Here is a 115,343-nt window from a genome sequence, read left to right as displayed (position 1 = left end):
GTCTCGTCGGTTTTGGCTTGTTCGATCGGAATTACGAAGCGCTTTTTGTTGCTATTGGAAAGTGTTTCAAAGAATGTCCTGGCCATCTGGTTACTGTGCAATGCTTTTTGAAAATCGTGGGGTAAGGTAACTTCGCGTGGTTGCATATCGAGTTGTAACGTCACTTCGATCGTTTCTCCGGCCTGGACTTTTGCATTCTGGCGAACTTCGGCACTAACCGGTAGCATAAACATCCCGCCCATTACAGCAATCGTACTCGGATAAGTGTAATCGTTGATCGTCACGTTAACCGGGGGGCGCTTGCCCGAGCCAAGTTTTTCGACGATCTCGTCAGGTACCTGAATGCCGGTCGCCGTTTTCTTTGCCAGCAACAGGGTAGTTTTGAATGTCAGTTTCTGTGCGCTCATGATTTGCTCTTTTATTTTTACAAATATCATGAGATTGAATCTGTTGCACCGGTGGTGGTTACGACATTATCGGGGTGCTTTTGCGTAAATGGCGGTCTGAAACGACCCCGGCCGCCTCACAAATACTTCTTCAAATAGCTCACAATATGCTTCCAGTCCTCCGGCAGTACACCGTGGCCGCCTTCGTGCATGTAATAACCCAGCTCGTTCAACAGCAGCGAGGTATCCCCGGCAGCGGGCATTTGGGGCGTTTGCGGACCTTTTTTGTTGAAAAGTTGATAAACCGGTGCCGCCGCGACAGCGGAAAGGTATTCGCCTTTCGGGTCTGACCAATAATCAGTACTGCCCGTTTGCAGCAGGAGGGGCCTCGGTGCCATTAATGCTACCAGGGCGTGGGCATCGAAAGGCATTTCGTTCACCCTTTCTGCGAAGGTGTGATAATTGGGGGCAAATTGGTAGAGGTACCTCGAAGGGTCGCTGATGTGACGGATCGTTTCTCCGTAATTTCTGCGGCTCAGTGCAGCCCCGCCTTCACCCGAGATACTGGCCACCACTACCTTGAACCTTTCGTCACGAATGCCCGCCCAAAGCACGGTCTTTCCGAGCCGCGACGCTCCCTGCAATGCGACGCGTTTTGCATCGATCTGCTTTTCGGTTTCAAAATAATCCAGCGCACGGCTCAGTCCCCACGACCAGGCTGCGATTGCACCCCATTCGTTATCAGCGGTTTGTGTCTGTCCCGGTTTTAAATACTCCTTCCGGATCCCGTAGTTGATTCCGTCTTTAAAATCCGGTTCAATATCTCCGTAATACACGGTGGCAAAGCCGATTCCTGCGTCCATAAATTGCTCGACGTCCATTTTTCCAAAGACACTCGGCTTATCCGCCTTTATCTTTTTTCCGTCCTTCCAGATATTTCCAACCAGCAATCCCTGGTCGTCAATGATTTGGTTATATGCGGCAAAAGAGATATTCAAAAGCATCGGAACCGGCTTTTTGGAAGCCGCAGGCAGGTAAATCAGGAGATTCATTTTGTGGTCTGAGGTGTCTTTCGTCAGATACACCGTAACCTGTTTACGAATTGCCTTACCGTTCAATGCAGGCGTTCCTTTGTCAAAAGCATTGAATTTCAGGTCTTTGGGGGCCGGAGGCATTTTTCCGAATTGGATTTCCTCCACCATCTTTACCAATTCAGGCCGCCGCTTTTGTGTCCAGATCTTCGCGCTGGTTACGGCTTGTCCGTCGGTGCATTTCAGGAGGTCGGGGAGCGTGTAGTTGCCTGCTGAATCTTCGGAATAATTAACAGGAAACCCTGCTACCATCGTGGGCCGGTTCGCCGCCTGCTGGGCATTTGACGTAAAGGAGAGGGCCGCGAGCAGCAGGGTTGATCCTATTTTTTTCATCTGAACGAATGCTTTAAGTTTAATGATTCACTGAAAAGCCTGAGCATGGCGCGTTGCTACTCTTTGGTATCAAATACAAGGCGGTGTTTTCCATTTTGCTTCAACTGCTTGCTGTCCAGTACAATACGGGTGACAGGCCTGTTGTCCCATTTGGTTTTGAAACTCTCATATTCCATGCCGTCCGTAGAAGGTTTTTCAGTTGATACTGACCACATTTTCGGATCGTAGGATAGAGTCAGGCTGGTATTCCCGGCACCTTTTAACTTTACTTTTCCGGGTTCAGAAGAATCCACATCGCACACCGTCATAAATATTTCCTGAATGGACTTTGGCTCCGATTTAAGCACATAATCTTCCGTGATCTCCACCTGATTTTTGGTCCGGTTAAGAGCTACCAGCCGTTTCCACGATGTGATCCCCGCTTCCGGCGGGTAGGCTGCGGCAATGTCCATTTGCAGACTTGCTTCTTTTCCGTTGACATTACTTTTAACAGCCGTCGCCTCAAATTTCCGGCCTGCTTTCTGACCAATACCATTCACGATCGGGAGATTATGGTATTCAGATTGCGTGAACCAGAGCTCATAACGCTTGTTGGAAAACGTGCGGGCCGTATAATTCCCTCTGCCCGCATCCACGATCATAGGCTGGCCTTTTACGTAAATAATAAAATCACCAACGTCATTATGGTTATGGCTTTCCGCATTGTGGCCGCCATGGGTAGCCAGGAAAAGTCCGTCGCCGGCGCGGGCGGTCAGTACCTGAATATCGCCTATCCAGGCCTCCTGTACAGGGGTTAGCGAAATTTTTCCGCCGTCGATCTGATTGATGGTCAGGAGGTTTTCGATTCTTCTTGGCCGGTGAAAACCTTCTGGGGAAGTCGACACAGCAGTGAAATTCTGGAATGCCCATTTCCCCATTTCAACCAGTTTCTCATCTTTTACCGCCTTTCCCAGCCTGTACAGCAGCAACCCGTCGGGCCGGAGTTTGGGGTCGGCGTCAGCGAAATTGACGAAATAGTGGCCGTCGATATGTGTTTTGTAGACGTAAGAGGCCATCTTTTTGATGATATCCTCCTGGTAAATATCAATTTTCGAATTGGTAGCACCTGCCAGCAATTCAAGACAATCATACACGCTGGCGCCAGCTGCAAACCAGTAGCTAGGGCCTTCATCGCAACCGCCGTCGGCGCCCAGACTATTGATATAGCGGTCGAGGCCGAGCATAGATCCCCGAAGCATTTCAGACCGGCGCTTTTCGTCCGGTTCGAGCAGCAACGTCGCGGCAATCCAGTTGGACATGATCCAGGGATTCCAGTTGTTGACCTGGCTGGTTTTGCTCATGTATTTGTAAGTATCACCTTTTGTAAGCATGGGTACAAAAAAGCGCCGGTTTGTTTCAAAATAGATCCTTTTACGGATCTGTGGATTGATTTTGTCAAATTTCTGACCTATAAAATAATCCGCCAAACCCAGCAACGCGCCCGTTTCCGCCGCGAACAAATCGACCACAGGATTATCGGGATCGGGCAAACCGGTGTCATTGATATGCGCTGGAACACCCCAAAAACTCTCCTCGCAAATCGACCATACCCCATTCAAAATGGTTTCGGTAAAACGGTCTTTTCCTTCGATACTCTCAGCGAGAATCAGCTTCATCAGCACATTCCTTTTTCCGAAAGATATCCCCGAATGCCGCAACCGATCGCCAGAACGCACAAAATCCAGCGAAACCGAAGCGGGGATCGGCTCAAATTTGAAATCAATCAGCTTTTCGGCATCCTTTACAACCCGGCTCAAAGTAGTATCCGGCACAGCCTGCTTCCAGGCGTCGGGCGTAGCAGGATAAGGTTTCCACTGATCCTTCGCCACCAGCATTTGCGTAACTGCATCGAGTGGGTAGGCTTTGGCGAGGAGATTGCGTGGAGTAATTTGGGCTTGTAACGTTAAGGCAAGAAGAAATAGGGGGAGTAAAAGAATTGGTTTTTTCATAGGGGTTTGGTTTAGGGGGAAAAGGGAAAAGGGAAAAGGGAAAAGGGAGGAAGGAGGAAGGGAGGAAGGATGAAGGAGAAAGGGGGGGGAAGGGAGGAAAAAGGAACCATCCTCCATCCTCCTTTCCTCCATCCTCCCTTCCTCCAAAAGCTAAAAGCTAAAAGCTAACAGCTAACAGCAAAAATTTACTGCCAGCCGGGATTCTGCTTGATTGCCGGGTTTTGTGCCAGGGAGTTCAAAGGAATTGGCCACAGATAATGCTTGGCTTCATCGAAAACAGGCGTAGCCCAGTCGGTGCCCTGGTAAACGTCGATATAAGTCTTTTGCGACACCGGATCTACTGCCGTTTTGATCACCGCTCCCGGATATCTGGCCTGCGCAGCTGCGTCCCAGCGCATTCCCATTGTTGGAATGAGCAGCTTTTTACCTTGTTTCCAGCGCTTGATATCGTTGTATCTGAAACCTTCCATAAACAGCTCAACACGACGTTCGCGGCGGATTTCCGAGATCAGCGGGGACACGCCGTCGCCGGTATAGCGCGGGTCCACAGGAATTTTACCAAGCACCATATGAGGCATACCCACCCTGTCGCGCAGCTTGTTGATGGTTATATCCAGGTCGCCTTGTGTCAGTGTGTTCAGCTCTGCTTTGGCCTCGGCATAATTCAGCAGTGCTTCGCCGAAACGCAGTGTAATCGCCGGAGACTCAGCGGTATCGAATGCTTTTCCGATCATATCATCTGCATTATAATGCTTGATAATGTGGTAGCCGGTTTCGGTTGTATAGCCGCCCGCCATGCCTACAATACGCGGATAAGTGCGGCCGTCGCCCAGGTGATACTTGTACTTTGCAGCGTCGGCAGGGTGCAAAACCGTCTGGCGCAGGCGAGGGTCGCGGTTTTCAAATACATCCTCGATCTTGTCGTCGCCTTTGTAGAGTTTGGACAAAGTAATGGGCAAACCATCCGTGCAGAGGTAATCTTCTACCATACTTTTGCTCGCGCCTCCGGTATATTCAAAATACGACTGAACGTGGTTAGTATATACGCCGAGCTGATATTTGCGCCAGTACATCACTTCTTTGTTGCCTGCCAGGTTCAGAATGCGGTGGTAGGCATTGTAGTCCGAAGTCGTGTCGCCGGTCACGTGCAGCGAGTAGGGACCCTTGTCCATTAGTTCCTTTGCGGCCTCAGCAGCGGCGGTCAGCCATTTTTCGGGATCGGTACCGCCGTGGTATTTCCGCCAGGTTCCTTCAAACAAACAAACGCGCGATTTGACCAACAACGCGCACCAGCGGTTGAGGCGGCCCGGCGCATTGCCGTCATTCCAGCTGTCAGGCAGTTTGGCAGATGCAAAATTGAGGTCTTCCAGAACTTTGTCCATCACCTGCTCACGCGGCATCCTGGCGGCAAAAAGCTCTTCCGACGTTGTGTTTAACTCTTTTTCAACCCAGGGAGCGTCGCCAAACTTGGATACTTTATCCGAATAGAACCAGCCGCGGAAAAGCCTCGCCTCGGCGATGTAACGGTCTTTGATATTGTCGGCGACGATAGCTTTATTATAATTGGCCAGGCCGATATTGATTGCGCGGACGAAGTTCCATCCTTTATAGCCAAACTCCTGCGCACCCGCCGGAACAGTATGTTTTCCCGATCTGATTCGCTGAAACAAAACGTGACGCGCGTGCTTGGGCGCCATATTGTCGGCAAATTCGTCCTGGAACCAGATACTGCCCCAGTTGCTTTCGAAACCCTGGTAATGCCCCATCATAATGGGCACATTATCGTCGTTGCGGGCGAGGTCGTACAGGCCGTTGTTGTACACGCGCAGATCATTTTCCGTGTTCCAGAAAGTTTCGTTGGTGACGCGGTCGAGCGGTTTGCGTTCGAGGAATTCGTCGTTACAGCCATTCATCAACAGCGCCGCCGCAAGCATGGATATTTTGATATATTTTGTCATTGTAAAAGCTGGTTAGAAAGAAACATTTAAGCCCAAAGTGCCGATGCGTTGCATGGGATACTCGATCGCTGCTGATTGAATGGTCTCAGGATCAAGTGGTTTTCGCATTTTGGTAAACTCCCAGAGGTTCATACCCGCTACGAAAATCTGTGCCCGGCCAATGCCGACTTTTTTCAGCAGGTCCGCAGGCAGGTCGAAGCTCAGGTTGATATTTTTCAGACGGATATAGGCAGCATTTTGCAGGAATCGCGACTGCGTCTGAACGTTCTTTTTATCATTGGTTGAAATGTGCGGTGCCGCAAAATAGGCGTCGCGGTTGGTCTCGCTCCACGAATCAGCAATGTAATATTTCTCTACATGACCTGCATTGAAAGGGAAGAACCAGGTCCAGTTGTCCGAGGTGGGCCAGTGATCTTTTTTACCAATACCCTGTAAGAAAAGGCTCAGACGCACATTTTTATAACTGATACCGCCGTTCAAACCGAACGTGTAGCGGGGCGTCGAGTTACCGATGATCTTGCGGTCGCCCGGATTTGCCAATGTGTTATTGCCCTGGGTGATCACCCCGTCGCCATTCAAATCGGCATACTGAATGTCGCCCGGCCGCCAGTTGGCACCGATGTTGTTTTGTTTCGGCGCAGCTGCCACTTCATCGGCAGACTGAAAGATGCCTACGGTCTGATATCCCCAGATTTCACCAAGTTTCTGACCTACATAATAGTTATTGCCGCCAATCGCGCCGGTCGGATTATTGTATTTGGTGATTGTGGCTGTCCAGTCCGAGAGGGCCAGGGTTACATCGTAGTTCCAGTCGCGTTTGATCTTGTCGCGCCAAGTCAGGGAAAGCTCCCAGCCTTTGGTTCGCAGGTCGGCCGCATTCTCTTTTGGGGCGGCAGTTCCAAGAATGTCGGGATAGCTTACGTCCATCAACATGTCTTTGGTATCGCGGGTAAAAAGGTCAAACGAAGCGTCGAGGCGCCCTTTCAGCATCGTAACATCCAAACCGATATTTTTGGAAATAACTGTTTCCCAGGTCAGGGTTGGGCTTACCAATCCGGCGGGCGACACGAATGGAATGGCTCCGTTGGTAAACATGTAGGGCGATTGGCCTGTGCCCATGGTAGCAATATAAGGATAGTAGATCTGGTTGCGGCTGGCATCCATAATGATCTGATTGCCAAGTGTTCCATACGAAGCCCGGATTTTCAGGTTGTCGAGCCAGGAAGAAGTGGACGACATGAATTCCTCCTGACTGATCCGCCAGCCGGCAGAAAAAGAAGGAAAGAACCCGAAGCGGTCTTCTTTTGGAAAACGGGAAGTCCCGTCATAGCGCCCGTTCAGTTCGATCAGATAACGGTCTTTGAAAATATAATTCAACCGGTAAAATGCACCCCGCAATGCCGTGTGTGCCTTGGATCCGAATGTTTGCTGTACGCCGGTGGTCGCATTAATGTCGGTGACCTGGGGCGTAATAAGACCTCTGGCTTGTGCCCCGGTGTAGCGGTTAAGACCACGTTCCTGGTTAAAACCGACCATTGCGGTGAGGTTATGCGCAGCAGGAAGCGGTAATTTGTACTCGGCATAGGCATTGAAAACATAATACTGGTTGTAGTTGTTTTCAGTCCTTATCCAGTCATCACCACTGAAACCATTGCTGATCAGGTTGGCAGCCAGCAAATTAGCATCCACGATTTCAATTTTGCTCTGCACATCCTGATACATTCTGTTAAAAATGTTGTAGGAAAAATCGGAACGGATTTTCAGGCCGGCGACCGGTGTCAATGTCAGACCTTGCGTAAACCAGAAATCGTTGTTCGTGTAAGTCGTGCGGCCCCCGTTGAGCAGGTATGGGAAAAAGTTGGTGCCTCCGAAATACTTGCCGATATGAGGTGCATATTTTTCACGGTCGCCTTCGGTCACATAAAAAGGCAGGTCCGGAAACTGAATGGGTTGGATGGGCGATACCCGCGCCAGGGAATTGATGTTCACATCCCAGTTATAAAAGTGCGGTTTGTCGCTGTTAGTCGAGTTGAAAATGACCTTTTCATCCAGTGACAGCCATTTATTAACCTGAAAATCAGCCTTCAAGAGAATGTTGTAACGCTTGAATGTCTCATTTTTGGCCTTTTCGCGCAGATATCCGTCTTTCGAGAAATACCCGAGCGAAGCAAAGAATTTTGACTTTTCATTACCACCCGAAACCGACACATCGTGCTGGCTTGTGGGCGCATAATCGGTCATAATGCTTTTTTGGTAGTTGTTAAAACCGTAAAACCGCAGCGAACCGTTGACCACCTTCCATTGCGGTGCCGTCGCCGGATTTTCGGAATAGGCCTTGGTGCCGGCCACCATGTCGTCGTCGAAACTCGGCACGCCGCTTGTGCGAATATTGGCGATATTCCGAGCCTGCACGAATTCATACGGATCGGTCACCACGTCCATATTAAAAATCGGTTTCGCGAGCGAAAACTGGGTGCTCAGGTTCACGCTGATTTTACCTGCTTTGCCGCTTTTCGTAGTCACCAACACGACCCCGAATGCAGCCCGTGCACCGTAAACCGCCGCCGCCGAGGCGTCTTTCAGTACGCTGATGTTCTCGATATCGTTGGGGTTAATGCGGTTCAGGTCCATCGGCGCACCGTCGACCAACACCAACGGCGCACCGCCATTGATCGACTCGTAACCTCTGATGTTAAACGTAATGGGCTGCGACGGGTCACCATTACGCACGTTCACGTTCAGGTTGGGGATCACGCCCTGCAAACCCTCGCCGACAGAGGCAATAGGCCTGTTTTGAAGTCGCTTAGCGTCCGCTACGCCCACAGCGCCGGTCAAATTTACCTTTTCCTGTGTACCGTAGCCCACCACCACCACTTCTTCGAGGGCTTTGTTATCGGCTTCCATCACGACATCGATCACAGTCCTGCTACCTACGATGATTTCCTGCTTTGCATAACCGATGTAACTGAGTACCAGGGTGCTGTTCGCATCGGGTACTTTAATGCTGAACACACCGTCGTTGTCTGTGACGGTTCCCACGCTGCTGCCTTTCACCAAAATACTAACACCGGGAAGCACAGCTTCGTCCGGGTCTTTAACAGTTCCTTTGACGACAATGTCAGCCAAACCGTCAGGCGAATACGGCGTTTTTCCAACGCCTGGCGGGTGCATGGCCAGCAGCGCAGACGGCGCCAGCGCAAACAGGAGAACTAAAATAACATGGGTACTCCTGCGCATGCGGAAGCAGACCCGATCTGTAAAGATTTTGTCCATAAGCTTGAATCAGTTAAGTGAGTAAATACCAAGAAAATAATGCGTTGCAGACCTAAACAAGCCTGTAACGCATCTATTTTACTCTGCAAATGATTCAATTATTTATGCTTATAGTCATACTATCTGCCGCGACGCTAATATTCCAAAAAGTAGCTTTTGGTGACTTAATGAGCGTGCCCTTCTTCTCCGGAATTTTTGAGTTTGGAAAGCAATGCGTAGGCTCCCCCGATCACAATGCGGGCGGTCTGCATTTCCTTGCTTCCGGGTGATTTAATCTGCGTAAAACCGTTCTCCGAAATGCCTCTCACTACCTCCCTCATCTCGAAATGCATTTCAGGGCCTGCTTCTTTCTGTTGGATGAAAACGTAAGATTTGCCTTCAAAATCGACGATCGCCTGATCAGGAAGTGCGGGTAATTGCGTCGCGCCCGATTCGATCATCGCTTTTACAAAGTTCTGCGGTAAAAGGCCGGGGTCATCTTTTTCGAGATGACAATGCACGCGTACGGTGCGGTCCTCATTGATCTTTTGGTTGATCAGGTAAACTTTGGCCAGATGCTCTTTTTGAGGATTGTTACTTACCGTAAACCGCACCAGCTGGCCTATTTTCAGTCTTGGAATATCCTGTTCAAAAACCGAAAGCTCTACATGCAGGTGGTCCGTATCCACGATTTCAAACATCACGTCTGTCGGATTTACATATTTACCGATATTCACATTCACCGTCGTCACCGATCCGCTGATCGGTGCATAAATCGCGGCCTTATTACTGATCGTCCCCTTTTCGAGTGCTGCCAGGCTGATACCTGCCGTTTTCAGCCGTTCTGTCAAACCGGCCAGCCGCGCCTGCTGCGTTTTTACTTCCGCCGCAGCCAGTTGCAGAATTTTCTGCGCATTGATATTCTCTTTGCTTAATTCAGTCTGCCGGTTCAAATCGAGCCGGGCATATTCCAGTTTACCCTGCGTTTCGAGGTAATCCTGCTGTATCTGAATAAAGTCCGGGTTTTCTATCGTCGCGATCAGTTGTCCCTTTCTGACCTTCATACCTTGTAAAAGGTCCGTTTCACGGACAAATCCACCCAGAGGCGCCGAAATGCTCACCAGATTCTGGGGCGGGATATCGATCACGCCATTCGCGGTGATCACGTCACTGAGGCTGCGCATACTTATTGTACCTGTCTGGATTTTTGCGCTTTCGTATTGCGCCTGCGTCAGCTCAACTACATTGGTTTCTTCTTCATGGTGCTCGTGTTCAGCACTTTCAGGTTCTTTTTCTTCTTTTTTGGTACAAAAAGTAAGTGTTGCCAGCAGGCAGAGAAGCATTAATATATTTTTCATAAGAAAGTCTTTTACCGGATTCATTGTTTGTCAAGCAGGAACTCTATTTCAATCACAGACTGGTTCAGCGAATCGATCAATTCCAGGTAGTTAGCCCGGATCTGAAATGCTCGGGAAAAAGCCTGGGCGTATTCCACATAGCCGATCTCGCCGGACTCATAAGCTTTCGCTGCACTGTTTTGGATTACATTGGCAAGTGTCAGGGATTGCTGTTCGTAGCGTTCAATATTTTGTTTATCAGTTAAATAGCTATTGAATGCCTGCTCTAATTTGCTTTCCAGCTGTAATCTCGCCACATCCGCCTGGTTGCTGGCCAGCTGCTCACTCACCACGCCAGCTTTGATCCTCGCTTTGACAGCGCCATGGAAGATCGGGATCGCAATACCCGCCTGTACGCCCTGGAAACGCTTCCCGGCACCATAGAAAATCTCGGTACCGTTCGGATTCTGAAAGCCCGTCAGCGACTGGTTGAAATAACCCACCGAAAAATCGGGCAGCAGGTTCGCGCGTTGCATCGCAGTGGATCTGCTTTCAATGGTTACCTGCTGTCGCAAAAGTCGCAGGTAAGGGGAGTTGCCGAGCGCGGCTGTATCGGATAATGTAACGGTCAGGTTGCGTTTGGTCAGACTATCGGCCGCAGCTTCGACGGGTTCCGAGCTGTTCAGGAGCAATTGCAGTTCCCTTTGCAGGTTTTTCAGGGCAGTCTGGTTCTGCTTAAGTCGCGTCTGGATCTCGCTTTCACTGCTTTTGGCCACTGCCTGTTCCAGCTGGTTAGCTTCGCCGCTCGCGAACCGAAGTTCCGCCGCCTTCGCAAAACGTGCCGCCCGCTCACTTTCCTGAATCAGCAATTGCTGACTGCTTTTTACAAATAGCTGTCGGTAATACACGCTTTTAATGCGCCTGATCAACTCCGCTTTCGTGATTTCCTGTCTGGCCTGCGCCCCATCGACCTGCGCCGACAGCAGTTCACGCCGCTTCTTCGCTACGCCCGGATTGGGGAGGGATTGTGACAGGAGAAAATGGTTATCAAACTTGCTGCTATTGTATTGCCCGCCCATCCACGTCAGCTCCGTTTTGGGAATTTCTACGGCTGTTCCGAGCAATGCTTTTTGGTAATCCACTAAAAAAGTACCCGAGCGGATTTCCGGATTCTGGGCGATACCCTGCTGGATAGCCTCCGCCAGAGAAAGCTGCTTCGCAGGTGTATTGTTACCCTGCGCAAAGGCACCGGTAAATGCTAAGGCTAACATTAATGTGCATAATATCAATGTATTAATAGCTAATTTTTTATTAAAGCGCGTCTCGGTCAGCCAGTATAAAACGGGTAGCACCAGCAGCGTGAGCAAGGTAGCCGACACCAGTCCGCCGATGACGACGGTAGCGAGCGGGCGCTGTACTTCGGCTCCCGCACTGTTGGACAAAGCCATGGGTAAAAAACCAAGAGAAGCCACCAGCGCTGTCATGAGTACCGGCCGCAGGCGCGTTTCGGTTCCCTGAAAAATGATCGCTTTAAGATCCGGGATACCTTGTTTCCGAAGAAAATTAAACTCTGCAATCAATACGATCCCGTTCAGTACCGCCACGCCGAACAGGGCGATGAACCCGATCCCGGCCGAGATACTGAAAGGCATATCACGCACCCAGAGCGCAAAAACGCCGCCGATCGCCGAAAGCGGGATCGCAGAGAGGATCAGGAAGCTTTGTCGCAACGAATTGAAACTGAAATAAAGCAGTACGAAAATCAACAGGAGCGCAATCGGTACCGCGATCGCCAGCCGGGTATTCGCTTCTTTCAGGTTCTCAAATTGCCCGCCATAAGTGATATAGTAGCCGGTGGGCAATTTGAGCTGACTGTCAATTTTGGATTGTAATTCGGTCACCAAACTTTCCACGTCGCGGCCGCGGACGTTGAATGCGACGATGATCCGCCGCTTCGCATCCTCGCGCTGGATCTGGTTCGCACCGGTTACCATGCCAATTTCAGCGATTTGTCCGAGCGGGACCTGCTGTCCGTGCCGGTTTGTGATGAAAAGCCCTTTTACATCCTCAACCGTTTGCCGGCTGGCCTGAGCAAGTCGGACCACGAGGTCAAACCGTTTTTCGCCTTCATAAACCAATCCAGCGCTGCTGCCTGCAAATGCAGTATTGATCGCGCGGTTGGCGTCTTCGATATTGATCCCGAAAGTCGCCATCCTGCTACGGTCGAAATTGACCACGATCTGCGGCAGGCCGCTTACTGCTTCCACATACAGATCTTCCGCGCCTTCAACTGTGCCGGCCAGCTTTCCTATCTTTTTGGCCTGGTCGGCCAGCACATCCAGGTCCTCGCCAAAAATCTTAACGGCCACATCCTGTTTCACACCCGAAATCAGCTCGTTGAAACGCATTTGAATAGGCTGCTGAAAACCGAAAGTCACCCCTGCGATTGATTCCGAAAGGTATTGCTGCATTTTTTCGGCCAGTTCCGCGCGCCCTTTCGCCTGTTTCCACTCGGATTTATCTTTCAATATCACCATTACATCCGCTGCTTCCACGGGCATCGGGTCGGTCGGTATTTCGGAAGAACCGATTTTTCCTACTACTTCAATCACCTCGTCAGGAAACTGCTTTTTGAGCAGCCCGGCCGCTTTTTGGCTGGCTTCAACCGTTTCTGACAGCGAGCTGCCGGTGAGTACGCGCATCTCAATCGCAAAGTCGCCTTCGTCGAGCTGCGGGATAAACTCGCCGCCCATATTCAGGAACAGTATCAGACCGACGGCGAACAAAGCAACCGCACTGGCTACGACCAGGAGTTTTTGTCTTAATGCAAATGCGAGGGCCGGCCGGTATAACCTGTGGAAAAAACCGATGATCTTGTCCGAAATGTTCGGCTTGTGCTCATTGAGCTTGCTTAAAAACAATGCGGAGGCCATCGGGACATAGGTAATTGACAAAATGAATGCCCCCAGAATTGCAAAACCCACAGTCTGCGCCATCGGGCGGAACATTTTTCCTTCAATACCCACCAATGCCAGGATCGGCAGGTAAACGATTAGAATGATTATTTCCCCAAAAGCTGCGGAGTTCCGGATCTTCGAAGCCGATTCGTACACCTCCGTGTCCATTTCCTGCTGCGTGAGCCGGTGTGTAAATTTCCTGCCCGCAATATGGTGCAAAGTAGCTTCCACGATAATTACCGCCCCGTCGACGATCAATCCGAAATCAATCGCGCCCAGGCTCATCAGGTTACCCGAAACGCCGAAAATATGCATCATCGTGACCGCAAAAAGCATCGATAGCGGGATCACAGAAGCTACCACCAGACCCGCACGCAAGTTTCCAAGCAGCAAAATCAGCACAAAAATGACGATCAGCGCGCCTTCGATCAGGTTCCGGGAAACGGTCGTAATCGCCTTGTTGACCAGCTTGGTCCTATCGAGAAATGGTTCGATCACCACGCCTTCCGGCAGTGTTTTGCTGATCTGCGTCACCCGTTCTTTCACATGGCCGATCACTTTCGAAGCATTCGCGCCTTTGAGCATCAATACCAGTCCGCCCACCACTTCGCCTTCGTCGTTCCGCGTCATCGCGCCATATCTCACCGCCGACCCGAACTGAACTTTGGCAATATCCCGGATCAGCACAGGTAGCCCGTTTGCCGTTTCTTTGACCTGAATGCTCTCAATATCCTGGATGCTTCCTATTAACCCCTCGCTCCGGATCGAATAGGCATTCGGCTTTTTGTCAATGTAAGCGCCGCCGGTATTCTGGTTGTTTTTTTCCAATGCCGTGAATATCTCCGACATCGATATTTGTGCGCTTCTCAGTTTAAAAGGGTCGATCGCGATTTCGTATTGTTTCAAAAAACCGCCAAAGCTGCTCACATCGGCCACTCCTTCCGTGCCCAGCAACTGCCGCCGCACGATCCAGTCCTGAATGCTGCGCAATTCCATCGGCGGATATTTGTCCTCAAAACCCTTTTTGGTATGCAGTACATATTGGTAAATCTCACCTAAACCGGTCGTGACAGGCGCCAGCTCCGGCGTGCCGACTCCCGGCGGAATCTGGTTCGCCGCGCCTTGCAGCCGCTCGGAAACCTGCTGACGGGCCCAGTAAACGTCGATCTTGTCCTGGAAAACAATGGTAACCACCGACAATCCGAACCTGGAAATCGAGCGTATTTCTTCGGTGTAAGGAATGGTAGCCATCGCCGTTTCGACGGGAAAAGTAACCAGCCGCTCCACTTCCTGAGCCGCAAGCGACGGGCTGGTCGTGATGATCTGCACCTGGTTATTGGTAATATCGGGCACCGCATCAATCGGCAGCCGGGTAAAGGAATAAATTCCCCCGGCGATCAATGCGAGCGTAAACAAACCGATGATCAGCTTGTTGTGAATTGAAAAATAAATGATTTTATCTAACATCTGAGCTTAGATTGCGTGTAAAAAGTGTTACAGCCGGCGGATAGTCCGGCAGTCAGCAAACCCCAAAAAATGGATACACTAAGCCCTGGGCGGTTGCCAGATCGCACTCAGATTTTCGCTCATACCCGGTGCCAGGTACGCGTAAGATCTGTCATTGAAAAAAGGGGAGGAGGCTGCTTCCGGCAAAGAACCGGGTACCTGCTGTAAGGTAATGCCCGAACAGCAAGCGCAAATGCAGAAAGGTGAACACAGATCGACGGCTTCCTGTCCATCGTCGTGGGTATTGGTATTGATACCTGCGTTTTGACTTTCAACAGGCGCCGCGACGACTTCGTCCTGGCAGGGAATGCAGGACAGCAGGATCGTGTAGAGTGCCAGGATGTAATGCGCGAGTTTCATGTGCGGCAAATATAATGCGATAACTCATGCAACAGGGAGTCAAAACCTGTTTGGTTCCGGATTAAATGCGTTGGTCAACGTATTATTTGGACTGCGTCGCCTGTCCTTATTATCCCGTTTCCGCGTCCGGTAACGTTTTGCCCGAATAATATATGCCTTTCTTTCCGGCGGAATTTGGATAGCGTCCGTAATGGTTCCAGTCCTTTTCTGCCCGTTTCCTGGTTGATAGTAACCACTGCGCACCGTTCGCAGGGCGAGATCAGGTCAAATACCAGGTCCGAAATGCGAATCGATTTCCAGGTATCTTCTGCAAATGGCGTCGCGCCGGTGATCACGAAATTGGGCCGGAAGCGGTTCATTCCAACAGGTTCAGGGAGCCGGCTGTTTAGTTCTCCGAGTGAACTTTCTGAGGTTAAATGAAAAGGGAAATCGTCTGCGAAACTGATAAGTCTTCGGGCTTGTCCTGCTATATCGGGAGATCGGCGGTCCGCATGTTCCGAAAGCGCGACAATGCGGACCTGCCTTTGCAAGTGGTCGCTGAGCCAGTCGTCGGCGGCTTTGGAAACGGCTTGCGCGGGTACCATATCTTTCCATATCTTAACGGTTACCTCCCGGGAAAAATTCGCTGACAAAGGTACGGTTACGGCATTAGCAGGGTTACCCCGATGAGAAAGGAGCAGGCTATCCTCCCGGATCGCCACATCGATCAGCGCCATTTCGGGATGTGCCCTCTGGGTTAAAAAAGTACCGTTTCCGTCCACAATCAGCCAGCGGCGGTCGTACTGTAACCCGCGTTCCTCCACTTGCGCCGTTTCCAGTCTGACACCGCCCAGTGACTTCACGGGGTAGACCCAGATTTCAGACAAAAACGGCTGCTCAGTTATCATGAAGCGGTTTCTTCTAATTTTTTAACAATATATTCAGAAGCCTGTTCGCAGAAATCAAGACCAGAATAGTCCGGGTTATGGCCGCCTATATACGGCACCGCCATAATGAAGATCCGCTCATTCGCAGCGCCATATTCGTTCACGACCTGAAAGCAATCGTTGATCGCCACACCCGGTACTTTCAGGAAATAATCGCCGTGCTCATTTGTCAGCACATCCTCATTCCCCTCTTCCAGCAACTTCTTACCCGCTTCGCGTGATTGAAAGCAGATGTATGCCGGGCTCACCGTCCTTTTCAATAACAAGCCTTTGAAAGGGAATTCTTCGTAGGAAAAGTGGCGCTGCCCCGAGCAATCCACATAAGTCTGATAGGAAATATTGTGTTTCTTGCCTTGCTCGTCGGTGTACCGGTACACAATGCCGCCCTCCTTTTTAGGCTCCACCTTACTATCACCTCCGACAGCCACCATGTCCAGCCTGCCGGCATCGTGCAGCGCAAAAAGTTCATCGCAGGAGCTTTGCGGCACAAATGCAATGACAGTTGCGATGAGCGGCATCAGCACTTTTCCGAGCCGCAGCATATCTTCCGCGGAAAGGTATTTGGCGGGATAATTAATGGAAAAACTCAGTTCCGCCAGCATTTCTTTCCAGTACACGGACTCACGTTCTTCGATCGATTTTTCAGCTTCTTTGTATTCTTCCCTGAAAAGCGCAAATGGCGGCTTACCCTGGCGCATATCCATGACCGCCTGCACGAACTCCTCGATTTTCATATCCTTAATGCGGCGGTAGATCTTCGGGTCCCGCCTCCTGAATGCGTCTTTGAAGTTCTTTTCAAAAATATAGTCCAGGGAAAGAAAGCCGCCGTTCTTTTTCATATTATCAGCTACTTCCTTGTCTGTCAGCAGCGCGTTGCTGGTAATCCGCGGTTCGTCGAGGTGAAACCGGATCGCAGGCAGCAGGCCGCTGCGCGAATGCAGCACCAGCTTGAATTTCGGACTGTCTTCGTTTGCTATATACACCAGTCTGTCTTCGTCATTCCATTCAAACCGGCCGTTTTCACGCGCCAATGTCCGTATCGCGTCGATCGCGGTGAGGGAAGAACCTTTGATCGCCACCGGGTGGTTGATCGCCAGCCGCAGCTTGGCCGGCGGGTAGGGCGACGCAAAATAGCCGGGTACTTCGCCTTCGTACTTTTCCGGCCATTTGTGGCCGGTGCAAACGATCACCCGGTCAAATTCCCGCAACGTGCCATTAACCGAAACCTGTACCACGCCATTTTCCGGCTGATCGGTGATATCGGTCACGTCGCTGTTATAATGTACGCGCGTTATGATCCGGTTTTTTTCTGCTTCGTCCCGAAGCTCTGCAAATTGCGAAGCCAGGTATTCCCCGAAAAGCAGTCGTGGAAAAACGTTGTATTGGGAAAATCCCTCAGGATCGATATTGTATAGCTTCTGCTTCCTGACAGATAATCCCTTGATCCACTGAATGATCGAGCTGGCGATTTTTGGAATTTCGTTGTGGGAAACGTTTGTAATGTGCTCTGTATTGGCACCTGCCTTGCTGTAAGGCATTCCAGCACCCAGCACATCGCTTTTCTCAAATATCTCAATATCAAAACTGGCAGCGGAGCGGACGAGCCGCTTGTAAACGAACAGGGCGCTGGGCCCACCTCCGATAAGTGCGATGCGCTTTCGCGCGGGTTTACTGGCCATAAAAAATTGTAATTCCCTGATAGTTTTATTTTAAGTCAATTATAAAAACCGCGCCAGGAGCTTACGCGCCCGGAACAAAAATTATACTTTTATTAGACTATCAATTTGGTAGATTAAATAGTTTTAATACATTTGCCAACAGATCAGACGACCGGTTTTTCCCGGCGCGTGGAAATCTAATCTATAAACTCTATATATTTTATCGAAATAGCATTACCACCACCAGTTTATAATCCATTATGAAGCATTTCATTTCCTTTATTTTCCTGGTCGCCGCCACGATCACTCCCTCCTTATTGCAGGCGCAGGACAATGCAGTTGTCAACTCCACATTTTCAGGAAAAGTTTTAGACGGCAGCTCGGGCGAGCCGCTGGTGGGGGCGACGGTTTCGATCAAAGGTACCACCAACGGGACTGCGACAGACGCGGATGGTAATTTTACATTGATTACAGGTCAGCGGCTGCCATTTACACTGATCGTTTCCTTCGTGGGCTATGTGAGAAAAGAAGTAAGTGTGAGTGCAACCAACGTGGAAATTACTTTGGACGCCAATTCCAATCAGCTGGAAGATGTGATCATTTCGTCTCGCCGACGCCAGGAATCGGCTCAGGAAGTACCCATTCCTATCTCCATTATCCGCGGGTCGGCTGCGGAAGATGCAGGTGCGTTTAACGTAAACCGTCTGAAAGAACTCGTTCCGACTGTACAGCTTTATGTTTCCAATGCAAGAAACACTACCCTTAATATCCGCGGCTTAGGCTCTACTTACGGACTTACAAATGATGGTATCGACCCTGGCGTAGGCTTCTATGTAGACGGTGTTTACTACGCCCGTCCAGCTGCCACCGCTTTGGATTTTATTGATATAGAAAGAATTGAAGTATTGCGCGGGCCGCAGGGAACACTGTTCGGGAAAAATACAACCGCAGGTGCATTCAACATTACCACACGTGCAGCCAGCTTTGATCCGGGCGGGAGTTTTGAGCTGAGCTATGGCAATTTCGGATTTGTACAGGCGAAAGGCTCGATTACCGGCCCGATCAGCAAAAAGCTCGCGGCCCGCGTTTCTTTCACCGGAACACAGCGGAACGGTTTGTTTTTTAATGAACATACGCAGCTTCCGATCAACGACATCAACAACATTGGGGTACGCGGCCAATTCCTATACACGCCGAGCAGCAAGGTGAATATTACCGTCATCGGCGACATCTCAGACCAGAAACCAACCGGATACGGCTGGCCGGTGGCTGGTGTGGTTCCTACCCAGCGCGCGGCCTACCGCCAGTTCAATGCGATCATCGCAGATCTGAACTATAAGCTTCCCTATTCCAGCGCATTTGAAAGAAAACTGGACCTGGATACGCCTTCCAAAGCAGATAACAGGCTGGGCGGTGTTTCAGTGAACGCAGATATCAAGATCGGAAACGGAACGCTGACCTCGACCTCGGCCTGGCGTTTCTGGAAATGGGTTCCCCTGAATGACCGTGATTACATTGGTTTGCCGGTATTTACGATTTCTTCGGGTAACTCGGTGCACGATCAATGGTCTCAGGAAATCCGCTATTCAGGTAAGATCTCGCCAAAATTAAGCGGCGTGGTAGGAGTATTCGGCCTTTGGCAGGACCTGAAATCCGATCCGGTACAAACCGAAGAAGCCGGTTCGGCGCAGTGGCGGTTTGCCCAAAACTCCAACAGTGAGCTATGGAAAACGCCCGGCTTGTTCGATAACTTCGGTATCCGTACTTCCAACCGCATTAAAAGCACATCGCTGGCTGTTTTTGGTCAGGCCGACTGGGCTATTTCCGATAAATTCCACGTTTTGCCGGGTGTAAGATATAATTACGATAAAAAGGTAGTGGATTATAAAAGAGAGGCTTACGGAGGTTTGCAAACCACAGATGCCGCACTGCTCGCACTTAAAAGGGGTGTTTATTCCGACCAGGCTTTCAACACGAATTACGACCAGGGCAATTTTTCGGGGCAACTATCGGTGCAGTACCGCGCTTCCACCAGGTTTAATGCATATGCAACTTATTCGATTGGGTATAAGCCGATTGGCGTAAACGTTGGCGGCCTGCCCACTGCAAACGGCGCAGTCCTGCTCGACCTGGCGAATGTAAAACCCGAGTATGTGGACCACAAGGAATTTGGTATCAAAACCAAGCCAAGTGCCAACTCGATCCTGAACCTGACTTTCTACCGCTCGGATATTGAAAATTTCCAGACGCAGGTACAAACTCCTGAGCCCGGCGTAAACCGCGGCTACCTTGCCAATGCAGAAAAAGTACGGGTACAGGGTGCCGAGCTCGATGGTAATATCCGGTTCACGCATTTCACTTTCAATGCCGCAGTAGCCTATACGGACGGTAAATATGTAAAATTCCAGAATGCGCCCGTGCCGCTGGAAGAAGTTGGGGGCCCGCAGGCTTTCAAGGATGTTTCGGGTGGTGTACTGCCGGGTATTTCCAAATGGTCGGGATCGGTAGGTGGCGAAGCGAATACCAAAGGAACATTCCTGGGCCTGAAAGGAAACTACTTTCTCGGACTTGATGCATTTTACCGCTCCAAGTTTTCATCCAGCCCGTCGCCTTCGCAGTACCTGAATATCGATGGGTACTCACTGACCAACGGTCGCGCCGGTTTCAGGGCTTCCAACGGACTTTCGTTCTTTGTCTGGGCCAGGAATATATTTAACAAAGACTACTACGAACTGCTGCTGGCTGCGCCGGGAAGCTACGGACAATATGCCGGTATCGTAGGCGACCAGCGGACTTATGGTGTGACGCTGAGATATTCTTTCTGATGTGATTAATTGGTTCAAAAAAAGGCTGTCGACCATCGGTTGGCAGCTTTTTTGTTTTAATGCAGGTCGCTTTGCGATGGTTTGCTGACGCAGAATTCTTTTCCTAAAAAATCCTGTACGAATTTTCGCGGGGTAGTGGAGAGGTAATGCCTGAAATCCTTGATCAGGTGGCTCTGGTCGTGGTAACCGAATTCGTCAACTACCGCCAGCCAGTCTACGGAGTGCTCTTGTTTCTGGATAAACGCAATCACCTGCCTGAACCGGAGAAAACGCGTCAGCTCCCTGGTTGAAAAACCAAGGTATTTCTGAAAACGCATTTGAATGGTACGTGTGGAAAGGTCGGTATCCACTGCGATCGCCTTGGAAGGCTGATTGAATGTATTTTGTAAATCGTGCATGCCTTCCAGCAGCGGCTCGCTTTCGGTATCTGCTTCTTTGATAAAGTTATTGCCATACTCGATCAACAGATCTACCTGGCTTTGCCGGTTCGGCAGGGTTTTGAGCATTTGCCACAATTCCATAAATCCGGAAATGCCCAGTAACTCGTCGGGATCGTGTACTGCTTCATGCTGCATTTGATCCAGGGGAATTTGAAAAAGGCGGTAAAAACCATTCGGGTTAAATGAAACTACGATCAGGTCCGTTGTCGGCAATACTTCGTAATTCAGCATTTTCTTTAACGGACCAATCACACCCAGCTTTTCTATTTTCTTTTCCTCAAAACGCTGGTCGCCGAACGATATCCGAACAGGCGTCCCCAGATTAAAGACCAGTATGATTTCAAGGCTGGGCGACAAATGCTGTGTGACAGTCTGGAAATCGTCAGCAGTATTGATACAATATAAATGCTTGACCACCTCCGCCAGCTCACCTGTCATTTCAATATGTTGTCCGATCTCTGGCATTTGCTGCGTTTCGTTTTCTTACAATTTTGGGGCAAAGGCGGACTCTAATTTTGGTAAAAAATAAATCAAACCAAAACACTTACTAAAATGGAAAACGCAGGATCACCCCGCATACTGGTCACCGGAGCCACCGGAAATGTCGGCTCGGAAGTTGTTAAGTATCTGTCCGGCAAAGATATTCCCTTTCGCGCAATGGTCCGCTCGCTGGACAAAGCGCCAAAGTTGCCGGGCGTCACATTTGTTGAAGGCGATTTTAATAACAAAACATCTCTGGAAAATGCGTTGACAGGGGTTGAGAAAGCATTTCTTCTGACCAATTCCTCTGAATTTGCCGAAGAGCAGCAACTTAGGTTTGTCGACGCTGCCCTGAAAGTGGGCGTGCAGCACATTGCAAAGCTGTCGCAATGGGCTGCGGATGTTGCATCGCCCGTGCGGTTTTTGAGGTACCACGCGGTGGTGGAGCAGGCGATCAGGGATTCGGGAATTGCATTCACATTCCTTCGCCCGAACCTTTTTATGCAGGGGCTGCTGGGGTTCAAGGATACAATCGTCGGCCAGGGACAGTTTTTCGGCGCGATCGGGGACGCGAAAGTCAGCCTGGTCGACGTGCGGGATATTGCAGCGGCGGCAGGCGAGGCATTGATCCATCCCGGTCACGAAAATAAAATCTACGATCTCACGGGTCCGGAAGCTTTGTCCCACGCGCAGCTTGCGGAAAAATTGTCTGCCGCGCTCGACCGCCCCGTCCGGTTTGTCGACGTCCCTCCGGCTGCATTGCGTGACATGCTTTTATATGCAGGCTTTCCCGAATGGCAGGTCGACGGACTGATTGAAGACTATGCACATTACCATCTGGGAGAGGCCAGCGAAGTCGCCCCGGGAGTTACGGACGCAACAGGGTTGAAGCCGCGCCGCTTTGAAGAATTTACCACAGATTACGCGCGCTTTTTTTCTTAAAAATTCCCGTCAAATGCTTTCCCTGTTTTAAGGTCTGTCAGCGTCACGCTTTCAATTGTACCTACGCCTGAGAACATGACGCCCAGGCCATATATGCGGTTGAGCGGGCGCTGGTAGGCTGTTTCGTACACCAGCTTTCCATTAATATGGATTTGCGCCCGTTTGTTTTCCACTCGTAAACGTATCGTTCCTCCCTCGCGGAGGTCGGCGCCGAGAAAGTTGAGGCCGTGGGTCCGGCCGTTCCTGACGATTTCTGAGAACTGAAGTTTACACCAGTGCAGGCAGCCCGGTTTCATCACATCGATATAATGCTGTGACCATTCTCCGTAAACGGTGAGCTTTACCTGCGAACACCGCACGCCCGCCCGGTCGGGCGAAGTGCGGACTTTGGTGATCAGGTCAAAATTATCGCCGTTGATGTCAGTTGGCTGGGTATTGATGAAATCAACAAAAAAAGTGCGGTTGGTATCCACACCGGCGCGGGCCACTTCTGCGGCATTGACCGTATTCCTATTTCCCAAAAAGAGGTCAGTAACCTGGATCGGATACACCCGCGTCGAATCGTGCATCATCCGGGCGGTGGCAGTCCATCCTGCCGATTTCAGGTAGACGGCGGCGGAGTCAAATACCTGTTTGTTCTTTTTGAGGTAGGCCAGGTAACGGCCCGGCTCTTCATAATAGTGTGAGATTACACTATCGGTATCCGCCAGTGTAAAAGTTTTTCCGTCCCCGAACTCAATCCGGAAGCGGTCAGGCGATTCGGTTACCTGGTCAATGCCTTTGAATGCGAAGAAAGCGGAATGCGGATTCCCTCCCTCGGGATTTCTGCAAACCATTTCGGGCGCTGCGACAGGCGGGACATTCATTGTTGCATAATACTCTGCCACGCCGATCAGGATGATCAGTACCAGCAAGCCTGCCAGTATCTTCCATGCATACTTTCTCGGTACCGACGTTTTTCCCGACACTACTTGTCCGCCTCCGGGTGCCATCGTATGCACAGGAAGCGGATTTACCGGTATATGTACGACAGCCTGCTGCGGTGGCGGCAATGGTTTCGCGACCTTAAAAGTGTCCCAGTTTGGATAGCCGATATAGTTGGCGAGCGCATCCCGTGTAGCCCGCTGGGGGTAGTAGCGGGCGTCGGTTTTTATTTTTCCAAAAATCCGTTTTAAGGTATTCGGACTAATCTGAACGTGGGTCTTCTTGTATAAAATATGACTTAGCCGTATAAAGTCGCCATTTGTCCACTCGACAATATCAGGTTTTCCGTAAATCTCACTAATCAGCTGGCACCCGTAATCCAGGTGGTCGATATTACCAGCCTGGCCTTGTCCATTTTCCATTGTATTTGCACTGTAATATTCTGATAAATAGATAAATAGGTTGTCCAGAATTTTGTACAGGCAGCTGGTTAACTGCTTTTCTTAATCCTCGTATTATGCAAATTTATATTTGCAAACTCAAATTTCTATTCAAGCGGACCGGCTCCCCGGTTTTGCATTAAACCTAAATATCTTAAAAATATGCGACAAAAAGCTCTACTGAGTTTTGTCCTGGCTCTCGTCTGGCTTGCTCCTGTGATGGCGCAAACCAGGGAGATCACCGGCAAAGTTACTGACGAGGCTGCAAAGGACCTTCCCGGAGTAAGCATCGTCATCAAAGGTACACAACGCGGTACCGTCACCGACGCCACCGGTGTATATAAGCTGGCTATTCCTGACCAGGGCCCGGTCACGATCACTTTCTCATTTGTAGGGTATCAGAGCCAGGAAGTTTCCCCGGTGGGGCAATCGACCCTGGATGTGACCATGAAACCGGAGGATAATGCATTGTCGGAAGTGGTGGTGGTAGGTTATGGTACGCAAAGAAAGAAAGACCTGACCGGGGCCATCTCTTCCATTGGCTCCAAAGATGTGGCAGGCCGGCAAACGATCCAGGTTTCGGAAGCATTGCAGGGAAGCATCGCGGGTGTTTCGGTAACCCGCAGCAGCGGCGCGCCGGGAGCGGGTTCCAACATCCTGATCAGGGGTATTACCACGATTGGGACAAACAATCCCCTGGTGATCGTCGACGGCGTGCCCGTGAGCAGTATCGATAATGTTAACCCCGGGGACGTAGAAAATATCACGGTTCTGAAAGACGCGGCATCGGCTGCGATCTATGGTTCAAGGGGTGCCGCCGGGGTAATTTTAGTTACGACTAAAAGAGCGAAAAGCGGACAGGGGAGTCTGGAATACACCTACGAATATGGTGTGCAGCGCGCGACAGCTACGCCCGAATATGTGGGCGTACTGGATTATATGCGGTATTTTAATGAGCAAACTACCAACGACGGAGCGAGTACCGGCCCTTTTGCGCAGGCTTTTGTTGATTCTTACCTCGAAAACAACCGCGCTAATCCCGACGAATTTCCGAATACCGACTGGCAGCGGGCATTGATTACAAAAAAGAATGCACCCCGCCAGCGGCACGACCTGGTTTTTACGATGGGTACCGGCAAGATCAAGACCAAAGCGTCGCTGGGTTATTCCAATTCAGGTGCTTTTTATGACAACAGATCTTATAACCGCTATTTATTCCGGGTCAACAATGATTTGCAGGTTAATGACAAGATCGGCGTGAACCTGGATGTTTTTTACAAAAGAACGACCAACAAAGGCAATGCAAACGAGCTGCCGAACAACGACTTCAATCCAATCTACGAAAGCCGGGTGATGCCACCGATCTACGACGATGTGTATTCAGACGGTCGAATGGCATTTGGTAAAGACGGGCGAAATCCTTTGGCAAAACTGCGCGATGGCGGATTCACCAGGTCGCTCGCCAATCAGATCGGGGGCCGGATTTCTTTTAACTACAAACCGGTAAACGGGCTGACAGTCACCGCATTGGTAGCGCCTGTTTTTGATCTTGATAAAAATAAATACTTCTCCAAACAGATCCGCTACACCAACCCCGACGGCACGCCGAGTACCGTCGTGAACCAGGCCCGGACGATTTTGACGGAAGGCCGCACGGAAGGGGTGAGCATCAACGGGCAGCTACTGGCCAATTATGTGAAAGAATTGAATGGCGGGCACACCATCGATATTCTGGCGGGTTTTGAAGAAAACTACCGCTCGCTGGAAACATTGAGCGCGTCGAGAAGCGGTTTTGCACTGACTGATTTCCCCTACCTCAATTCAGGTTCCACCGAGCTGCGCGACAACTCCGGCGGTGCGAACGAATCGGGGCTGCATTCGTTTTTCGGGAGATTGCAGTACAATTATAAAAGCAGGTATTTCATCCAGGGTAACCTGCGCTCCGACCTTTCATCCAGATTTGCAGCGGCTTACCGCCGGGCAGTATATCCCTCTGTATCAGCAGGCTGGACCATATCGGAAGAAAGCTTTTTGAAAAATAACCCGTGGCTTTCTTTTCTGAAAGTAAGAGGATCGTGGGGCGAGGCGGGGAATGAGCGGCTGCTGGATAAAGACAATAACCCGGCCTACTATCCCTACCTGGCGACCATCGATTTCTCGACTGCCCTTTTTTACCAGAATGGAAGCGTGGTACCACTCACCGGCGGAGGCCAGCAGGTGTATGCGGTTGAAAATATTTCATGGGAAACCAGCCGGACCATCGATTTCGGCCTTGACGCCGCTTTTCTGAACGACCGCCTGACGATCGCAGCCGATTATTATAAGAAAACGACCCGCGATATTCTCCTGCCGCTCGATATTCCATTATACCTCGGTTACGACAAACCCAATCAGAATGCAGGCACATTGCATGTGCGCGGATGGGAACTGGAAGCTTCCTGGCGCGACCGGATCAATAAGCTCGGTTATTCCGTCGCAGCCAATTTGTCGGATGCGAAATCGACGGTAGGCGACCTGAAAGGCACTGAATTCCGCGGCGATCAGATCATTCGCAATGGCAGCGAGTACAACGAATGGTTCGGTTATTTGTCAAACGGGCTTTTCCAGACGCAGGATGAGATAACCGGCGCACCTGTCCTGAATGTCACCACGAAGCCAGGCGACGTGCGCTATGTGGATGTGAACAAAGACGGAAAGATCACTACCGACGACAAAGTGCTGCTGGGCGGCGCGCTGCCGAGGTATCTGTATGGCGGCAATGTGCGGCTGGATTATGAGGGTTTTGATTTTGGTATCTCTTTTCAGGGTGTTGCCAAAAAACTTTCCCGCCTGAATACGGACATCGTACAGCCATTCGCGGAAGCATTCGGTAATATGCCTGCGGAAATGGTTGGGAAGTTCTGGAGTGTGAACAATACCGCCGAACAGAATCTGGGGGCCACTTATCCGCGACTTTCACGAACTTCCAATTCAGCGAACTATGCGCTTTCGGATTACTGGCTGCTCAACGGCGGGTATTTCCGGGTAAAGAATATTACACTGGGCTATTCGCTGCCGCAGACATTGATGAAAAAGGCAGGCGTTCAGGGGTTAAGATTTTATGTTTCGGCAAATGACGTACTGTCGTTCAGCAAATTCCCGAAATACGTCGATCCCGAATCGTCGACAAGTTATGCCTATCCCATCGTGACCACGCTGATGGCCGGCGCAACCATTCGTTTTTAATTCACTGAAAGCACTTTTTTGATGAAAAATATAGCAATGACCTTTCTCGTGGCGATGGGGCTTTCAGCCTGTCACACGCTCGACCTGAACCCGCTGTCGGAGGCCTCGACGGCGACTTTTTACTCCAATCAGACCGAACTAGAACTGGCGGTCAACGACTTGTACCGGGCAGCATTCTGGTCGAACGACAACGAATTGTTCAGCGACAATGAATGGCACCGCGGGCAGCTTACCAATGCGGTAATCGGCGGCACGATGAATGCGGACGACGCTGCGGTGCAGACTTTCTGGCTCAATGCCTACAAAGCGATAGCGCGCGCCAATTCATTTATCGCCAACAAAGACCGTGCTGCGGCCACCACCTCCGCCGCCACCATTACACGGCTGGAAGCTGAAATGCGGCTGATCCGGGCTTACCAGTATGCCAGGCTGATCACCCATTTTGGCGACGTCCCGCTGCTCACCGAGCCTTTGGTACTCGATGAATCCTATTCCGTGCAGCGATCGGGCCGGGATGAAGTGCTGACATTCGTATTGGCAGAACTTGATTTCGCAGCAGCGAATTTGCCGGTATCCTATGCCGCCGCAGAAACGAAAAGGCTCACAAAAGGAGCTGCACTGGCGATTAAGGCACGTACAGCATTATATTCGGGTAAGTGGGATGTAGCCCGTGACGCGGCCAAAGCGGTGATGGACCTGGGCGTTTATCAGCTGCATCCCGGCTATTCGCAGCTTTTCACAAAGGCGGGGGAATCCAGCAGCGAGCTGATCATCAGCATTCCGAGGGACGAGAGTCAGCAGGTGTTCGGCGCGGCCTTATTTGTGCAGGATAATATTTCAAGAAATGCAGGCGGCTTCGGGGCACAGCTGCCCACGCGTGACCTGATGGATGCTTACGAATGCGTTGACGGCAAACCTATCGACGAATCGCCGCTTTACAATCCGCTGGCGCCTTTCAAAAACCGCGATCCCCGGCTGACTGCCAGTATCGTTGAGTTCAATACGCAGTGGCTGGGCTACAATTACACGCCCCATCCCGATTCCGTTCAGGTATTCAGCTCCAAGGAAAACAAGAAAGTGCAGAACAAGGATACCCGCGCGGTGGCCGCATTTGCGAGTTTTACAGGATTGTTATGGAAAAAAGGCATCGACCAGACCTGGGCGGACCGGAGAGTGGAAGACAACGATGCGATCATTGTACGCTATGCAGAAATCCTGCTGACTTATGCAGAAGCGAAGATTGAACTGGGCGAAACAGACGCGACCGTTCTCGACGCGATCAACCAGGTGCGGGCGCGGGCATATGGTGTGCAGGTTTCCGAAACAAAATCCTATCCGGCATTAACGGGTACCAATGCAAATGCGCTCAGGCCGCTTTTACGCCGGGAAAGGCGCGTCGAATTTCCGCGTGAGGGCTTGCGCTACATGGATCTGATCCGCTGGAAGCTGGCTGAAAAGGTGCTTACAAAACCGGTTATCGGCCTTCCTGACCCGGCTGCTCAGAACCGGGCCAAGTGGCCTTTCCCCGGCGTTACGCCGCTGGATGCCGATGGTATCGCCGATTATTCAGGTTTCGGGACGGACGTAAAAGTACTCGCGCAGCGGAATTTTGATAAAAGCAGGCAATACCTCTGGCCGATTCCCGCAGTGGAAAGGCGTGTGAACACGAACATTACACAAAATCCGGGTTACTAATTCTAATTTTCCTATTACCAATATTCCCTTGAAACAAGGGACTTAACGATTGTTTTAATGAAAAGATATTCGCTTCAAACCCTGCTGCTGGGGTGGCTGGTACTGTGTGGTCATTTTGTAAAAGCGCAAGTCAAAGGGAAACCTTCCTTCAGCGGCATTTACCCGCATCTGGCGATGTACAATAACGAGGGCGAATGCGGTACGGGCGCTGTGGTGCCCTGGGCGGGAAAGCTTTGGGTGATCACTTACGGACCCCATTTACCATTCGGCTCGTCGGATAAGTTGTATGAGGTCAGCGCTGATTTAAAGCAGACTGTCTTTCCGGGTAGCATAGGCGGCACACCGGCCAATCGGATGATACATAGCGAAAGTAAGCAGCTTTTTATCGGACCATATGCCGTAAATGAAGAAGGAAATGTGCGTGTGATCCCTTACAAGGCAATGCCCGGAAGGCATACCGGAAACGCGCGGCACTTGAAAGATCCGAAGAACAAAATCCTCTACGGAACGATGGAAGAAGGTGTGTATGAGGTAGATGTAGCTACGCTAAAACCGACCATGTTATATGAGGACGGCAATGTTGATCGTGCGAAAGCGGCCGATAAAGCCACTTACCAGTTCAAGGGATTATTGCCAGGAACGCATGGAAAAGGCTTTTACTCCGGCCAGGGTGTGGCGGTTTATTCCAATAACGGAGAGCCGGGCAAGCGGGCGGAAATTGATTTTGATATTGAATCGGGTGTGCTAGCGGAATGGGACGGGAAAGACTGGAAAGTAGTGCGCCGCAACCAGTTTGTGGAGGTAACCGGTCCGGGAGGTATTTACGGAAACAAAAAACCGGAAACCGACCCGATCTGGGCGACGGGCTGGGACCATAAGTCGGTATTGCTGGGCGTGAGGGATCACAACAAATGGACTTTTTACCGGTTACCCAAAGCAAGTCACGCCTACGACGGCGCGCACGGATGGAATACCGAGTGGCCGCGCATCCGCGACGTAGGTACCGCCGCGAAGCCCGATTATCTGATGACGATGCACGGGATGTTCTGGCAGTTTCCCGGTGGTTTTACTTCCAAAAACGCAGCAGGAATACGTCCGCGCAGCTCGTACCTGAAAGTGATCGGCGATTACACGCGGTGGAACAACCAGCTGGTATTTGGTTGCGATGATTCAGCGCAGCGTGAATTTTTGAATAAAAGAAAAGCAAAAGGCGGTATTGAAGGTCCCGGACAATCCAATTCGAACCTGTGGTTTACCTCGCTCGATCTGCCCGATCAGCTTGGCCCGAATACTGCCGAAGGTTCCGTTTGGCTGAATGAATCGGTGAAAGCAGGGGATACTTCGGAGCCGATGCTATTTGCGGGCTGGCCGTACCGGTCTGTCTGGATCCAGAATAACGGGGATAGTGAAGTGAGTTTTGCCATGGAAGTGGACAAAAGTGGGAACGGAAGCTGGGTTGCATTAAAATCGGTTTCTGTCAAGCCGAAAACTGCGCAGCGCATTAATTTTACCAATGCAGAAACAGGGGAGTGGATCCGCTTGAAATCCGGAAAAGCAACAAACGTTTCGGCACATTTTTACTATTCAACCGACGATAAACGCAGCACTTCACCCGACGCGATCTTCAATGGATTAACGCAGGCTACTACTGCCAAATCCACCGCAGGACTAATTTATGGTCTGGGTGATAACCGCCGCGCGCTTGCTCTGGCCGCCATGGATTACGAAGGCGGCAAAGCGAAAGAAGTAGGCTATTACGAGCTGGATGCGGATATGAAACTGGTTCGGAAGGATGATCAAAAGACATTGGGTTTTATAAAAACGAAATTTGCCATTCCTCAAAAAGTAGTGACTGTCGATGCTTCTTCGGTGCTCGTTGTCGATGATAAAGGTCGCCGCTGGCGGTTGCCGCTTGGTAATGAGGCATTTACCGGGCTAACCGATCAGGGGGCGCTACGTGTTTGCCGCGAAGTAGCCACCGAGCGCGACCTTTTCAACTGCCACGGTACTTTTTACGAATTACCTGCTGAAAACGCCGATGGGTACGCCAAGATCAGGCCCGTTTCGTCACACAATTTCCGGATCAATGACTATGCTTCTTACCGCGGCCTGCTCGTGATGACCGGGCTTGATGTTGCAAAAGCGACTGATAACAAGCATATTATCGTTTCAAATGATAAAAAAGCGGCTGTCTGGGCGGGCGCGATCGATGATCTCTGGAAAATGGGCAAGCCAACCGGGCGCGGCGGACCGTGGAAAAATACGAAGGTCACCGCCAATAAAGCATCGGACCCTTACCTCATCGGTTTTTACGATAAGAAGAAGCTGTCGATCTCGCATAACGCTTCCGCGGCGGTTACTTTTACCCTCGAGGCAGATCCGGTCGGGAATGGCCCGTGGATGGTTTATAAAACTTTTACGGTGAAGCCGGGTGAGACGCTGAACTTCGACTTTCCCAGGGAATTCGCCTCACGCTGGGTCCGTTTCAAAACCAATGCCAATTGCCAGGCAACAACCTGGCTCGACTATAAGTAGGAGGACTTCCATTCTGGCTTTTACAAAAAGTGTGCACGTGCACACTTTTTGTATTTAAGGCATTTCGTATGTAAATATTAATGGAACATTTTGTCTTGATGTTAAAATATTATTTTCCCAAAATTAAATTTTTAAAAATTTTCTTACTATTACTTGCGGTTACACAATAGATAATTCAAAATAAACTAGCTGCCGATGTAAAAACAGAAATAGTGGGTCGGACCATGCGGGCGGGAGTGCCTGGTCGTCCGGGAAAACAACAGGCATTATTTACTCATTCTAGACTCTTACAAGATTTTTCAGCTAACAGACCAACGATGTTGACTATGCGAAATCAATACAAATTTTTAATCAGGCTTTCGATTTTTGCCGCGCTTTCGTGTGCAGGCGGATTGGAAAGCGCTGTGGCTTTTACGCCGGAAAAGAACGTGAAAAAGAACCCGGGCCGGGCGGATTACACCGTCACCGGAAAAGTTGTTTCGAGCGAAAACGAAGCGCTTCCGGGTGTTAGCATTGTTGAAAAAGGCACTAATAAAGGAACGACTACTGACATTGACGGTGCATTCAGCATTAACCTGACCAACCCCGGCACGACGCTCATTTTCAGTTTCATCGGATATGCCAGCAAGGAAGTGGTCGTGGATGGAGCCACGAACCTGGATATTACCCTGGATTCGGATGCGAAAGGACTGGACGAGGTTGTGATCGTGGGTTATTCTGCTAAAAAGGCTCGGTATCTTTCCAGCTCGGTATCCACGATCAGCAGCCAGAAACTGCGGGATGTTACCTCTAACGAATTGCCTAACCTGTTGCAGGGCAAGGCGCCGGGCGTGGTGGTTTCGACCAACTCCGGCGACCCTACCAGTCCGGCCAGGATCGTGATCCGCGGATCGGGTACGATCTCGGCAAATAGCAGGCCGTTGTATGTAGTGGATGGTAATATCGACGGTAGCTATAATCCGGTAGATGTGGAAAATGTGACAGTTTTGAAAGATGTTGCTGCCACAGGTTTATACGGTTCACGCGCTGCAAACGGGGTTATCATTGTCAATACCAAAATGGGTAAGGCAGGTAAGACTGAGATTAATTTCAATAACACATTCGGCTGGGCAGAGGCGACAACAGGTAATTTCCGTCTCATGGATTCTCAGGAACTATTTGATTTTCAGAGCACCTTTAATCCCAGAAACGAATCCGTACTGCAACGTAATACCAACTGGTGGAATGAGGCTTTCCGCACGGCATTCGTCAACAACCATAATGTTTCTGTTTCCGGAGGTTCTGATAAAACCACTTTCTACGTTTCCGGTAACTATTACAAGGAGCAGGGAACCGTAATTGAAAACGACAAAACCGGCTTCAACTTCCGCACGAACCTGAAATCGCAGCTGACCAAAAAGCTGACCGCCGCTGTACTCTTCAACGGACAGTATACAAAGGATAACTATCAGAACAGCAACACATTGTATGATGCCTACACCAACCTTCCTTTTGACCCGGCTTATGAAAACGGAGCACCAACAGACGGCCGTTCATATCCGAACTGGCTGGGCCGCGATCGTGAGAACTTCCTGCATTCAATTCAATACAATTACGCGAATGCAAAAAGCCTGAGAACTACCCTGGACGTGAACCTGGATTACGACCTCACGGACAAGATCACACTTTCGAGCTATAACCGTGCTAATTTTGGAAGTGGATCAGGCGTTACTTACTCCGACCGCCGCACGAAGCAAGGCGGCGCAAACGGCGGCGAACTTTACAATAACAACAACAATAACTACCGCCTGCTGACATCTAATAGGGTACGTTACTCTGAGGAGTTCGGGAAACATAACCTGACTTTGCTGGGTGTGGCGGAAGCCGAAACTTCGTTCAGTGAGCTCAATACTACTTCTGGTAAAGGACTTCCGGCAGGGCAGGATGTATTGTCGGTTGCGACCGATATCCTGGTTTCGCCAACAGGTTATAGTGAGCAAGTCGCATTCCGTAAATTTCTTGGACAGGCAGATTACAATTATGACAACCGCTACTTCCTGGTTGGTTCGGTGGTTAATGAGTTTTCTTCTTTGTTTGGAAAAAATAACTCTTCTGCCAACTTCTTTCAGCTGGGTGCTTCGTGGGTTTTGAGCAATGAAAATTTCCTTAAAAATAACAAGGTACTTACATTCGCCAAGCTGCGTTTGAGCCACGGAACTGTTGGGAATGCAGCTATTCCAAACTTCGCGTCACTGGGACTATATACAATCTCGCAGTCGGCCAGTTATGCAGGTGTGCCGGGCGCACAGCCATTTCAAAAGGGTAACCCCGATCTGACGTGGGAAAAGATACGCGCTTCCAATCTAGGGTTTGATATCAGCCTGTGGAACCGCATTGACCTGGCAGTCGATATTTACAACAAAAAATCGGAAGACCTGCTTTACCAGAAGCCATTGACAGCGACGACTGGTTACAGTTATGTTTGGGTAAATGCGGGTTCTGTGCGTAACCGGGGAGTCGAGTTCAGTTTGACTTCGCGGAACCTGACTGGCAAGGAGCTGACCTGGGAAACTGATTTCAATATGGCTTTCAACCGCAACAAAATCCTTTCATTGAGCGGCGGTGCAGCTACTTTCCGGCCGGGTAACCGCCTGCCGCTGGCCGCTGGACACGATATGGGAGAATTTAACCTGCCGATCTGGGCGGGCGTCAATCCTGAAAACGGCGATCCGCAGTGGGAAAAGCTGGTGACCGACGCGAATGGTAATGTGACCAAGGAACTTACCAATGCTTACAGTACGGTACAAACTGCTCAGTCAAGACAATTTACAGGGAAATCCACCAATCCTAAATTCACAGGTGGTATCACCAACACATTGACTTACAAAGCTTTCACGTTATCGGCATTCCTGAATTTTGTGTATGGAAACTGGGTATTCAACGAAAGCCGCGCGTATTTTGACAACGATGGTTTGTATGAAAGCTACAACCAGATGATACTGGCCAAGGGCTGGTCGCGGTGGGAAAAGCCGGGTGATATTGCTACACACCCCAAACCGATCGTGGGTGGTAACAAGGATTCCAACCAGTCTTCTTCAAGATATCTGGAAGACGGAAGTTATATCCGTTTGCGGAATGTGCGCCTGGGCTACAATATTCCTGCGGACGCGCTCAAACGCATTGGATTTGCTCGTGCCAATATCTTCGTGAGCGCGGATAACCTCTGGACCGGCACGAAGTTCACAGGCCCGGACCCTGAATCTTCTATGTCATTTGAGGATACGCCAGGTCTTTCCAGTATCAAATATCCGATCAGCCGCAAGCTGCTTTTCGGTGTCAATTTCACATTGTAATTTCTCAGGCCACTATGAAATTTATAAAATCAAAACTGGTATTCGCACTAGGACTGGTGTCGATGCTATCCTGCGAACAATATTTCGATCCGACCACGAATATCGACGAAACCACTGCGCTGACCAACGAATCGGACGTGCAAACGGTGACGATCGGGACTTATGCGTTTCTGAACAAATCCAACTTCGTGTACAGCGGTCACATCATGATGGAATACCCAAGTGATGAAATCGCCCAGGGGCAGATTTCCGGAAATGACTTTACGCGCATTTACCGGTATACGCATATCAATACCTCCACGCACGCAACCAACTACTGGGGGCAGTGCTACAAGATCATCGCGGCGGCGAACAAGGTGATCGGTTTTGTTCCGAACGACGCCTCCGCGGAGCTGAAACAGCTGAAAGGTGAAAACCTTTTCCTGCGTGCGATGGCGCATTTCAATATGGTCCGCATGTTTGGCAGACCTTATCCGCAGAATGAAGGGAACAACCCGGGCGTACCGATCCTTCGCGACGGGCTGAGTGACAGCGAGGCTACCACATTGGCGAGGTCGACGGTGAAAGAGGTTTATGATTTCGTAATCGCAGACCTGCTGGCCGCGGCCGACCTGATGACGGTGAAGAAAACGAATATTTACGCTTCCAAAGAAGTAGCTTATGCGCTGCTGGCCAAGGTGTATTTGTTTAAAGGCGATAATCAGAATGCATTGAAATATGCGAACCTGGTGATTGATAGCGGCAGATATACTTTGCTGTCGTCTTCCAACTACCCCAACTATTTCAAGCTGGTACCTGAAAACAACACGGAGACGATCTTCGCAGTGCGCCACACGAGCGTGCAGATCGCGGAGATCAGCAGTATGTACATTAGCTCCGACCGCTCCGGCGCGCCCCTGGCGCAGGGTGTGAGTGGCTGGGCGGAATTGTACGCGTCGCAAAAGTATATCGACTTCCTGGGTAAGCATCCGGAAGATCTGCGGAAATCTTTTGTAACACCCTATGTGCTCAACGGAGAGTTGCAGACAAATAGGAAGCTTACGCCTGCTACCCCGATGTATTACATCAACAAATACACATTGCAGGATAATGTGATCAATGCATCGTCGCCGGTGTACCTGCGCCTGGCCGATATGTACCTGGTGCGCGCCGAAGCAAATGCCAAGCTAAATAATACCGCCGCAGCGCTGGCAGATGTAAATCTGATCCGTACCCGCGCGGGATTAACCGGAGCTGCTTTGTATACCGCCGGAAACCTGGCTGGGAAAACGGTATTGGATGTGGTTCTGGAGGAGCGTTTTCTGGAACTCGCATTTGAAGGCCACCGGATTTATGACCTGTTCCGCAACAACCGCCCGATGGTGCGCAATTACCCCGGCACGCATTCGCAGAACAATACGCCGACTACGAATGTAAACCAGACAGTACTGCCTACCGATCCGCGGGTAGTGTTCTTTATCCCGCAAAATGAAGTGGACCAGAATAAGAACCTGGTACAAAATCCATAAGTATTATATTCTGTTTAAGGTAATGCATACAGCAGATAGGATTTCCCTATCTGCTGTTTTGTTGAATCGCCTGCGGCATTTTTTCATTTATGAATACTTCCAGGGGTAGTCCTAAATGTTTGTGAAGATTAAGGATTTGCTGCAAGGTAAAATACCGCTTCCGGTTAAGTATTTCAGATACCCGGGACTTGGGTCCTATGAATTGCTCCAGATCTTTGCTTTTCCAGCCGTTTTCTTCCATTAAATATTTAATAGCGTTAATCGGATCCGGGTAAGGTATCGCATGGTGTGTTTGTTCATACGCATGCACCAACGTGCTGATGACGTCCAGCTCATCATCCAGTTCAGAATAGGGGGCAGGGGCCAAAGTAAGCAGTTCATCAATGCGACGAAGCGCATTTTGATAATCTGCTTCTGTTTTTATAGGGGTAACTGTTACGGTACTCATGGTTGCTTAGATTTTTGTTTTCGGAACAATGGTATGATTACACGGTATGGGCATCAATCTTATCGTATTCTGCATGTGTACCAATCCACCTGACGTAAATCGTTTGCCGGTATACCAGGGCGACTGTAACAATCCGGTATTTATTTCCTTTAATATCAAATATCACCCTGTTATTTCCAATCGTATCTACGGAGTTAGCTACTTTTCTAAGATCATTCAGACTTTGAATTTCTAAGTCCTTGATTTTCGCAATCCATACCTCTAATGCGGTCTTCGAATCTGCATGTGTGTGATAGAAATCTCGCAGCCGGGTGGTCGTAATAATCCTCATGAAGCTAATTTTCATTAAAGTTACATAATTGGTAACTAGATTTGCAACGGTTTGTTACATATTGTGTAACAATATTTTTCTAAAAATTAAAAATTTTTCACAGGTTTTGTCCAATACCGGATTTTCGGTTGTCATTGGTTTTTAAACGTTAAAATTTATAATCAAATGGAATCAAGATTGAATCTTCAGGAGAAAGGAAAAAATGCATTGAAAGTGCTTTTCGGTATGGGCGGGTACCTTCATAAATCGACCATCGAGTTGCCTTTGCGGGAGCTTGTGGTTTTCCGGGTGTCGCAGATCAACCAATGTGCTTACTGTCTGGATATGCATTACAAAGATGCCCGTGCGAAAGGAGAAACCGAACAGCGGCTGTACGGCCTGAGTGCCTGGCGCGAGGCTCCCTATTACACCGACCGCGAAAGGGCGGCATTTGCCTGGGCGGAAGCGGTGACCAAATGTGAAGTCCCCGACGCAGTTTATGCCGAGGCAAAGCAGCAATTTTCCGACGAGGAACTGATCGACCTGACGATGGTTGTGACTAATATCAATACCTGGAACCGTTTGAATATTTCGTTTCCGGGCGAAGTAGGCAGCTACCGCGTTGGACAGTTCGGGTGAGGAATAACTTGTCGGAAATGGTAAGAAGTTAAAATCAATCCAAAAAATTTAAACTAAAACAAAATGAACGAATTCCTCATAGCAATCCACCGGGACCTCAAAAGCAAAGACGCAAGCCCGTCGCCCGAACAAATGCAGGCTGCCATTAAGCCTTTTCAGGACTGGATCGGAGGTATAGCTGCCCAGAACAAACTGGTAGCTCCCCCAAAACGCTGGGACCTCGACGGCCGGGTAGTAACCAAAGACAATACCGTCCTGAACGGACCTTATGCCGAGATCAAAGAATCCATCGGCGGCCTGTTCTTCATCCGCGCCAATGATTATGACGAAGCCGTAGAAATCGCCAAAGGCTGCCCGGTTTTACAATGGGGCGCTTCGGTGGAGGTTAGGATGGTGGTGGGGTAGAGAGAGGTTGGGAAGTGAAGTCATTGGGTGGTCATTGGGTTGTCATTTATTGGTAGGGGTGTCAGGAAATTCGAGGATTTGAATTTATTATTAATAGATAACGACCAATGACAATTAATGACAATCCAATGACAATTAATGACTATCCAATGACAATTAATGACCACCCAATGACCAAAGCGAAACCACCACACCTCCTTCCCAACTTATTTCGAACGGAGTACCGCAACATTGTTGGGGTACTCTGTTATTCTTTCGGGATCAGGCATGTTGAGATCGCGGAGGATATCGTGAGCGATACTTTTTTGTCGGCTACCGAGCATTGGAGCATGAACGGCGTGCCTGAAAATCCGACGGGCTGGTTATATACAGTGGCTAAGAACAAGACCAAAAATTACCTCAAACGCCACGCCCTTTTTGAGAACAAACTGGCCGCCGAGATCCGGTATACCGCCGAAACCACCGAGGAAATTGAAATCGACCTGTCCGAAAAAAATATTTCGGATAGTCAGCTGGCGATGATATTTGCAGTTTGTAACCCTGTTATTTCGACGGAATCGCAGATTTCACTGGCATTGAACCTCCTTTGCGGGTTTGGCGTGCAGGAAATTGCCGACGCATTCCTGACCAATAAAACGGTCGTATACAAACGGCTTACCCGTGCCAAAGAGAAACTGAAAGAGGCCAATATCCGGATCGAGCAGCCTGGCTTGCCGGAAATAAGCAGCCGGCTGGATAATGTGCTGACTACCTTGTACCTGCTGTTTTCAGAAGGATATTACTCTCAAAGCCAGAACACGACGCTTCGGAAAGACCTTTGTGCCGAGGCAATGCGGCTCGGCTCGCTGCTGCTCGACAATACAGCTACCAACAAGCCGGCCGTGAATGCATTGCTGTCGCTCATGTGTTTTCATTCTTCCCGGTTTGACGCGAGGCTGAATGAAAATGGTGATATGATATTGTATGAAGACCAGGACGAAGCACTCTGGAACTGGGAGTTGATCAGTCTGGGGAAGGACTTTCTGATCAAGGCTTCCACAGGTAATGAAGTTTCAAAATATCACCTGGAAGCGGGGATCGCATTTTGGCATACGCAAAAAGAGGATACAGGTCAGAAATGGGAGAATATCCTGCAACTGTATAACAACCTGCTTATTCTGGAATATTCACCGATCGCTGCTTTGAACCGGACTTTTGCAATTGCCAAATCGCGGGGAAAAAAGCAGGCGATTGCGGAAGCTGAGAAATTGCAGCTCACAGAAAATCATTTCTATTTTTCACTGCTAGGCCATTTGTATTCTGATTTTGACAATGAAAAAGCACTACTGCATTTTGAAACCGCGCTCGGAATGGCCGCTTCTGAATCAGAAAAATCAATGATCCGTACCAATATTTTGAGACTGAAAAATGTTGATTGATTTAAATCAATGACAGCAATTTGCTTATTATTTATCTTTGAAAAGGTTAATACTTTAAATAGCTTTAAATTTTGCTGTTTAGGTTATATTGCAGTAATCCGTAAAGAGCTGATCAGTTGATGATCAGCTCTTTTTTATTCTTTATATTTCAACTTATTACTAACAATATTAGAAATCTATTGACATATGTCAATGGAATTGGAAGCCGGTTTACTTTTCTTTGAATGTGGACATTGACGTTGTAAATTTTGATTTAGTTAAGTAAGCAATATAGCCGTTCTGCTTGGAGCGGCTATATTTTTTGTATTAATCAGTTCCATTGAAAAATAATAGCAGCCAGCTCTTCGATTGAAAATAGTAAATGAAATGGTTGTTCATTTGTTTGAAAATCAGTAAGTTGATGGGTTTTTAAGTTCGTTTTGCGATATGCAACAGCGGAACAGTGTCTGATGGGCATTTGGTTCTGATCGTTTAACGTTATTGACTTATCAAATCACTTAAATCATACAAAATATGCAACGTAGAAAGCTACTTCAATCTTCAATCGCGGCAGCCGCAGGCATGGCGGCAATGGGAATCGGTCCTGCAATGGCAGGAGGCAAATATGAAGCACAAAAACAACTATATGAATTGCGGGAATATGAAATGCGGTTCGGTTCAAACCAATCGATATTGGAGGATTATTTTAAAAACGCGCTGATCCCTGCCCTGAACAAATATGGTGTAAAAACGGTGGGCGTGTTCAGAGAATGGGGCAAATCGGATCCGGCTAAAATCTATTTGCTGGTGCCATATGCTTCTTTCGACACATATCTCTCTGTCCATGCAAAACTGAAAGCGGATGCCGATTATGTAAAAAACAGCACGGCCTACCATCATGTACCTGTGGACAAAGCCCTTTACAGTCGCTTCACGTCCTCTTTGATGCTTGCATTCGACGGATTTCCTCAGTTGGTAGCTCCGGCGGGTGCCCCCCGTATATTCGAATTAAGGACATACGAAGGGTACAGCGAAGATGCTGTAAGACGAAAAATCAAAATGTTTAACGATGGGGAGTTCCCGATTTTTAAAAGGGCAAAACTGGAACCGGTGTTCTTTGGCGAAGTAATAGCCGGTGATAAATTGCCGCGCCTCACTTATATGCTCGTGGTCGATAACATGGAGGAACGGGATAAAGGATGGGATGCATTTCTTGCAGATCCCGAATGGAAAAAGTTAGTGGCAGACCCTCAATATGCGAATACAATTTCCACTATTATTAAAACCTTCTTGGTTCCCGCACCCTATTCCCAGATATGATGGACACGGGTTGTGGGGTTAAAACAATGTAAACAATTCACTGGTTTCAGTACAATGGGTCTGTTAATATAGATTGTATTGATTTATGTCAATGGTAAAGTAATAAAATGCACTTAGTTTTGCTTCCAGTACCAAAAACCTTTTGGTTGATGGAGTGTCGTAAAATAATAATGGTTAACCTGATTTGAGGTTAACCATTATCTTTTTTATCTCAGTAATAATATTGAGAGACACCGAAATTATTGATTTATATCAATGTTTTGTAAAAATGTTACACGTACTTTTATTTTGACTATAGAGCTTAATGGTTCTCATAATGCTAGAATAAAATAGCTGACCGGTTTTCAGGTTAGCTATTTTCGTTTTTATCAATCATGATCGTATTTCTAAACTGACTTAATTTTGTATAAATAGGGTGACTAATCAAAATAGCCGATCAATATCGATCGGCTATTTTACTTTCAGAGGGTTTGGGGCCTGCTTTGCGTGGCCGGGCATATTTTTTTCTTAGTTACTTACAGCGACCCACGAAAACGGAAGCGTAATTCTAATATTCCCTCTATCAAGATTAGTTGAAACATGAAATTTGCGCGTTTTTTTATACTCACTCTATTGAGTTCAGATGTGCTTTTTGCACAGGAATCCCGGATAACAGATCCTCGTTTTGTTGTAAAACAGTACACAGATGAGGACGGTCTACCCCAAAATAGCATCAAAGGAATATCGTCGGACCGCAATGGCTTTATCTGGGTGGCGACAGAGGAAGGTATTTCCAGGTACGACGGCAGAAGGTTTGTCAATTTCTCGGGCCCCGACTTTGGCGGTGATAATAACCGGGTCGTATCGCTAATGCCCTCTGTTAAAAACACGCAACGATATGCGGATTTTTTCGCCAGGTGCGTGGGAGACAGGGTACTCAGGGTTACGAGAGATAGTCGCGCAGAAGTGACTGATGATGATAATCAGGAGCTTAAAAGAAGGGTTCATTTAGGCAAAAACGACAAGCGGCTCCTTTATACGGTGCGCAGTCTGCCTTACTTCGACCAGTCCCCGTCCAGCAGCCAGGTTTCTGTAATGCCCACCAGCCACGACCGTGCTTACCTGTGGACGCCGGGCAGGATTTCGGCCTTCGCAGGCGACCGTATAGAATATGAGGTTAGTGCGCCGGAAGTAAAATATCTCTTTATGATCGGCAAGCAACCCTACACACTGAATAAAACCGGGGAATCGTTTCAGAAGCTTACAAACAGGGGGCTGATGCCGGTTAGGCTTAGCGGTGATATCCTCGAACATCCGTCGTTTCCCCGCCGTAACTTTGCCATGCGGTTCATGGAATACAACGGAAAAGAGCGTGAGCTGTACACGCTTTTCTGGAACAATATATCGAACCAGGCATTCCTGTACCTCGACAAAAAACTCTATTACGTTACGGAATCGTCGGGGACACTGGCCACGCGCTGCCTGCTCAACGATTTCGACATCAAGGACCTGATCATCGAATCCATTATGCTGGACGAACGATCGGGGACACTTTACCTTGGTTCGTCCACCGATGGGCTGTTCATCTTGCAGCCGAACCCGTTTCATATTTACCTGTCAGGCAAAGTTGGTAATGTATTTTACGGTCAGGTACCCGCGGGTTATGAGTCGCTGGTAACCCCGGAAGGGTTTCAAATCCGTTTTGATACGAGGCAAAAAACATTCACCTCCCAACCGTTCCTGAAACCTGTTTCACTCCGTACCGCCGACAAATATTTTATCACCAGGGACAGTGCGGGTAACTTTTATGCGCTGAGGGATAAATTGCTTGTGAAATATGATAAGGCCGGACAACTGGTACAAAGCTGGCCGGATGTTCCCGGAGTGAAGGCCCTTTATTCCAACGGAAAAGGCAGGCTATGGATAGGAGATGTTTTTGGCGGTTTGTTCTGGCTCGATACTGAAAGTGGCAATGCGCGTATTCGCCGGTTCAAACAAGGCCCGTGGAAGGAAATAGTTTGTATGAAAGAGACTGCCGACGGGACATTGTGGCTAGGGACGCCATCGGGCCTTTTCCGGCTAAATACAAACTCAGGTCATTTGGCAGTGATAGAAGGCACAGAAGGCGTGTATATAAGAAGCATGCATTTCAACCGGCACGGGATCTGGATGTCAACCTACCATAGCGGTATAATGTTGTTACCAAAAGGCAAACCACTCGTGCGGCTGCCCGCGGATCACGACAATTACCTGTCGCTCACACATTGTATTCTGGAAGATCAGAAGGGATTTTTATGGATGACGACCAACAAAGGCCTTTTTCAAATCAAAATGGACGACTTGCTGGCTTATGCGGCTGGCAACCGCAAACGCCCCTTTTATTTTTTTTATGACAAAAACCAGGGCCTGTATACCAACGAATTCAACGGAGGCTGCCAGCCTTGTGCGGCCAAAATGAAAAACGGCTATTTTTCGCTGCCTTCGATCAATGGACTGCAATGGTTCAATCCGCTGGAAATTGAGGTCGATGTTCCCAGAAATGGTTTGTTTATCAGTGCGTTATTTCTGGACGGCAAGCCGATTCAACGTGAAAATAAGATTGCGCTGCCCAACCGTTTTGACGAATTTCGGGTGGACGTATCCTGTCCATATTACGGAAACAGAAAAAATTTGGTGCTTGAATACGCGATTGTAAGGTCCGATGCCGGACTCACCTGGCTGCCGCTGACGGTAGAAAACAGCATTAGCCTCTCCCAGCTTCCATACGGTCACTATACCGTCAAAATCCGGAAGAAGAACGGATTTGGTCAGGATAATTACGTTTACAAAGACCTTGAAATAGAGGTATTGCCTGCCTGGTATGAGACGTTCTGGTTCAAGATCCTCTTCTTCGCTGCACTGGTGTCGCTCGTGATCTTAGTGATCAGGCTGCGCATCAGCTATCTGCTTAGAAAAGACGAGGAGTCGAAATTATACAGGCAGGCTTATCTGCAGGGACAAATGCTGGCGGTAATCAACCATGATATTCAGACTCCCCTGCGCTATCTGGTCAACTCGCTGGAGCAAGTCAACAGCTACCTGGCGCAGCCGGCGACTGACCCGGTGATCCGGGAGACAAGTCGCGTCGCATATCTTTCAGCCAGACAGATTAAAAAATTCACGAGTAACCTGCTCATTTTTATCAAAACCCAGATTAACGGGCCGTCGGGTAATATTATCAGCGAAAATTTGCGGGTCCAGGAACTACTGGAAGGCACCTTGGAATTTTTCAGTGCGATTATTCAATCCAAGGAACTGGCTGTGCGGGTTGAGGCGCTGCCCGGGCTGACTGTTCATAGCAATAAGAACCTGATCTCGGTAATCCTGCATAATCTGATCGACAATGCCCTCAAAAACACACATTCGGGAGAAGTAGTAATCTCATCCTCCCGATTCGACGATGCAGTGGTGATTAAAATTGCAGACAACGGATCCGGAATCAACAAAGAGACGATCGACTGGCTCAACTCAAGCGCCGGAGCATCGGACTATTTCGAAGAGCCGGACACACCCGATGGAATCGGGATCGGTCTTGTGATCGTCAAAGACCTTTGCGCCATGCTCAACATCGGGCTCTATATTGAAAGTAACGAAGGTCAGGGAACCATTGTCCGGCTGATATTCCCCGCCGAAGCGATGGTGAAAATTAAACGCAGCATGGCACGCTGATCTGTCTTTCGTAATGTAAATTCTATTAAATACCCACGGGTATTATACGATGCAACAATTTTTGTTTTCCATAATTCGTCATCGAGCGGATCCGGGACAAGGTTTCGGGCGTAATGCCGAGATAGGATGCGATGTAGTAATGAGGGATACGGTTAAAAAAATCGCCGTGCGATTCGGTAAATTGCTGAACCCTTGTGGCAGCGGCATCTTTCTGGAACAGACTTTCGCGGTCGTCCTTCTGCAAAACGAGCTCCATCAAAATGTTGTTCAGGTATTCTTTATATCTATGACGGCCCAGATAATATTCAAGCTCGCTTACATGAAATTCAATGATCTCGCAATCGGTCAGCGTTTCAAAGCAGGTTTCAGTTTGTTTTTGCAGGATAAAGCTGGTCGCCGAATACAGCATGAACTGACCCGAGGTCGCAAAAGATTTGGTAATGCTCCGGCCTTCCGGGGTGATAATGAACTGGCGGGCGATACCACTTTTGATGTAAACCCAGGAATTACAAACCATATCCTGGTGAAAAAGTATTTTATGTGCCCTTACTTTATTGACTTTGCCGCTGTTAATAAAATCCCCGATTTCTTCGGGGGAAATTCCATAATCGTACATATTCTGATCCATTCGCAAAGCAGTTGTGTTGGTCTGGTAAAGCTATTTACCATCCTGGCAACCGCCCTTGGAAAAATCGGAGCATTTACCTGTAAATCTTACAGTTTTTCGCGCGAATTTATTCTACAACACGCACACAATCAAACGTTATAGCTCAACCTGATGCTTTACCCTTTAGCAAGATTATGATGGACCAGAAACGTACATTCGACGCAATTTGCATGCTCATTGCAGATGATCACGACATTGTAAGGTTTGGAACAAAACAGCTGCTCTCCATTCACTTTCCGGGAGCAAGGATGCTGGAAGCCAGCCATTTCGATCAGGTGCTGACGATTGTTTCGAAAGAGGTGGTCAATCTGATTATTCTCGATATTAATATTCCCGGCGGCGACCGTTTGACCATGATCGAAACGATCCGGATCAAGCGGCCCGAAGTGCGTATCCTGATGTTTTCTTCCTACAATGAACAGGTGTATGCGTTGCCCTACCTGCGGGCAGGCGCCGACGGTTACGTGTCCAAAACCGCTCCGCATAAATCACTGATCGAGGGAATCCAGACAGTTTTAAGTGGTAAAAAGTATCTCAGCGCGGAAGTTCGGCAGGCAACTATGGACTACGTGCTGGATCCTGACAAGAGTCAGCGGAAGCAATTACAGGATCTCTCTCCCCGGGAGCTGGACATTTCGCAGTTGCTGGTAAAAGGGCTGAACGCAAGGGAAATCGGTAATCAGCTGGCGCTCTCGGCTTCGGCTGTCGCGATGTATAAGCTGAAAATTTTCCAGAAGCTGGGTGTTACCAATGTGCTGGAGTTGAAAGAGTATATGCGGTTTTTGCAGGATTAACTTTTAAGCGTCGTTGATGTGCAGTGTGAAACAGGACAGGGGCAAAGGTAGGGGGCGTCGGTATTGTGAACATTGATTTTTATCAATAAAAAAGCGATTCTGAGCGGGAAATGGAAATTTTAAATGCATCCGAAATCCTTGATTAACATCAATGACAGGGCGCATGGTAGCGGACTACATTTGTTCATTCATTCTCTCCGTTCATCCAAACCGCTTCACAATGCAAAAAACTTTACTACGCCAGTCTGTACTGTTCATCGCAGTACTTACGCTTCTTACAAACAGTATTCCGGTCCTCGCCCAATGTGATCCGCCCGTTTCGGCAACGGTTTCATCCGCCAATTCAACCTGTATCAATAACGGAAGCATTACCGTCAGCAATGTAACAGGAGGAGGGTCTGCCGAAGCAACTATTGAATATGCGATCACCGCCAGCAGCAACCCAAGCCAGCCACTTGTTAAATATCAGAACAGCAACATTTTTAATAACATTTACCCGGGCACGTACACGGTTGGTATCCGGTATAATTGCGGGGGAACCGTCACTTCGCCACTCACGAAATCAGTGACGATCGGTGGAAATTATGTACAACTTCAGGCCAGTATCAGCAATATCCGGACAGCATACTGCAACAACGGGGGATTTACGGTCACAGCCACCGGCGGATTTGGTGCCAGGTCTTACCAGCTCGTTTCATCCCTCAACGCCGATCAGCCTGATCCCTCCGCTCCGGCTGCTGCGCAGTCAGCCAATGTGTTCGACAATCTTGCCCCCGGCCGCTATTACGTCCGCATTATGGATGCCTGTGGAAATTTCATTACGAGGCAGGTCGATATCCCTTCTGCTACTGCTTCCGGCCCTTTCAGAACAACTTTTCAATGCTCGGCGAGTGGCAGCGCATTTGGGAAAATAGATTCGCTTTGTGGCTCTGTGACCAGATATACCCTGAAGCGACGCTCGTTTATCAGTTCTCCGGCAGCTACTAATATGAGTTTGCCCGGGCAGCTCATTACACATTATCCCGATGGTACTTCGGACGTTATTAATATCACTTCAACTACCCAGTTTGGCTCGCCGGCATTTGTCCCGGACAAGGATATTACCAGCATGATCAATGCAGGACAGCTGGGTAGTTATTATCTCGAATTCATCGACAACTGCGGGACAGTATTTACTTCCCTGAAAGCAGCTTACAAAGCGCCTGAAAACGAACAATTGCATATCAACGCAAGTGTAGGACAGTCCTGTGCCGGCCCCACGATCGGGTACAATCAGACACTCGCCAATCGCTTTTTCAGCAACCAGACTTGCCACACCGAATGCCCGGTTGCGCCGGTGGAAGCAGGAGGGGCGTTTACAATGGAGCCGCTGATCACCTACTACACAGATGACTTTAATTACAGCCTCGATAACGGAGCAACATGGCACAATCAGAGTGAGGTATTGACAGTTCCGTGCAGTACGGCGGTAGCCAGGTACACGCCCAGGTTTCAGTACTGCGGCAACACCGACACGCAGAATACCTGCCAGGCGACATTTGTACCAGCCTGCGATAATAGCTTTCCTGCGACTGAAATGAACAATTTTGCCTGCAATGGCAATACAGGAATGTATATCAAATGGAAAAATGCGCCTGTAATAGGTGAAACCGTTACGCTCGAATTTACCTCCGTGCCCGAGGGCCAGCCTGCCATTCCTGTTACGACAACGAGCTATACCACCGACCTGGGAAAGGATAATGGAAACCAGTATGTTTCACAGATCAGCGATCTCCTCCCCGGTACATATTCATATAAAGTAACCAATGCCTGTGGCCAGGAATATACCAATACCATCACCCTGAGCCGCCCACACCAGTTTGCGATTGAAAATGTGACGACCGAAGCATCCTGCAACAATGCAGACCTGACGGTTTCGCTGTCCAACGCACCGTTTATGTCGGCCACATCGACGAGTACAGCCTATCAGGAAAGGAACATTTTTAAAGTTGAGCTTGTGAACAGCGCGGGGAGGGTAGTGCAAACCACCCAGGTAACCCTTGGCAATACCAACTCGCCTTTGCCTTATAGCGACAATGGCGGCCGGGTGGAAGGCGCTGTGAAGTTTGCAGGCGTGCAGGAAGGGGAGTACACGCTTCGGTTTTCCCACAATTTTTATAGAAACCTCCACAAAATACCGGCAAGCTGCCCGGTTACCAGAAGCGTTGTCGTTCCTAAAATCACAATGGATATCACCCCCTCGCTTTTCAGGGATTGCGGGGATGGAAACGGCGCTATTTCTGTGATTGTGCTGGGCGGTGTTGCACCGTTTAACTACAAACTCTATGCGGGTTCTACGGCGGAAGGCACCCCGCTGGCCACACAGACAGACCCATTGTTTTCCGGACTCAACCCGGATCAGAGCTACGCGATCCTGGCGACAGATCAGTGCGGCTCTGGTATTTCGGCCAGTAAAAGCTTCTCCACCATTGCGCCCGCTCATGTGAGGCACATCGGCAATGCGTGTGACGGTGAAAAGTTCCAGCTGTATGTCAATAAGGTAGACGGTGCAAGTTATGTATGGGAGAAAAATGGCGTCGTGCTGGAAAATACGACAAGCATACTCGACTTTCCTTCCTTTTCAGCGGCCGACTACGGTGATTACAAGGCAACTGTGAATGTACCCGGCTGCGGAGGCTATACTGATAACCAGGTGCTCGACGCAGGTAGCTGCAACAACTTACCGGTAGTATTGACCGACTTTGATGCAAAAGAAGAAAATGGCACTGTCCTGCTCTCCTGGACGACGGCCTCAGAAGTTAATAACCTCGGTTTCGAACTTGAAAGAAGCTCTGACGGCAAGCGGTTCTTTCGGATCGGTTTCGTCGCAGCCAAACCTGGTAATGGTACCAGAGAATATCAGTTTACAGACCTTGAACCCGAAAGTGCAAAGCAATATTACCGGCTCCGGCAGATTGACCGGGATGGGACCTTTGCTTACTCCTCGATCGTTTACGTAAGCGTTCCGAAAATGCCTTTTGTAGCCCTGCCGAACCCAGCCATTGATTTTGTGAAAATAAAGGCGCTTCCGGCCGGATCAAGGGTTGAAATATTTGACGTGTCAGGGAGGCTTGTGAAGACTGTGATCACAGAGGTTGGAGATGAACAAATTGACATTCAGTCATTTGCCAGCGGTACCTATCTGCTTCGGGTATCAGGGAAGCAAATGCAACAAAGTAACTTAAAAATAGTCAAGCCGTGATAAATGAACGCGTGGCCGCAGGGGTAACCAGGTGGCCGCGCAATTTTTTAATAGAACCGGCTGCAATTAATATGGATTCAGTGAACATTCTTATTTTGGAAGACCACCCGGTAACCGCGAGGGGTATAAAGGAGTTTTTGACCGCATTGCTGTCGGGGAAGGTTGCTGCACAAATAGAAACCGTTAACCCGGCGGAAAAGGCAAATCTGGCAGGCTTCACGGCTGATATCGTTGTAATCTGTATCAATCCCAGATCCATATATCCCCTGATATTTGACAAACTCAGGAAGGCCAATGCCTGGGATCCTAAAAAGATCATCGTGTATTGCGACAAAAGCGAATTTCGGGCAGGCCTCGATTTTCTGTACAAAGGTGTAGGTGGTTTCGTACTGAAGGAATCGGCGCCGGACCAGCTGGTCCGCTGCATTGAATGTACGGCAGCCGGGCAGCCTTATGTTTGTCAGAAAGCAGTACAAAAGATCATCGCCCACTTTATGCCGGATTCAAAAATCATGATCAATCCCGGGGCAGAGGGCTTCCCGCTGACCAGCAGAGAGCTGGAAATTGCCAGGGAGATTTCAAGAGGCCTGCGCGTGACGGAGATCGCCCGGCGCCTGCGCATTACGCCCGGCCGTGTGAGTATTTGTAAAACTACTATTTACAAAAAATTGGGCATTAAAGACCATCACGAGCTTTCCTCGCGGCTTTTTGAACTTTCTGCCACTCTGAAAAACGACTGACGACTATCAGGAAACTGGTCTAACAGCCGGACGGTAAGTATACACCGAATAAGGCAGGATGATGCCGGCAACCCATCTCGAAATAAGGCAGGCAAGAACGATCGGCACAAAGAGCACATAGCTGTCGGCGATTGCGCAAGCCAGAAAAATGGCCGTGAAAGGTGCATGTATGCTGCCGCTCAATACAGCTGCCATTCCTATTACTACAAAATTGATCGGGACCAGCCCGAGGTCAAAATAGAAATTGAGAATATGGCTGACGATCAGGCCCAAAAATGCGCCGATGAACAGGCTGGGTGCAAAAACGCCGCCATCGCCACCGGCTCCTAATGTCACCGAAGTCGCCACCGGTTTCAGCAGCATGACCATCAGCAAAGGCGTCAGCAATGCAAGCGAGGTAAGGTTAGTGGTTGCGATCGCAGTCTTGATTCCCGCATATCCTTCTCCGTAAAGTCCGGGAAACATAAAAACGAGCACCGAGATCGATAGCGAGCCTACTGCTATCTTAACCATATCGTTCTGAAAGGAACCGAAAAGCTTCTTGAAAAACAAAACGCATTTGGTCAGATAAACCGCATTCAATCCCGCCAAAACGGCCAGCAATAGCATATAGGGAAGTGCCTGCATATGCCAGGCCTGGATTTTGAACTCGAACAAAGGCTTGTAGAACAGGAAGTGCGTGATCAGCCAGGAAGTCACGATCGCAGTGATCACACTCACATGGTGCAGCTTGCTCCGGCGCCTGGTAAAAACTTCAAAAGCGAACAAAAATCCGGCAAAAGGAGCATTAAAAAGGGCGGTAAGGCCTGCCGCAAGGCCCGAGCAGATGAGGTCGGTCCGGTACTTTTTCAGAAAACCTGCTTTTCGTGACGATAAGGCACCGATAGCCGCTGTAGAAACGACCGTAGACACTTCAATTCCCGTGGAGCCACCGAATACCACTGTGAGCAGTCCATTGAAATAATGGGAGGGGATTTTGTACGCCGGCAGCATATGCGCGTCTTTATTAATCGTGTCCATCACTTCCCTGATCCCCTTGTTGGCTTTGTTCCGGAACAAAAAATGCCTCAGTACATATATCGTTGCCAGTCCGATAAAAGGCAGGATAAAAATCAGGTAAGGCCTGTGGTGGATGCTTTCGAGGAAAAGTTCTTCGTAATGCTCAGTTGCAACTTTTAACGTATCGGCGACTAATGCGGACAATACCCCCGTAACAGATGCCGCAAGGAGTACGGCTGCGACGCGCCGTGATTTTTTGATTCGGTATGAATTTACAGTCATAATTAATAAACTGGCTATCGGTAACGACGGTTCCAGATCTTGTACCAGTTTTTATTTTTTGGGTAATGGCGGTTGGGTGCCATGTTGTTGACAAAGAGTGCGATCAGCAGCAGGATCAATACGCCGGTCAGTACAGGACTGAGCACGTAGGTGAAGCCCAGGCTGGTAATTTTTTCGGAGCCGATGTTGGCTATCAAAGCAGTAGCGCCGCCCGGCGGGTGCAGCGTACGGGTAATCTGCATGAGCACGATCGAAATGGATACCGCGAATGCCGAGGCCAGCCAGATGTTGCCGGGTATAAGCTTGTGGACGGTAACACCCACAATGGCGCAGACCAAATGGCCACCGATCAGGTTGCGGGGCTGGGCAAGCGGGCTGTTGACGATCCCATAAATCAGGACGGAGGAGGCGCCGAACGATCCGATCAGAAATACGCTGTCGGTCGTCGAAAACAGGTTGTTGTTGAAGAAACCAATCAGGGCTATGCCTGCGAAAGATCCTAAAAAAGTCCAGAAATGGTCTTTGGTGTCGACCAGTGTTTCTTTGTAAATCACATATCGCGCCATGCGCATATGCTTTCGTATCCGCTTTCTCAATGCATTTTCAATTGAGCCGCAAAATTACGATTTTTTGCGATCCGTACGGCCCGGCGAAGTCCGTAAATGCTAAATGATTGTTAACTGCGCTTTATGCGCTGTTATCTTATCATTAACACTAAGTATTGAAATACAAAAACCTGCTTTATTTAAAGTCCATTACCAAAACCTTTGACATGGATTCGAGAAGAGCATTTTTAAAAAAGGCTGCCCTGTTATCGGGCGGCGCCGGCATGATGGGGTTCCTGCCCGAGTCTGTGCAACGCGCAATGGCGATCCATCCGGACCCTGGTACCACTTATCTTGATGCCGAGCATGTGGTGATATTAATGCAGGAAAACCGGTCTTTTGATCACGCGTACGGGAGGTTGCAGGGAGTAAGAGGTTTCAACGACCCGCGCGCCATTAACCTGCCGAATAAAAATAAGGTCTGGTTGCAGACAGACAATAAAGGGGATACTTATGCTCCCTTCCATTTGGATATCAAAAACACCAAAGCCACCTGGATGCACGATCTGCCACATTCGCGTGAGTCGCAGGTGGATGCTTACAATGGCGGCAAATATGATAAATGGCTCGCCTCGAAGCGGTCGGGGCACAAGGAATACTCCGATATGCCGCTTACTTTGGGCTATTACGACCGGGAAGATCTGCCATTTTACTATGCATTGGCCGATGCATTCACCATCTGCGATCAGAACTTCTGCTCGTCGATGACGCCCACGCATCCCAACCGTTACTACCTGTGGTCGGGCACGATCCGCGAGGAGCCCAGCATTGACTCACTGGCGGTGGTACGCAACAGCTATTTTTCCATTAATAAACCCGTGAAATGGAAGACCTTCCCCGAGCGGATGGAAGAAGTGGGTGTTCCGTGGAAATTTTACCAGAATGAGATCGGCGCGATCATGCAGTTTCACCCCGGGCTGGGTTCGTGGCTGAGTAATTTCGGTTGTAATCCGCTTGAAAGGTACGCGCAATACCACGTCAAATCTTCGGCTGACTATATCCGGTATGCAAAGGCGGAAGTGGAGAAACTGAAAAATGAAATGCCCGGACTGAAAGAAAAGCTGGCCGCTGCCACGGGTGACGAAAAAACCAAGCTGACTAAAAGCTTCGACAACAAGGTCGCGTTGGTAGAAAAATACGAGGCGGACCTGGCGCAATACAGTGAAGAAAATCTGAAAAAACTGTCAGTGACCGAACGCAGCCTGCATGAGCGCGCATTCGTAACCAACAGAAATGATCCCGATTATCTTAAACTAAGCACGGTTACCTACGAGGAAAACGGAGAGAAAAAGACAGTTCAGGTTCCCAAAAGCGACATTTTTTATCAGTTTCGCAAAGATGTAAATGAAGGCAAACTGCCGGCGGTATCCTACCTGGCAGCGCCGCAAAACTTCTCGGATCATCCCTCGGCACCCTGGTATGGCGCATGGTACGTTTCAGAAACGCTCGATATCCTGACCAAAAATCCGGAGGTATGGAAGAAGACCATTTTTATTTTATGTTATGACGAAAATGATGGCTACTACGACCACGTGCCGCCATTTTCGATCCCAAATCCTTTTAAGCCCGATTCAGGGAAAGTATCGGAGGGTATTGATATCAAAGCCGAATATGTGACGCTTGAGCAGGACCAATCGCAGGTACCCAAAGGTAATGCGCGGGAAGGGGCGATCGGGCTGGGTTTCAGGGTGCCGCTGGTAGTAGCTTCACCCTGGTCGCGCGGGGGAAAAGTTTGTTCGCAGGTTTTTGACCATACCTCCATTATCCAGTTTCTGGAAGAATTTACCAGTCACAAATCGAAAAAGAGCGTCAGGGAAACCAATATCTCGGAGTGGAGGCGAACGATCTGCGGCAATATCAGTACCGTTTTTCAGCCTTTTGATGCATCTGCTTATGAAAAGCCGAAACCGGTCAATCGCGATGAATTTGTTACTTTGATCCACAAGGCACAATTCCGCGAAGCGCCTTCGAATTTCAAGGCACTTTCGGCTGGTGAAATAGCGGAGATTAACAAGGATGCATTGCGTTCTGCACATTTGCCAAAGCAGGAGCCAGGTACAAGACCTTCCTGCGCGATCCCGTACGAACTGTATGCGGAAGGTGGTTTATCAAAAGATAAAGGTGCATTCGAGATCAGCCTGCATGCAGGCAAAAAGGCTTTCGGAAACAAATCTGCTGGCGCGCCTTTTATTATTTACGCGATCAATACTTACCAGGGTGAGGAGCTCCGTGTCTGGAATTTTGCGGTAAAAGCAGGAGATACCCTGACGCAAAGCTGGAAAATAGCCGACTTTAAAGGTGGTGAATACCATCTGCGCGTTTACGGTCCCAATGGTTTTTACCGCGAATTTGCGGGAGACAAAAATGGACTGGATGTGGCTGTTACCTGTGCATACAGCAACGACAAATCGGGCAAGCCAAACGGCGATTTACAGTTTACGATCTATAACCGAAGCACAAATGCGTTGCAGGTTTCGGTGCTGGATCAGGCTTACGGCGACCAGCCACTTGAACTGAAAGTATCGGCTGGGGGGAAGTCGGTTGCGGTGAAGACACTCAAAAAAAGCCACAACTGGTACGACGTAAGCCTGAAAATTGGGAACTCTGACCTGATCAGAAGATATGCCGGACACGTGGAAACAGGAAAAGAAAGTATCACGGACCCGTTAATGGGCAATCTGAAAACATAATCGAAAGCAGATCAAATAGGATTAAAAGAGATTTAAACTATATTTGAATCACTTTTAATCCTGTCCTGTTTTTCGGAAAGTGAATAGCCAGCAAGCCCGTGACACCACGCTTTGGAAGGCTTTCAAATGTGGTGATCAGTCCTCTTTCGCTGAAATATACGAGCTGCATTATGCGGCACTGAATTCCTATGGGCGCAAGTTCTGTTCAGATCTGGCGCAGGTCGAGGACGCGATACAGGAGCTTTTCGTGACGCTCTGGCGCAGCCGGGAGCGACTTTCGGAAGTTGACAATATTAAATTTTACTTATTCAGGTGTCTCAGAAGGGACATTTATAAACAGCAAATGCGGCAGGAGCGCGTGAGCGAGGCCGGTTTCGAAGCCCTGCTCGAACTGGACGATGTATTACTTGATGCGCAGCTGTTTCAGGAAGAGGAGCTGATTTTCAGGGTCAAAGCGATGTTGAAAAATCTACCCGCCCGGCAGCTGGAAGCGATCAGCCTGCGGTATTACGAAAATTTCAGTTACAGGGAAATCGCCGAGATCATGAATATTTCGGAAAAAACCGTCAGGAATACCCTGCATAATGCAATGACCCAGCTTCGCGAAAATTTACATCACCTTAATCCGCTGCTGCAACTGATTTTTCTGCTCCTGGCTTTATAGTTGCAATACCTTAGGAGGTACCTCCATTTTCTTGTTTTTTAATTCGTTTTAGTCTATATGTTAAATAGATTAAATACATTTGCAGCTACGGAAATTTTTTTCTTTAAAAATGCTTTTCGAATGGGACAACTGTGAAAACTCTCTCTTTATGTTTATATAATACAAAAAGCAGGGCGAAGCAAATCAGCGAAATTTGGAACATTATCTTACATACCGCGCAGACGATTTTTTACAGGACGCTAAGTTCAGGGACTGGGTACTGAATGGTGATTCGGAGGGAAATGGTTTTTGGCAGCTTTTTATGGAGAGATACCCTGAAAAGCAAAAAACAGTGCTGCTGGCTTGCGCCATGCTCAAAGCGCTGTACGAGTTGGAGCCGCTCCCGGGAGATATGGAAAAGCAAAGGACCTGGGAATTGATTTTTGAAAAAATAAATACAGAGGAGGATAGTGAGCCGCGCAGAGCGCACTTCCCAATCCGGTGGGGCTGGCTATCGGCAGCTTCGGTTATACTGATGGCGCTCGGACTCGGCTGGTTTTTTATACAGCGGGGTTCGTTCACAGATCACGCCGCTTACGAATACCAGGTCAGTCATTCACGTATAGTGCTTACCGAACGAAAAAATGACTCCTCTGCCCCGCAAAAAGTCAAGCTTCCCGATGCGAGTACCGTGGTGTTGCAACCTGGCAGTAAAGTCAGTTTTCAGGAAAATTTCGAAGAAAATAAAAGAGAGGTATATCTCAGCGGGGAAGGGTTTTTTGATGTGCGAAAAGAGCTGGGGAAACCGTTCACGGTGTATGCAAACCGCCTGGTGGTACAGGTGGTGGGTACCAGCTTTACAGTCCGGTCGAACCGGAACGAGGGCGCTGCCCTCGTGAAAGTGGCAACGGGGAAAGTGAAGGTATTCGCGTTTGAAAACTTTGGAAAGCCGCAGCAAACAGATGCAGCGCATTTTGTTACGCTGATCCCCAATCAGCAGGTTACCTATGACCTGAAAGCAAACAGATTCGCGAAAGCCCTTGTAAAAGAGCCTGTTGTGTTATCCGCTCCGATTGCGCATCCGGACTTCTATTTCTCGAATACCGCTGTCGGCGACATTTTCAAAACGCTGGAAAAATCCTACGGAGTAACGATCAGATGTAATAATGACAACCTGGCAAGGTGTAATCTAACCGCCCCTCTGGGAAATGAGCCGCTGTTCCGCAAGCTGGATATTATCTGCCAGACAATCGGCGCCACCTATGAGGTTTGGGGGACGGAAATCGTGATCACCGGCCAGGGCTGTAACCCTTAATTTTTATCCACTTTAACCCACAACTGCATGACGAAAGGTTAACCTCTCAGAAGCTGAAAAGCCGGAAATGCTGGTGACACTTCCGGCCGTAAGGCTCCCGCAACGTATGAGGATCACACAATTCCTGTTGACGCAGGAAACGGGATTTTCATTGCTTTTTTTTCAAATCCACGAATAAAAAACAACAGTAAACCTATGGAAATTTTACGGTATTACGTTCCCAAACCCAGTCTGATTATGAAAATATTAGGCGTCCCCATTGTCATATTGATGGTTGCTGCCGGTCTTGTAATGGCTGAGGGCAGCAGCGCTCAGGAGGTATTGAACAGGACGGTCAGCATGGAGGCAGAAAATGAACAGGTAAGCTCCGTGCTCAGCAAGCTGGAAAAGGCGGCCAAAGTACGCTTTACCTACGTGCCCGAAATATTCCCGAAAAGCGCTAAAACAACGCTGAGGGTACAAAACGAACCCCTGGAAAAAGTCCTGATCAGATTGCTGGCCCCCTACGAGGTAGATTATCAGCTCACGGGCAACTATATTATCCTGAAAAAGGCCGGCACCAAACCGGGCAGCGAGACCGGCGCAATCCTGCCCGGTCATGCGCAGTCGAAGGACGTTGCAGTTTCGGGCAAAGTGACGGACGATAAAGGCGAAGGCCTGCCCGGGGTAAGCATTATTTTGAAAGGTACCCAGCGTGGTACCACCACCGACATTCAAGGGGATTTTGTGCTGAATGTGCCGGAGGAGTCGTCAGTCCTTGTTTTCAGCTTCGTGGGCTATCTGCAGCAGGAGGTTAGCTTGCAGGGGCGGGCGCAGCTCACGGTGCAGCTGATGCCGGAAGACCGTGCGCTGAGCGAAGTGATCGTGGTAGGGTACGGAACCCAGAAGAAAGTGAGCATGACCAGCGCGGTTAGTGCCGTGAAAGGGGAGGAGCTGCTGAGGAGGCCGGTTTCGAACCTCGCGCAGAACCTTCAGGGCATTACACCGGGGCTTACCATTGTCGATAACGGAGGCGGCCCGGGGCAGTCTAACGTGACGATCCGTGTGCGTGGGATCACTACATTGAGCGGTGATAACAACCCGCTGGTGATCGTGGACGGGATCGAGCAGCGTTATTCGGATATCAACCCCGACGACGTGGAGTCGATCAGCGTGCTGAAAGATGCTTCCTCTACTGCAATTTACGGATCGAGGGCTGCGAACGGTGTTTTGATGATCACTACAAAAAGGGCGCAGTCGGGGAAAATAGCGGTGAACTACCATGGATTCTATGCTTCCCAGCGATCCAACAATAACCCCGAGCATATGGAACTGGAACCCTACATGCGCATGCAGAATATCGCATACCAGAATGTGGGTTCCCCCGCCAAATATACCGAGGCGCAGATCCAGGAGTATGTAAATGCGACCGACCGCTACAAATACCCGCTGCCGTACACGATGGCGGAGGCGGTTCTGCGGGCCGCGCCCCAGATCAACAACTCTTTGTCAATCAGCGGCGGGAACGAAAACTTCAAGACCCGCGTCAGCCTGCGTTACCAGGACCAGCAGGGGATTATCCCGAACTCTCAGTCTGACCTGACGGACATCCGGATCAATACCGATTTCAAAGTTTCTTCCAAAATCAATTTTGGAGCGGATATTAACTATAAGTATGTGGCTTCACTGGCGCCTTCCAATGAATTCAAGGTTTTTGAAAGATTGAAACACGGCTCGATCTGGACGGTTCCCAAGTATCCCGACGGAACTTACGGAATCAGTGCGCAGGGTGAAAACGCATTGATGTATGCGGAAATCAACGGCACCAACCGGATCAAAAATGACTATGTGACCGGAAGCCTGAAAGCCGGCTGGGATATTATCGACGGCCTGAACTTTACCTCCCAGTTTGCAGTGCGCAAGGATATGGTAGCGGGAAAGCTGTTTTTCAATGCCTATACCATCAATGACTATTACGACAAATCGATCGTGCGTAAAACAGTGCCGCTCAGTTCTTTGACGGAATCCCGCCAGAACAGTCAGGAGTTTACCTGGAACAACCTGCTTACCTATACTAAAACAGCGGGTAACCACAGCGTTACAGCCCTGCTGGGCTATTCACAGATAGAAAGGAATGCACAGAATTTGAGCGCCTACCGGCAGGGATTCTATAACAATGATATTCAGTCGATCAGCCAGGGCGTGAACGATGCGACCAAAAGCAACGACGGCTTTGAGAATCAATGGGGCCTGAGATCGTATTTCTCGCGCCTTAATTATGCTTATAAGGATAAATACCTTTTTGAGGCCAACGCAAGGTACGATGGTTCTTCCCGCTTCACCGGTTCCAAGCAATACAGCTTTTTTCCTTCCTTTTCAGGAGGTTGGAGGATTTCCGAAGAACGTTTCTGGAACGGACTTTCGGGTACGGTCAATGAATTGAAGTTCAGGGGGTCGTGGGGGAAAACAGGCAACCAGGCGGTGGCATTGTACAGCTACTATCCCACATTGAACCTGGCAACCTATTCGTTCAACGGCGTTCCGGTGCAGGGGTACGTCCAGCGACAAATGACAAATGAAGATATCAGCTGGGAAACGACCACCCAGCATAATATCGGCACCGACGTCCAGCTTTTCGGCGGCCGCATTTCAGCCACCATTGATTATTATAAAAAATTAACCGACGGTATCCTGCTCGTGCTGCCGGTGCCGGGTACTTTGGGTTTGCAGCCAACTGCGCAAAATGCGGGTGTAGTAGAGAACAAAGGCTGGGAGTTTTCGCTGGGAGGGCGCGGAAAAATAGGCCCCGTCAAGTCGGAGATTAATTTCAATTATAGTATCAATAACAATAACGTCAAAAACCTCGCAGGAACCGGGCCTTACATTACCGGGGCGATCAATGAAGCAAGGTATATCACGGCGGAAGGCATGCCGATCAATTCTTTCTGGGGATACAAAGCTGCTGGATTGTTCCAGACACAGGAGGAAGTCGACAAGGCTGTGAAAATCGGGGAAGGTATCAAGCCGGGGGATGTCAAATATCTCGACCTGAATAGTGACGGCAAGATCGACGCGGGCGATATGACCTACCTCGGGCGTTCGTTTCCCAAGTACCTCTTCGGTTCGTCAATGAGCTTTGAATACAAAGGATTTTCACTTAATCTGTTGTTGCAGGGTGCAGCCGGGGTGAAAACCAATCTTTCCGGTGCTTTGGGCGACTACGGTAACCTGGAAGGTTTTGCGCATAAAATTTACACAAACAACTACTGGACCCCTGAAAACCCCGGCGCCAGGTTCCCCCGGCCTACCAAATTCGACGTACGCAATACCTATCAGAACGATCGGGAAATGTTGAATGCGACGTACCTGAGGTTAAAAAACATCCAGCTGCGCTACCAGATCCCTTCGGACCTCACCCGGCGGATCAGCCTTGACAGGGTTGCGGTTTACGTATCAGGCACTAATCTGCTGACCTTCTCGGCACTGAACGAATGGAATATCGATCCCGAATCGCTGGCCGGCCGGGTGCAGGATTATCCCCAGACTTCCCTGCTTACCCTGGGACTGAATATTCAATTTTAATTTATGACCCATTTCAATACAGCAATGATGAAAAACCTGAAATATCATAAATGGCTTGCCGCCCTGCTGCTTATGCTGGGCGCCACCGGCTGCAACGACGATCTGCTCACAACCGTCCCGAATGACCGCCTTTCTTCGGATATATTCTGGAAAACGGAAAAGGACGCGATTTTTGCGGCCAATGCGGTTTATACTTATCTCGACAGCACGAATATCTTCTACTACGATGGAATGAGCGATATCGGCCATAACAATTCGGTCACTTCGCAGGAAGCAATGATCGAACGCGGACAGTATGATCCTACTTTTACCCGCATCGGATCCGAATGGGTATTTTCCTACGCCGGTATCCGCGCGGCGAACATTTACCTCGAAAAAGTGGATGAGGTGCAAACCAATAACCCGGCAGTTGTTACGCGGCTGAAAGCGGAGGTACGCGTCCTGCGGGCCTATTTGTATATCAAGCTGGCGGCATTGTACGGCGATGTACCGCTGGTTGAAAAAAGCATTTCCCTGAGCGAAAGCAGGAGCATTTCGAGGACACCTGCGGGGCAGATCTGGGATTTTGTTTACAAAGAATTAACGGAATCTGCGGCGGCATTGCCTGAGGTACAGGCGGAAAAAGGCAGGATCACGAAAGGTGCCGCACTGGCCCTGAATGCGCGGGCAATGCTATATGCCGGCCGTTACGACCTGGCAGCGCAGGAAAGCAAAAAAGTGATCGACCTCGGCATTTATAAAATTTATCCTTCCTATGAAAAACTTTTCACTTATGCAGGGGAAGGCAATGAGGAGGTGATTTTGGATAAACAATATGTAAAGAACAATTACAGTAACTCGGTATTTCAGCTTTTTGGCCCGTGGAGCCAGCGGAATAGCAACAGCGCAGTAGTACCCACCCGCGCTTTGATAGATGCCTACCCGATGGCGAACGGAAAGAAAATTACGGACCCGGCCAGCGGCTACAATGCGGCGGAGCCTTACAAAAACCGCGACCCCAGACTTGGCTTCTCCATTTTCGTCAAAGGCGACAAGCTGCCCGACGGGACGATTTACAATTCCGATCCGGGCAACGGTACTGCCGACGCCGTCGATTTCAGCTGGTTTGCGACGAGCACCGGTTATAATTTTCAGAAATACATTACGCCGGAAGACCTGCCGCAGCCGACCAATTCGGGGTTGAATATCATCCTGTTGCGTTACGCGGATGTGCTGCTGATGTATGCCGAGGCGAAAGTAGAGCTGAACACGATCGATCAGAGCGTTTATGACGCCATCAATCAGGTACGGCAGCGTGCCGACGTTGCCCTGCCTGCCATTACCGGCACTTTGTCGCAGGGTGATTTGCGGGAGGTTATCCGCAACGAACGCAAGCTGGAATTAGCATTTGAAGGGTTGAGGTACTTTGATATCCGGCGCTGGAAACTGTCCGAAACCCTTGTGCCTGGTCGCGTTTACGGTATAAGCTACCTGAAAAACGGAAGCCCGGCGATGATCGAGGTACCTGCATTTGAGAAAGCATTTAACAAAAACAGGGACTATCTGTGGCCGATCCCGCAGCGCGAGATAGAGTTGAACAATAGTTTGTCGCAGAACTTAAACTGGTAAAATGATGAGCCGGAACAATCTTAAATGGGCTACCGTGGTAGTTACGGGCATGCTCGGGGTCGCTTCCATGTCCTTTTTTCATCAGGAAAAGCAGCAAGCGGACCAGCCACCCAATATCCTGCTGATCCTGACGGACGATCAGGGTTACCACGATGTATCCTATTACGGAACAAAGGATTTGCGGACGCCCAATATCGATGCCATCGCGCAGAGCGGCATCAGGTTTGATGAATTTTATGCCAACTGTCCGGTTTGCTCGCCCACCCGCGCCGCCCTGCTTTCGGGCTGTTATCCGGATGTGGTAGGCGTGCCGGGTGTGATCAGGACTTACCCCAAAGACAACTGGGGGTTTTTTAATCCGAAGGAACCGATCCTGCCTGCGATGCTGAGCAAAAAGGGCTATCACACGGCCATTATCGGTAAATGGCACCTGGGGCTCGAATCTCCCAATACGCCTAATGAGCGCGGTTTTGACTATTTCCACGGCTGGCTGGGCGATATGATGGACGATTACTGGAAAAAGCGCAGGCACGATGTCAACTATATGCGCGAAAACGATAAGGTGATCGACCCGGAAGGCCACGCTACCGACCTTTTTACACAATGGTCGCAGGAATACATCCGCAAACAGGCGAAGACCAAAAAGCCGTTTTTCCTGTATCTCGCTTACAATGCGCCGCACTTTCCGGTGCAACCACCTGCCGAGTGGCTTCAAAAAGTAAAGGCGCGTGAAAAGGGCATTGACGAAAAACGGGCAAACCTGGTGGCGCTTATCGAACATATGGACGATGGGATTGGCAAAGTGGTGCAAACGCTGAAAGATGAAGGACTTTACGACAATACCCTGATCGTTTTTACCAGCGATAACGGCGGGCATTTGCCCAGTTTGGCCAACAACGGCCCCGTCCGCGACGGTAAGCAAAGTATGTACGAAGGCGGCTTGAAAGTGCCGGCCTGCATGGCGTGGCCCGGCCGGATCAGGGGCGGCCGGGTTTCCGATCAGGTCAATGTGTCGATGGACTTATATCCTACACTCCTGCAACTGGCGGGATTGGAAGCGAAGGGTGTGCAGGGCAGGAGCTTTGCAGGGACACTTCTGAGCGATTCGAAACCTACGGAAGATTCCCGCGAATTGTATTTTACAAGGCGTGAGGGAGGAAAGGAATATGCCGGAATGTCTATTTATGGGTTGAGAAAAGGGAAATGGAAGCTTGTGAAAAATTCACCCTACCAGCCTATGGAATTGTACGATCTGGAAAACGACAAGATGGAAAAGAACAATGTCATCGAGCAAAACCCGAAAGTGTATGCAGAGCTTAACCAGTTACTGATGAGACATATACAAGAAGGGGGAAGTGTTCCCTGGCAAAAACCATTTGCGATTAATAACTAAGTATTTTAAACAAATAATAATGAATAGACTAGCTGAATGCACGCATAGCAAGGGCATTATGGTACTGACGTTCCTGCTTTTTTTTAATATTGGTTTGAGTATCAATACCGTGGCACAAAAGGCTTCCGGCAAGCCGAATATCGTCGTGATTTTTTGCGACGATATGGGTTACGGTGACCTCGGCGCCTTTGGTCACCCAACCATTATGACGCCCAACCTGGATCGGATGGCAGTGGAAGGCCAGCGATGGACGAATTTTTACGTAGCCGCACCTGTGTGTACACCTAGTCGGGCGGGCCTCATGACTGGCAGGCTGCCGGTCCGTTCGGGTATGGCGAGCGAGAAACGGCGCGTGCTCTTCCCGGATTCGAAAGGCGGTCTTCCGCAGACCGAAATAACCCTGGCCCGCCAGCTGAAAAATGCGGGCTATAATACTGCCGCCGTAGGTAAATGGCACCTCGGCCATTTACCCGAATACACGCCGAACGCACACGGGTTCGACGAGTATTTCGGGATACCGTACAGTAACGACATGGATTTTGTGGGAAAAGACAGGCGGGAATCATTTTTAAACCCGAAGTCGGAGTACTTCAATGTGCCACTCAAAAGAAACGGAGAAACGCTGGAACAGCCGGCGGATCAGACAACGATTACAAAAAGGTATACCGAAGAGGCGGTTAAATTTATCAAAACGAAAAGAGACAAGCCGTTTTTCCTTTACCTGGCGCATTCCATGCCGCACGTGCCTTTGTTCCGTTCCAAGGAATTTGAGAATAAAAGTCTAAGGGGAATTTACGGAGATGTGATCGAGGAAATTGACTGGAGTGTGGGACAGGTACTGAAATCGCTGCGGGAGTCGGGGCTGGCGGAAAATACGCTGGTGGTATTCACCAGCGACAATGGGCCGTGGCTGACTTTCGGGGCGCAGGGAGGAAGTGCAGGTTTGCTGACAGGCGGCAAGGGAGGTACTTATGAAGGCGGTATGCGGGAACCGACCATTTTCTGGTGGCCGGGTAAAATCAAACCGTCGGTAAGGCCTGAGATCGCGACCACGCTTGATCTGTTCCCGACGCTTTCCAAACTGGCAGGAGCGAAGGTGCCGGCTGACCGTGTTTATGACGGTTACGATATTTCGCCGGTTATTTTGGGTACCGGAAAAAATCCTAGAAATGAAGTTTTGTATTACAGGGATACCGACGTATTCGCTATTCGAGTGGGAGCCTACAAAGCGCATTTCATCACCCAGCCTGAATACGGATCCAATGAAAAAACAGTACATAACCCACCTTTGCTGTTTGACCTGAACGTAGATCCATCGGAAAAATACAATATCGCCAACGCCAACCCGAAAGTGGTTGCAGAATTGCAGGCAGCGCTCGAAAAACACAAGGCGACTGTGAAGCCGGTCGAAAACCAGTTGGAGAAATAAATTTTTGCAGTGCTGTCTGAACGAACGGGAAGACAGCACTGCATCAGAATAAATGCGGCGGTTTGGAGTAACCCTGAAACAGGGGCGTCTTTACTTTTTTGAGATCCTAAACACTGGTTTCGATGAAAGATGAAGAAGTTCCGGGTGGAAAAGAACTGGTATGCGGCATAGAGGGCCGTTATGACGAAGACCGTCGTTTCTTTTTAAAACAATCCGCAGCCATAGCCGGGCTGACTTTCGTGCCAGCGTCCCTGCTCCCCGGCGGGGAAAGCAGCGCGACCGAATCTTTCGGTGATGCCGAAAAAGTAAAGCTCAGCATTGCGATCAATGGCAAAAAACTGCGGCTGGAAATCGACCCCCGAACTACCTTGCTCGACCTGCTGCGCGAAGAACTTGCATTGACAGGTACTAAAAAAGGGTGCGACCTGGGCCAATGCGGCGCTTGTACGGTGCATATCAACGGCCAGCGCACCTTGTCGTGCCTCACATTTGCGGTCATGCAAAACGGCAGCAAAGTCACAACTATCGAAGGTATCGGCTCGCCGGAATCCCTTCATCCGTTGCAGGAGGCTTTCATTAAACACGACGGTTTTCAATGCGGGTACTGCACGCCGGGACAGATCATGTCGGGGGTGAGCTGCATCCGTGAGGGAAAGGCCCGGTCCGAATCTGAGGTTCAGGAATATATGAGCGGAAATCTCTGCCGCTGCGGCGCGTATCCCAACATTGTCAATGCCATTCTTGACGTAAAAAACAGCGGCCAAAAGGTATGAAGCCAGTTCAGATAGTATTAGAAGACAAGGAATCGCTCGACAGGGTGGACGGGCCTCTGAAAGTAGCCGGGGCTGCGACTTATTCGGCCGAGTATCAGGTCGATAAGCCGGCGCATGCTGTGCTGGTGACGAGCACAATTGCGAAGGGGATTATTGCTAAAATAGAATCTGAAAAAGCCAGTTCTGCAAAAGGTGTTCTGGCGGTGATCAGTCACCTTAATGCGCCTGTCATACCGGGTTACCCTGCTCCAAAGCAGCCAGCCGAACGTGCGCCAGTGGGTACCTCGTTCCGGCTTTTTTACGATCATTTCATTTATTTCGATGGTCAGCCGGTCGCGCTGGTCGTGGCTGAAACGCTGGAACAGGCGAATCATGCGGCCTCGCTGGTCCGGGTTGAATATCAAAAGGAAACACACGCTACTGATTTTGAGGCAAATGCGATCAGCGCGGTGGTGCCGCAAAGTGTGCTGCGAAGCCAGAATTCTCCCTTCAAAGATTATGAAAGAGGTGATCCGGATGCGATTGACCGTGCAGAAGTAAAAATTGAAAGTACCTACACCATTCCTACCCAGCATCACCAGCCGCTCGAACCGCACGCGATCATTGCCGTGTGGGAGGCGGAGGATAAGCTGACGGTTTATGATAAAAATCAGGGTGTGAAATCGGCACAGGGTAATCTGGCGCAGGTTTTCAAGCTGCCCCGGGCGAATGTAAAAGTGATTTCGCCCTTTATCGGCGGCGCGTTCGGGTCGGGTATCCGCGTGTGGCCGCACACCATTGCCGCAGTACTGGCCGCGAAACACATCAGGCGGCCGGTGAAGCTGGTTTTGGGGCGTGAGCAAATGTTCACCTCCGTGGGTTACCGGCCTTATACTGTGCAAAAAGTGGCAGTCGGTGCGAGCAAAGCAGGTAACCTGACTGCTATTGTGCATGAAGGTACCGGGCAAACTTCCCAGTATGAAGAGCATCTGGAACGGACCATTCTCGCTGGCAGGTCATTGTATGCCTGCCCAAACGTGATTACAAAATACCGCCTGCTGAACCTGGACGTCAACACACCCACCTGGATGCGCGGGCCGGGCGACGCGACCGGCATGTTTGCACTGGAATCCGCACTGGACGAGCTGAGCTATGCACTGAAAATCGACCCGCTGGAACTCCGGCTGCGCAATTATGCTGAAACGGATCCCGAGCGGAACCTGCCATTTTCTGCAAAGTCGCTGAGGCAATGTTACGAGAAGGGAGCGGAGGCTTTTGGCTGGAAAAACAGGGCGCCGGAGCCAGGATTGATGAAAAATAAAGGAATGCTGGTCGGTTATGGAATGGCTTCGAGCCTGTACGGTTTTCACCGGCACCCGTCGATGGCGAAGGCAATCATGCTGGAAAACGGATCTGTGGTGGTACAGAGCGCGACCATGGACATTGGCCCCGGTACCGGTACGGCGATGACGCGCATTGCTTCCCAGGTAATAGGCATAAGCAGCCGCAAGATCCGTTTCGATCTGGGCGACTCCTCGCTTCCCGATGCGCCGGGACAAAACGGATCGTCGACCATTCCAAGTGTAGGATCGGCTGTTTTCGCGGCTTGTACAGCACTGAAAGCGAAACTTGCCAAGCTCGCTGCTGAAATGCCGGGCGGCGACACTGCCTCTTACCAGGAAATCCTGCGGTTTCACAAGCTGGCACAAGTGGAAGCGCAGGAGGAATCCAAATCGGGACCTGAGCGGGACCAATACTCGATGTATTCTTTCGGCTGCCATTTTTTGGAAGTACATGTGCATCCGCTGACTTTTGAAGTGAAGGTTACAAGAGCGGTTACCTGCGCGGATGTAGGAAAGGTGATCAACTACAAGACGGCCCGCAGTCAGTCGATCGGCGGGTTGGTGGGCGGGATCGGCATGGCATTGATGGAAGCTTCGGTGATGGACCATCGTTTTGGCCGGTATGTGACGAGTGATTTTGCCAGCTATCATATTCCGGTGCACGCGGACGTCCCTCAAATGGAGGTGCTTTTTATCGATCAGCCGGATGTCCGCGTTAATCCGATCGGTTCCAAGGGATTAGGCGAGATTGCGATCGTGGGTGTGGCTGCGGCGATAGCGAATGCCGTTTTTCATGCCACCGGTAAGCGCGTGCGCGAACTGCCGATCACAGTTGACAAATTGATTTGAAAAGTAAAACCGGGTAACAAGCGGGTTTGGGCCACTTTTATAAGTTCTAGACCCCTTTTTATGAACTCCAAACCATTTTTGTCCGTCTGCGCCTTCGTTGCGTTTGTCTCTGTGATACTTTTTCAAGCAGGTTGTTCGGAGAAAGAAACAGGCGCATTTGAACCTGAAATCGACCGGATATTCGCCCAGTATAAGCGTGCTGACGGGCCGGGTTGTGCAGTGTCGGTCGTAGAGCGCGGAAAAGTCGTTTTCAGTAAAGGCTATGGATCAGCTAACCTGGAATACGGCATTCCGATCACCCCGGCCACTGTTTTTGATATTGCTTCGGTTTCCAAACAATTCGCGGGACTGGCTATTTCCATGCTGGTCGAGGAAGGAAAGATCTCGCTCGATGACGATATCCGTAAGTACCTTCCCGAGGTGCCGCAGTTCAAGAAAACGATCACGATCAGGCACCTGGTACATCATACCAGCGGCTTGCGCGACTGGCCGCAAACGCTCAGCATTGCAGGCTGGCGGTGGGACGAAGTGATTTCTTTTGAAGACATTATGCGCATGGTCAAAAACCAGCGCGACCTCGATTTTGAGCCAGGGGAACGTTATTCTTATAGCAATACGGGTTACAATCTGCTCGCGGCGATCGTTGAAAAGGTGAGCGGTCAGCCTTTCAGCAAATGGACGGAAGCACGTATTTTCAAACCTTTAAATATGAAGGTTTCCTGGTTCCAGGACGACTATACCCGGCCGGTCAAAAACCTTGCCTACTCCTATACTAAAAAGGATGATCGTTTCGTGAAAATCCCCGGGTCGCTCACGGCTTACGGTTCAAGCTCACTTTTCACTTCTGTGGAAGATCTGAGCAAATGGGTGATCCATTTCGATCAGGAGATCGCGGCGAAAAATCCGGTTTACACGAATATGCTTCAAAACGGGGGACTCAATAATGGCGACAAAGTAGAATATGCGTTCGGTCTTTCGAGGAACGTGGAAGGCGGGCTGAAAACCGTTTCGCACACGGGAGGCTGGCAGGGCTACCGCACGATTATCATTAATTATCCCGAAAAGAAATTATCAGTGATCCTGCTGAGTAATGCTGCTGATTTTAACATTGGTAAATTTGCTTCCGATGTTGCAATGCTGTTTTTAGATCCGGAGAAAAAGTCGGAGAAAAAGGTTGATAATGAGGCTGATATCCGGAAGATGTCAACTATTGAGCTGGATACTATCTTGGCAAAAAAATACACCGGTACCTACGAGCTGGGTCCGGGCTGGGCCGTGACATTTACCCTCGAAAAAGGCCAGCTGATGGTGCAGTCGACCGGCGAACCGAAATTCGCGACTGAGGCGAAATCCGATTCGATGGTCTGGATAGATGCTTACGGTGCCGCGATGACTTTTGTTAAAAACAGCCTTGGAAATGTGAACCTGTTGAAATACAAGGATATCAAAGCCAAACGGATCTACGTGCAATTGCCCGACCCCAAGACATTCAGTGCATTCACAGGTACCTATTACAGTCCCGAACTTCTGACCGAATACAAAGTGGACATGAGCCGTGACACGCTGCGCATGCATCACATGAGAAACGGCGATTTCGACCTCATACCCGATCAAACCGGCACAGGCCAGTTCATCAGCAGGATTGGCAGTGTCAGTTTTGTGAAGGATAGTACACAGAAAGTAACCGGACTTACATTTTCCGGCGGCAGGGTCAAAAATCTTTGGTTTAAAAAACAACAAAACAGCAATCATGATCAATAATAAGCGCCTGGCAGGCATCGCACTCATCGCTCTGACCGGATTAATCCAGATTAGTTTCGTAAAAAATTCTCTACCCAAAAAAGCATTGAAATGGGAGACGGGCGTGGCACTTTATTCCTTCAATAAATTTTCCTTTGACGAGGCCATCGCAAAGGCAGACAGTGCGGGGGCGAAGTTTGTAGAAGGGTTTTTCTTCCATAACCTGGGGAAAGATTATAACGGGCATGCTATTCCAAACCTGAGTGACGAGGAAATCGCCAGGATGAAATCGACGCTGGATAGCAAAGGCATTAAGATGAAATCGTTGTATTCGGGCAACGGTAAGAATCTGCATGAATGGAACACTTATTTCACTTTTTCAAAAAAGATGGGTATAGAATTCCTTACCTGTGAGCCGGAAAGGAAGGACTGGGATTTGCTCGACAGCCTGGCCGGGTCTTATCAAATGAAAATCGCGATCCACGAACACGCCAGGGGATCGAGCTATTACTGGCACCCTGACTCAGTAATGGCGGCCATGAAAGGGCGGCCGAACATCTGGGCCTGCGCGGACCTGGGGCACTGGGTAAGGAGCGGACTTGACCCGGTACAGTGCCTCAAAATTCTGGAAGGCCGCATTATTTGTGTGCATGTCAAAGATCTTGACGAGGCTAATAATTTGAAAGCCAATGATGTAGTTGCAGGTACCGGCGTGCTAAACTACCCCGCGATCGTCAAAGAACTGAAACGGCAAAACTTCAATGGAATGGCTTACATCGAGCGGGAAGGCAATTGGAACAACAATATGCCCGATGTAAAAAAGGCGCTTGGATACCTTTCAAAGCTCGCGAAATAGTTGTTTTGATAATAATTTCTTCAAATCCATGCTATTCCGTTGTAGTAGTTTTTTTGTGTTGATACTTTTCTGGAATGGATTTAATGGAATGAGAGCATATTAATCAGCAAACAGCAGCCTACCACATCAGCATGCGTCCTCGTATCAATATTTTATTAGTCGACGATGATTTGGACGACCAGGAAATACTGGCGACTATCATGAAAGACTCCTTCGATCATGCCGAATTTACTTTTGCTAATGATGGTATGCATGCGCTGTACCAATTAAAGGGCGAGTCGTTCGTCCCGGATATTATTTTCGCCGATATCAATATGCCGCGCATGAATGGCATGGAATTTCTAATGGAATTCAGAAAAATGCAGCATTTGGCGGAGGTGCCGGTTTTTATGTATTCGACGTCGGATGAGCAGGAAATTGTAAATCAATGCAGAAGTCTGGGGGCGAACGGATTTGTGAAAAAATATGCAGACACTGACCAGATAAAGAGCGCATTTCAAAAGATCATTCAAAATATTACCTCACGCCATTAATGGATCGGGTTGTTACAAAATCACTGGAATTTCTTGTTGGGGGAGGGGAAATGGGCGAAAGGATCCGCCGGTTCGACTGGGAAAAGTCACCGCTCGGGCCTCCCGGGTACTGGCAGCAAAGCCTGAGAACATGCATCCGGATCATGTTAAGCTCCAAACAGCCCATCTGGATAGGCTGGGGTGAGCACCTGATTAAATTTTACAATGATGCGTATGTTGATATTGTACGCGGCAAACACCCTGGAGCGCTGGGCCAGCCTGCGTCTGTCGTTTGGAAAGATATCTGGCGGGATATTGAACCCATGCTCTCGCAAGCGATGACCAAAGACGAAGGAACTTATGTGGAGTCGCAGCTGCTCATTATGGAGCGGAGTGGTTTCCCGGAAGAAACCTACTACACATTTTCCTACACCCCAGTGCTGGGAGAAGACGGGCGTCCCGCAGGGATTATCTGCTACAACACAGCCGATACCGACCGGATCATCAACGAAAGATCGCTCCGTACCATGCAGCGGCTTGACAGCCTGGCGCAAAAAAAGACGGAACAGGAGGTTTATGTACAGGCGGCAACCGCGTTGGCGAGCAACGATAAGGACTTCCCTTTTACTGTATTCTATAAGATAAATGACGAAGCGACTACGGCTGAGGTCGTAGCCATGTCGGGCATTGGCAGCGAAAACTTCACCCTCGATGCATTGGTAGATCTGCGCAATTCTGATCCCGGGTCCGGAACGATCGCAGAAGCGGTTTTTGAAAACAGGATTGTAGAATCGGAGCAAGATATCCGTTGGAAAACGCTACCCAAGGGGCACTGGGACGTGGTGCCGAGGTGTTTTGTGGATGTTCCCATCAAATCAGCGAACCGGAAACACCCGCTCGCTATCCTGACGATCGGCCTCAACCCCTACCGTAATTTTGATGAAGCCTATCGCAATTTTATTCAACTGGTAGCCGACCAGATATCATTGGGCGTGAGTAATGCGCTGGCCTATGAGGAAGAGCGGAAGCGGGCGAAAGCATTGGAAGAGCTGGACAAGGCCAAAACGCTTTTCTTTACCAATATCAGCCACGAGTTCAGAACACCACTGATGCTGATGCTGAGTCCGCTGGAAGAGCTGCTGAACAAGCCGCTGGAAGGATTGAGTGCGGCAGAGAAGAATAATCTGGAAGTGACACACCGCAATGCGATCCGGCTGCTCAAACTTGTCAATACGCTGCTGGAATTCAGCCGGATAGAGAGTGGCAGGAACCTGGCCAATTACGTGCTGACAGATATTGCAGCCTACACCAGGAACCTTGCAGGCAATTTTCGCTCGGTGATTGAGAAAGCGGAACTCTATTTGCAGGTGAATGTAGAGGAAACCACAAGTCCGGTGTATGTGGACAGACAAATGTGGGAAAAGATTGTTTTCAACCTGTTGTCGAATGCATTTAAATATACATTAAAAGGTGGCATCACATTATCGGTCAGACAGGAAGGGAATGAGGTGAGGCTGATTGTGGAAGATACCGGTTCTGGCATACCCCTGCATGAGCTGCCGCACATGTTCGAGCGTTTTCACAGGGTCCAGAACACGGCCGGAAGGACCTACGAGGGAACGGGGATCGGCTTGTCGATGGTGAAGGAATTGGTATCACTGCATCAGGGAAATATTTCCGTGGAGAGCGAAATCGGGCGGGGTAGCAGGTTTACGGTTTCCATTCCAACCGGCAGCGAGCATCTTAATCCGTCGCAGGTATACGCTGCGGATCCGGGTTTGGAGGAAATCGTCCCAAGCTTTTTTATTGAGGAGGCTGCTACATTTCTGTCCCCGGATAGTAAGCAGAACCATACTGTAACCGCCCCGCAACCGGTTGAAAAAACTGCATTTGAAACAATACTCGTGGTCGACGATAACACAGATATGCGCCAGCATATTCAGTCGCTGATCGGGCCCTGGTACCGGACAATCGGAGCTGTGAACGGTGTCGATGCGCTTGAAAAGATTTCCGAATATCGTCCATCACTTATCCTGAGCGACATTATGATGCCCGAAATGGACGGGATCGAATTGCTACGGCGTGTAAAAGACAATGCAGCAAGTGCGCAAATTCCTGTGATTCTGATAACCGCCAGAGCCGGCGAGGAGTCGAAAATCGAGGGCTATGAAATCGGGGCGGACGATTATCTTGTGAAACCATTTTCCTCCAATGAACTGCTGGTAAGGATCAAGTCGCAGCTTAAAATAGCGAAGACGCGCCGCCAGTTTACCGAAGAACTGGAAAGTGAAGTGAAAAAGCGTACGCAAGAGCTGATCAAGGCGAACAAAGAGCTCGAATCATTCAATTATGTCGCCAGCCACGATTTGCAGGAGCCGCTTAGAAAAATACAGACATTCATTCATCTGATTGAGAAAAATAAGGATAATACGGAACTTGTCAGAAGGTACTTCGAAAAGATCAATTCATCTGCCCAGCGTATGAGCGATCTGATCCATTCTGTATTGACCTATACCCGGTTAACTGAAAGCGGAGAGGATTTTTCTGTTTTTGATCTGAACGATATTGTGAATGATATCCTCGTGGATTTCGAACTGCTGATCGAGGAGAAAGGGGCGGAAATAATTTGTGATGATCTGCCCGAGATCCGCGGCAATCGTTTTCAGATTAACCAGCTTTTTTCCAATCTGTTCAGTAATTCGCTCAAATTCGCGCAGGACAGCCCGCGGATCACCATTACGTCAAAGCTGGCAGGGCCTGAGGAGAAGAAGGACCCGCACCTGTCTGATCAGAACCGTGCATTTATACACCTGACGTTTTCCGATAACGGGATCGGCTTTGCGCCTGAATTCAGTGAGAAAATTTTCAGTTTGTTCCAAAGACTGCACGGCAGGCACGAGTATTCCGGCACCGGCATAGGGCTCAGTATTGTGAAAAAGGTCGTAGACCAACATGATGGCTATATTTCGGCCGAATCTTTACCAGGAAAAGGTGCGACATTCCACATCTGGCTTCCCGCTTAAATGGTACAGCGCGCCCGGGTTGCCTCCGGGCGCGCCATCTTTCCTAGCTTTCGCCCTCTTCCGTATTCTTGATTTTCATCAGTAATGCATAGGCATTTTTGACAACCAGCTTCGTATCCCCGCTGATTCCCGGCCCTTCAATTTGCTGCTTTCCGCCACTGACCGTGCCCGGTTTTACTTCGATCATTTCGAACTTACCGCTTCCACCGTCTGTAAAGACATAGAAACTGTTTTCCCAGCGTACAATCGCTTCCTCGGGTACCGTCAACGCCTTTTTGTTACTGACTGCAACTTCGCCATTCACAAACATTCCCGGTACCAGTGCAGGATCGTATTTTTCAAAATGACAATGGACTTCCGCCATTCTGTCCTGATCAAGGTTTCTGGTGATCAGGATAATTCTGGCCTGGAATTTCTGGTCAGGTTCTCCGTTGGTGTAGGCGGTCACGTGCTGCCCTACGGAAAGCGAGTGGAGGTCTTTCTCAAAAACATTCAATGAAAGGTGAATGTCTTTCGGGTCGACAAGCTCGAAAAGCATATCGGTGGGGGCCGTGTATTTGCCCACATTCACATTCACTTTTGAAACAAAACCATTGATAGGCGAAACGATAGCGACGGATTTGGAAATGTTACCAGGAGTCAGCGTTGATGGACTTATCCCGATCACTTCCAGTTTACGGGCCAGCGCGTGAGTTAATATACGCTGCGTTTCCATTTCCGCGCGCGCTTGCTGGAACACTTTATCGCTGCTTGCTTTTGTTGCATTCAGGTCACGCTGGCGGTTAAATTCACTTTCTGCCAGTGTAAACTTTTCTTTCGCGGTGAGATAATCTTGCTGTAGCTGGATAAACTGCATGTCTTCGAGTTCGCCCAATACCTGACCCTTTCTGACGCGCATGCCGGGCAGCATACTGGTAGATTTTAAGTAACCGCCGAGCGGAAAGCTGAGGCTGACTGTACTTTGAGGAGGCACGTCAATTTTCCCGTGGAGGTTCAGGGTACCACTGATATTCTCCAGATCGGGCGTTCCCACTTCAACGCCTGCATTCCGGAGCTGGCTGTCGTTGAACGACACAACTTCCTGCAGTTTGATGGAATCCTGTTTTTCGTGAACCTCGGCCTTTTGCTCTGAACTAGTCCCGCAGGCAGCGAGCAGCGCAATACATATGCCGGCGATTAGGTAAGTTTTCATATCCTGATTTTACAGATTATTGAGTTTTAACAACTGGATCACAGCCTGATTGTAGCTGCTGAGTGACTGAATGTATTCGCTGCGTATCGCAATCGATTGATTGACGAGGATAACCCATTGCAGGTAATCGATCTCGCCAGCCTGAAATTGCTCATCAGCTGTTTTGATGATCATGTCAGCGTTTTTTAATCCCTGACTTTCAAAATATTCAAGGCTTTTCAGGAATTTTTGTACCTGGATCTGCGCATTATCTCGCTCAGCCCGGACTTGTTGTGTGAGGTATTCGGTTTCCATTTTTGTTTTTTCAAATTCCGTCTTCGCTGCCGCAGCCCGCGCCGACTGCGCTTTGAAAAACAGTGGTACCGCGATGCCTGCATTGATATAGCTGAACCTGTTTTTACCTGTGTAACTGATTTCCTGTCCGTTAATAAGCTGGGAACCGACTATGCTGAGATTGTTATATCCGATGGTCAGCTCGGGCAGCTGCCTGGCCTTTTCCGTTTTCCAGCGGAACTCGGATGCCTGCTGCCGGCTCAGGGCCACGTCGAGGAGCGGAAACCGGCCCGCGGCTGAATCCTGGACTGTCAGTGTATTTTCAATGCGCGGGTCTGCGATTTCCGGCACATACTGGATACTGTCCCTGATGAGCAGATTAAAGGATCTTACAATCACCTCCATGTCGCTTTTCAGCATATTCAGCTGGTTTGTGACCTGCTGGCGCTGAGATTGAGCGGCGGTTTTTTCGAGTACATTTGCTTCCCCTTTTTCAAATCGCAGGTTGGACTTTGTTTCAAATAATGTGAAAATACTGTCGGCGTAAACGAGCAGTTTTCTTCGTTCAGCAAGACTGGCATATTCATAGAAGAATTGCCGCAGGCTTGTGCGTAATTCCAGTTCAGTGAGCTGTGTTTGCGCCTGGGCTGCCGTGAAAGCGGCTTCCAGGGTTTTTCGCTGATTGGTATAAACAGACAGAAAACTAAAAGTCTGGCTGATCCCGAACCGCGTGTCGCTATTGGCGCTATTGAACTTGCCAACGTCCGCATTGATATTCGTTTTGGCAATATCATATGCAGTTTTCTGTAATTGCTCACTACTTTTCTGCGCCAGCCGTGCGGTTTGCATTTGAAGGTTTTTCTCTCCGGCAATCGAAATAGCGGCAGGTAGCCCGATCGGTTTGGGCAGTTGCTGGGCGCTGGCCAGGTTGGCAGCAAAAATTAGCGGTACCCAAATTAGCTGCCCGGGGATTCCGCCGATTTTACTTTTACCCTCGAACAGAAGATACAAGGCGGGTAACACGAACAGAGTTAACAAGGTAGCAGTGATTAATCCACCGATTACAACGGTCGCAAGTGGACGCTGCACTTCGGCACCGGCCCCATTGCTGAGCGCCATCGGCAGGAATCCCAGCGAAGCCACGGCGGCAGTCATCAACACCGGACGCAGGCGGTTCCGGGTACCCGTCAATACCAGTTCAAGCGCGTTCTTGATGTTTCCTTCTGCCTTGATCCTGTTGAATTCCGAAATCAGTACGATGCCATTTAACACAGCCACACCGAAAAGCGCAATGAAGCCCACGCCTGCAGAAATGCTGAAGGGCATACCTCGGATGGCAAGTGCAAATACGCCGCCGATCGCTGAAAGGGGGATCGCCGTATAGATCAGCGCACCTTCCCGGACGGACGAGAATGCAAAGTAGAGCATCACAAAAATGAGCAGCAATGCGACCGGAACTGCTATTGCGAGCCGCGCCTTGGCCTGTTGCAGGTTCTCAAAAGCGCCCCCGTAAGTGACGCTGTAACCAGGCTCAAAACGAATTTTTCCTTCCACTTTCCGTTGCAGTTCTTCCACGATCGACTGCACATCGCGGCCCCTTATATTAAATCCGACGATAATCCTTCTCCGTGTATTCTCCCGCTGGATCTGGTTCGGGCCTTCTATTTCCTGAATATTCGCCACCTGATAAAGTGGTATCTGGATGCCGGAGGGCGTGGAAACAGGCAGGTTTCGCACGTCGGCCATACTTTTGCGGCCTTCATTCCCGACCCTGACCACCAGGTCAAATTTCTTCTCGCCCTCGTAGATCTGTCCGGCGGTAGCGCCTGCAAATGCCGCATTAATAGTTCGGTTCAGATCGTCGATATTCAATCCGTATTTCGCAATTTCGGGCCGGTCGAATTCGATGACGATCTGCGGCATGCCGGTTACTTTTTCAATATACCAGTCGGCGGTACCTGCTACGGTTTTGGAGATATGGCCGAGCTGTTCTGCATAGGTGGCCAGCTTGTTCAGGTCTTCGCCGAAAATTTTGCAGACCACATCCTGTTTCGCGCCGGTCATAAGCTCGTTGAAGCGCATCTGGACCGGATACTGAAAGCCGGTTGTGATGCCTGGCACTACTTCCTGGGCAGTCCGGGCCATTTTATCGGCCAATTCGGTGAATGATTCCGCGCTGGTCCATTCCGATTTATCCTTCAAAACAATGATCATATCCCCTCCCTCAATCGGCATCGGATCGGTAGGTATCTCGGCGCTGCCAATCCTGGAAACCACCTTTTCGACTTCCGGATATTGTTTTTGTAAAGTTTCGGAAACCCGGTTGATCGCATCGATTGTCGTACTCAGGTTCGTACCGACCAGCAGCCTCGTTTCTGTCGCGAAGTCGCCTTCCTCCAACTGCGGAATGAACTCCCCGCCCATTTGTGAAAAGACAAAAACAGCCGTACCAAACAATGCAAATGCAGCGATTACCAGGCTTTTTTTATAACCTAGCGCGCGCACCAGCAGCCGCTGGTAGCCACTTTCCAGTTTGACCATGATGCGGTCGGAGGGGGTCGGTTTGTGGTTGAGTTTTTTACTGATGAACAAGGCGCTGATCATCGGTACATAGGTAAGTGAAAGTATAAATGCACCGAGAATCGCAAACGCCACGGTTTGCGCCATCGGTTTGAACATTTTTCCCTCAATACCCGACAGCGAGAGGATCGGCAGGTAAACGATCAGAATGATGATCTGGCCGAAAACCGCGGCATTCATCATGCGGGAAGCTGAGCCGGTTACCTCGCGATCCATTTCATGCTGCGAAATCGCGTTGATACCCGCGTACCGTCTGGAAGTATGCAGGTGGTGCAGAATAGCTTCCACAATGATCACGGCACCGTCGACGATCAAACCGAAATCCAGGGCGCCGAGGCTCATCAGATTGCCGCTTACGCCAAAAGTATTCATCATCGCAACCGCAAAAAGCATCGAAAGCGGGATCACCGACGCTACAATCAGTCCGGCGCGCAGATTCCCGAGAAATAGCACGAGCACGAGTACTACGATCAACGCACCTTCCGCCAGGTTTTTTTCAACCGTCCCGATTGCATTGCTGACCATTTTGGTGCGGTCCAGAAAAGGTTCAATTTCCAATCCTTCCGGAAGCGTTTTCTGAATTTCTGCAATACGTTTTTTGACATTGCTGACCACTTCGAAAGAGTTGCCGCCTTTGAGCATCATCACGATCCCACCCGACAATTCACCTTTCCCTGCCATTGTTAACGCACCATAGCGGATCGCGGAGCCTAGCCGTACTTCGGCAATATCGCGGATCAGTACCGGCGTTCCGTTGGTGTTATTCTTCACAACAATATCCTGAATATCCGCCTGTGAGCTGGCCAGGCCCACACTTCTGATATATAATACAGCGGGACCCTTCTCTATATACGCGCCGCCGGTATTCTGGTTGTTCCGTGCCAGCGCAGTGAATACGTCGCTGATCGTGAGATTAACCGCTTTAAGGCTGGCCGGATTCACTGCGACTTCGTATTGTTTGAGGTCGCCGCCGAAAGTGGAAACGTCAGCTACGCCGGGCGTACCGAGCAACTGCCGTTTTACGATCCAATCCTGCGTTGTGCGCAGGTCAGCAAGTGAATATTTTTTTTCAAAACCTGCTTTGGGCTTGATCACATACTGATATATCTCGCCCAATCCGGTGGTGACTGGCGCGAGTTCGGGTTTTTCTGCGTTTTCGTTGATAGCTACCTGCGCCAGCCGCTCGGTTACCTGCTGGCGCGCCCAGTAGATGTCGGAACCATCCTCAAAGACAATCGTGATCAGAGAAAGACCGAAACGCGACAGGCTGCGGCTTTCTTTTAAGCCGGGAATATTGCTGATCGCTTGTTCGATGGGAAAGGTAATAAGCCTTTCCACGTCTTCGGCGCCCAATGCGGGCGCGGTGGTGATTACCTGTACCTGGTTGTTAGTAATATCGGGAACGGCGTCGATTGGTAACTGCGTCACTTCGTAAGTTCCGTAGGCGACCCACAGCAACATGAAGAGACCAATTACCAGTTTATTATGAACTGAAAATTGAATGATTTTATAAAGCATATCGGATTGAGTATAAATACACAGCAAACAGGCTATGGGCTCAGCAGAAAGTGAGCGCATAGTCGCGACAGGATAGATTTATCCTGCTGTATGTCGGTACTTAAACTCGTGGCGGACGAAAGAGCGCGCCTAGTGCAGCATTGTAATGTCCCTGCGGTTGGTCAGGGCCGTAATCCTGCTTGATGGGCCAGAGGGTATTTTTAAAGGTAAATGCATTTGAAAAAGGGACGAAAAGGAAGCTGGTATGCTGAATTTCGAACTTTTTGAAAGGCAGCTGCATATCCTTATCATCGTCGTTATCATCCATATCGTCGCCCCAGTAATGCATGGAGAGGAAGTCCATAAAACTGATATCCTGGTTCAACGTCTTGTGCTCTACATAATGACGGAGTAGCGTCGGCACCTTGAAAACCTGATACAGTGAGGTCGTATCGAGGATCAGGATGGTCAGCATGATATGTAAGATGAGCCTTTTCACGATCCTAAATTAGGTCGGGATAGTTGCTTGTGCAAGTAATAGTTTCAGGAACAGCATTCCGCGGCGGGGCAAAAAAGTGTAGCGGCTTACTTTTTCAATACCAGGATTCCGTAAGGTTTGGTCAGCGCTATCTCTTTTCCATTGAGCCAAAACGTTGAAAATTGATAATAGGAGCCACATTTGTGAGTGATCAGGTCGTAATCGAATTGCAGGGTATCGGTGTCGTTTTGGTTCAAATGCAATAATACTACCGATCGGAGGGACGCGTTCAATGGCGGATGAAGTTCGAAGAGAAAATCACTGGTGTCCAGCGGGGCTCTCGCGGGGCCAAACAAGGTATTGGCGGTTTCGGTAGTAGTCACTTTGACAGAGTCAGGGTAGTAGGGGCCTTTCAGGGAATCTACGAGGCTCGTTCCGTTTTGATCTACGATTTTAAGATAAACCGAAGTTTGCGAGGCGATCCGGTCGACGGTATCACTGCAAGGGTCGCAGCCGGCCAGCAGAAATATGCTGAGCAATGCGAATGCAATTAAGTAACGAAGATGCTTCATGTCGTGATGGCTAATATGGCTTTAAGTTAATCGAAATAAAGAATAGTTCCTTGCAGGGGAGGAAGGAGGAAGGGAGGAAAGGAGGAAGGAGGAAGCAGGAAGGAGGAAGGGAGGACAATTTTTTTTTCTCCTTCGTCCTTTCGTCCTTTCGTCCCTTCCTCCCTTCGTCCCTTCCTGTAGATTAACGCTACTTGGAAGAGAAAGCGCGGTTGACGCTATCGCCCCCTATTATCGCCGTAATCACCCCCCATTTTTTTGCAATATTTCCGGCAATTTTGTAGTGTGGCCAGGCGTGGCTGGTGTGCGATGCCGGTATTGAAGTGGTCGGGATTTTTGATAGGTACAAGTGCGAACGCTTTCATTCAGTTATTATTAACCATATTCCATTTATTTAAAAATGAGCAACTTAACAACTAACCAGGGCATTATTCCTTTTTTGTGGTTTGACGGACGCGCCGAAGAGGCGATGCATTTCTATACCACTGTGTTTCCAGGTTCAGAGATCATCATGCTGAAAAAATGGGGTGAGGGAAGCCCTTTTCCGGCGAACCAGGTGATGACGGGATCAATCCGCGTGCATGGCTTGCAAATGCATATGTTCGATGCCGGCCCGATGTTCAGGTTCACCGAGGCGATATCCTTTTTCGTTTCCTGCAAGGACCAGGAGGAGATTGATTATTACTGGAACAAGCTGACAGCAGATGGCGGCGAGGAAAGCATGTGCGGCTGGCTGAAAGACAAGTTTGGATTGTCCTGGCAGATTGTGCCCGCCATGCTGGGGCAAAAAAGCAGTACCGGCGAGCCCCGCCGGGTAGGACAGATGTTTCAGGCGCTTGGCAGCATGAAAAAGCTTAATATAGCTGAGCTGGAAGCTGCTTATAACCAGTAAGCATATAGTAATGGCGATTTATCCTTATCTGACATTTAACGGCAATTGCAAAGAGGCAATGCGGTTTTACCAGTCATGCTTTGGCGGCGAGCTGCGCTTCACATACCTCGGCGAAGCCCCTTTCGGGCGTGATTTGCCGGACGAAATGAAACAGCTGATCGTACAGGCAAGTCTGGAATCTGAACACATTCGCCTCTTTGCATCCGACCTGGGCAATGAGGAAGGGCTGTACGCAGGCAATAGCGTTTCGCTGCTGATCAGCATGGCGGGAAATGCGCATTTGAAATTTGTTTTCGATAAACTTTCCCGAAAGGGTGAAGTGACAGGCCCTCTGTCACCGGCTTTTCAAAAAGGCCAGTGGGCGACACTTACGGATAAATATGCAATCCAATGGATTTTCGAAGTGATCTGACCGTCGACAGCAAACAATAACATTAACTTAACGAGTAAGGAGCGTGATTGGCTACTTTTACCAGATAATAGTATCCCCACGCAAATGAACACTTACGGCAAACTCTTTCTCCTTTTCGCGCTATTTGGCGCACGCATTTCCCCAGCTCAGACAGCTACCGAAATTTCTGCTTTTCAGGTGAAGGAAGCCAAGCAGGCGGTCGCGGTAGACGATCAGTTCTTCTATGTCATCAACAACAGTACTATTGGTAAATACAGCAAAAAGGATGCGAAACTGCTCAAAACCTGGGATGGTGAAAAGGAGGGAATTAAGCACCTGAATAGTGGAGTTGTGATCAAAGGAAAATTGTATTGTGCCAACACCAATTACCCCGAAATTCCGATGGCAAGCTCAATCGAGATATTTGACGTCAATACGATGGAGCATATTGATAACCACAGCTTTGGTATTGCCCCGCACGGTTCGCTTACGTGGATTGACCGGAAAGACGGGTTTTGGTGGGCGGGTTTCGCACATTATGCGGGTAAAGAGGCAAGCGAGGGCCGTGATGTGCGCTGGACGGCGGTTGTCAAATACGACAAGGAATGGCGGGAACTCGAATCGTGGGTATTTCCCAAAAATCTGATCGCTCTTTTTACACCTAAAAGTAACTCCGGCGGCGGCTGGGGAAACGACGGTAAACTGTACTGTACCGGGCACGACCGCGCTGAACTGTATGTGCTGCAGCTGCCAAAGTCGGGCTTTACGCTCGAACACCTTGCCACGGTGCCCGCACCGATCGAAGGTCAGGGAATCGCGTTCGACAAATCCATAAAAGCTCCTCTGACGTTGTACGGAATCAAACGTTCAACGAATACCGTAACCATTTCAACAATAAAATAACCTGAAAATGAAGAGGATAACTACATTTTTTAAGGTGACCATTGTTTTAGTACTGGCTATTTCAACCGTCTTCGGGCAGGCCGGAAAGGAAACATCAAACACCAGGAATAAAACCCTGATTGTCTTTTTCGACGGGCTGCGGCCGGATTATATTACCAGGGAACAGATGCCTAATCTGTTTGCTTTCAAGGAAACGGCAAGTTTTGCCAAAAATCACCACAGCGTTTTTCCAACGGTCACGCGGGTTAATTCTGCTTCTTATGCGACAGGTTCTTACCCGGGCACGCACGGTTTACTGGGCAATGCGATTTATATTCCGGAGGTGGATCCGTTGAAAAGCATTGGTACCGGTCACGAGGATTTGATTAAAATCCCCGGCGCGACGGGAGGTTCAATATTGACATCCCCGTCACTGGGCGAAATACTGGAATCAGCCGGTGAGAAAATGATGGTTTTCAGCTCAGGAACGACCGGTCAGGCTTTTTTACAAAACCATCAGGCAAACGGTACCATCATAAATCCCGAACTGATTTTGCCGGAAACGTTCAAAACGCAGGTTTTAGCAGAAATCGGGGAAGTGCCGAGAGAAGTAGGCGAGGGGCTTGCGAAGCACAAATGGGTGACGGATGCATTGCTAAAGTACGGACTGGCTAAAGACGGGCCGCTCGTAAGTGCGATCTGGCTTTCGGATCCCGACGGTGCGGCACACAAAAACGGTATCGGTTCACCCGAGGCGGTGGAAGCGATCAGATTTGTTGACGGGCAGTTCGGGCGAATTCTCGAAGCGATGCAAAGCAGGGGACTTGATGGAAAGTATAACATCATTATTTCGACGGACCACGGGTTTGTAACGCAGATCGGCAGTATCAGTCTGACCGATTTTCTGATACAGGAAGGCTTAAAGAAAGACAAAGAATCTGATGATGTGATATTGGCTGAGGGAAGTATTTATGTCAAAAACCACGACCCGGAATTGATCAGGAAGATCGTGGCGAGTTTGCAGGAAGAAGAATGGATCGGGGCGATTTTTACAAAAGCCAAACAGGCGGGCGATAACCATGGCTGGGTGGAAGGCACGCTGTCATTTGATGCAATTCATTTTAATCATCCGCAGCGGACGGGCGATATTCTCGTGGCAAAAGCCTGGAACGATGTGAAAAATGAAAAGGGTTTTGCAGGGACAGATTACTCGAAAGGAAAAGCGGGGCACGGCGGATCGAGCCCGTACGAGATACATATTAATTTATTTGCCAAAGGCCCTGATTTTAAAAATGGGGCAGTAACCGAGCTTCCTACTTCGAACATCGATATCGTGCCCACTATACTCAGCATCTATCATATTCAGCAGTCCGCGCAAATGGATGGAAGGTCAATTTCCGAGCTGTTAAAGAAACCTTCCAGGGCGACAGGAACTGTACAAAAAGAGTTAATTAAAACGGAAGTAACGCACGATTGGGGGACTTACTTTTTAACGCTGGAAATGTCTGTTTTGGGTAGATATAAGTATTTCGATTTCAGTAAAACCGAACGGGTATTTAAGAAGTAATATTACATAATCAAAGTATTTAACCGGGCAGTTTCCATTGGAAGCTGCCCGGTTTTTTTATAATACCTTTTATTAAACTATCGGTTGCCGTTTGGTAATTCTCGCCTGTTTCATTTCAAATAAACTTCATATTGCCGATAAGTGACTACTTAATTATTTCTAAAAATAATTTATAAGTACAGCTTATGAAATCATCATTTATCATCTAAAAAACAAAGCCATGAAGCAAAGAAGTGTGTTTAAGAGTTTACCATTTCTTCTCACCTATTCCGAACTAACCGGAATGATTGAGGACGAATTACATTTTAACCTTTACTGAAATGACAAAACTGCAATTGATTTTAATAGCAATGACCGTGGCGAGTCTGATCCACAGCTGCAAACCAAAGCAGATTCTGCCCGAACCGACTCAGGAGGGGCTTAACACCTTCGGGGTGAAGATTGACGGGAAGGTCTGGCTGCCAAAAGGAAGCTTTGATTTTTTTGGTGCTTCTAAGCTCCACTCGTCGTATTACGAACATCTTGGTTCTCTGGGTATTACTGCGCAAAAGGCCACGAATCAGGAAGTGCTGAAACTGGTGGTTCTTGATATCAGGTCTGTCGGAAGTTACAAATTGAATGTGGATGATAAGCGGGCTTCGAAAACAGAGTATAGCGGAAAATTAGTCGATGACGAATATTTCGCCTATGCCGGTGGAACAAACACTGTGAATATTACCCGATTTGATACGGTCAACAAGGTAATATCCGGAACCTTTGAAGTTCAACTGAAAGGCAGTAAAAACAATATTATAAAAAATTTCTCACAAGGTATTTTTGACGTCAAATATGGAAACTAGATCAACATTCAAAATATTTATTACTTCTGCTTTGCTTCTTATTCATGCTTCAGCACTGTCGCAAGGCGATTTTTCAATCACTGCGAGTATTGGATATGCTGCCGCGCCGAATGAAGTTAAAACACATTTTTCAGTGCCGGGTGCAACTCCTGGTTCATCAGGTGATCCATTTTCTTATCAGGCAGCAAGCGGAAGATACTCAGTCTATCCTGCCTGGACCAATACTTCTGGAACAATATTAAAGCCAATAATCATTGCAGAAGGCTTTGATCCGACTGATAAGTATAGCTGTGACGGAATTATTTCCCTGTTAAATGGATCTATTGATAATTCATTTGACGATCTCGCAAATCAGCTCCGATTTCAGGGATATGATCTGATAGTGCTCGACTATGATGATGGAGGTCAGCTTATACAGAGAAATGCTTTTCTCTTGGTAAAACTGATCCAGCATATTAACGCGACGAAGGCTTCTGCCTGCCCTATTATTTTGGCGGGATTCAGCATGGGTGGAATTGTTTCCAGGTATGCTTTGAATTATATGGAAGCGAATGCACTTCCTCACAATGTCGGCTTGTTCTTCTCTTTCGATGCTCCGCAAAAAGGGGCTAACATCCCTTTAAGTATGCAGGATATGATTGACTGGCTGGATAATAATGTTGTTACCTATGGTTTAAGCGTGGAAATTCAGCACCAGGCACGGTCCATTCATTCCTATGCCGCACAACAGATGCTTATTTACCATACCGACTATATTAATGGTGATGTCGCCAATGTGAATCCGGCGTTTACCGGATTTTATAATCAGATGAAGGGTTTGATTGGGGGAATGGCTATCCGAAGAAATGCAAAATGATCGCTGCCAGTTTAGGGAACTGGACGGGACTCGGACAAGCCTATATGAATAATCTGAACAATTGGATAGATCATAATGGCAGTGTTCTGGCAACAAATCCGCTTGCTTTCAGCTTCTCCGGCGCCAAGAATGCACCATTTATTGGATACGCACTGTCTGGGATTGCATCCCCGCTTCCGTACAATATAACCGTCCCATTTTCTGGTTTGCCTTTTGCGATCATGTACATTTCAGTCGCCAGCGCGGTATTTACATCCAGCAATATCACTGGATATTATAACGCGCAGATACCCGCAGATGTAATGCCGGGTAGTTTTACCCCTATATTTCAACTGGTGGCTGAAAGTCTGAATGGGGTCGGTGTAAATTCAAATATCCGGATGCCCAATGGTTGCTTTATACCTACTGCAAGTGCACTCGATTTCGATACAAATGACTGGTATCATAATATCGCTACGGATCCCAACAAACTGGAAAAAACGCCTTTCGCATCCATATTTGCGACTGTCGGTAATTTTGATCACAGGAGACCTCTCGCAGACCATTTTGAGCTGGCGGAATGGATCATGAATGAGGTTTCGATTTTTAATGCGGCTGTGGAGGATTGTGAGGATGAGCCGCTGCCGGTGAAGTTGAGTAGTTTTCTGGCAAAAAAAGAAGGAGAAGTGGCATTGCTGAATTGGACAACTGTTTCAGAGGTGAATTTTGATCGTTTCAGTATCGAGAGAAGCGAAGACGGGAAGAAGTGGGTTGCTATCGGTACGGTTTTTCCTAAGAGTGATTTGACCTCCGATTATTCTTTTTCAGATAAGATTCCTCTGCCAGGAGCCAATTATTACCGACTGAAAATGGTAGATCGCGACGGTTCATTTGCTTACAGCGAGATTAAGGAGGTAGCGTTCGATGCAAAGAAAATATTTGTATACCCAAATCCTGCTGATAGCGACGATCGTATTCGTCTCATGAAAGGAGACCAAGTAATTTCAGAAATACAGATTTACAATAAAGCTGGTAAGCAAGTTTATCAATCGAAACTTCCGCGAGAGGAGATTGATATCAGAAAACTTTTATCCGGGCAATATATTATGAAAGTAATTTTTGAAAACGGGGAAGAAAATAGTCAGGTCTTTATAAAGAAATAGGTAATAAAAATAAAAAACTAAGCAGCTGATAGTCACTTTCAAGTGCTGATAGCTGCTTAGTTTGCAATGAATATTTTCTAGAACTTACATCACTTCACATAGACCTGATCCTTCTGTCATCACGCTTATTCTTTGCTTTTATTAAATACCAGATCGTAATAAATACCGGTATTCCGAGTGTTAGCCAGGACAATATGTCGAAAAAACCATCGCCGGTTAGTGCAGACAAAAGACCGATACCCGATAATATTCCAATGATCACCGGAATTCCCCAGACTTTCCAAAAAGTGCTTTTCATATTTAGATACTTATGGGATTATGCATTTTCATTTTGAGCCTGAACGGTCAGGATTTCTGTTTCATTCTTGCTTAATCTGCTAATATGTGCCCGGGTAGCCTTATTTCTGGCAAACCATAAGTATAAGCCGCTGCCGAGGATCACAATGGTCGCAATGTCAAACAGCGCCCAGATAATTTTCATAGGAAGTCCGCCGTAATCGCCAAAATGCAGTGGCTGCGAAATGAAAAGTGCATTCACGTACCAGGGCATATCGCGCATGTCTGTCAACTCGCCTTTTTTTGCATCTATCAGCGCAGGTTTGATGATTCTTTTTGTGAGCGGTGTGTTACCTTTTACGAAAACCGCGTAGTGGTGTTTACTGGTAAACGGCGTTCCCGGGTAGGCGATTAGCGACGGCTCCATATCCGGCGCTGCCTGCTTCGTCAGTACAATGGCCTGGTCGAGTGAGCTTAACTTGCCGGTGAGTGGCCCCGCAGTTTTGTAGGGTGCCGTCATTTCTGAAAGCTGTCCCATTTGCCACAGCCCAAGCACAATCTCCGAAGCAGTGTTGATGACCCCAGTAAAACCAACAACCACGCCCCACACGATCGTTACCACGCCGAGCAGGTTGTGCAGATCCAGCCATTTCAACCGGGTCGAGCGCTCGGTACGCACCATTCCGAAGTCAAACCGTTTCATGATCGGGCCGTAAAGCATAATACCCGACACGATCGCCGCGATAAACAGCAGTCCCATCAATCCGAGGAAAAGTTTGCCTCCGATGCCCATGAACATATCAATGTGCATTTGTAACATGATGTACATGAAGCCTTCCTGGTAATTGGGTGTTTCCAAAACTTCCGCCGTATGATCATCCATGATCACCGTTGTGTAATTGTCGGGTGCCGCATCAATGGAATCCGAAAGGCTGAATGCGGTGGTGTTGGGCTCATGCTCGTCCCAGTAGATATAGCGGATAACCTTTTCAGGATACTTTGCCAGCGCATTTTCTGACATTTTATCCAACCCCGCCAGCGGTGTCCCGGCTGGAACTTCCTTTGCCAGATGCGGCTTTCCTTCCAGTTCTTCGATCTCTTCATGAAATATCAGCGGGAGGCCGGTGAGGCAGAGCATCAGCAAAAAGGCTGTGCAGATAAGGCTCGTCCATTTGTGGATCTGAAACCAGGTTTGAATTTTTCTTACAGAGCTCATAGTTTGAAAGGTTATCCGGTGAATCCTGAATGCAATTATTCGCTTAACTTGGCAAAACCCTGGATGGTACCGTCGTGGTCAACTTTGAAAACGGAAGTTGCCGTTGTTCCATCGACGACGTAATAGCCGTCTTCGTTTACAGTGGTTACCTGTGTGTTCCCAACATTGGTGACTGTTCCGTTTCTCACCCACAGATACACTTTGCCGTCAATCTCGGTAATAGCCTGCTCGTTGGCATAAGCATAGTCGTGGAGCGGCATGCCTGTGATTTTTGTGTTCTGTTTGGTGCTCATATCATGGGTATAATAGTCGAAAATGCTGGCAGTCAGGTTCGAGTAATCCGTTTTTAAAGGCGTTGAAGTCATTTCATAATACACTTTGCCGCCTTTAATTAAAGCCATCACGATCGAGTTACCGTTCGGTGCCGTCAGAATCCAGTCTTTGTCAAAGTCGGTTTCACCCTTTTTGATGCGGATGATCGATGATTTTTCGAAAAGCATTTTTCCCAGGCCGGTTGAGTAAAGATATAATGCACCATCGTCGCCGATTGACCACATTTTATTTCCCGAAGAACCCCAGCCAATGCTGCGCAAACCGTCGTATTTGATGGTTTTTTCGTACTTCTCAGTTGCCATATCGATCACGGCGATTTCAACTGTATTGTAAAGATCGTCGCCATATCCCGCACCTGTTGTGGTTCCGTAGGTGATTCCTGCGTAAAGTTTTCCCTCTTTTGCCGCGATAGTATGCTGTCCGATCGATTGGTACTCAACGCCTGCCTTTTTCAGGTTCGAAAGATCTATTTCGCCGGTACGAAGCATCGTAGTCGGGTTAAACTTCTGTAATTTCAAAGTGCCACGGGTAGGGTCAAGGTAATAGCCTGTTGTTTCATTAACAACCAGAAACTGCGTTGAGCCTGCGATGAAACCTTCGTCTTTCATACTACCGTCCGCATTCACTGTAAACTTTTGCAGCCCTTCATCACCGGCGGCATTGGTACGGTTAAAAATCCATTTACCGAAAGTCCGGAAACCGAACGCGCTTTTCAGGCCCAATGTCTTTTCGTTTGTATTCTTTACTGTTCCGGTTGGAAAACCAGAAAGTGAAGTCAGGTATCCTTCTTCAAACCGCGTCGAGTTCGTCATCAGGACAAACTTGTCTTTGTCGTCAGGAGCCGGGTTTTCATTATTATCATCAGAAGTACAGCTGATAAAGGCAGTGGCGGCGAAAAAATAAAGCAGGTACTTAAATAATTTAATTTTCATGATATGGGGATTTGATAAAACGGTAAACTTATTTGAGGATATAATTGACTTTAAGATGCAAGCTGCGGCCGGCGTTCTGAATGCGGAAATTGTCGTAAACACGGGCGTTCAGGAAGTTCTTGGCCTGAAAACCGATTGAGAACCGCTCGCCGCCAGGATTGTAAGTGAAGCCTGCCGAATGCAAGGCCTGGTTTGGGATAATATTGGGAGCGTCAAACTTCGCTTTGCCCCAAAGCCCCAGAAAGCCGTCGGGTTCCAGCGATTTTGGTATATAGTCGAGATAATATTCCCGCACGAACGTGAAAAAATAATACAAGTGTATTTTCCCTTTTCCGCCTACGTGGTTAATCGTACTGTTCAGCCCCAGGTTGGCGAAAAAGTAAGGCGTATTTCTGAGGCGCGATTTTTCTTTAAGCCTGTTACTTGTATCAAAAAGGCGGAAATCCTGATAAGTAAAATTTCCATTCGCCCGCAGCCAGGGTTTGATAGACACGGTCAGATCGGTTTCAAGGCCCAATCCTTTCACACTTTCAACGTTCTGGTTTTGGGTAAATAAAAAATCGATCGGCATCCGTAAGATCAGATCTTTGGTAATGCGGTAAAAAGAGTTGATTTCCAGACTGTATGCATTTCTTTTTTCTGTCCGGAAACCGAGATTGATGTTTGTGCTTTTTTCGGGTTTCAAAAGAAAATTGGAGCGATGGAAATTACCATCTCCAAACATTTCGTCCTGCTCCGGAAGCCGCGTAGCCGCTTCTGCCGAGGCCCTGATGAAGGTATTGGGAGTCAAGGCGAATTTCAGCGCCTCCGCAATGCCAAAACTGTTTTCAGAGGTAGCCCGGTGTTCGCCCAGCGCTGTTCCGTAGATGTCTACATGGATGGTCGAAGTATTGTAATGGAAAAATTTGGCAATAAGATTGTTGGTGAGTTTGTCGTTAAAAAAAGAAGACTGGACTCCAGCTGCGCCGATGATTTTGTAATATTTGGCTGGAAGCGACAATATATCCTGCCCGGTTTCAGGCAAGGTAAGGCCCAGCGGATCACGTCCTGTGCGACCGATATGAGTTGAAACCACATTGATTTCAGCCAGGTGGTTTTCGCTCAGCTGATAACCAAGGTGAGTGCGGGAAGTGAAATAGGAGAATTTAATGTCCGACAATGTTCCGCGCATTGAAATCTCACCCCGGCGCGACGGGCTCGGGATAAAGTTACCGTACCAGTCGTATGTGCCTCTGACGGTGTCCACCTGTGTTGTGTTGATACTACTGGCCGTGAGAAACTGATCAAGGCCCAGCCTTCCGAATTTCTTCCGGTAACGAAGGGTCGGTATCACCGAATATTGCCTGCTGACCGACGCTCCAAACGGCTGTGCCATCGACGCGCCATACTGGTTTTGTCGGTTGATGTTAAACCAGGTAATCCCTGCGCGCAACTCATCTGCCCATTTAAGGTTTGTCAACCCGCCGTATGCTTCGGCATAGTAGTTGGTAAATTTGTTGTGGAACAGACGTACCGTAGCCGGAGTGCGGGCAGCAGTTTCCTGGTCTGTCACAATCACATCAACCTTATAATTGTTATCGGACTTGTTCAGGAATGCGTCTGCTCCCAGAAAGAAATGCCTCGTGGAATCGGTGTATAATGCATTTACTGATGCCCGGTGGGTATTGAACGAAGCAACCTCGTAAGATGCCTCGGCATAGCGATAGAGCGATTTTTTAGTCACCATATTCACGGCCCCTCCCAGCGCGTCGGCGCCCAGTGCGGTTGGTAAAACACCTTTGTAAACCTCTACACGTTCAAGCATATTGACGGGTACGAGCGAAATATTATACCCGGCACCCAGGTAGTCGAGCGGGATTCCGTCCCTGAAATTCTTAATCGCGCGGTCCTGAAAACCATTCATCATCAAACCGGCATTGGAGCCAAGCCCACCTGTTTGCCGGATGCGGATCCCGGCCGACCGGTTCATCAGTTCCACCAGTGTTGAAGGCTGTTCCTGTACTGCTTTTGTGTTAATTACCTCGGCCTTTATTGGCTGGAGCCTGGCCTGCTGCGTTTCTGTTTTGCCCAATATTTCCACTTCCGAAAGCTGTGTGTGGTCGTCTTGTAAAGTGAAAATCAGATCATTTTTTCTTAAATCTTTTTCTGACAGGGTTTTGACGAGTTTTTTATACCCGATAAACTGAATGCTGACCGTATATAAATTACGCGCCGGGGCGGCAATTCGAAATGCGCCGGAACTATCGGTTAATGCACTTTTGTCCAGACCGTTCAGTACCACCGCCGCTCCGACAAGCAGATCTCCCCGGCTATCTTTAACAGTTCCGCGAATGATATTTACATCCTGTGCACAGGAATTTTTGGCGCTAAAAATCAGGCAGTATATTAAAATAGAGGAGAGGAATAGAATTCTTGTCAATTCTGTATAGATTTGTTATTAAGACTGTTTAAAAATAACTGCAAAAGTAAGGGTATCCTTACGGCTGAGTTAACGCGAAAAGCAGTTTTAATGACGCCAAAAACAGGACTCGAATGAAAATCGTGTTTAAATCCGAAGATTTTGCAGAGCTTAACCACGTGCGGGAATTTGCGGAGGGGTATCAGGTTGGCGACCGGTCGCAGATCAGGGAAGTCAGGGAGGAGATGCATTATGAGGGAATAAACTCAAAAGTTCATCGTATATATTGTCCCGGAATGATCGTTTCAATGATTGAAGGGTCTCTGGAAAGGGACATGGTGCATATTCTGGAAAGCGATTTTCCCTATTTGCAAATGCACTTTGAATTGTCGTCGACGGGTTGCATTTACCTGCCGGATGCTCAATTTGAAGCTGATGCCGTGATTTTCAGCGGCTCGCATTGCCTGCTTTTTTACCCTTCTTTAAAAGGTAAGCTGAATTATCTCAGAAAGCCGCTTTCGCAAAGTGTGGAAATTGAACTTTCACTGGATTTTTTGAGGCGGATTTTTAACGATGACCTGGAAGTGCTACATGAATTTGGACGCAATGTTGAAAAAAAGCTACCCTCCATTATGGGCGGCAGAAGTTTTCCGGTTACGCCTGCGATGAAGCAGATATTAACTCAGATCAGGGATTGTCAGTTTGAAGGCGCCCTCAAAAGACTGTTTATTGAAGCAAAGGTAATTGAGCTTCTGACCATGCAGATCAGCCAGATTAATGCCTCGGACGTCAAAAAGAAACCGTTGAAAAAGTCGGATATTGAAAAGCTTCACGAAGTTAAAGCGTTGCTGCTGAGGAATATGTATGCCCCCTTTTCAATAGACGAGTTGTCGCGCGTGGCAGGGATCAATCGTACCAAATTGCAGGAAGGTTTCCGGCAGCTTTACGGCACGACGATTTTTGGCTATATCACAAATTCCCGTCTTGACGAGGCTCATAAAATGCTCGCAGAAACCCAGTATGGTGGCACCATAGCTGATATATCTGCGCTATCAGGCTATAAAAACCCGCAGCATTTCACTGCGGCTTTTAAGAAAAAGTTCGGCTATTTGCCCAAGGATGTCAGAAAATAGATAAGGCGAATAGGGGCCAGAACAGATTGTCAAACTGAGGTTTCATTCGTTGGTGGAAATAGCCACGCTCAAAGGCCCGGCTATTCTTTTTTCTGATCTCTTTTGTTTTTCCTTTCCTCTTTACGTTCCTGTTTCTCACTCTTTTTCTGCTCTTTTTTTTCGGCTTTACGATTCTTTTCGTTCTGATCGTCTTTACCGAAAACTTTCTGTAAAAGAGTCTCTTTCTCTTCATTAGGAGCTTCCACAGAGCCAATACTGATCTCGTTATCGATGGAAGGCTGCAGTGCGCTGATGAAAGCATTCTGCAGAACATTCGTAATCGCAAGCCAGACGTTCATTTTAGGGTTGTCTAACCTACCTTTGAATGGAATTTTCGTAGCTACCTGATCCTTACGTTGATTCTCGAAAACCTCGCCGACACCTCCTGCAACTGCTTCCCATAGTTTCTGGAAAATATTATCCTTTCTGTCCTCCTTTCCCAGGATATCCAGGTTTTGGATTAAAGGCTTTATGTATCCCGTGAAGGCATTATCCTTTGCGGCCACCTCCGTATATAAACCAAACCGCCCGTCGTTGACATCGATTTTGGCATATGCCTGGAAAAAATCATTCATTTTGACCAGGTTTGTATTTTTAAGTTCCGCGCTCACATCAAAGGTCGGAGCGCTGGCAAGAGGGTTTAGTTTAGCATCTGCACGAAGCGTTCCTTCGTAAATATCAGCGGTAGCATTGACGCTGGCCGGGAGCAGGGCCGTAGAATCATAGCTGTTCCGCAGATTTCGTGCTATCAGATGCAAGTTCGTCATGGAGATATCCACATTCGGGGTGCTGGTGAAGTCCTTATATTCCACAATGCCATTGTTGATCTCGCAGGTATTGATATTGAGCGGCATAAACTGATCGAGCACTTTCCTGAAATCGGCCGAATCTTTCACTATCTCTTTCGGTTCTACCTTGTCTTTGGTAAACCGAAGATAGGGCTGCTGGAAAAACAACTGGCCTACGATCTCACCCTTAAATAATGCCTTCCATTCCAGAGACAGGTCAATTGCCGATGCGGCAAAAAACGGCGTTTGCTTGCCGGTGACCGTATCGGCTTTATTCAAATAAACACTGTCAATTCTGTAAGCGCCTCGTATGATGGCCAGATCGACATCGTCCACGTGCCCGTAATAACCCTTCATGTTTGCCAGACTTTTATTTGCAAAATGCAGTACTACGTAAGGCAGGATGAGTCGGATAATCACGATGAAAGCAACGATACCGATGAGGATCATTGTAAAGCGTTTCTTTTTAGAAACTTTGCGTTTTTCCGGTTGAGCTGCCATGTTCTTTGATCGTGTGCCGTTTAATGGAGCCGGGATTGAAACAATCGTACCAAAGCGCTTTGAAATTGCAGATTACATGGTGTCAACGCAGCGATACCGGAGGAATAAATTTCCAGTCTTACAACTTTGTTTCCTCGGACATTGTCTACCTTCAAACTCAACTTCCTACCTGTCTGCCATGAAGAAAACACTACCCTTTCTGATAACCCTGCTGATCTCGCTCTCGTGCAAAGACGAGAATCCCGCTTCCAAACTGACCGCGTGCGGCGTGAAAGACCCAATACGTAACCTCCCCTGGCTGCGCGAATTGATGGATAAAGCCAAAGCAGATAAACAGGAAGACATGCTGACGATCACACTGGTTGAAATCGGCGGGGAGCAAGTGATCAATTACAGCTTGTTACATATGTCCTGCATTGGGTGTGTCGCTTATCATTGCGACGGAAGCCGCCTCGACTGGGAGAATTATAGCCAGGAGGAGTTAAAAGAATTTCAGGAAAACATTTGGGGAGATAAAGGAAAGCGGATCATACTCTGGCCTGAGAAATAAGCTTATTTTTGCTGTTGATAATATATACTCAACTGAAGAATAGCAAATGAATCAGAACCATCTCCAGATCCGGGCGGCAACTGCCGAAGACCGGGAGATTGCCTACAAAATGATATGCGGACTGGAAGACATGATTTTGGACAGGCAAGGCTTCGATGTTGCGTTCGAAAGGAATCTAAAAAACAACAATATCCGCTATTTTCTGGCATTTTATGAAAATGTCGCAGTAGGTATTGTGAGTTGTCATATTCAGTCTCTTCTTCACCATGCCGCGCTGGTTTCCGAAATTCAGGAAATGTACGTGGAGCCGGAATTCCGCTCTCTGAAAATTGGGAAGGCACTTATCTCTCGTGCTATTGATTTCGCCAAAAAGGCCGGGGCGGTTCAAATGGAGGTAACTTCCCGCAGCACGCGCGAACAGGCGCACCAGTTTTACCAGCATGAAGGTTTCGAGAAATCGCACATAAAACTGGTGCGTTATTTCAGAAACGAAGAATAAAAAAAGCGCCGGATCAACGATCCGGCGCTTTTTGCATTACCCTAAACCTTCAACTGCCATAAAAAACTCAATATCTGTGTCTGCGCTCGCGTGCCCAGCCATCGCCTCTCCGGCTGCTCAGCCTTTGCGTATCGGCCATTAGCCTTTCCAGGTCCTGTCGGATGATTCTTGCTTCACGGGGCGATAATCTTCCGCGGTGACTGTATTTGCGCTCCCTGGCTTCAATGCGCTCGTATTGGCTCATTAATGCATTTGCTTCACGGGAATTCAGGGTGCCCCGCTGTACCCCCTGGGCTATTTGCTGCCGCGCCTGGCGCTGCATATAATTAATATCGTTTCCGTGCCTGCTTCTGTCACTATGATCGTAACGATCGCGGCTGTCGTAGCGCGGACCATATTGGGCAGAGGCGGATGTGAATCCAAGAGCAAGTACTGCGACGGCAAAAAGTATCTTTTTCATGACCAATAAATGTTAAAGTTCGTGGGTTAGAGAGCCCCGGACCAGACAGGTTTAAAAGGTCATTGTTAACAATTGTTAAGGCAAGTAAACTGCTTAAAAAGCAAATTTGTTTACCCCTCTTGTTAGCTTGCTAATGGATTGAAAACCAGCTCAGATTGATTGAGTTGAGGTAATGCGGATATTTTTTCTGATTTCTTCCTGCGCCTCGGCGAGAATTTCCTCGACCTTTTTTCCGGCGGGCTCAATGCCGGGGAGCACTGTCCAGCTAAGTTTGGAAAATGATTTGAGCGGAAATATTCCTTTCGGATTAAATGCGCCGGTTCCATCGATCGCTATCGGCACGATCAGCGCATCGGGAGCACGTTTCAACAAGGTGGCTACACCGCCGGTCACAAAAGGCCGCATGATGCCGGTGGCAGTGCGGGTACCTTCGGGAAAAATAATCACAGAAGATTTTTCATCCTGGATCAGCTTGCCCAGGCGGGCGATCTCGGTAATAGCCTGTTTTCCGTCTTTGCGGTTGATCAGCGCCGCGCCGCTTTTTCGTAGATTATAGGAAATGCCTGGAACACCTTTTGCAAGTTCTATCTTGGAGACGAACCTAGGGTGGTATTTTCTCAGGAACCAATACACAGCTGCAATGTCGAAGCTGCTTTGATGATTGGCTACAAATATGATCGGGCGGTTTTCTGGCAATATGGTGAGGCTGCGCAATGTGATGCGGGCGCCGGTGAAATAGAGGCCGTAAGTCAGTGAAAAATTCATGTAGTCGACCACTACTTTGTGGGCCCTCTTCCCGAAAAGGTTGAAAGCGACGACCTGAATGACGTGAAATACCAGCAGCGTTAATCCGAAATGAATAAGATAGATGACACTTAACAGGTAATCAATGATTTTTTTCATTCGTATTTTTTCTGCAAAAATAGTCTAAAACTGTTTTGTTTTATCTCAAAATCTGGAATTCGAAATGACCTTTATCATGTAAAACTTACAGATTATTGACGTTATTTGTAAAATATATATTGAGCGTTTTAAACGAATTGACGATGGACACCGCACTTTCAGCAGAGAGGCTAGAAGTCATGAAACATATAGGAAAAGACCTGGATGGACTGATAGCAGAATACTTAAAACCAATTGACGAGAATTGGCAGCCTTCTGATTTTTTGCCGGATTCCAGGAATGAGGATTTCGTTCGTGAGGTGAAGCTTTTACAGGAAAGCTGCCGCGATTTACCGTACGATTACATGGCTGTTCTGATCGGTGATACCATTACCGAAGAGGCACTGCCAACTTACGAGTCCTGGCTGGTGGATGTGATCGGTATCAATCAGGTCGACGAACCGGAGTCGGGCTGGGTAAGGTGGGTGAGAGCGTGGACGGCAGAAGAAAATCGCCACGGGGACTTGCTTAACAAATATCTGTACCTCTCTGGCCGCGTCAATATGCGCGCAATGGAGGTGTCTACGCAATACCTGATCGCCGACGGATTTGATATCGGCACTGACCGTGACCCTTATCGCAATTTTATATATACTTCTTTTCAGGAGCTTGCGACAAACGTTTCGCATCGTCGTACCGCCACATTGGCTAAAAAATTCGGTAACCCGCATTTATCCAAAATATGCGGAGTAATCGCTTCCGATGAGATGCGACATGCAAAAGCTTATAAAACATTTGTTACCCGGATTCTCGAAATCGATCCTTCTGAGCTGGTTTTGGCGCTGGACGATATGATGAAGAAGAAGATCGTCATGCCAGCCCATTTCATGCGCGAAACGGGGGTTAAAATGGGCGATACCTTCGCACATTTCTCAGATGCCGCACAACGCCTGGGTGTGTATACAACCATGGACTATATCGAAATTCTGGAAAGCCTGCTGATTGAATGGGAGATCGGCTCGGTGAAGGGAATAAACGAAAAAGCGGAAAAGGCTCGGGACTATTTAATGGCCCTGCCGGGCAGACTGAGGAGAATCGCAGACCGAACCCGCATTCCTGAGTTGCAATACGAATTTAGCTGGATCAGTTAAGAAATAGTTTCACAGACAACGCCCTTCCCATGAAGGGCGTTTTTATTTAACCAGAAGAACTGACCCTTTCCTTCTGACCACCTTGCCTTTGACCGAAGTTCCCTCAATTTCCCAAACATAAGTCCCAGTCATGGGGTTACCGCCTTTGTAACGGCCGTCCCAGCCGTTGTTGATCTGATCAGTATAATACACTACCTCGCCCCATCGGTTAAAGATCTTAAAATACCGTATTGAAGCGATCTCGGTAAGAACAGGCATCAGTACCTCATTTTTTCCGTCGCCATTGGGTGTGAACACGCCCGGGATTGTGATATTCTCCGTTTTTTTTACTGTCAGGTTTACAATTCCGCTTCCTTTGCAGCCATTTGGACCGGTGAGCTCTACGCTGTAAGATTTATCCTCCCGCAGAACCACCTTCGGACTCTGACTTGCAGGATTGTCGAGTCCCTCGGGCGGCGACCAACTGAAAATTGCGCCTTTTAAATCCATTACCTGTGGTGACGAAACTGAAAGCTGGTAAGGGACATTATACTCAATGACTGCATCAGGAGTTACATTGACCTGGACTTTGGGGGCGACCTCCACAATAACAGTGTCAGATTTGGTGCACGTTCCTTTTTTAGCTGTAACAATATATTGCGTAGTTTGCCCAGGGGAAGCCACAGGTGTTTTTGAAGAAGGATCATCCAGCCCGAATGCCGGTGACCAGGAGTATTGCTCCCCGTTTCCCGTGACGTCGAGGCTGACGGACCCGCCGGAGCAAACGACCGTATCTGCCATCGCAGCCACCTGAATGTCTCCGTTGAACTCAACTACGATGTTCTTCGCTATCGTACAATCGTTTTTATCCTTTACAAAAAACCGGTAAGTACCGATCGGCACCACGAAAACCGAATCCTGCTGATAATTAACTGAATCAATCGAGTATGCATAAGGTCCCGTACCTTCCAGGCCGCGTAATGTGATTGTACCTTTTTCCCCTACTTCACAATCCCCCGAAACAGTCGTGCTCGTCAGGTCAAGGCTGCTGATCACCGCCTGTTTTCGGTTGTAAAGCGGGTTTCCGCAACTATTGTTGACGACGGTCAGCGCGACATTCTTGGATCCTCCGGTATCCCAGCTCACCACATATGGTCCCATACCCGAACCCGAAATTATCCTGGCACCATCCCATTCCCAGTTGAAGGTATAGCCTGTGCCCGGCGCAGGAATAATGCCCGTATATTCGACCGTGATATTTCTGGGAAAACCGCAGCTTGGATTAGGGGAGATGGAAAAATCCGCGTAAGCATTGATGTTGGCAACAAAGCAAATGTCTTTGAAAGTACTGTCAACGTCCCTCTGCGAGAAATGCCTGTTACTGAACGATAAATAGGCAAAGTTGGCAATCCCGGACTCACAGGGTTTTTGCTCGTCGTCGCGGAAGATATAAATTGGTGTCCCGGCCTTGCCTACGTATTTCCCCTCTGAATCGTCATATGAAGTAAAAAGCGTGTTATCTACATACACATCCATAATTCCGGTTTGCCCGTTACGGGTGAAAGTCAGCAGGTAGTAAGTGGATTTGTTGAAGTAAGGACAAGCGCCAGTGATGCCGGAAGGATAAAAATCGAGGCAACGATCGGTCGAGCCGGGTGTGCTTTTGAAATAAATACCCTCATCCCTGGTACCATTTGAAAAATCGATGATCCGCGCCCAGATATTCCCCCAGTCCGTTACCTTGATATACATCTGAATGGTATAATTGGTCGTGATCGCGCCTTCTGAATTCGGGTACATCAGGCCCCAGTTCATGCTATTGCGGTAAACTTTTCGCTGCACACCGCAGGGTAGCCGGTCCTCTACATAAGTTCCGCCCTGCGTATCCTTCTGGCAGGAGCCCAATGCCTGCCATGGTTCCAGGCCTGGCCCGCATTCAGGTTTTGCAACAGCCAGATCTTCGTAAAAACGATAAGTATGTTGCACGGATTGACCAGCGACTGTCTGTATCAGGCATAAAATCAGGAAAAAAGCAAAGTAAATGCTGAACTTCATCGCAGCCACAGCCGGTAGGGGAATCGTGAGTAGAAAACGGGAGCAAAAGTACTTGAAATGGATATAAAATGCCTATCACTCAGAGATTTTTGTTTTTTGATGGTTACAAAAAAGGAGGCCCGCCAAGGCCTCCTGGTATTTACATGGCAGGAAGAATTTATTGGGGAATGGGCGTCAGCTTTTCCTTTCTGATCATCAGGTTATGAGGATTTTGAAGGTCGTCTCTTAGCGTTTTCCTGAATGCATTGACCGTTTTTAGATTTCCGGTCCGAAGATTTTCGTTGGCAGGGATACCCATTATGTCCAGCGCTTTTCTTAGTAAAGTCGCATTTTCATCGCCAAATGGTAAGCAAGCCCAGAACCAGGATATAGGAGAAACTGGAATTTCCAAAATGAAGCATATGAATATTTTGTTTTGCTAATTAAATCCCCGTCAATCCTCTGAAAAAATTCCGGGCAATAATGGCATATTCAAGTGGATTTGCTTTCGCAGGGTCCTGTTCGGCTTCGAGCACGATCCAGCCGTGGTAGTCATTTTCCTTGATGATCGCGAATAGGGAAGGGAAATCAATGCAGCCCTCCGTATCGCCTGGTACCGTAAATACCCCGTTTTTAACAGCCGTTAAAAAGCTAAGTCTTTCATCATGAACGCGCTGTAATACATTTGGACGAACGTCCTTCAAATGAATATGTGCAGTCCTGCCAATGTATTTACTCAGGGCAGCAACCGGATCTTCGCCTGCAAAGTGAAAATGGCCGCAGTCGTAGTTGAGGAATACATTTTCCGGCTCAGTTTCATTGAGTAACCTGTCAGTTTCTTCTATTGTTTGAATACAGGTACCCATATGATGGTGGAAAGCGAGTTTCATGCCTCGGTCGCGTGCTATTTTCCCCAGCTCATTTAATCCATAAGTAAAGCTGTCCCATTCTTCTTTCGTCGTCAGCAGACCTTTTCCTTCAAAAACAGGCACGTCCATTCTACCCTGACAGCTATTTCCTGTTTCACCGCCGCCGATTACTTTGGCACCCATTACTTCCAGAAAATCAAGAAGTTCTGTGAAATTCTTGCGGTTTTCTGCAAAGCTTTTGGTAGTCAGCTCGTAGCTGTTCCATTGATTGCAGATCTGTAAACCACGGAGTTCCAGTGCTTTTTTAAGCACATTAATATCCCGCGGAAACTTATTGCCTACCTCACAACCCGTAAAGCCTGCCAGCGCCATTTCGCTCACGCATTGTTCAAAGGTATTTTCACCGCCCAGTTCGGGCATATCGTCGTTGGTCCAGTTAATAGGAGCAACGCCCAGTTTGATGTTTTCGAAATTCATTTTTTTGATGAGGATGGAGGAAGGAGGAAAAGGGGGGTATTTCTCCCACTCTGATCAATCCACCTACATCCTGTTTTAAATGTATATTATTAGATTATCTTTTTTAGGAGGATGGAGGGAGGAGGACGGAGGAAGGGAGGAAGGGAGGAAGTTTAGTATTTCGCTCTCTCAAATTAACCCACATATATTATAAGATTACCTTATTTCCTTCCTCCTTCGTCCCCTTCCTCCTTCCTCCTTCTTCCCTTCCTCCCTTCCTCCCTTATAAAAACACCCTCTGCGTTTTCTTGTTTACCTGATAGTTTTCAAATGCTTTTTGCACATTTTCTGATTCTGAAACTTCGGCTACCGGGACTTCCCACCAGGCGTGATAACCTTTGACGGTTCGGTACAGGCTGGTCTCAATATAAATAACAGTGAGCCGGTCGCTGGTTTTAGAGGAGGCTAACGCGGCTTCGAGCGAAGCTTTATCTGTTGCTTTGATCACATTTGCACCGAGGCTTTCTGCGTTTTTCGCAAGATCAACCGGTAGAAATCCACCTGATAGCTGTCCCGAATGCTCTTCCCGATACTGGTACATTGTTCCGAATCGTTCGCTGCCAATGCTTTCGGACAATCCGCCGATACTGGCGAAACCATTATTGTTCAAAAGCAGGATTGTAAATTTCACGCCTTCCTGAATAGCCGTCACGATCTCACTATTGTTCATCAGGTAGCCTCCGTCACCGCAGATCACATATATTTCCCGGCTCGGATCCGCCATTTTGGCGCCTAAACCTGCTGCTATTTCGTAGCCCATGCAGGAGTAACCATATTCCAGATGGAAATTCTTCGGGTCGGTTGCGCGCCATAGTTTGTGTAAATCGCCGGGGGCACTTCCCGAGGCATTGATCATCACATCGCGGTCGCCCATGAAACTGTTCAAAGTACCGATCACTACTGCCTGATCGATAGGCGGCGCAGTGCTGTTCCCCTCGAGATAAATTTGCGTAACCTCGTCGTCCCAGGCTTGGTTCATATTTTCAACACGCTGACGGAAAGCAGGATCGACCTGAAAATCACCGAGCAAGTCTGATAGTTCTTCCAGAATAACCTTCGCGTCACCGATCACCGGCAAAGCTGCGTGTTTGAATGCGTCGAATTCACTGATATTGATATTGACAAATCTGACATCCGGGTTTTTGAAAATGGACTTCGAAGCAGTTGTGAAATCGCTGTAACGCGTTCCGATCCCGATCACCAAATCTGCTTCGTTTGCAATTTCGATGGCATATTTGGTACCGGTAGCACCTAGTCCGCCGACGCAATATGGAGCGTCATAGCGCACTGAACCCTTTCCGGCAAAAGTCTCACCAACCGGAATACCGGTTTTGGTGGCAAACTGATGTAAAGTTTCACTTGCGCCGCTGTAAATGGCGCCTCCGCCGGAAACGATGACCGGATTTTTGCTCGTTTTAATCCATTCCGCGGCTTTTTGAATGCTGGGAAGATCGGGCCGCGGGCGACCTACATGCCACACCTTTTTTTGAAATAGCGTTTCAGGGAAATCGTATGCGTGCGTTTGCACATCCTGCGGCATCGAGAGCGTCACTGCGCCCATTTCTGCCTGCGAAGTCAAAACACGCATTACCTCCGGCAGGGAATAGATCAGTTGCTCCGGCCTGTTAATACGGTCCCAGTATTTGGAAACAGGTTTAAAACAGTCATTGACTGAAATGTCCTGCGTACCGGCGCTTTCCAGTTGCTGCAAAACAGGATTTGGCTCGCGCGTGGCGAAAATGTCGCCGGGCAACAGGAGCACTGGCAGCCGGTTAATGGTAGCAAGCGCCGCCCCGGTGAGCATGTTCGTGGCCCCGGGACCAATTGAAGTCGTGCATACAAATGCACCCAGCCTGTTTTTCACCTTGGCATAAGCTACGGCAGTATGTACCATCGACTGCTCATTCCGGCATTGGTAATACCGAAAATCAGGATTCTGCTGCAATGCCTGGCCCAGCCCGGCCACATTGCCATGACCGAAAATCCCGAAACAGCCGCCAAAATAAGGCTCCTCTACTCCGTCGCGCTCAATGTATTGGTTTTTCAAAAAGGTAATAGTAGCCTGGGCTACGGTAAGTCTTCTCGTCATAATCGTGAAATTTTCTCCTGTCTCAGGTTTAGTTCTGATTGAAACTCCCCGGCTTTATTGGTACAACCGAAGAGATCAAATTTTTTCAGCATAAACTGCTTGTATTCTTCCATGAAAACCTTCCCCGGTGTGGTCGGGGCAAACTCTTCCGGCCGGTCGCGGAAGAATTCGCGATTGACCATCGTCCAGAGCAGCCGGGTATCGGTTGCAATATTAATCTTACAGATTCCCAGCGGAATAGCTTTTCTTACTTCCTCTTCCTGAACGCCTTTTGCATCGGTTTTAAGTTTTCCTCCGGCTGCATTGATACGCCCGATCACCTCGGGAATTACATTGGAGCCGCCATGCAGAACGAGCGGAAATCCAGGTAGTCGCTGCTGTATTTCTTCCAGAATATTAAATTGTAAACCCTGGCCGCCCGAGAATTTATAAGCACCGTGACTGGTACCTACCGCAATCGCCAGACTATCACAGTCCGTCGCTTTTACAAAATCTTCGACCTGCTGCGGATTGGTGTAAAATGAATGCGCAGCGTCGACAGTCAGATCATCTTCAACCCCTGCCAAAACACCCAATTCAGCTTCCACGCTGATATTTTTAGCATGTGCTTTTGCTACTACTGCTTTTGTTCTTTCCACATTTTTTTCAAAATCGTCATGCGATGCGTCAATCATCACCGAGGTATAGCCTCCCTTTTCGATCGCGTCAAAAATGTGTTCTTCATAACCGTGGTCCATATGAATGGCGTAGGTTACCTGAGGGTAGATTCGTGCGGCGGCGCCGATCATGGATAAGAGCATTTCGGGGTGCGCATAATCCCTTGCAAAAGGCGTCGTTTGAACAATAAACGGAGCCTGAGCCTCCTGCGCCGCCGCAAACAAACCATGGATTTCCTCCATAAAGAACACATTCACCGCCGGTAACGCGTAACGGGAGTAGCATTGAGCGAAGAGTTGTCTGGTGGTTAGGAGCATGTTTTTGGGTGTTGGCTTTTAGCTCTTAGCTCTTAGCTATTAGCTCTTGGCGAATATTCTTTCTGTTTTTTATGCGATTACAAAAAATACTTTCAGTAAGCTAACTTCAAAATCCCAACAGCCAACAGCCAACAGCTAACAGCCAACAGCTAACTGCCAACAGCTAACTGCCAACAGCTAACTGCCAACAGCCAATCCCTACCAAAACACCGTATACAAAGCCGCGATAACGCCGCATATCAGTACCGAGCCGATGACGAAACTTTTGCCGGGCAGAAACATAGATTGGTTGATTTCCAGCCCTTTCGGGTTGTTTTTGCTTCTTGGATCTGCCAGTGAAATAATTACGATGATCGCACATAGTATTACAAAAATGTAGCCCATACGGTCGAGAAATGGTATTTCCGGCGCCATAAATTTGCCTGCGGTTGACAGCGGAATAGTGAGCAGTGCAGCTGTAAGCGCGGCGGCGGAAGTAGTTCTTTTCCAGAACATTCCAAGTATGAAAATCGCGAAAACACCTGGCGTGATAAAACTGCTGTATTCCTGGATAAACTGGTAAGCCTGGTCCAAAACGCGTAGCTGCGGTGCGATCAATACTCCGATTGCCATCGCCACATATATAGTATAGCGGCCAACCCTGACCAGCTGTTTTTCAGATGCATTCGGGGCGATGTACTGTTTGTAAATATCGAGTGTGAAAATTGTCGAGATACTGTTTGCTTTTCCGGCTAGTGAAGCAACAATTGCCGCAGTAAGTGCTGCAAACGCCATTCCCTTTAATCCCGCCGGAAGCAGATTTAGTAAAACAGGGTAGGCGTGGTCTGGTTTTACAACTCCCGCACCATCAAGCATTTCCTGCTGGAACATGCCATTTTGATACAAAACAAAAGCGGCAATACCCGGAATCACGACGATGATCGGGATGAGCAATTTCAACAAAGCTGCAAACAGAATCCCTTTGCGCGCAGTCGGCAGATCAGCTCCAAGGCTCCGCTGAATAATATATTGATTGCAGCCGAAATAGGCCAGGTTATTGATCCACATCGCGCCGATAATTACGGTTAACCCTGGCAGATCTTTATAAAAAGGGCTTTCCTTTGGCAGGATCATGTGGAAATGTGTATCTGCCTGCTCTCTCAGCAAACCCAGTGCATTAAAAATACCCGGTTTGTTGAAATGCGTCGACACGAGGTCAAGTGCGAGATAAGTTGTAGCTAAGCCGCCGAGCACGAGCACAATTACCTGAACCACATCCGTATAGCCAATTACCTTCATCCCGCCAATCGTGATGATCACGGCGAAAATGCCCAATCCGATGATCCCGTAATTGAAATCCAGTCCGGCGGTTACCTCCAATGCAAGAGCACCGAGGTACAGAATGGAAGTGAGGTTTACGAAAACATACAGTAGCAGCCAGAAAACAGCCATAATCGTCGCCACGGTAGGGTTATACCTTTCCCGCAGAAACTGTGGCATCGTGTATATTTTGTTTTTTAAATAAACCGGAAGAATGAAAACCGCGACGACGATCAGCGAGGCGGCGGCCATCCATTCATAGGAAGAAATCGCCAGCCCGATTGCAAAGCCTGAGCCCGACATGCCTATAAAGTGCTCGGCAGAAATATTGGAAGCGATGATCGATGCACCGATTGCCCAGAATGTAAGTGAACCCTCGGCCAGGAAATAGTCTGTCGAGCTTACTTCCTTCGAACTCTTTTTCTTGTAAATCCAGTAACCATAAGCAGAAACGCCTATCAGATAAATAAAGAATACAACATAATCCAGCGATTGCAATCCGGTAGTGGACATTCGGGTTTAGGACGATAAGTGACTATAAATGACTACATCTGACAACAAAAGACAAAACTCACCCTACACTTCCGCATACTGCAAAACCTCACTCAATTTTACGCTTCTACCTTCCGTAAGTGATCGCATGGCAGCAATACCGATCGCCGTCGCCATTAATCCGTCGTGGGCGTCGACAGGTGAAGGTTTGTCGTTCAGCACGCAATCTATAAAAGATTTGAGGCAAACGCGGTATGCAGTTTCATACCTTTCGAGGAAGAAATGCAGCGGGAGAGAGCTGTGGCCGCCATTATCATCGAAATGGATTAAAGTGTCGGCTGTGTTATTCTCCGCTTTCGCCATTCCTTTTGATCCAAAAATTTCCAGACGCTGGTCGTAGCCGTAAACTGCTTTTCTGCTATTGTCAATCACACCAATTGCGCCATTTTCAAAGGTCAGAACGATCACAGCAGTGTCTATATCCCCGAATTCCCTGATCTCCGGATGGATCAGTGCGTCGCCTTTTACGAATACTTCCCTGACCTCGCTGCCCACGATATAGCGCGCCATATCGAAGTCATGGATCGACATATCGAGAAAGATCCCGCCTGAAACTTTCAGATATTCAACCGGAGGTGGTGCAGGGTCTCGGCTGGTAATGCGAAGTATGTGTGGGTCGCCGATTTTGTTGGCTTCGACCAGTGTCCTTACATTGTTAAAGTTGGCGTCAAACCGGCGGTTAAAGCCGAGCATCAATTTTACATTGTTCTCATTCACCGCTTTTTCAGCCTCCTGGATTGCCTCCAACGTCACATCTAATGGTTTTTCACAGAAAATATGCTTTTTCTGGCGCGCCGCAGCAACCGTATACGGAACGTGAAAAGGGGTAGGGGAGCACACGATCACTGCTTCCACATCAGGGTGGTTGATCACATCGTAGGCATCGGTAGTCACTTCCTTCACACCCAGGTTCAGCGCGAATGCGTGTGATGCCGTAGATACGTCGGAAGCGATGATCACCTCTGCGTTTGGCATGTGGTGAACAAGGTTGCTCAGGTGGATTTGGCCGATCCGCCCAAGTCCGATCACACCAGTTTTAAGTTTTTTTGTCATGTGCTGGATTACCTTGCCGTCGACTTAAGTCGACGGGTATGGATTAATATGATTAAAATTTTCTGTTCCATTCTTTGAGCCAGCGTTCGATCACCACTTTTGTCTGGGTGAAGAATTCGACCGCGTGTTTTCCCTGGCCGTGCAAGTCGCCGTAAAAGCTATCTTTCCAACCTGAAAAGGGAAATTGTGCGACAGGAGCGGCTACGCCAATATTAATCCCGATGTTCCCGGCCTCCGCTTCATGACGGAATTTCCGTGCATTGGAGCCGCTGCTGGTGAAAATACAGGCCATATTTCCATATTTACCGGAGTTGATATACCGGATCGCCTCGTCGATGGTATTGATATGAACCAATGTCAGAACCGGTCCAAAAATTTCGGTAGCAGCGAGTTCTCCGTCCAAAGGAATGTCTTCTATAATCGTCGGATTGATAAAGTTACCCTGTTCGTAACCGTCTATTTTCGGATTACGTCCGTCGACAAGTAAACGTCCGCCTTCGTTAATGCCCCGCTCGATTAAGGTCTGAACCCGGTTCTTGCTTTCAGCCGTGATCACGGGACCCATTAAAACGTCACTATCAAGTCCAAAACCGGTCTTTCGCGCTTTCGCCGATTCTACCAGGCTTTCGGTAATATCCTTATGCTCTCCGACCGTGATAATGGTCGAAGCGGCAAGACAGCGTTGCCCTGCACAGCCATACACGCTATCGATCACAATCTGGGAGGTCATTTCAATATCCGCATCCGGTAGTACGATCACCGGATTTTTGGCGCCACCCTGGGCTTGTACGCGTTTTCCGTTTGCAGCACCTTTGGCGTAAACGTGACGGGCTACATTGGAAGATCCTACGAAACTAATGCCTTTGATTACAGGATGTTCGAGTAATGAATCCACCACCTCTCTCGCTCCCTGCACCAGATTCAGCACACCTTTCGGCAAATCCAGCTGATCCATCAGGCCGACAATTTTGGTCATCGTCAGCGGTACTTTTTCGGATGGTTTGATAATGTAGCTGTTGCCGCAAGCCAGCGCATAGGGCAAAAACCAGAATGTGATCATGCCCGGAAAGTTGAAAGGCGCAATGCATGCGCACACGCCCAGCGGCTGGCGGATCATGTATTCGTCGATGCCTTTGGCAATATCTTCTGAAAATTCGCCCTGGATCAGCGTGGGTGTACCACATGCATTTTCCACATTTTCAATCGCACGCACCATCTCCGCTTTTGCTTCCACGAAAGTTTTGCCCGATTCAAGGGTAATCGTCCTGGCTATGTCGTCGAGATTATCTTCGAGGAGTGTTTTCAGTTTGAACAAATATTGAACCCTCTTGGAAACCGGCATACTTCTCCATTCCTGAAATCCGGCCTGGGCAGCCGCAGCAGCATCTGCTACATCCTGCTTGTTTCCATAGGGTACCAGCGCCAGAACCTCCTGGCTTGCCGGGTTTAATACCTTTTCAAATTGCTCAGAATGGCTGTCTACCCATTGCCCATTAATATAATTCCTTAATTTTTCCATCTATCTATTTATGTTATCCCCGGGCTGAAGCCCGGGGCAATTGATTTTTTGGGCTGCGCCCTTTTTTCTCTTCATGGGCTGAAGCCCGGGGCAATTGATTTTTGGGCTGCGCCCTTTTTCTCTTTTCTCTTCATGGGCTGAAGCCCGGGGCAATTGATTTTTTGGGCTGCGCCCTTTTTTTCTTTCTCCATTCCTCCCTTTCCTCCTTCCTCCCTTTTCCTTCTTTCCTACAACCCCCCAAAACCTTCTGTAAATGATGTTACTTCTTCCAGCGTAGGCATAAAGTTGGCGCAGCCTTCCCTGGTCACGATGATAGCTCCGCAGGCGTTGCCCATTCTTACGCTTTTGTACAGATCCCAGCCATTTAGAAGGCCGTAAGAAAACCCGGCGCAAAAAGCGTCGCCTGCGCCCAGTACATTTAAAACCTCCACCGGAAATCCCGGGACTTTTACTTCTTCTTTACCCGGCTGAAAAATCGACGCGCCGTCTTTGCCTCTCTTCACAACCAATGTTTCCACGCCGGATGCAAGGATTTCGTTGATCGCATTCTCAATGTTACCTCTTATCTCGGGGGCTGAGATTTGCTGATGCTTGATGAGTAGCTGCTCTTTGTCAGTCAGAAAAGTGGCCAGGATCTCTTCTTCTGTTCCTACTATGATATTAAAGCTTTCCAAAGCAGCGCGCAGTGTTACTCCGAATGCCCGGGGGTCAAACCATTGGTCGGCGCGGAAATCGATATCCAGTAACCTGATGACATCGTTTTTCTTGGCCAGTTCCAATGCATAAAACATCGCGGTACGGCTCGGATCTTTGCTGAATGCAGTTCCTGAAAATGCCGCTGCCTTGAAATGTTCAAAAGGAATAGCCGCTACGTGATCGATATTCAAATTGATATCAGCGCAGTTTTCACGGTAATAGACCAGCGGAAAACGATCAGGAGGCTCTATCCCCAGTACTACGGCAGAACTCCTGGTCCCTGCGATGACTGGTACCCACTCAGTGGAAATTCCTTCTTCGTCTAAAAAATGTTTGATAAAGTTGCCAACCTGGTCATCACCGATACCGGTTAAAATCGCAGTCTTCAATCCAAGTCGCTGACTGCCGGTAGCAATATTCAGAGGGCAGCCGCCGACGAATGCATTAAATGCTTCAATTTTTTCAAAAGGGCTGCCAACATTGGCCGAATATAAGTCGATGGAAGAGCGGCCAAGAGTTAATAGGTCTAGGGATTTCATTTGGGTGGTGGCTTTTAGCTGTTGGCTTTTTGAGTTAGCTGATAATTTTGTCGATTAAATAATTAGTTTCAAAGGTTAAAGAGCCACCGACTGGTAGCCAATAGCCAATAGCCAATAGCCAATAGCTAAAAGCTAACCGCTAACAGCCACCAACCCTCATCCATTCATCTCCGCCGTTACAATCGGTAATCTTGGGTCCGCGCTTTTCCATGTTCCGTAGATCCAGTCGTGATCGGGATCGGAAGTGTTGGCGAGGGACTGGTCGCTGCCGGCCAGGAAGTTGAGGTAGTATACGTTGTAACCGTGACCCGCCACCACAGGGTGATACCCTTTCGGTACCAGTACGGCTTCGTTATGTTTTACCCGCACAATTTCATCGAGAGAGCGGTCTTCGGTGTAAACCTGCTGAATGGCGTAGCCTTGCGGTTTATCGATTTTATAAAAATATATCTCTTCCAGGTTCGCTTCCAGCAAGTTTCCTTCGGAATCCACCTTTCTGACGTCGTGCTTGTGCGCAGGGAATGAACTCCAGTTGCCGGAGGGCGTATATACCTCCACGCAAACTATTTTGTGGCAGTCAAAACCTGGTTCGAGCAGGCTGTTGATCTGCCGGTTCGCATTGTCGCCGCCACGGTATTCGATCGCCGCTTCCTCCGGGCGCTTCATTCTGGGCGGATGGTCTTCGTCTGACAGGACTTTGCAGATCGCAATATCGGTTTCAGGAGATTGGGCTGTAATTACAAAATCTGTTCTGCGGGAAAGATACATGGCATGTCCAATGCCGCTAAAAACGTCTTTTCTGCCATTTTGCGTTTCCCAGATTTGCCCGGCTGCCTCTACTTTAAAATTTCCGCCGAGTAAAACGAAGCAATATTCATATTCACCGGTATTACCGGATATTTGTTCATTAACATCCAGTACTTTCGCCTCAAAGTTCAAATAAGTCCACCCCGCCTGTGCGGCTGTGAGTGAATGGTAAGTTTTGTCATTTTTTGGCTTGATCAGCAGGTTACTCATTGAAGAATCGAATAGATTTGTACAATGATAGTGTTGTATAAATTAAACACAAAATGTAAATATGTTAATATCGAATGCAAACGTTTGAAAAAATAAATAAGAATTAATCGCTCAGATCCGATCAATGAATTCCTCCCGTCCCGTTACAATCAAAGACATTGCACGCCGTTTCAGGTGCTCCCCTTCCACCGTTTCCAGGGCGTTGAACGACCACCCGGCGATCAATGAAGACACCCGCAAAAACATCCAGGAATATGCCCGGGAAGTAGGTTATCAGCGGAACGAGGTATCGCTCAGTCTGTTGAACAAAAAGACGGCTTCACTGGGAGTGGTGGTGCCGACGATTAGTAATTACTACGAAACCGCCGTAATTGAAGGGCTGCATACTGCTCTGCAGCCGCTTGGTTACACACTTAATATCTGTGTGACGAATGAAAACTATCTGCTCGAGAAAGAATATTTATCCAAACTCCTCTCGAACCGGACTGAGGGTATTTTTCTCTCCGTTTCACAGGAGACCTATGACTCAGGCTATTACGAGCATTTGGAAAATGTTATCCAGCGAAAAACGCCGCTGATATTTATTGACCGAGAGTATGAGGATTTCGAAACGAGCAGGGCCACAGTCGACGATTACCACGGCGCATTTGCGGCAGTCGAACATTTGATCAGCATCGGTTACAAAAGGATTGCTCATTTGAAGGGGCCGAACGGGCTGACAGTTTCCGAGCAGCGGCTGAAAGGGTATGTGGATTGTCTGAAAAAATACGATATGCCTGTTCAGGAAGAGCTGATTATCAATACTAATTTCAAAGTTGAGAGTGCGATCCTTCCTACCAAGCGACTACTCGAAATGGCCGCTCCGCCCGATGCGATCTTCGGGGTAAATGATCAGGTAGCGATCGGTGCGATGCGGGTTGTAAAGGACAAGGAACTCAAGATACCACAGGAAGTCGGGCTGGTAGGTTTCGATAACTCGCCGATCTCTGCTTATACTTTCCCGTCACTGACAACCGTAACCCGCCCGGGCCGAAAGATTGGAATGGAAGCTTCCCGACTGTTCCTTAGTCAGGTCAACGGTTCCGGCGACTTCCTGCACGAAAGCATTGTACTGCCTTCCGAGCTGGTTATTCGGGAGTCAACCCTGCGGATTTGATGATTTATTTTGCCAGCCTGACGAAGCTTAAAGCGAATTGCTTTATTCTTTGAAATAGTTAATTTTGAAGATGGAGCAATTCGAAATAGTGCAGCGCGCAGAGAGCCGGGCGCCGGACATCTTGTTTAAGCCTGCGCAGTTCAGGATTTCGGTAGTAGGAGAGGATCAATGCACACTGGCCTCGTACAATCGCCGCGATTTTTACAAAATATCACTGATACTGACCGGTAGAAGCAGATTGTTTTATGCCAACAGGGGTATTGAAATCACTGCACCTGCGCTGGTTTTTACCAATCCGCTGATTCCCTATTCCTGGGAAATGCTGCATGAAGAACCTTCCGGCTATTTCTGCATATTGAGCGATTCATTCCTGCATCACAATGGACGGACGGAAAATCTGGAAGAATCGCCGCTCTTCAAAGTAGGTGGTGATCCCATCTATCACCTGAATCCCGAACAAACCGCTTATCTCGAAAGTATCTTCCAGAGAATCAGGCAGGAAGCTGACAGTGAGTACGTTTTCAAGCTCGATGTAATTCGGAATCAGGTTAGTCTGATTATTCACGAAGCGATCAAAATGCAGCCGGCGCTGGCTTATTTTACTCATACCAATGCATCTTCCCGGATTGCAAAATTGTTTCTTAATCTTCTGGAAAAACAATTTCCCGTCGATTCGCCGGAGAATATGCTGAAACTGAAAAAGGCAAGTGATTACGCGGAAAAGCTTTCGGTACATGTAAATCATTTGAATGCTGCTGTACAGGAAGTTACGGGTAGATCCACCACCGCACATATCAATGACCGTCTGCTGACGGAAGCCAAATCTTTACTGCAATATACTATCTGGAGTGTGGCCGACATCGCATTCAGCCTGGGTTTTGAATATGCATCCTATTTTAATAATTTCTTCAAAAAGCATACGGGTAACACGCCGCTGGTTTTTAGAAAGTCACTTTGAAAACTATAATTTTCGCTTTGAAACTTGTAGCGAACCCCGGAATTTGATCTCCTACTTTTGCACTTGTTAATCACAAACAACAAACGCAAAATGAGAAAGATCAATTTAGGAAGCCAGGGACTTGAAGTACCTGTTCAGGGACTGGGCTGTATGGGCATGACGACCATCGCGGGCGGTGATATATATGGAAAGGCAGATGAAAAAGAGTCCATCGCCACCATTCACCGCGCATTGGAATTGGGTATCAATTTTCTGGATACAGCCGATTTATACGGGCCGCTGTTGAATGAGCGGCTGGTCGCCAAAGCAATTTCAGGAAACCGGGATAAATACATCGTTGCCACTAAATTCGGTTTCGAAATCGATGATAACGAGCAGCTTACCTGGGGTTTCAACGGGCAGCCGGAATATGTGAGAAAGTCGATTGACCGGTCGCTGCGAAATTTGGGAACCGATTATATTGACCTGTATTATTTGCACCGGCTCGACCCGGATACACCTATTGAAGATACAGTCGGTGCGATGGCGGAGCTGGTCCAGGCTGGCAAAGTTAAATATATCGGCTTATCGGAAGTATCTGCGGAAACAATCCGGAAAGCACATCAGGTTCATCCTATTTCAGCTGTTCAGACCGAATATTCACTTTTCGAACGGGAGCCCGAGGCAAATGGCATTTTGGATGTACTGAAAGAATCAGGTATCTGTTTTGTAGCCTATTCGCCACTTGGACGCGGTTTTATAACCGGCGAATTGAAAAGTCCGGACAATTTTGCTGCGGATGATTTCAGAGGAAGTATCCCGCGTTATCAGGGTGAGAATTTTTACAAAAACCTTGATTTGCTAAAAGCAATACAGTCAATCGCTGCTGAAAAAGGCATTACGCCTTCGCAGCTCGCACTCGCCTGGGTAGCGTCGAATAACATAGTCGCCATTCCCGGCACGAAGAGGATTAAGTATATCGAAGAAAATGCTGCCGCGACCGAAGTGATACTCACAGCCCAAGAGAAACAGAGACTGGAATTGATCGTGCCAGTAGGCAGCGCGGCAGGGGAGCGGTACGAAGCTTCGCAAATGGATTGGATTAATGTTTGATTAGTTGCATTCGATTTATAGAATGTTAAGTAACCAGTTGCTGAATCCCACGTCTAAATAGACGAGCAATTTCGAAAATAGTAACTTTAAAGTTACCTTCATCACGGGAAAAGTCAGAGAGGTCGCCGCCTACAAACACTATTTCGAAGAGTTTCTTGTAAATCAGCCAGGGAAGGTTCAAGACAAGATAATTCAAGATAATCGAAGCAATAGAGATGCTAGAACGAGTTCCGTCGAATTATTTAAAGTCGATGCAGGGTACCAGTGGGTTGTATGAGTATAGAATAGAACTGGGCTCGGACATTTGGCGGGTATTCTGCTTTTTTGACAATGATAGGCTGGTTGTGTTGCCGACTGGATTCCAAAAGAAATCTCAAAAAACACCCAGGCAAGAGATTGAAAGGGAATCGAGACTTATGACAGAATATTTTGAAACTAAACCATCGCGCAATGGAAACTAAAAGCTGGACGGAAATCAAGGATGATGTTTATGGGAAAACCGGAACGGAGCGGCGCGATAATTTAGAGCGGGATGTTTCTGGTTTCAGGATCGGGCTGCTCTTAAAAAAGGCCCGTGAAGAAAAAAACCTTACACAGTCGCAGCTGGCTAATATCATTGACAAAAAGCGCGAATTTATTTCGAGGGTAGAAAATGATGGCAGCAATCTCAATCTTAAAACACTTTACGAAATCGTTGAGAAGGGATTAGGCGGAAAAGTTAGAATTCAGATCGATATTTAAAAAGCGATAGGTGGGGGTTGGAATCCCGGCCTATCGCTTTTTAATCTAACAACTTTTGTTTAAACCTAGTAACTCTCGTTCTGCGACAAGTACCCTGGTAAATTCGACGCGCCGTCGATTGCTGTTTGCGGTATAGGGAAAATGCGTTTGTGGACGTCTGAATTTGTCTTTTCCGTCCATTTGCCTTCATATTTACCAAACCGGATCATATCTGTACGACGCAGCATTTCCCAATAAAACTCAAAACCTCTTTCACGGAAAAGAATATCCAGCGTCATGCTCGTGAGCGCAGGAGGGGGCAAAGTGGCAGTCCGTGAAGCGCGTACCAGGTTTACGTCTGCCAATGCGCCGGCTGCGTCGCCTTTGCGTAGCTTAGCTTCCGCGCGCATCAGGTAAGCATCAGCCAGACGAACAATCACAATATCCGCTTCTCCTTTGTTCCTGCCGGTATTGGATTTGCTGCTGAACTCATATTTCGCCACGCGATAACCTGTATTGTAGTTACTGCCCGCAGTGGTGAAGTCGATCATTTCTGAAAAGCTTACTGGTAGGTCCGCACGGTTACGCGTTACGTAAGTGAGCTTTCCAACCTTCAATT

General features: G+C 48.5%; 83 protein-coding genes (2 of these 83 cut by a window edge). 44 read left to right on the top strand and 39 right to left on the bottom strand.

The features are described from left to right. From FXO21_RS02530 to FXO21_RS02485, 10 genes are all read right to left on the bottom strand, one after another. Positions 1–407: the 5' portion of a YdeI/OmpD-associated family protein gene (locus tag FXO21_RS02530; RefSeq protein WP_225865539.1), read on the bottom strand. 58 nt of this gene lie to the left of the window's left edge; the window shows 407 of its 465 coding nt (coding positions 1–407); its start codon is at positions 405–407; its stop codon lies beyond the left edge, outside the window. A 116-nt stretch (positions 408–523) separates the two neighbouring features. Further along, entirely contained in the window at positions 524–1,810 is a 1,287-nt protein-coding gene (locus FXO21_RS02525) for an alpha/beta hydrolase family protein (RefSeq protein ID WP_149638623.1), read from the bottom strand. A gap of 56 nt (positions 1,811–1,866) precedes the next feature. Further along, on the bottom strand, positions 1,867–3,798 hold the full coding sequence (locus tag FXO21_RS02520; protein ID WP_149638622.1) for a heparinase II/III domain-containing protein: 1,932 nt from the start codon (positions 3,796–3,798) through the stop codon (positions 1,867–1,869). 185 nt (positions 3,799–3,983) lie between these two features. After that, complete coding sequence (locus FXO21_RS02515) at positions 3,984–5,756, bottom strand: RagB/SusD family nutrient uptake outer membrane protein (protein WP_149638621.1); 1,773 nt, start codon at positions 5,754–5,756, stop codon at positions 3,984–3,986. A gap of 12 nt (positions 5,757–5,768) precedes the next feature. Further along, a complete protein-coding gene (locus tag FXO21_RS02510; RefSeq protein ID WP_225865538.1) occupies positions 5,769–9,029 on the bottom strand; it encodes a SusC/RagA family TonB-linked outer membrane protein in 3,261 nt (1,086 codons plus the stop codon). A 164-nt stretch (positions 9,030–9,193) separates the two neighbouring features. After that, positions 9,194–10,366 carry an efflux RND transporter periplasmic adaptor subunit gene (locus FXO21_RS02505; protein ID WP_225865537.1) on the bottom strand — a complete coding sequence of 391 codons (1,173 nt, stop codon included), beginning with the start codon at positions 10,364–10,366 and terminating at the stop codon, positions 9,194–9,196. 20 nt (positions 10,367–10,386) lie between these two features. Further along, positions 10,387–14,769, bottom strand: a complete 4,383-nt coding sequence (locus tag FXO21_RS02500; RefSeq protein ID WP_149638619.1) for a CusA/CzcA family heavy metal efflux RND transporter — start codon at positions 14,767–14,769, stop codon at positions 10,387–10,389. A gap of 78 nt (positions 14,770–14,847) precedes the next feature. Then, positions 14,848–15,168 (bottom strand): DUF6660 family protein, encoded by a 321-nt coding sequence (locus tag FXO21_RS02495; protein ID WP_149638618.1) that lies wholly within the window; start codon positions 15,166–15,168, stop codon positions 14,848–14,850. Positions 15,169–15,242: 74 nt separating this feature from the next. Continuing rightward, positions 15,243–16,055, bottom strand: coding sequence for an MOSC domain-containing protein (locus FXO21_RS02490; protein ID WP_149638617.1), 813 nt, complete (start codon positions 16,053–16,055; stop codon positions 15,243–15,245). Further along, complete coding sequence (locus FXO21_RS02485; RefSeq protein ID WP_149638616.1) at positions 16,052–17,773, bottom strand: FAD/NAD(P)-binding protein; 1,722 nt, start codon at positions 17,771–17,773, stop codon at positions 16,052–16,054. Before FXO21_RS02485 ends, FXO21_RS02490 begins: the two co-directional genes overlap by 4 nt. Before the next feature lie 239 nt (positions 17,774–18,012). On the opposite strand from FXO21_RS02485, the gene FXO21_RS02480 reads away from it, so the two are divergent. Beyond that, positions 18,013–20,577: a TonB-dependent receptor gene (locus FXO21_RS02480; RefSeq protein WP_149638615.1), complete on the top strand. Its 2,565-nt coding sequence runs from the start codon at positions 18,013–18,015 to the stop codon at positions 20,575–20,577. A 56-nt stretch (positions 20,578–20,633) separates the two neighbouring features. Here the strand turns inward: FXO21_RS02480 and FXO21_RS02475 are convergent, their stop codons facing one another. Then, entirely contained in the window at positions 20,634–21,482 is an 849-nt protein-coding gene (locus FXO21_RS02475; RefSeq protein ID WP_149638614.1) for a helix-turn-helix domain-containing protein, read from the bottom strand. Between the two features lie 87 nt (positions 21,483–21,569). Between FXO21_RS02475 and FXO21_RS02470 the strand changes: the two genes are divergently transcribed. Next, complete coding sequence (locus tag FXO21_RS02470; protein WP_149638613.1) at positions 21,570–22,439, top strand: SDR family oxidoreductase; 870 nt, start codon at positions 21,570–21,572, stop codon at positions 22,437–22,439. Here FXO21_RS02470 and FXO21_RS02465 read toward each other — a convergent pair. Further along, positions 22,436–23,785, bottom strand: coding sequence for a hypothetical protein (locus tag FXO21_RS02465; protein ID WP_149638612.1), 1,350 nt, complete (start codon positions 23,783–23,785; stop codon positions 22,436–22,438). The genes FXO21_RS02470 and FXO21_RS02465 overlap by 4 nt on opposite strands. Positions 23,786–23,965: 180 nt before the next feature. Between FXO21_RS02465 and FXO21_RS02460 the strand changes: the two genes are divergently transcribed. The 5 genes from FXO21_RS02460 to FXO21_RS02440 all read left to right on the top strand — a co-directional run bounded on the left by FXO21_RS02460 (position 23,966) and on the right by FXO21_RS02440 (position 36,098). After that, positions 23,966–27,028, top strand: a complete 3,063-nt coding sequence (locus tag FXO21_RS02460; RefSeq protein WP_149638611.1) for a SusC/RagA family TonB-linked outer membrane protein — start codon at positions 23,966–23,968, stop codon at positions 27,026–27,028. A gap of 21 nt (positions 27,029–27,049) precedes the next feature. Beyond that, positions 27,050–28,723, top strand: a complete 1,674-nt coding sequence (locus FXO21_RS02455; protein WP_149638610.1) for a RagB/SusD family nutrient uptake outer membrane protein — start codon at positions 27,050–27,052, stop codon at positions 28,721–28,723. Between the two features lie 57 nt (positions 28,724–28,780). Further along, positions 28,781–31,258: a hypothetical protein gene (locus tag FXO21_RS02450; RefSeq protein ID WP_149638609.1), complete on the top strand. Its 2,478-nt coding sequence runs from the start codon at positions 28,781–28,783 to the stop codon at positions 31,256–31,258. 326 nt (positions 31,259–31,584) lie between these two features. Beyond that, entirely contained in the window at positions 31,585–34,590 is a 3,006-nt protein-coding gene (locus FXO21_RS02445; protein WP_192579149.1) for a SusC/RagA family TonB-linked outer membrane protein, read from the top strand. 14 nt (positions 34,591–34,604) lie between these two features. After that, on the top strand, positions 34,605–36,098 hold the full coding sequence (locus FXO21_RS02440; RefSeq protein WP_149638607.1) for a RagB/SusD family nutrient uptake outer membrane protein: 1,494 nt from the start codon (positions 34,605–34,607) through the stop codon (positions 36,096–36,098). 46 nt (positions 36,099–36,144) lie between these two features. On the opposite strand, the gene FXO21_RS02435 is transcribed toward FXO21_RS02440, so the two are convergent. Both FXO21_RS02435 and FXO21_RS02430 read right to left on the bottom strand, forming a co-directional pair. After that, positions 36,145–36,546 carry a helix-turn-helix domain-containing protein gene (locus FXO21_RS02435; RefSeq protein ID WP_149638606.1) on the bottom strand — a complete coding sequence of 134 codons (402 nt, stop codon included), beginning with the start codon at positions 36,544–36,546 and terminating at the stop codon, positions 36,145–36,147. 37 nt (positions 36,547–36,583) lie between these two features. After that, a complete protein-coding gene (locus FXO21_RS02430) occupies positions 36,584–36,892 on the bottom strand; it encodes a type II toxin-antitoxin system HigB family toxin (RefSeq protein ID WP_225865536.1) in 309 nt (102 codons plus the stop codon). Between the two features lie 150 nt (positions 36,893–37,042). Here FXO21_RS02430 and FXO21_RS02425 point away from each other — a divergent pair, with 150 nt between their 5' ends. The 5 genes from FXO21_RS02425 (at position 37,043) to FXO21_RS02405 (ending at position 44,304) form a co-directional block, all read left to right on the top strand. Continuing rightward, positions 37,043–37,495 carry a carboxymuconolactone decarboxylase family protein gene (locus tag FXO21_RS02425; RefSeq protein WP_149638604.1) on the top strand — a complete coding sequence of 151 codons (453 nt, stop codon included), beginning with the start codon at positions 37,043–37,045 and terminating at the stop codon, positions 37,493–37,495. A 63-nt stretch (positions 37,496–37,558) separates the two neighbouring features. Next, a complete protein-coding gene (locus tag FXO21_RS02420) occupies positions 37,559–37,900 on the top strand; it encodes a YciI family protein (RefSeq protein ID WP_149638603.1) in 342 nt (113 codons plus the stop codon). A 170-nt stretch (positions 37,901–38,070) separates the two neighbouring features. Further along, complete coding sequence (locus FXO21_RS02415; protein WP_149638602.1) at positions 38,071–39,318, top strand: RNA polymerase sigma factor; 1,248 nt, start codon at positions 38,071–38,073, stop codon at positions 39,316–39,318. Between the two features lie 513 nt (positions 39,319–39,831). Continuing rightward, positions 39,832–40,617, top strand: coding sequence for an NIPSNAP family protein (locus FXO21_RS02410; protein WP_149638601.1), 786 nt, complete (start codon positions 39,832–39,834; stop codon positions 40,615–40,617). A gap of 579 nt (positions 40,618–41,196) precedes the next feature. After that, a complete protein-coding gene (locus FXO21_RS02405; RefSeq protein WP_149638600.1) occupies positions 41,197–44,304 on the top strand; it encodes a ligand-binding sensor domain-containing protein in 3,108 nt (1,035 codons plus the stop codon). A 25-nt stretch (positions 44,305–44,329) separates the two neighbouring features. Here the strand turns inward: FXO21_RS02405 and FXO21_RS02400 are convergent, their stop codons facing one another. Continuing rightward, on the bottom strand, positions 44,330–44,932 hold the full coding sequence (locus FXO21_RS02400; protein ID WP_149638599.1) for a Crp/Fnr family transcriptional regulator: 603 nt from the start codon (positions 44,930–44,932) through the stop codon (positions 44,330–44,332). A gap of 173 nt (positions 44,933–45,105) precedes the next feature. On the opposite strand from FXO21_RS02400, the gene FXO21_RS02395 reads away from it, so the two are divergent. The 3 genes from FXO21_RS02395 (at position 45,106) to FXO21_RS02385 (ending at position 49,746) form a co-directional block, all read left to right on the top strand. Then, positions 45,106–45,765 (top strand): response regulator transcription factor, encoded by a 660-nt coding sequence (locus FXO21_RS02395; RefSeq protein ID WP_149638598.1) that lies wholly within the window; start codon positions 45,106–45,108, stop codon positions 45,763–45,765. 220 nt (positions 45,766–45,985) lie between these two features. Beyond that, positions 45,986–49,006, top strand: a complete 3,021-nt coding sequence (locus tag FXO21_RS02390) for a T9SS type A sorting domain-containing protein (protein ID WP_192579148.1) — start codon at positions 45,986–45,988, stop codon at positions 49,004–49,006. 71 nt (positions 49,007–49,077) lie between these two features. Then, the gene (locus FXO21_RS02385) at positions 49,078–49,746 is read left to right on the top strand and encodes a LuxR C-terminal-related transcriptional regulator (protein ID WP_149638596.1); all 669 of its coding nucleotides are present in this window, start codon (positions 49,078–49,080) and stop codon (positions 49,744–49,746) included. 6 nt (positions 49,747–49,752) lie between these two features. Here the strand turns inward: FXO21_RS02385 and FXO21_RS02380 are convergent, their stop codons facing one another. Both FXO21_RS02380 and FXO21_RS02375 read right to left on the bottom strand, forming a co-directional pair. Further along, positions 49,753–51,027 (bottom strand): chloride channel protein, encoded by a 1,275-nt coding sequence (locus FXO21_RS02380; protein WP_149638595.1) that lies wholly within the window; start codon positions 51,025–51,027, stop codon positions 49,753–49,755. A gap of 14 nt (positions 51,028–51,041) precedes the next feature. Next, positions 51,042–51,593: an HPP family protein gene (locus FXO21_RS02375; protein WP_149643333.1), complete on the bottom strand. Its 552-nt coding sequence runs from the start codon at positions 51,591–51,593 to the stop codon at positions 51,042–51,044. A 206-nt stretch (positions 51,594–51,799) separates the two neighbouring features. Between FXO21_RS02375 and FXO21_RS02370 the strand changes: the two genes are divergently transcribed. The 13 genes from FXO21_RS02370 (at position 51,800) to FXO21_RS02310 (ending at position 73,346) form a co-directional block, all read left to right on the top strand. Further along, a complete protein-coding gene (locus FXO21_RS02370) occupies positions 51,800–54,322 on the top strand; it encodes a phosphocholine-specific phospholipase C (protein ID WP_149638594.1) in 2,523 nt (840 codons plus the stop codon). Positions 54,323–54,401: 79 nt separating this feature from the next. Next, positions 54,402–54,986, top strand: a complete 585-nt coding sequence (locus FXO21_RS02365) for an RNA polymerase sigma factor (RefSeq protein ID WP_149638593.1) — start codon at positions 54,402–54,404, stop codon at positions 54,984–54,986. A 193-nt stretch (positions 54,987–55,179) separates the two neighbouring features. Continuing rightward, complete coding sequence (locus FXO21_RS02360; RefSeq protein ID WP_149638592.1) at positions 55,180–56,280, top strand: FecR family protein; 1,101 nt, start codon at positions 55,180–55,182, stop codon at positions 56,278–56,280. Positions 56,281–56,517: 237 nt separating this feature from the next. Next, the gene (locus tag FXO21_RS02355; RefSeq protein ID WP_192579147.1) at positions 56,518–59,841 is read left to right on the top strand and encodes a TonB-dependent receptor; all 3,324 of its coding nucleotides are present in this window, start codon (positions 56,518–56,520) and stop codon (positions 59,839–59,841) included. Between the two features lie 3 nt (positions 59,842–59,844). Beyond that, the gene (locus FXO21_RS02350; RefSeq protein ID WP_225865535.1) at positions 59,845–61,449 is read left to right on the top strand and encodes a RagB/SusD family nutrient uptake outer membrane protein; all 1,605 of its coding nucleotides are present in this window, start codon (positions 59,845–59,847) and stop codon (positions 61,447–61,449) included. Position 61,450: 1 nt separating this feature from the next. After that, positions 61,451–62,842 (top strand): sulfatase family protein, encoded by a 1,392-nt coding sequence (locus tag FXO21_RS02345; protein WP_225865534.1) that lies wholly within the window; start codon positions 61,451–61,453, stop codon positions 62,840–62,842. Positions 62,843–62,861: 19 nt separating this feature from the next. Beyond that, the gene (locus FXO21_RS02340) at positions 62,862–64,271 is read left to right on the top strand and encodes a sulfatase family protein (RefSeq protein WP_225865533.1); all 1,410 of its coding nucleotides are present in this window, start codon (positions 62,862–62,864) and stop codon (positions 64,269–64,271) included. A 122-nt stretch (positions 64,272–64,393) separates the two neighbouring features. Beyond that, positions 64,394–65,044, top strand: a complete 651-nt coding sequence (locus tag FXO21_RS02335) for a (2Fe-2S)-binding protein (RefSeq protein ID WP_149638590.1) — start codon at positions 64,394–64,396, stop codon at positions 65,042–65,044. After that, complete coding sequence (locus FXO21_RS02330; protein WP_149638589.1) at positions 65,041–67,215, top strand: xanthine dehydrogenase family protein molybdopterin-binding subunit; 2,175 nt, start codon at positions 65,041–65,043, stop codon at positions 67,213–67,215. The genes FXO21_RS02335 and FXO21_RS02330 overlap by 4 nt, the downstream gene beginning before the upstream one ends. Positions 67,216–67,275: 60 nt before the next feature. After that, entirely contained in the window at positions 67,276–68,976 is a 1,701-nt protein-coding gene (locus FXO21_RS02325) for a serine hydrolase domain-containing protein (RefSeq protein WP_149638588.1), read from the top strand. Continuing rightward, a complete protein-coding gene (locus FXO21_RS02320) occupies positions 68,966–69,811 on the top strand; it encodes a sugar phosphate isomerase/epimerase family protein (RefSeq protein WP_149638587.1) in 846 nt (281 codons plus the stop codon). Before FXO21_RS02325 ends, FXO21_RS02320 begins: the two co-directional genes overlap by 11 nt. Before the next feature lie 131 nt (positions 69,812–69,942). Further along, positions 69,943–70,344: a response regulator gene (locus tag FXO21_RS02315; protein ID WP_149638586.1), complete on the top strand. Its 402-nt coding sequence runs from the start codon at positions 69,943–69,945 to the stop codon at positions 70,342–70,344. After that, complete coding sequence (locus FXO21_RS02310) at positions 70,344–73,346, top strand: ATP-binding protein (protein WP_149638585.1); 3,003 nt, start codon at positions 70,344–70,346, stop codon at positions 73,344–73,346. Before FXO21_RS02315 ends, FXO21_RS02310 begins: the two co-directional genes overlap by 1 nt. 43 nt (positions 73,347–73,389) lie before the next feature. Here FXO21_RS02310 and FXO21_RS02305 read toward each other — a convergent pair whose 3' ends face one another. The 4 genes from FXO21_RS02305 to FXO21_RS02290 all read right to left on the bottom strand — a co-directional run bounded on the left by FXO21_RS02305 (position 73,390) and on the right by FXO21_RS02290 (position 79,938). Continuing rightward, positions 73,390–74,538: an efflux RND transporter periplasmic adaptor subunit gene (locus FXO21_RS02305; RefSeq protein WP_149638584.1), complete on the bottom strand. Its 1,149-nt coding sequence runs from the start codon at positions 74,536–74,538 to the stop codon at positions 73,390–73,392. Between the two features lie 9 nt (positions 74,539–74,547). Beyond that, positions 74,548–78,909 carry a CusA/CzcA family heavy metal efflux RND transporter gene (locus FXO21_RS02300; protein WP_149638583.1) on the bottom strand — a complete coding sequence of 1,454 codons (4,362 nt, stop codon included), beginning with the start codon at positions 78,907–78,909 and terminating at the stop codon, positions 74,548–74,550. A 100-nt stretch (positions 78,910–79,009) separates the two neighbouring features. Further along, positions 79,010–79,387 (bottom strand): hypothetical protein, encoded by a 378-nt coding sequence (locus tag FXO21_RS02295; protein ID WP_149638582.1) that lies wholly within the window; start codon positions 79,385–79,387, stop codon positions 79,010–79,012. Between the two features lie 86 nt (positions 79,388–79,473). After that, the gene (locus FXO21_RS02290) at positions 79,474–79,938 is read right to left on the bottom strand and encodes a hypothetical protein (protein WP_149638581.1); all 465 of its coding nucleotides are present in this window, start codon (positions 79,936–79,938) and stop codon (positions 79,474–79,476) included. A 397-nt stretch (positions 79,939–80,335) separates the two neighbouring features. On the opposite strand from FXO21_RS02290, the gene FXO21_RS02285 reads away from it, so the two are divergent. The 7 genes from FXO21_RS02285 to FXO21_RS02255 all read left to right on the top strand — a co-directional run bounded on the left by FXO21_RS02285 (position 80,336) and on the right by FXO21_RS02255 (position 86,504). Then, positions 80,336–80,827 carry a VOC family protein gene (locus FXO21_RS02285; RefSeq protein ID WP_149638580.1) on the top strand — a complete coding sequence of 164 codons (492 nt, stop codon included), beginning with the start codon at positions 80,336–80,338 and terminating at the stop codon, positions 80,825–80,827. Positions 80,828–80,837: 10 nt separating this feature from the next. Further along, positions 80,838–81,239 (top strand): VOC family protein, encoded by a 402-nt coding sequence (locus FXO21_RS02280; RefSeq protein WP_149638579.1) that lies wholly within the window; start codon positions 80,838–80,840, stop codon positions 81,237–81,239. Between the two features lie 84 nt (positions 81,240–81,323). Beyond that, positions 81,324–82,121 (top strand): YncE family protein, encoded by a 798-nt coding sequence (locus FXO21_RS02275; RefSeq protein ID WP_149638578.1) that lies wholly within the window; start codon positions 81,324–81,326, stop codon positions 82,119–82,121. 7 nt (positions 82,122–82,128) lie between these two features. Further along, a complete protein-coding gene (locus FXO21_RS02270) occupies positions 82,129–83,667 on the top strand; it encodes an alkaline phosphatase family protein (RefSeq protein ID WP_149638577.1) in 1,539 nt (512 codons plus the stop codon). A 320-nt stretch (positions 83,668–83,987) separates the two neighbouring features. Then, entirely contained in the window at positions 83,988–84,506 is a 519-nt protein-coding gene (locus tag FXO21_RS02265; protein ID WP_149638576.1) for a DUF6252 family protein, read from the top strand. Next, positions 84,484–85,362, top strand: coding sequence for an esterase/lipase family protein (locus FXO21_RS02260; RefSeq protein WP_192579146.1), 879 nt, complete (start codon positions 84,484–84,486; stop codon positions 85,360–85,362). The genes FXO21_RS02265 and FXO21_RS02260 overlap by 23 nt, the downstream gene beginning before the upstream one ends. Beyond that, positions 85,359–86,504 carry a T9SS type A sorting domain-containing protein gene (locus FXO21_RS02255; protein ID WP_149638574.1) on the top strand — a complete coding sequence of 382 codons (1,146 nt, stop codon included), beginning with the start codon at positions 85,359–85,361 and terminating at the stop codon, positions 86,502–86,504. The genes FXO21_RS02260 and FXO21_RS02255 overlap by 4 nt, the downstream gene beginning before the upstream one ends. Before the next feature lie 94 nt (positions 86,505–86,598). On the opposite strand, the gene FXO21_RS02250 is transcribed toward FXO21_RS02255, so the two are convergent. The 4 genes from FXO21_RS02250 to FXO21_RS02235 are packed head-to-tail and all read right to left on the bottom strand — an operon-like array spanning position 86,599 to position 91,680. Then, complete coding sequence (locus FXO21_RS02250) at positions 86,599–86,802, bottom strand: hypothetical protein (protein WP_149638573.1); 204 nt, start codon at positions 86,800–86,802, stop codon at positions 86,599–86,601. A gap of 18 nt (positions 86,803–86,820) precedes the next feature. Next, a complete protein-coding gene (locus FXO21_RS02245) occupies positions 86,821–87,996 on the bottom strand; it encodes a PepSY-associated TM helix domain-containing protein (protein ID WP_149638572.1) in 1,176 nt (391 codons plus the stop codon). A 35-nt stretch (positions 87,997–88,031) separates the two neighbouring features. Beyond that, positions 88,032–89,261, bottom strand: a complete 1,230-nt coding sequence (locus FXO21_RS02240; RefSeq protein ID WP_149638571.1) for a hypothetical protein — start codon at positions 89,259–89,261, stop codon at positions 88,032–88,034. 28 nt (positions 89,262–89,289) lie between these two features. After that, positions 89,290–91,680, bottom strand: coding sequence for a TonB-dependent receptor (locus FXO21_RS02235; RefSeq protein ID WP_149638570.1), 2,391 nt, complete (start codon positions 91,678–91,680; stop codon positions 89,290–89,292). A gap of 113 nt (positions 91,681–91,793) precedes the next feature. On the opposite strand from FXO21_RS02235, the gene FXO21_RS02230 reads away from it, so the two are divergent. After that, complete coding sequence (locus FXO21_RS02230; protein ID WP_149638569.1) at positions 91,794–92,792, top strand: helix-turn-helix transcriptional regulator; 999 nt, start codon at positions 91,794–91,796, stop codon at positions 92,790–92,792. An 80-nt stretch (positions 92,793–92,872) separates the two neighbouring features. On the opposite strand, the gene FXO21_RS02225 is transcribed toward FXO21_RS02230, so the two are convergent. Next, positions 92,873–94,120 (bottom strand): DUF748 domain-containing protein, encoded by a 1,248-nt coding sequence (locus tag FXO21_RS02225; RefSeq protein WP_149638568.1) that lies wholly within the window; start codon positions 94,118–94,120, stop codon positions 92,873–92,875. Between the two features lie 178 nt (positions 94,121–94,298). On the opposite strand from FXO21_RS02225, the gene FXO21_RS02220 reads away from it, so the two are divergent. Together FXO21_RS02220 and FXO21_RS02215 are read left to right on the top strand one after the other, a co-directional pair. Beyond that, complete coding sequence (locus tag FXO21_RS02220; RefSeq protein ID WP_149638567.1) at positions 94,299–94,670, top strand: hypothetical protein; 372 nt, start codon at positions 94,299–94,301, stop codon at positions 94,668–94,670. A gap of 46 nt (positions 94,671–94,716) precedes the next feature. Further along, complete coding sequence (locus FXO21_RS02215; protein ID WP_149638566.1) at positions 94,717–95,169, top strand: GNAT family N-acetyltransferase; 453 nt, start codon at positions 94,717–94,719, stop codon at positions 95,167–95,169. Positions 95,170–95,236: 67 nt separating this feature from the next. Here FXO21_RS02215 and FXO21_RS02210 read toward each other — a convergent pair whose 3' ends face one another. Both FXO21_RS02210 and FXO21_RS02205 read right to left on the bottom strand, forming a co-directional pair. Then, positions 95,237–95,629, bottom strand: coding sequence for a hypothetical protein (locus FXO21_RS02210; RefSeq protein ID WP_149638565.1), 393 nt, complete (start codon positions 95,627–95,629; stop codon positions 95,237–95,239). 150 nt (positions 95,630–95,779) lie between these two features. Beyond that, positions 95,780–96,532, bottom strand: coding sequence for a lysophospholipid acyltransferase family protein (locus tag FXO21_RS02205; RefSeq protein WP_149638564.1), 753 nt, complete (start codon positions 96,530–96,532; stop codon positions 95,780–95,782). A gap of 143 nt (positions 96,533–96,675) precedes the next feature. Here FXO21_RS02205 and FXO21_RS02200 point away from each other — a divergent pair, with 143 nt between their 5' ends. Continuing rightward, positions 96,676–97,662, top strand: coding sequence for an acyl-ACP desaturase (locus FXO21_RS02200; RefSeq protein ID WP_149638563.1), 987 nt, complete (start codon positions 96,676–96,678; stop codon positions 97,660–97,662). A 42-nt stretch (positions 97,663–97,704) separates the two neighbouring features. Here the strand turns inward: FXO21_RS02200 and FXO21_RS02195 are convergent, their stop codons facing one another. The 10 genes from FXO21_RS02195 to iolB all read right to left on the bottom strand — a co-directional run bounded on the left by FXO21_RS02195 (position 97,705) and on the right by iolB (position 110,798). Continuing rightward, on the bottom strand, positions 97,705–99,696 hold the full coding sequence (locus FXO21_RS02195) for a T9SS type B sorting domain-containing protein (protein WP_149638562.1): 1,992 nt from the start codon (positions 99,694–99,696) through the stop codon (positions 97,705–97,707). 157 nt (positions 99,697–99,853) lie between these two features. After that, complete coding sequence (locus FXO21_RS02190) at positions 99,854–100,087, bottom strand: hypothetical protein (protein WP_149638561.1); 234 nt, start codon at positions 100,085–100,087, stop codon at positions 99,854–99,856. Between the two features lie 31 nt (positions 100,088–100,118). After that, positions 100,119–101,021, bottom strand: coding sequence for a myo-inosose-2 dehydratase (iolE, locus tag FXO21_RS02185; protein WP_149638560.1), 903 nt, complete (start codon positions 101,019–101,021; stop codon positions 100,119–100,121). Between the two features lie 262 nt (positions 101,022–101,283). Next, positions 101,284–103,149: a 3D-(3,5/4)-trihydroxycyclohexane-1,2-dione acylhydrolase (decyclizing) gene (gene iolD / locus FXO21_RS02180; RefSeq protein WP_149638559.1), complete on the bottom strand. Its 1,866-nt coding sequence runs from the start codon at positions 103,147–103,149 to the stop codon at positions 101,284–101,286. Further along, positions 103,146–104,123: a class II fructose-bisphosphate aldolase gene (locus FXO21_RS02175; RefSeq protein ID WP_149638558.1), complete on the bottom strand. Its 978-nt coding sequence runs from the start codon at positions 104,121–104,123 to the stop codon at positions 103,146–103,148. Before FXO21_RS02175 ends, iolD begins: the two co-directional genes overlap by 4 nt. A 198-nt stretch (positions 104,124–104,321) precedes the next feature. Further along, positions 104,322–105,935 carry a sodium:solute symporter family transporter gene (locus tag FXO21_RS02170; protein WP_149638557.1) on the bottom strand — a complete coding sequence of 538 codons (1,614 nt, stop codon included), beginning with the start codon at positions 105,933–105,935 and terminating at the stop codon, positions 104,322–104,324. Between the two features lie 63 nt (positions 105,936–105,998). Continuing rightward, the gene (gene iolG / locus FXO21_RS02165) at positions 105,999–107,027 is read right to left on the bottom strand and encodes an inositol 2-dehydrogenase (protein ID WP_149638556.1); all 1,029 of its coding nucleotides are present in this window, start codon (positions 107,025–107,027) and stop codon (positions 105,999–106,001) included. 52 nt (positions 107,028–107,079) lie between these two features. Further along, the gene (locus FXO21_RS02160) at positions 107,080–108,546 is read right to left on the bottom strand and encodes a CoA-acylating methylmalonate-semialdehyde dehydrogenase (RefSeq protein WP_149638555.1); all 1,467 of its coding nucleotides are present in this window, start codon (positions 108,544–108,546) and stop codon (positions 107,080–107,082) included. Between the two features lie 227 nt (positions 108,547–108,773). Then, positions 108,774–109,781: a 5-dehydro-2-deoxygluconokinase gene (gene iolC / locus FXO21_RS02155; RefSeq protein WP_149638554.1), complete on the bottom strand. Its 1,008-nt coding sequence runs from the start codon at positions 109,779–109,781 to the stop codon at positions 108,774–108,776. Between the two features lie 156 nt (positions 109,782–109,937). Continuing rightward, positions 109,938–110,798 carry a 5-deoxy-glucuronate isomerase gene (iolB, locus tag FXO21_RS02150; RefSeq protein WP_149638553.1) on the bottom strand — a complete coding sequence of 287 codons (861 nt, stop codon included), beginning with the start codon at positions 110,796–110,798 and terminating at the stop codon, positions 109,938–109,940. Positions 110,799–110,922: 124 nt separating this feature from the next. On the opposite strand from iolB, the gene FXO21_RS02145 reads away from it, so the two are divergent. From FXO21_RS02145 to FXO21_RS02125, 5 genes are all read left to right on the top strand, one after another. Beyond that, positions 110,923–111,954 (top strand): LacI family DNA-binding transcriptional regulator, encoded by a 1,032-nt coding sequence (locus tag FXO21_RS02145; protein ID WP_149638552.1) that lies wholly within the window; start codon positions 110,923–110,925, stop codon positions 111,952–111,954. Between the two features lie 70 nt (positions 111,955–112,024). Next, positions 112,025–112,912 carry a helix-turn-helix domain-containing protein gene (locus FXO21_RS02140; protein ID WP_149638551.1) on the top strand — a complete coding sequence of 296 codons (888 nt, stop codon included), beginning with the start codon at positions 112,025–112,027 and terminating at the stop codon, positions 112,910–112,912. A 90-nt stretch (positions 112,913–113,002) separates the two neighbouring features. Next, complete coding sequence (locus tag FXO21_RS02135; RefSeq protein WP_149638550.1) at positions 113,003–114,004, top strand: aldo/keto reductase; 1,002 nt, start codon at positions 113,003–113,005, stop codon at positions 114,002–114,004. Positions 114,005–114,219: 215 nt separating this feature from the next. Then, entirely contained in the window at positions 114,220–114,465 is a 246-nt protein-coding gene (locus FXO21_RS02130; RefSeq protein ID WP_310586883.1) for a type II toxin-antitoxin system RelE/ParE family toxin, read from the top strand. Beyond that, complete coding sequence (locus FXO21_RS02125; protein ID WP_149638549.1) at positions 114,455–114,745, top strand: helix-turn-helix transcriptional regulator; 291 nt, start codon at positions 114,455–114,457, stop codon at positions 114,743–114,745. Before FXO21_RS02130 ends, FXO21_RS02125 begins: the two co-directional genes overlap by 11 nt. A 65-nt stretch (positions 114,746–114,810) precedes the next feature. Here FXO21_RS02125 and FXO21_RS02120 read toward each other — a convergent pair whose 3' ends face one another. Continuing rightward, positions 114,811–115,343, bottom strand: the final stretch of a protein-coding gene (locus FXO21_RS02120; RefSeq protein ID WP_149638548.1) for a RagB/SusD family nutrient uptake outer membrane protein. The gene runs 1,159 nt beyond the window's last position; the window shows 533 of its 1,692 coding nt (coding positions 1,160–1,692); its start codon lies off the right edge, out of view; it ends in the stop codon at positions 114,811–114,813.

The sequence above is a fragment of the Dyadobacter sp. UC 10 genome (assembly GCF_008369915.1).
Lineage (GTDB): Bacteria > Bacteroidota > Bacteroidia > Cytophagales > Spirosomataceae > Dyadobacter.
Note: the sequence above shows the minus strand (reverse complement) of the source record. Positions and strands in the feature narration are given on the sequence as shown.

Excerpts from the sequence above, each read along its gene's own strand:
- FXO21_RS02220 (WP_149638567.1), top strand. The coding sequence starts at position 94,299 with ATGAAGAAAACACTACCCTTTCTGATAACCCTGCTGATCTCGCTCTCG.
- FXO21_RS02170 (WP_149638557.1), bottom strand. The coding sequence starts at position 105,935 with ATGTCCACTACCGGATTGCAATCGCTGGATTATGTTGTATTCTTTATT.
- FXO21_RS02205 (WP_149638564.1), bottom strand. The coding sequence starts at position 96,532 with ATGAAAAAAATCATTGATTACCTGTTAAGTGTCATCTATCTTATTCAT.
- iolC (WP_149638554.1), bottom strand. The coding sequence starts at position 109,781 with ATGAAATCCCTAGACCTATTAACTCTTGGCCGCTCTTCCATCGACTTA.
- FXO21_RS02355 (WP_192579147.1), top strand. The coding sequence starts at position 56,518 with ATGAAAATATTAGGCGTCCCCATTGTCATATTGATGGTTGCTGCCGGT.
- FXO21_RS02405 (WP_149638600.1), top strand. The coding sequence starts at position 41,197 with ATGAAATTTGCGCGTTTTTTTATACTCACTCTATTGAGTTCAGATGTG.
- iolE (WP_149638560.1), bottom strand. The coding sequence starts at position 101,021 with ATGAATTTCGAAAACATCAAACTGGGCGTTGCTCCTATTAACTGGACC.
- iolD (WP_149638559.1), bottom strand. The coding sequence starts at position 103,149 with ATGACGAGAAGACTTACCGTAGCCCAGGCTACTATTACCTTTTTGAAA.
- FXO21_RS02510 (WP_225865538.1), bottom strand. The coding sequence starts at position 9,029 with ATGGACAAAATCTTTACAGATCGGGTCTGCTTCCGCATGCGCAGGAGT.
- FXO21_RS02385 (WP_149638596.1), top strand. The coding sequence starts at position 49,078 with ATGGATTCAGTGAACATTCTTATTTTGGAAGACCACCCGGTAACCGCG.
- FXO21_RS02255 (WP_149638574.1), top strand. The coding sequence starts at position 85,359 with ATGATCGCTGCCAGTTTAGGGAACTGGACGGGACTCGGACAAGCCTAT.
- FXO21_RS02345 (WP_225865534.1), top strand. The coding sequence starts at position 61,451 with ATGATGAGCCGGAACAATCTTAAATGGGCTACCGTGGTAGTTACGGGC.
- FXO21_RS02500 (WP_149638619.1), bottom strand. The coding sequence starts at position 14,769 with ATGTTAGATAAAATCATTTATTTTTCAATTCACAACAAGCTGATCATC.
- FXO21_RS02215 (WP_149638566.1), top strand. The coding sequence starts at position 94,717 with ATGAATCAGAACCATCTCCAGATCCGGGCGGCAACTGCCGAAGACCGG.
- FXO21_RS02440 (WP_149638607.1), top strand. The coding sequence starts at position 34,605 with ATGAAATTTATAAAATCAAAACTGGTATTCGCACTAGGACTGGTGTCG.
- FXO21_RS02520 (WP_149638622.1), bottom strand. The coding sequence starts at position 3,798 with ATGAAAAAACCAATTCTTTTACTCCCCCTATTTCTTCTTGCCTTAACG.
- FXO21_RS02210 (WP_149638565.1), bottom strand. The coding sequence starts at position 95,629 with ATGAAAAAGATACTTTTTGCCGTCGCAGTACTTGCTCTTGGATTCACA.
- FXO21_RS02310 (WP_149638585.1), top strand. The coding sequence starts at position 70,344 with ATGGATCGGGTTGTTACAAAATCACTGGAATTTCTTGTTGGGGGAGGG.
- FXO21_RS02265 (WP_149638576.1), top strand. The coding sequence starts at position 83,988 with ATGACAAAACTGCAATTGATTTTAATAGCAATGACCGTGGCGAGTCTG.
- FXO21_RS02450 (WP_149638609.1), top strand. The coding sequence starts at position 28,781 with ATGAAAAGATATTCGCTTCAAACCCTGCTGCTGGGGTGGCTGGTACTG.
- FXO21_RS02400 (WP_149638599.1), bottom strand. The coding sequence starts at position 44,932 with ATGGATCAGAATATGTACGATTATGGAATTTCCCCCGAAGAAATCGGG.
- iolG (WP_149638556.1), bottom strand. The coding sequence starts at position 107,027 with ATGACAAAAAAACTTAAAACTGGTGTGATCGGACTTGGGCGGATCGGC.
- FXO21_RS02250 (WP_149638573.1), bottom strand. The coding sequence starts at position 86,802 with ATGAAAAGCACTTTTTGGAAAGTCTGGGGAATTCCGGTGATCATTGGA.
- FXO21_RS02335 (WP_149638590.1), top strand. The coding sequence starts at position 64,394 with ATGAAAGATGAAGAAGTTCCGGGTGGAAAAGAACTGGTATGCGGCATA.
- FXO21_RS02195 (WP_149638562.1), bottom strand. The coding sequence starts at position 99,696 with ATGAAGTTCAGCATTTACTTTGCTTTTTTCCTGATTTTATGCCTGATA.
- FXO21_RS02370 (WP_149638594.1), top strand. The coding sequence starts at position 51,800 with ATGGATTCGAGAAGAGCATTTTTAAAAAAGGCTGCCCTGTTATCGGGC.
- FXO21_RS02475 (WP_149638614.1), bottom strand. The coding sequence starts at position 21,482 with ATGCCAGAGATCGGACAACATATTGAAATGACAGGTGAGCTGGCGGAG.
- FXO21_RS02290 (WP_149638581.1), bottom strand. The coding sequence starts at position 79,938 with ATGAAGCATCTTCGTTACTTAATTGCATTCGCATTGCTCAGCATATTT.
- FXO21_RS02480 (WP_149638615.1), top strand. The coding sequence starts at position 18,013 with ATGAAGCATTTCATTTCCTTTATTTTCCTGGTCGCCGCCACGATCACT.
- FXO21_RS02270 (WP_149638577.1), top strand. The coding sequence starts at position 82,129 with ATGAAGAGGATAACTACATTTTTTAAGGTGACCATTGTTTTAGTACTG.
- FXO21_RS02445 (WP_192579149.1), top strand. The coding sequence starts at position 31,585 with ATGCGAAATCAATACAAATTTTTAATCAGGCTTTCGATTTTTGCCGCG.
- FXO21_RS02490 (WP_149638617.1), bottom strand. The coding sequence starts at position 16,055 with ATGATAACTGAGCAGCCGTTTTTGTCTGAAATCTGGGTCTACCCCGTG.
- FXO21_RS02420 (WP_149638603.1), top strand. The coding sequence starts at position 37,559 with ATGAACGAATTCCTCATAGCAATCCACCGGGACCTCAAAAGCAAAGAC.
- FXO21_RS02435 (WP_149638606.1), bottom strand. The coding sequence starts at position 36,546 with ATGAGTACCGTAACAGTTACCCCTATAAAAACAGAAGCAGATTATCAA.
- FXO21_RS02495 (WP_149638618.1), bottom strand. The coding sequence starts at position 15,168 with ATGAAACTCGCGCATTACATCCTGGCACTCTACACGATCCTGCTGTCC.
- FXO21_RS02425 (WP_149638604.1), top strand. The coding sequence starts at position 37,043 with ATGGAATCAAGATTGAATCTTCAGGAGAAAGGAAAAAATGCATTGAAA.
- FXO21_RS02300 (WP_149638583.1), bottom strand. The coding sequence starts at position 78,909 with ATGCTTTATAAAATCATTCAATTTTCAGTTCATAATAAACTGGTAATT.
- FXO21_RS02325 (WP_149638588.1), top strand. The coding sequence starts at position 67,276 with ATGAACTCCAAACCATTTTTGTCCGTCTGCGCCTTCGTTGCGTTTGTC.
- FXO21_RS02430 (WP_225865536.1), bottom strand. The coding sequence starts at position 36,892 with ATGAAAATTAGCTTCATGAGGATTATTACGACCACCCGGCTGCGAGAT.
- FXO21_RS02505 (WP_225865537.1), bottom strand. The coding sequence starts at position 10,366 with ATGAAAAATATATTAATGCTTCTCTGCCTGCTGGCAACACTTACTTTT.
- FXO21_RS02130 (WP_310586883.1), top strand. The coding sequence starts at position 114,220 with ATGCTAGAACGAGTTCCGTCGAATTATTTAAAGTCGATGCAGGGTACC.
- FXO21_RS02135 (WP_149638550.1), top strand. The coding sequence starts at position 113,003 with ATGAGAAAGATCAATTTAGGAAGCCAGGGACTTGAAGTACCTGTTCAG.
- FXO21_RS02305 (WP_149638584.1), bottom strand. The coding sequence starts at position 74,538 with ATGAAAACTTACCTAATCGCCGGCATATGTATTGCGCTGCTCGCTGCC.
- FXO21_RS02145 (WP_149638552.1), top strand. The coding sequence starts at position 110,923 with ATGAATTCCTCCCGTCCCGTTACAATCAAAGACATTGCACGCCGTTTC.
- FXO21_RS02225 (WP_149638568.1), bottom strand. The coding sequence starts at position 94,120 with ATGGCAGCTCAACCGGAAAAACGCAAAGTTTCTAAAAAGAAACGCTTT.
- FXO21_RS02525 (WP_149638623.1), bottom strand. The coding sequence starts at position 1,810 with ATGAAAAAAATAGGATCAACCCTGCTGCTCGCGGCCCTCTCCTTTACG.
- FXO21_RS02285 (WP_149638580.1), top strand. The coding sequence starts at position 80,336 with ATGAGCAACTTAACAACTAACCAGGGCATTATTCCTTTTTTGTGGTTT.
- FXO21_RS02395 (WP_149638598.1), top strand. The coding sequence starts at position 45,106 with ATGATGGACCAGAAACGTACATTCGACGCAATTTGCATGCTCATTGCA.
- FXO21_RS02175 (WP_149638558.1), bottom strand. The coding sequence starts at position 104,123 with ATGCTCCTAACCACCAGACAACTCTTCGCTCAATGCTACTCCCGTTAC.
- FXO21_RS02240 (WP_149638571.1), bottom strand. The coding sequence starts at position 89,261 with ATGAAAATTAAATTATTTAAGTACCTGCTTTATTTTTTCGCCGCCACT.
- FXO21_RS02485 (WP_149638616.1), bottom strand. The coding sequence starts at position 17,773 with ATGGCCAGTAAACCCGCGCGAAAGCGCATCGCACTTATCGGAGGTGGG.
- FXO21_RS02455 (WP_149638610.1), top strand. The coding sequence starts at position 27,050 with ATGAAAAATATAGCAATGACCTTTCTCGTGGCGATGGGGCTTTCAGCC.
- FXO21_RS02340 (WP_225865533.1), top strand. The coding sequence starts at position 62,862 with ATGAATAGACTAGCTGAATGCACGCATAGCAAGGGCATTATGGTACTG.
- FXO21_RS02320 (WP_149638587.1), top strand. The coding sequence starts at position 68,966 with ATGATCAATAATAAGCGCCTGGCAGGCATCGCACTCATCGCTCTGACC.
- FXO21_RS02415 (WP_149638602.1), top strand. The coding sequence starts at position 38,071 with ATGACCAAAGCGAAACCACCACACCTCCTTCCCAACTTATTTCGAACG.
- FXO21_RS02380 (WP_149638595.1), bottom strand. The coding sequence starts at position 51,027 with ATGACTGTAAATTCATACCGAATCAAAAAATCACGGCGCGTCGCAGCC.
- FXO21_RS02280 (WP_149638579.1), top strand. The coding sequence starts at position 80,838 with ATGGCGATTTATCCTTATCTGACATTTAACGGCAATTGCAAAGAGGCA.
- FXO21_RS02515 (WP_149638621.1), bottom strand. The coding sequence starts at position 5,756 with ATGACAAAATATATCAAAATATCCATGCTTGCGGCGGCGCTGTTGATG.
- FXO21_RS02470 (WP_149638613.1), top strand. The coding sequence starts at position 21,570 with ATGGAAAACGCAGGATCACCCCGCATACTGGTCACCGGAGCCACCGGA.
- FXO21_RS02125 (WP_149638549.1), top strand. The coding sequence starts at position 114,455 with ATGGAAACTAAAAGCTGGACGGAAATCAAGGATGATGTTTATGGGAAA.
- FXO21_RS02350 (WP_225865535.1), top strand. The coding sequence starts at position 59,845 with ATGACCCATTTCAATACAGCAATGATGAAAAACCTGAAATATCATAAA.
- iolB (WP_149638553.1), bottom strand. The coding sequence starts at position 110,798 with ATGAGTAACCTGCTGATCAAGCCAAAAAATGACAAAACTTACCATTCA.
- FXO21_RS02330 (WP_149638589.1), top strand. The coding sequence starts at position 65,041 with ATGAAGCCAGTTCAGATAGTATTAGAAGACAAGGAATCGCTCGACAGG.
- FXO21_RS02460 (WP_149638611.1), top strand. The coding sequence starts at position 23,966 with ATGCGACAAAAAGCTCTACTGAGTTTTGTCCTGGCTCTCGTCTGGCTT.
- FXO21_RS02315 (WP_149638586.1), top strand. The coding sequence starts at position 69,943 with ATGCGTCCTCGTATCAATATTTTATTAGTCGACGATGATTTGGACGAC.
- FXO21_RS02200 (WP_149638563.1), top strand. The coding sequence starts at position 96,676 with ATGGACACCGCACTTTCAGCAGAGAGGCTAGAAGTCATGAAACATATA.
- FXO21_RS02160 (WP_149638555.1), bottom strand. The coding sequence starts at position 108,546 with ATGGAAAAATTAAGGAATTATATTAATGGGCAATGGGTAGACAGCCAT.
- FXO21_RS02275 (WP_149638578.1), top strand. The coding sequence starts at position 81,324 with ATGAACACTTACGGCAAACTCTTTCTCCTTTTCGCGCTATTTGGCGCA.
- FXO21_RS02410 (WP_149638601.1), top strand. The coding sequence starts at position 39,832 with ATGCAACGTAGAAAGCTACTTCAATCTTCAATCGCGGCAGCCGCAGGC.
- FXO21_RS02140 (WP_149638551.1), top strand. The coding sequence starts at position 112,025 with ATGGAGCAATTCGAAATAGTGCAGCGCGCAGAGAGCCGGGCGCCGGAC.
- FXO21_RS02375 (WP_149643333.1), bottom strand. The coding sequence starts at position 51,593 with ATGGCGCGATATGTGATTTACAAAGAAACACTGGTCGACACCAAAGAC.
- FXO21_RS02245 (WP_149638572.1), bottom strand. The coding sequence starts at position 87,996 with ATGAGCTCTGTAAGAAAAATTCAAACCTGGTTTCAGATCCACAAATGG.
- FXO21_RS02230 (WP_149638569.1), top strand. The coding sequence starts at position 91,794 with ATGAAAATCGTGTTTAAATCCGAAGATTTTGCAGAGCTTAACCACGTG.
- FXO21_RS02390 (WP_192579148.1), top strand. The coding sequence starts at position 45,986 with ATGCAAAAAACTTTACTACGCCAGTCTGTACTGTTCATCGCAGTACTT.
- FXO21_RS02465 (WP_149638612.1), bottom strand. The coding sequence starts at position 23,785 with ATGGAAAATGGACAAGGCCAGGCTGGTAATATCGACCACCTGGATTAC.